Origin of the sequence: Agrobacterium sp. T29 (genome assembly GCF_006970545.1) — a bacterium.
GTDB lineage: Bacteria > Pseudomonadota > Alphaproteobacteria > Rhizobiales > Rhizobiaceae > Agrobacterium > Agrobacterium leguminum.
This window is the reverse complement of the sequence record NZ_CP040641.1, coordinates 1,491,588-1,606,930: the sequence shown is the minus strand read 5'-3', so window position 1 is coordinate 1,606,930 and position 115,343 is coordinate 1,491,588. Positions and strand designations below refer to the sequence as shown.

The window sequence follows — 115,343 nt, the reverse complement described above, 5'->3', positions numbered from 1 at the left end:
CACATCTGGTGCTGACGAGCGGCGCCCGCCAGGCGCTGGCCCTGGCTTTCGATCTCGCCTGCGGCCCGAAGGGCCTGCTCCTGACCGAACGGATCACCTATCCCGGCGCGATCGCACTGGCCCGGCGTAAAGGATACCGGATGCAGGGCGTTGAAATCGATGCCGAAGGCATGGTGCCGGAAGCGCTTGCCGCAGCGCTCGCCGGCACGACGTCGCGTTACGGCACCGCAGTCTATCTGACGCCGACGCTGCATAATCCGACAACCGTCACCATGGGCGCAGCGCGGCGGCAGATCATTGCGGATATTTGCCGCCGGGCGGGCGTATGGATCATCGAGGACGGCGTTTATGCGGCATCGGCCGAGACCTTGCCGCCGCTCGCCTCATTGGCTCCTGAAATCTCGTTTCATGTGAACGGGCTCTCCAAGTCCCTTGGTCCCGGCCTGCAGATCGGCGTGCTTGCATTGCCGGCCGGGCTGCACGACACCGCCGAAGACCTTCTGCAGGACATGCCGATGGCCCCATCCGCACTCTCCTGCGCGGTGGTTGAGGATTGGCTGACCTCCGGCATCATCTCGTCAATCCAGCGGGATCTACGCCACGAGGCCCGACGGCGCTCCAGCCTGGCGGTTTCACTGCTTGGCACGAACCAGCTTGGCTCGCATCTCGATGCATACAACGTCTGGCTGCCGATGGCACGCGACGCCGCCAATCGTTTCGCATTCGCCGCTGCGGCGATGCGTATCAAGTTGACCCCTCCGGAATCCATGCTGGTGAATCCCGACGATCCGGCGAGCGGTATCCGACTCTGTCTCGGCGGCCCGTCATTCGACGATCTCACGGAGGCGCTGACGCTTCTGGCGGGGCTGCTGAAGCGTTGGCCTTGAGGCCATCGGCAAATAAACAACGATACGAAAATTGCATGGAAGCGACCATATATTATGAGTGATTACCCGCTTGTGCCGGACCAGAATGCGTGGACCCCCTGGAGCCCTGCCGAACTGTCCCAGCGACTGGACGGCGTATCGCGGCCATGGTGTGTTGTCGGCGGCTGGGCTCTCGATCTGTGGCACGGGAGCAAGACACGCGAACATGACGATCTCGAATTCACGGTCCTGCGCGAAGATCTGGGTATTTTTCGCCGGAAACTGGGCGACATGGAGTTCTATACCGTCAACGATGGCACTATCGAACCGCTGCCGGCGGACCAGCACCCGGCTCCCGAGATTTTTCAAATATGGTGCTTCGATCGCCCTGCCGGGTGCTGGCGCGCCGATATGATGATCGAGCCGGGGACGAATGACACCTGGGTTTACAAGAGAAATCCGGAAATGACGCGGCCGCGGATCGAAATGGTGTCGCTGACCGCAGACGGCATCCCTTATCTCAATGCCTCCGCCGTGCTTCTGTTCAAGGCAAAGCACAGGCGCCCCAAGGACGAGGACGATTTCGCAAGAGCCCAGCCCAAATTACCCCTTTCGGAACGCCTTTGGCTGCGAGACTGCCTCGACCGCCTGCACCCGGGTCACGACTGGGTGCGGGCGCTGCGCCTCCCGTAAGGCCCACTTGCGGTTAAACCGTTCGCAAAACGCCAGAAACGCCTCATTTTACGACTTTGATCGCCCAATGTTTAGTCAAACATCGCAGGCGCATCTGTTTTATGCAGCAGTACCTATCTAAACGAATAGGTACTGCGCTTTCAAACCAGCCATACTACCCACCCAAAAGAGTGAAGCCCCTATTCGCCTAAGCTCTTTCGTCCGGCGGCAAGCCGATGCACCGTAAGGCATCGGAACAAGCGGCGCAGTCACCGGAAGCTCGGCAAGCGTCGGATACGCAACTTCAGGCCTGGTTTTGCCCGCATATGCAAGTCGTTGCGGTGCTGAAGGAGATATCGAGAATGCGTGACGTCCATGTTCGTGTCGTATCCCCCATCGTAACGCGCGGCTTTCGCAAACTGGCGGATCTCAAGGCGCTGGAATATCCCGGCATCAGCCTTTCCCACGCCGAAATAGCCACCGGGCCGGGCTCGATCGAAAGCGAGTTCGAGGCGGCGATGTCCGTTCCCGGCACCCTGCTTGAAACAGCCCGCGCCGAACGTGAAGGCGTCGATGCCGTCATTATCGATTGCATGGGCGATCCCGGCCTGCGCCCGGCCCGGGAGATTTCCGGCATGGTCGTTCTCGGGCCATGCCAAACCGGCATGCATGTTGCTTCCATGCTGGGACACAAATTCTCCGTCATTACCGTCATGCGCCGCCTGATCCCGTCTTTTGAAAACACCGCCGCCCTTAGTGGCCTTTCCAGCAAGCTGGCCTCGGTGCGCAGTGTCGATATTCCCGTGCTGGATCTCGAGGCGGACCTTGCCGCCACCGCCCGCCGCCTGGTCGAGGAAGGCAGGAAAGCGGTGGAGGAAGACGGCGCGGAAGCCCTGATCTTCGGCTGCACCGGCCTGATGGGATGCGCCGCCGGCCTGCGTGAAGGGCTGCTTGCCGAGGGCATCGACGTTCCCGTCGTCGACCCCATCCCGACAGCCGTTTCCATTGCCGCCGGTCTCGTGCGCGCCGGTCTTTCGCAAAGCAAGATGACCTATCCGGCGCCGCCGGAAAAGGAACTGATCGGTTACGACGCCTTGCACAGGGCCATGCTGCCGCAAGCGGCAGAATGAGGAGATCGGGCAACATGGCGGTATCCGCAATGACGACATCGGACAAACAGGTGAACGGCCTGCCTCTCTCTCAGGCTTCGTCGCTGCGAAGACGCTTCGGCGAGGGGCTTGGCTTCTGGCTGCTTCTGCTGCCGGCCCTGATTTTCTTCATCGCCTTTTTCGTCGTGCCCACCGCTTCGCTTTTTGCCCTTGCCTTCAACAAATCGGTGGCGGGCGTCATAACCCTCTCAAGCGCGATCACTTTCGACAATTTCGTGCGCATCTTCACCCGCGCCATTTATTACGAGGCCATTTTGCGTTCCGTGGGCATTGCCGCCATGGTGGCGCTGGTCTGTCTGGTGCTCGGATATCCGCTTGCCTATGTCATCGCCAAGACGGTCAGCCCCGGCCGCAACACCCTACTGATGATCCTGGTCCTGTCATCGATGCAGCTCGACATGGTCATCCGGCTTTATGGGCTGATGGTGCTTCTGGGCGATAACGGCCTCATCAACAGCACACTCATCCGCATCGGCATCATTTCAGAGCCGTTACCGCTGATGTACAACATCTTCGGTGTCGTGGTCGGGCTGGTGCAGATCACGCTGCCTTTCATGATCCTGTCATTGATCGGCATCATCAAATCCATCCATCCTGCGCTGGAAGAAGCGGCCAGATCGCTTGGCGCTTCCCGTGCGAAGGCCTTCTTCTCCATCGTGCTGCCGCTTTCCATGCCGGGAATTCTGGCGGGCACGCTGCTGGTCTTCGCACTTGCCATTTCATCCTATGTCGTGCCGGCGCTGATGGGCGGCTGGAAGGTCATGGTCATGCCGATCCACATCTACCAGCAGGTGGCGGAAACCGGACGCTGGCAGTTCGGTGCGGCCATCGCCATCGTCCTCTTCGTCACCAGCCTGATGGCGATCGCCGTCTATCACCGCGCTGCCATGCGCACCACGGGAGGGCGCAGCTGATGCGTGAGGAATCATCCATTCCGCTTGTTTTCAGGCTTCTGTCGGTGCTGACGCTGACGGTTTTGCTGGTCCCCGTCATCATCGTCATCCTGTCCGGCCTGAATGCCGGCGACTATCTGACCTTTCCGCCGCAGGGTTTTTCCCTGCGCTGGGTCTATGCCTTCCTGACCTCGCCGACCTTTCTCTCGGCCTATGGCGTTTCCTTCCTCGTCGCCGGCATCTCGACAGCGATTGCGACGGTGCTCGGCACCATGGCGGCGCTTTTCCTGACACGGTCGTCGAGCCGTCTTGTCGCACCGCTGCGCGCCTTCTTCATGATGCCCATCGTCCTGCCGGGGGTGGTGCTGGGCCTTGCGCTCTACGTGTTCTATGTCACCACCGGCATCGGGCTCGCGCGGAGCATGACCGGGCTTATCATCGGCCACGTCATCGTCACCTGCCCCTTTGTCATCGCCACGGTCACCGCCGCCCTCGTCGGCTTCGACCGCAGCCTGGAAGATGCGGCGCGGTCGCTCGGGGCTTCTCCCTTCACCGCCTTTCGGCTCGTGACGCTGAAGATCATTTCACCGGCCATTTCGGCTGGCACCATCTTCGCTTTCATCATTTCCTTTGGCCAGTTCGAGGTGACGCTGTTTCTCTCGACGCCAAACCTGCAGACGCTGCCGATGGCGATGTATGTGGCGCTGCGCTACGCCTTCGAACCCACCGCGGCTGCAGCAGGCATCTTCGCCATCCTTCTCGTCGTCGTCTCGATGGTGGCGACCTCCAGGCTCATCAATCTGAAGCGCATTTTCGGCGGCTAGGGCCCCGCCGGACATTCAATGAAATACCCGTATCCATAGATTCAAAAACAAGGGGAACATGGACATGACAGGAATGACATTCGATCCCGGCCGCCGCAGGCTCCTCAAGATGGGTGCTGCAGCGGCAACCCTGCCGCTCTTCAACATCAACCACGCCTTCTCGCAGGATGTGACCTATGACGGTTCCGTCTTCGATGCCGGCGGGGCGGTGTTGCGGGTAGGCGAATGGGGCGGCCCGTGGGGCGAGCTGGTCAATAAATATCTGCTGACCGACTTCGCGAAAGATTTCAACTGCAAGATCGAATATGATTCCACCTGGCCGTGGTTTCCGAAATTCGTCGCCAACGGGCCGAAGAAACCGCCGCTCGACATCACCAACTGGAACCTGCCGGAAATGTTCAAGACGGCGGCGGCGGGCGATTTCTTCCACACGATCGACGAAATCCTTCCCAATGTGCCAAACGGCAAAAATCTCTGGCCCTTCGCCACCTCGAACGGCGTCGGCGTCACCTGGGCCTTCAACCAATATGTGCATGCCTATCGCACCGACCTCGTCACACCGCCGCCGACCAGCTTCAAGGACATGTGGAAGCCGGAATTCGCCGGCAAGCGCGGCACCTACATCACCTCCAACACCCTGCAGATGGACTTCTTCCTCGTCGCCTGCTCGCTATTCGGCAAGGATCAGTACGATCTCGACGCCGGTTACAAGGCGATGAAGGAATTGATGCCCGCCAAGATTTCGGATTTCACCGGCAACATGCAGACGCTGATGGATCGCGGCGAGGTGGTTATCGCGGTGCAGAGCGACGCCGAACCGATGCAGGCCCGCGACAAGGGCGCGCCTTTCGCCGTGATGTACTGGAAGGAACTTCAGCCGATCCTCACCCAGACCTACACGGTCAGCCGCTATTCCGAGCCGACACAGAAGAAGCTTGCCTATGCGCTTCTCAACCGGGCCCTGGAGCCGTCCTTCATGACCAATATGGGCAAGGAATTCTACCTACGCCCTACCGTCTCCAACGCCGTCCTGCCGGATAATCTCGTCAAAGCCGGTATCGTCAACAGCGCCGACGCCACCAAGGATTTCTGGTTGCCGGACTGGAAGGCCTATCTCGAGAACGAAGACGATATCGTCGAGACCGTGAACGAAATCTTCGCGGGCTGACCCTCGCACCCGCAGAACGTCGTGGCCGGTTCCGCCGGCCACGCCCCAGAGGGAAAGGACAACGGAAGCCGATGTCGGATATTCAACTGAAAAGCCTCGTCAAATCCTATGGCGACAATGTCGCGGTCGCGGGCATCGATCTGCATATAGAACAGGGCGAGTTCTTCTCGCTGCTGGGACCTTCCGGCTGTGGCAAGTCCACGACATTGCGCATGATCGCCGGCTTCATCCGCCCATCATCGGGGCAGATCCTGATCGGATCGGATGATGTCACCCATCTGCCGCCGGAAAAGCGCGACATCGGCATCGTCTTCCAGAACTATGCGATTTTTCCGCATATGAGCGTGGCGGAAAACATCGCCTTCGGCCTGAAGCTGCGAAAGAAATCCAGGGAGGAAATCGACAGCTCCGTCGCCTTCGCGTTACGCCAGGTCGGGCTGATGGGATATGAAAACCGCTATCAGCGCCAGCTTTCCGGTGGCGAGCAGCAGCGTGTGGCCCTTGCCCGCGTGCTGGTTACCGAACCGCGCATCCTGCTTCTCGACGAACCGCTTTCGGCGCTCGACAAATCGCTGCGGGAGGAAATGAAATACTGGATCAAGGATCTGCAAAAGAAGCTCGGCATCACCACCGTTTACGTGACCCACGATCAGGATGAGGCGCTCACCATGTCCGACCGCATCGGCGTGATGCAGAAGGCCAGAGTCGAGCAGGTGGGCACGCCCCAGGAAATCTACGAGAGGCCGAAGACGCTTTTCGTCACCACCTTCATCGGCCAGTCCAATGTCATTGATGCCACGGTGAGAGGCCGCGAAGGCGAAAGGCTCGCGGTCCGCTTCGGCGACAGCACGGCGCTGACCCGGCTTCCATCCGACAATTTTGCCGAAGGCAAGGCCGTCAAGCTGGTGGTCAGGCCGGAAAACATCATCATCGGCGAGGCCGGCACCGGCCTTGCGGCAACCGTCGTTTCGGAAACCTATCAGGGTGCGCTTGTCCGCTACCATCTTTCGGTCGCCGGGCAGGATATCGTCGCCGAACGGCAGAACCAGTCCCATCTCGCCAGGTTGTCGCCCGGACAGGCGATCGGCGTGACATGGGACCCGGAACGATCCGAAGTCTTGGTGGCCTGAGACCCGGCCATCGGAACCAGAAAATCGGGAAAGGATGCAATGTGCGGTGACCAGCCGCGCAGGCGCCCTTCCCTTGTCAATCGACAGGAGAAAGACATGCGTATTGGCATTGATGTGGGTGGCACGAATACCGACGCCGCCCTTATGGATGGGGCAGCGGTCATCGGCGCCTGCAAAAGCCCGACAACCGCCGATGTCGGCTCGGGCATCGTGGCGGTGCTGAACAAGCTTCTGGGCATGACGGGCGTATCCGTCTCGCAAATTCAGGCGGTGATGATCGGCACGACCCATTTCACCAATGCCGTGGTTGAGCGCAAGCGCCTGCTGGAAGTCGCCGCCATCCGCCTCGGCCTGCCGGCCACCAAGGGCCTGCCGCCGCTGACCGACTGGCCGAAGGACTTGGCCGACACGCTTGGCCGACACACCTTCATGCTGCGCGGCGGACATGAATTCGACGGGCGCACCATCGCGCCTCTCGACGAAAAGGGATTGATGGAGGTTGCCGGCACCGTGCGCGAACGCGGCCTGAAGACGGCGGCCATCACCTCGGTTTTTTCGCCGGTCACGCCGGAAATGGAGCTTCGCGCCGCCGAAATACTGCGCGATGCGGTTCCTGACATCGCCATCTCGCTCAGCCACGAAATCGGCAGGGTGGGTTTCCTCGAGCGTGAAAACGCCTCGATCATGAATGCCTCGCTGGCCGAGCTTTCCCGCAAGGTCGTCTCTTCCTTCCGCAGCGCGCTGAAGGAACTCGACATCAAGGCGCCCTTTTTCATCAGCCAGAACGACGGAACATTGATGTCTCCCGACTATGTCGAGCGTTATCCCGTCCTTACCTTCGCCTCCGGCCCCACCAATTCCATGCGCGGCGCTGCCATGCTGGCCGGTGTCAAGGAAGCCATGGTGGTGGATATTGGCGGCACGACATCGGATGTCGGCATGCTCGTGCACGGTTTTCCGAGAGAATCGGCGGTTGCCGTCGATATTGGCGGTGTGCGGACCAATTTCCGTATGCCGGACGTGCTGGCCATCGGACTTGGCGGCGGCTCGCTGGTGCGTGACGAGGGTGCGCGCATCGGCCCCGATTCCGTCGGTTACGAGATCACCAGCAAGGCGCTGGTTTTCGGCGGCGATACCCTGACGACCACGGATATCGTGGTGGCGGCCGGTCTGGAGGATATTGGCGACCGCTCCCGCGTTGCGCATATTCCCGCAAAAACCATCGAAACCGCGCTCGACACCATGCATCGCATGGTCGATGAGGCCGTGGATCGCATGAAGACCAGCGCCGATCCGCTCCCCGTCATTCTGGTGGGCGGCGGCTCCATTCTGGTCTCACGCGATCTGCCTTCGGCATCCAAGGTTCTGAGGCCACAAAACGCCTCCGTCGCCAATGCCATCGGCGCGGCGATCGCACAGGTGGGCGGCGAGGTGGATCGCATCTTCTCGCTGGAAGGCACCTCGCGTGACGCCGTTCTGGCGAGCGCAAAGGCCGAGGCTTCGGAACGGGCGGTAAAGGCGGGGGCGACTGCAGCCTCCGTCAAGATCATGGATATCGAGGAAGTGCCGCTTGCCTATCTGCCCGGCAGCGCCACTCGCATCCGCGTCAAGGCGGTCGGCGACCTAGTGATCGGTTGAGGGCATGGCGATGAAACTCACACGCGAACATCTTGCCGATCTTGCCGTCGGCGCGGCTTTTCTCGGAACCGGCGGCGGCGGCGATCCCTATGTCGGGCGCATGATGGTGCAGCAATGCCTGGACGAAGGCTGCGAGGTCGAGTTGATCGACCCCAGCGAGTTGCCTGATGACAGCCTCGTCATCCCGACAGCCATGATGGGTGCGCCGACCGTGCTGGTGGAGAAAATCCCCTCCGGCGAAGAGGCCATCTTCTCGCTCCGTCGCCTTGAGAAAAGGCTCGGCAAAAAAGCCGGCTACACCATGCCCATCGAGATAGGCGGCATCAATTCCACCATTCCGCTGGTCGTCGGCGCCCGGCTCGGTCTGCCCATCGTCGATGCCGATGGCATGGGGCGCGCCTTTCCGTTTCTGGAAATGGAGACATTCGGCGTTTACGGCATATCCGGCTCCCCCATGGCGGTGAGCAACGAATGGGGCGATTGCGCGCTGATCGAGGCCGTCGATAACAGGCAGATGGAATGGCTCTCCCGTGCCGTCGCCATTCGCATGGGCGGCTGCGCCTATATTGCGGAATATGCAATGAGCGGCGCGGAGGTGAAGCGCACCGCCATTCCCAATACGCTGACACTCGCGATCCATATCGGCAAGGTGTTGCGCAAGGCGCAGGAGGACCACATCAATCCCATCGAGGCGCTTCTCGGTTTCCTGCCGTCCACGCTTTACCGTTACGGCCGCGTCATCTTCAAGGGAAAGATCGTCGATGTGATGCGCGAAACCAAAGCCGGTTTCACCATTGGCCGCGCCCGTATCGAAGCCGTCGCGCCATTCACCTCGCAGATGGAAATCGAAATCCAGAACGAGAACCTGATCGCCAGGCAGGATGGCAGGGTAAGAGCCATCGTGCCGGACCTGATCTCGATCATGAACACGGAAACAGCCGAGCCAATCACCAGCGAAAACCTGCGTTACGGCCAGCGCGTCACCGTGGTCGCCGTCTCCGTGCCCGAGATCATGCGCACCCCGGAAGCGCTGAACGTCTTCGGCCCGGCCTGCTTTGGCCTGAAGGAACCCTTTACCTCCATCGAGGAGATCGACTGACATGGCAATCATCACGGAGCAGGACATAGACGATCTTGCCGTCGGCGCGGCCGTTCTCGGCACCGGCGGCGGCGGCGATCCCTATATCGGCAAACTTCTGGCCAAGGCCGCCATCGAAAAATACGGGCCGGTGGACCTGGTCGCACTCGACGCGGTGCCCGATGGCGCAGCCGTTGTCGCCTGCGGCGCAATGGGAGCGCCCACCATCCTCATCGAAAAAATCCCCTCCGGCGAAGAGGGCGATCTTGCCCTTGAGACCTATGAGGACCACACCGGCATCGATGTCGGCGCCATCATTCCCTTCGAGGCGGGTGGCATCAATTCCATGATACCCATCGTGCTGGCGGCCAAAAAGCGCGTGCCGGTCATCGATGCGGACGGCATGGGCCGCGCCTTCCCGCAGCTTGAGATGGAAACCTTCAACGTCTACGGCGTGCCGGCAAGCCCGGTGGCGGTGGCCGACGAACGCGGCAACCGCGTGCTGATCGAGACCGAAGACGCCGCAAAGGCCGAGTGGCTGGCCCGTGGCGTAACCATCCGCATGGGCGGGCAGGCCTATATCGTCAATTACGGCATGGATGGCGAAACGGCAAAACGTGTTTCGGTGCCCGCCACCATGTCGCTCGCCATCGGCATTGGCCGGACCCTGCGCGAAGCGGCCGCAGGGCATCTCGACCCGGTCAGGGCGCTTGTCGATTTTTTCGCGGGCACGCATTACGGCCATGCCGAAATCATCACCTCCGGCAAGGTCTGCGATGTCGCCCGCAAGGAAGAAAACGGCTGGTCGGTGGGGATTGCCACCATCGAACCCTTCGACGCCTCGAAACCGAAGGTCAAAATCCGCATCCAGAACGAAAATCTCGTGGCCGAGGAGGAAGGTGGCCGCGTGCTGGCGATCGTCCCCGATCTCATCACCGTGCTCGACATAGACACGGCCGAAGCCATCACCACCGAGAGGCTGCGTTATGGACAACGCGTGAACGTGCTTGCCGTGCGTGTGCCGCCCATCATGCGCACGCCGGAAGCGCTGGCCGTCTTCGGTCCCGCCGCCTTCGGCCTGCCGCAAGCCTACCGGCCACTCGGCTCTTGACGAACGCCCGGCATCAGGCGCTGATAATGCCCTGCCCTTTCCGGACATCATTCCGGCTGGGGCCGGTCGTTCAGTGACGAAAGAGGACCGATGCCGAGCCGTGTCTTGCGTGAAAAGCCATTGCATGCCGTAAGAACATTTACCGGCGCCGGGTTGCGCTTCAGCCCGCCGCGCATGCTTTTTTCAGGCATCGAAAGACCCTATCTGCTCTCCAATCTTGCCGCAGGGCTTTCCAGACAGATCGTCGTTCTTCGCGCCCCGCCCGGTTTCGGCAAGACCGCCCTGATGAAAGCGGCCTATGAGCGTCTGGTGGACGGCACCCTCACTTTGCCGGGCATGCGCGATACGGCGGTTTCCCATTGCTCCTGGCTCAACGCGTCGGGCATTGCATCGCCTGAGCGTTTCGTCGGTGAATTGCGTCAATCGCTTGGCCTTGCCGCAATGGCGGACACGCAGGATGCGATGACGGACGCCATGGAAGCGGTGGCGCGGCGTGAGGGTCTGACCATTCTTTTCATCGACAATGTCGACGAAATCGACACCGGCAGCCGATACCGGCTTCTGGAGCAGCTCATTCTTTCCGCGCCCGATGCGCTCCGTATCGCCTGCTCGTCCTGTTCTCCCGCGCAATTGCCGCTTGCCCGGCTGAAGGCACGCGGGGTATTGACGGAGGTGACGGCGCGAGAACTCGAATTCGGGCGATCCGACCTGCGGCGGCTTCTGGCCCGCGGCGCGATGGCGGCGCTCGTCGACCCCCTGATGGAAATCACCCGTGGCTGGCCCGCGCTGGCGCAACTCGCCACCGGTATCGTGACCGGAGGCCCGACGGAAGAAGAGCGGCGCCTGTTGCTCGCGGGGACCCATGCCGATCTGATGGACTACACGCGCGAAACCGTCATCAACCGGCTTTCTCCCGCGCTCCTGTCCACCCTGCGCCGATTGTCGCCTTTCTCGGAATTTCGTCTTGATCTCGCCTCCGACCTCGGTTTGCCCGGCTTGACGGAAGAGGATCTGGCCATGCTGGAGGCCATGCATCCCATTATCGAAAACGGGCAGAATGGCTGGCTCTCCCTGCACCCCGTGCTTCGCACCTGCCTCGAACGGGACACCGCCTTCGTTTCGGAAACGGAAAAGAAGGCGCTGCATCGCCAGGCCGCCCTCTGGTTTGCAACCCGCGCCCACCTGGAACGCGCCGTTTCCCACGCCGCCCAGAGCGGCGATTTCCATATGGCGGAAGAAATCATCGGCAAGGCCGGTGGCGTCGATATTTTCCTGCGGGCCGGGCATCAGGTGCTGGAGCACCTCATCGATAATTTTCCGCCGGAAATCCTGCATGCATCGCCCGGCCTGATGGTCTGTTATGCCGTGGTGCTCTCCAAGCGCGGCAATGCGGCGGCCGGGCGCGAGCGGCTCGATATTCTGAAAGAAAACGGCGAATGGTCCGCTGCCGCACTTGCCGCCGTCGACCGTAGCGTCCTCGACCATATCGACAGCCTGATCGATGTTTATGAAGACCGCCGCATGAGCCCCGCCGAGGCGCAACGGCTGGAACGGGCCGCCGCCGCCCTGCCGCCGCATGCCACGTGGGAACTCGCCTGGCTCTTCAACCACCTCTGCATCATTTACACCCGGACCGGCGAGCTTGAGGAAGCGCGGCGGGCGGCGCTGAAGGCGCTCGGATATTACCGCGAGGAAAAAACGCCCTATGCCCAGGTCTTCATGCTCATCCACCTCGGCCTCGTCAGCGCGCTGACCGGTGAATTTTCCGCCGCCCTACAGTTTTGCCGGGAGGCCGAAGAACTGGTGGAACGGGTGCACTGGACGGACCGGAACCTGCTCGCCATCGTCCGCCTTGCAACAGCCGATGTGCTTTATCAGCAGGGTGAGGTGCTTCATGTCGAGCAGACCCTGACGGAATGCGTGGAGCCGCTGATACGCGGCGAAAGCTGGGTCGACCTTTTCATGCGTCTCTTCTGGCTGCTGGCCCGCAGCCGTCTTCAGGTCAGCGGCTTCGACGCCGCCGCTGCCGCAATCGACAAGGCGGAGGAAGTGGCCGTGGAGCGCAACCTGCCCCGCCTGAAGACCGCGGCTGCGATCATGCGTGTCGATCTGCTTGTCAGGGCCGGCATGATCGAGTCGGCAACGCAGGCGATGGAACGGGTGGAAAGCCTGAAACAGGCGGGCGGTCCCGGCAACTGGACCTGGCGCGAGGCCTATGATTTCGACATCGCCAGCGCCCGGTTCGCGCTTGCGCAGGGGCAGGCGCCGCAGGCATTGCTAAGGCTCGAAGCGCTGATCCTTTCCGCCAAGGCGTCCGGCCGCGCCTATCACCGCATGCTGGCCGAAATCATGGCGGTACAGGCATCGTGGAAAGCAGGCCGACAACAACAGGCCTTCGCCTATCTGCAATCGGCCATCGCCCTTGCCCGCGCTCACGAGGCGACGCAGCTCTTTACCGATGAGGGGCACGATCTTGCCACCACATTGCGCGCCATCGTGCGCCGTTTCGGCCTGAAGGTATTCAGCCCGAACGCGGTGGAATTCATGAGCCGCATCGTCGGGCACGGCCTTGGCCGCCAGCCACGCATGGTGATGCCGATGGGCGGCAATGACGACGGCGCAACACATGCCGCCGGACTGCTGAGCGGGCGGGAAACCACCGTTTTGAAACTTCTCTCCGAAGGCCGCAGCAACAAGGAAATGGCCCGCGATCTCGGCCTTTCGGAAGCGACCGTGAAATTCCACCTGAAGAACATCTACGCGAAGCTTGGCGTCAGCCGGCGCGGCATGGCCGTCTCCGTCAGCAAACACCTCAAGCTGACCGACCGCGAATGACGCCGACATCGATATGCGATGTCGGCCGGCTCACATGAGGTTCGTAGACTGGACTACCCTTGAACCAGGTTGAGGCAAATGACGGTCCTGTCATCGCTGAATTCCGCCGTTGTCGAACCTTTGACGGACGGATACTCACGCAGCTTGTGAAAATCCGCCGCTTCGACACGCGCGAATTCCGCTTCCCAGGCCGCAACATCCGTCCCCGTTGGCAGTGACAAATAGCCGTCGGAGAATATTTCAATGCTCGAGAGCCCGTCTTTGGCGATGCGGACGTCAACCGTCCCTTCCTGCATGACCGTTCCGCCATTCACCGAGGCGTAACCCAGTACATGCCCATGTCGGTTTGCGAATTGCGGCTGGACACGGATTCCGCCCATCAGGAATTCCTCGACCGTTTCAATGTCGTTCTCAAGGCCGCTCATCCCGGCCGCGGCAATAACGACATTTTCCGCATCCCGCGCCGTCATGATACCGTTTGCGACAGCCGAACGCAGGCCTGAGAAGATCGTCGCGCGCGTGCGCGCCTCGGCCGCGTCGCCATCGCCGATGGCGGCGAGAAGCTGTTTGAACACGAATATACGCGCCGAAGTGCTTACCGTATCGATCAGCTTTGTGTGCTGAAACAGACGGGTGCCGTTGATCCTGACACCGGAATCGCCGGCAAGCAGCAGGCGGAAGCTGTCGCCCATATCCGCCACGATCGCCAATGTGGTCGATGGCGGATAGCCGGCATTGATGCGCTGCGCCTCCTTTTTCAGGATATCGCTGATATTTTGAAAAAGCGCGGGCGCGGCGAGCGTTTCCAGCCTGCCGTCAAGGCTCATCTCAGCCACGGCATTGGCGGCGGCAAGGGCCGCGATGCGGCCGGAACTCAGCCCACCGTAACTTGCTCCGGTCGGGTCGGTCGCGCCGTCGAAAACGGCCAGGACCCGTCCGGGAATGAGAAGCGCCACATCGTCCCCCGGCTTTGCGGCGTTCTTGTATTTCGATTGCGAAAAGCTCGCGATATTCATCTTTCTGGTGTCCTTGCAGAGGGAGGCTGGCGGCGACACATGGGTCGCCGCTGCTGCAGTTTTGAATGATATTTGGATGGTTTCAGACGAAAGAGGCTTCCTTGTCTTCCGAAAGCCGGAAGACGACGAAGACGCAAAGTCCGGTGCTGACGAGAAGTAAGGTGGAAAGAGCCGCGGCCGTGCCGAACTCGCCGTCAATCACCTGAATATAGATCAGCACAGGCATCGTAATCGTCCGCGCCGTGTAAAGGATCAGCGTCGAGGACAATTCATTGATGGCGGTGATGAAGCTCATCAAGGAACCGATGATGAGCCCCGGCAACATCAGCGGCACCGTCACCGATATGAACGTCTTTGCCGGCGAAGCGCCGAGATTGACCGCGGCCTCCTCGATGGAAGGCTTGATCTGCCGCAGGATCGAGGTCGTGGAGCGGACGCCGTAAGGCAGGCGGCGGATAAACACCAGCAGGATGATGATGAGTGCCGTGCCGGTAATGTCAAAAGGCGGATAACGGAACGTCGTTACGTAGCCGATCGCCATGACGACGCCGGGTATCAGATAGGGGACCATCAGCAGAAGATCGAGCGAGCCCGATACTGCATTGTCCCGCCTGACCACGATGAAAGAGAGCAGGCCGGAAACGATGGCGATCAACACCACGGCGGCAATCGCAAAGGTGAAGCTGTTGGCAATCGCCTGCGGTGAATCGCGAAGAATGCGGGCATAGCTGTCCAACCCGAAACCGCCTGTGAAGACGGGGCCGTTCGTTGCGAGGAACGATGTGTAGATGACCGTAAGGGACGGCAGCATGGCGACAAAGACGACCAGATAGCAGAAACCGTGCACGATAAACGATTTCAGCGGGCGCATGGAGCGCTTTACCGGCCGGTTGGTCAATGAGCTGGCATAACGGCGCTTGGCGAGAATGTGCCGCTGCAACAGAAGTGCTGCCATGGAAATCGCAATCATCACCATGGAAATCGTGACTGCCATGGTCGGCGTGCCGGCCATTTCGGAGGTGTATTGCGCATAGGCAATGGTCGAGAGCGTCCTGATGCCCTTGCCGAGGATTGCCGGAGTTCCGAAGTCTGCAATGGACAATACGAAGCAGATGATGGCGCCGGTGCTGACTGCAGGAAAGACCAGCGGCAAGGTGATCTTGCGGAAGCGTTGGAACGCCGTGCAGCCGAGGTTTTCCGCCGCATCCTCATAGGATTTGTTGATGGTGTTCAGCGCATTTTCCGTCATCAGGAAGATATAGGGAAAGAACTTCAGGCTGAAGACCATCACGATGCCCGGTATCCCGTAGATGGTCGGCAGTGAAATGCCGGCGAAAGACAGGAGATTGGTGACCGCACCGTTAGCGCCGAACAGCATGATCCAGGCATAGGCGCCGATGAAGGGCGGCGCACACAGAACCAGCACCGCGAAGGTGGCAATGAAGGTGCGGCCCTTGATGCGGTAACGCGAGGTGCAGAAGGCAAGCGGAATACCGAGCAGGCAGGCCCCCAACATGCCGAGCACGCCGATGACAAGGGTGTTCCACAATGCCACGGTATAAAAACGCCGCGTCAGCACCTGAACATAGTTGCCGAAACCGAAATCACCCGTCTTGGCGTCGAAGAAGCTGATGAAGAACACGCTGAAAATCGGCAGGATCAAAAAGATCGCCAATATGACAACGGCAAATGCCGTCACGCTGGTCCAGAAGCCCGGCAGTCTAAGGCGGAAGCCGCCCGTGGTTGCGGTCGCGGTCATATCCGTCATGACAGGCGCTCCCCGGTAACGCCCTCACCGAAGAGCTTGGTATCGCCCGCAGACCAGGAGAAAACCGTTTTCTGGCCGGGCTGAAGGGCGATGATATCGGGCGACGGCTTGGTGATCGCCTCGATTTCCTCTCCCGACGACAGCACCGCGGCAACATTCATCTCGCGGCCGGTGAAGCTGACCTGCCTTATGGTGACAGGCAGTTCGATGCGGCGTTCATCTTCGGTCGCGGGCGAGCCGACGGTAATCGCTTCGGGACGGATGGCGGCAACGACCGTTCGTTGTGGCGCAATGGCGTCGACCTGCGGCAGCCCCACACTGTGCCCGGAAATGGATATCTGCCCACCCGAACGATCCAGCGTCAGGAAGTTGTTTGCCCCGACGAAGGAGGCGACGAAACGGTTGGCGGGGTTGTTATAGACTTCCCAGGGCGCTGCGGCCTGCTGGATGACGCCGCCATACATCACGCAGACCAGATCGGACATGGCAAGCGCCTCCTCCTGATCGTGAGTCACATAAACCGTGGTAATGTTCATGGCCTGCTGGATTTCGCGCAGTTCGCGCCGCAGATCCACGCGCAGTTTCGCATCGAGGTTGGATAGGGGCTCGTCCATCAACAGCACTTTCGGATTGATGACGAGCGCACGCGCCAGGCCGACACGCTGCTGCTGACCGCCGGATAATTCATGCGGCATGCGCTTGGCGTAGGGAGCGAGCTGCACGATGTCGAGAATCTTGCCGACCCGTTCGCGAATCTCGGTGGAAGATGCCTTGCGCTGCTTCAAACCGAAGGCGATGTTGTCGAATACGGAAATATGCGGGAAAACCGCATAATCCTGAAAAACCATGCCGACATCGCGCTTATGCGCAGGCACATGTTCGATCGCCTGTCTTTCGATGCTGATACTGCCGCTATCCTGCTGGTGAAACCCGGCAATCGTGCGCAGGAGGGTCGTCTTGCCGCATCCGCTCGGACCGAGAAGCGTAAAAAACGATCCCGAGGGGATGGAGATATTGATGTCGGAGAGGGCAACGACATCCCGGTAACTCTTCTTGATGCTGGTGATTTCCACGGCGGCCATGTGCTGCTCCATGACAAATCCTGCACGGCCGGTGACCACGCTGGACAAACGAAAAGCGAATTGTGAATGGGATAAAGGGGGACGGCCGCTTCTGCGCCGTCCCCGGCAATTATCTTACTGAACGTCGAGCAATGTCTCGTTCCACTTTTCCATCAGGCGCGCGCGGTTGTCCGCAGCCCATTTGAAATCGTATTTCGCGTCTGGAACATCGGAAAGCGGAACGAGTGCCGGATTGGCGGGGACATCGGTTCGAACCGAGCGACGACCCGCCTTCACCACGATTTCCTGCGCTTCCTTGGAGACGATGAAATCGATGAAGGCCTTGCCATTGCCGGCATTCGGCGCTCCCTTCACGAGCGCCATGCCGTCAGGCGCGATTGCCGTACCCTCTTTCGGATAAACGATTTCGACCGGCGCGCTGCCGAGCTTGTAACGCAGCGCGGCATCTTCAAGCGTAATGCCAACGGCCTGTTCGCCATCGTTGACGAAACGCGGCACCGCGCCTGAAGAGGTGGAAAGAACCGAGTTGCCGAGAATGCCGGTATAAATTTCCCAGCCTTTTTCCTCGCTGTCGAAATCCTGCAATACCGTCGCCATCTGAATATAGGCCGAGCCGGACTGGTCGGCGCGGGCCGACGAAATCAGGCCCTTATATTCCGGCTTTGCGAGATCGGCCCAGGACGTCGGAACGGGAGCGCCTTTCAGGGCCTCCTTATTGACGATAAAGGCCGTAACGACAGCCGTGAAAGGCACCCAGTTCGCGCTCGGTGAGAAGGCAGGGTTGATCGACGCAGCCTCAACCGGCTTGTATGGCTCGAAAAGGTCGGCGGAGAAATCGATGACCGTCCCGTCGACGCTCCAGATCACATCGCCCGCCGCCTTGCCGCTTTCCGCCTTGATGCGGTTCATCAGCTCGCCGGACCCGGCTTTGACAAGCTCGACCTTGGTGCCGGTTTTCTTTTCGAACATGGGCAGCAATTCGTCCATGAGCTGCTGCGGGGCGGCGGAATAGACCACGACGGTACCTTCGGCATGAGCGAAAGCCGCGCTGGCAAGGAAAGTGGCGCCGGCAAAAAGGCGCGCGAAAATAGTGCATGATTTACGCATAAGGGGGCTCCGTTTTTTTGTTCCCTGACAGACCGGCCCTGCGACATGATTTCTTTTTGATTTTGCCTGTCGCCACCCGCTGCCTATTATTTATTTTCTTTACGTAAATTAATTAGTCAAGCCGGAATTTATTTTGAATGAGAAAATAAAATATCCGATTGAAAAAACACAATTTTTTATGATTTTTGCTCCCAGCTTCCCGCTCTCGACGGCAGGTTTTCCCGCGAAACGAGGTGTACAATCGCACGATTTGCGCTAATCATCCGGCGTAACTTCTCGCGGGGAGACTTGTTTGATCGATCTCGGCTACAATGAGCGGCGGCTGCTCGAGATTTTGCGCGGCAAGGGAGGCATGTCGCGTATCGAGCTGGCGCGGGAGATGGATGTTTCCGCACCGACCCTTACCCGCCTGACGGCCAATCTCCTGGAATCCGGCCTCATCGTCGAAGCGGAGGAGGCCCGCAATGACGGCAAACGGGGGAAACCGTCCACCGCCATCGAAATCAACCCGAACGGGCTTTTCACGCTGGGGGTCTACTTCAATCCAGACGATCTGCGTGTCTGCGTGGCCGATCTCAACGGCACGATAAGACAGGAAATCAGATTGGAACTGGAAGGGCACAGTTTCGAGCATATTATGGAGATGGCCGAGGCGGCGGCCCGGCAAGTGCTTGAAAAAGCGAAGATAAGAAAGAAAGATGTGCTGGGCTGCGGCATCAGCTTTCCCGGCCATTTCAAGCGGGATCGCGGCCATGTCTTCCGCATCAAGCAGTTCGAAAGCTGGCGCGACATCGACGTCGACAAGGACTTCCAGCCCTATTTCGATTTCCCGGTCTTTCACGAAAATGACGGCAATACCGTCATTCTTTCCGAGCTCTATTATGGTGCAGGCCGCAATATTCGCAATTTCGCGATGATCTGGCTGACATATGGCATCGGTGGCGCCCTGGTGGTGCAGCGCCATCTCTACCGCGGCACCAATGGCAATGCCGGCGAGTTCGGCGGGCTGTTTCCGAAGTCCCATCCCCGCCCCTCGGGACAGGACCTGTGCGACACTCTGGCTGCTCAAGGCGTCGGCATTCGACGCCTGAAGGACATTGACGAGAGTTATGCCGACCATCCCGCCATGGTGTCGTGGCTGGAGCGGGCAACGGATCAGCTTCGCCTGCTTTCACTGACGGTCGCCCGCACGATGGATCCGGCAGCCATCATTTTCGGTGGATCGCTGCCGGACTGGATTCTCGAACATATCGTGCGGCGTATCGGTTCTCTGGAAATACTCGGCGAGGATTTTTTCGTCGAGCCGCCGGAAATACGCAAATCGATCATGAGCGACTTGCCTCATCTGGGCGCCGCTAGCATACCGATCTACCGCGCCACCACGCCCAGCTATTATTCCGGGCGGGCGCTGAAAGGCTGGGCATGACATGCCATGGCCGGCAGCACCGTTTTCCCCATTTGTCTGCCTGTTGATGACAGGGGAAGCCGCTACCTGGATATGCGCCGCCGGAATTCCTCCGTGCCCTGCATGATCTTGTCCAGAAGAGCCTCTATCGCCCAGAAACGCTCCTGAATATCGAACGTCACCGCACGGCTTTCGATGTCGCTTATGGTGCCGAGGCGCTGGTGATAGAGCTTCGCCAGTTTGGGATAGCCCATGGGCTCCGCCATGGCGGCGAGCGCCAGATAGACCGACAGCTCGTCAGCCAGTTCCGGTTGCCGGCCGGCTTCCGTCAGCAGCCATTTGTAGAGATCGGGATGGAAATTGGTGAAGACCCCGGTGAAACCGCGCGATCCCGCTTTCATGGCGTCGAATGCAATCGCCGCATTGGCGTTGACGATGGCGAGCGGCGTATTCGCGGTGAGCGCTACACGCCGCTTGACCGTTTCAAGATCACAGGAGACATCCTTGAGGATAACGAAGCGACCGCTATTGGCGCAGAAGGAAATTTCGGCATCGGTCATGAGACGGCGATAGGGCGCCGGGCATTCGTAGAGACCAAGCGGCAGGTCGGAAGGCAGACGCTCGAGAAGCCAGCCGAGATCGTCGAGAAACTTCGAACCGCCCTCCTGCCGGGCATCCAGCCGGTTGGTGACAAGCACCATGCCGTCAACACCCGTCTGTGCGATGGCATTGAGCTCTTTCTGCTGATCCTCAAGCGTCTCGTTGATATGGCCCGAGGCAATGACGGGAATACGGCCGGCTGCGGCCTTCTTAACAAAAGCAGCCAGTTCCACGCGCTCCTCAAGGGTGAGGAACATCATCTCAGAAGACTGGCAAACGGCAAACAGCGCGTCCGATCCATTGGCGATGTACCATTCCACGAGATTGGCGACGCCCTCGAAATCTATCTTGCCGCCCCTGAAGGGGGTGATCATCACGGGAATGATGCCTTCGATACGCTTGGTCATTGTTTTCGTCCTGTCAAACATATGTGGTTCCGGCATTCCGATGCGGAAGCCTTGCCGGCGTGGATCAGAGCTGGTTGCGTGGCTGGCGGTTCGCGAGCACATCGATCACCGCCTCGGCGGTAATCCGGCCGATGGACGTGTAGGTTTCGTAGGTTTCCGCTGCCGTATGCGGCGTGGTGACGATCTGCGGCAGGGTAAAGAGCGGATTATCGGGCAAGGCAGGCTCCATCTCATAGACATCGATCGCCGCCGCCTGAAGATGGCCGCTGACGATGGCGTCGTAAAGCGCCTTCTCATCCACAAGGGCGCCACGCGCCGTGTTTATGAAGATCGAGCCGGGCTTCATCCGGGCAAAACGGCCGGCATCCATGAGACGGCGTGTCTCCGGCAGGCTCGGCATCATCATCACGAGAATGTCGGAAGACGAAAGCACCTCATCCATCTCGCACATCCGCACACCAAGCTTCGTTGCGGCAGCCTGGTCGGGAAACTTGTCGTAAGCGATCACCTCCACATCGAAACCGGAGAGCTTGCGCGCGATCTTGCGGGCGATGTTACCGAAACCGAGGAGACCGACGCGGCGGCCGATCAGTTCCTGCCCGACGAAACGGTCCCATGCGCCACCGCGCAAGGCATTGTGCAGATAGGGTATCCGGCGCATTGCCGAAAGGATCAGCCCGAGCGTCAGTTCGGCCACCGCATTGGCATTGCCGCCCGGCGCATTCGTCACCGCGATGCCATGCCGGTGGGCCGCATCGATATCGATATTATCGACACCGACACCAAAACGCGCGATCGCCTTCAGTCGCGGGGCAAGATCAAAAACACGGTCGTTCCAGGTGTCGACACCGGCGATAACGGCATCGACATCGCCAAGTCTTGCCGATAATTCGTCAAATGTCATCGGCCGCCCGAAGCCGTTTTCAACGACGTCGATACCTTCCGCCTCCAGCATCGCCTTGGCGTCCGCGCAATAGCGGGAATAATTCGTTGCCGTTACCAGTACGGTCTTGCTCATTGCAGTGTCTCTCGGAAAATCGGAATTAAATACGTGCACCGGCCTGATCGAACAGAACGCAGCGATCGGGATCGAAACTCACGGTCAGGATTTCGCCCGGCGCAGGCGCCATATCGCCCGGCAGGCGGCAATTCAGCCGGTTGCCGGCAATATCCAGCAAGGCGAGCGTGTCGGCCCCCAATGGTTCGATCAGTTGAACGGGACCGGAAATCGTGGCGGACAACGAAGCCCGATGGGCCGAATCCAGCGAAAGATGTTCTGGCCGCACGCCGAGTTCCGCAGCACCTTCATAATCCCGGCGTTCGACCGAAACGGGGATGCGCGTGCCATCCGGCAGGGTTGCGACCCCCTTCGAAAGCTGCACGGGCAGGAAATTCATGGCCGGCGCCCCGATAAAACCGGCGACGAAGCGGGTTCTCGGGTTGCGGTAAAGCTCCTGCGGCGCACCGATCTGCTGGATGTGACCGTCCTTCAGCACGACGATACGGTCGGCCATGGTCATGGCTTCCACCTGATCGTGGGTGACATAGATCATGGTGCTGCCGAGCCGCTGGTGGAGCTGCTTGATTTCCGCACGCAGATCGACACGCAGCTGGGCGTCGAGATTGGATAGCGGCTCATCGAAGAGAAAAACCTTCGGTCCGCGCACCATGGCGCGCCCCATCGCCACACGCTGGCGCTGGCCACCGGAAAGTTCGCGCGGGCGTCGCTTCAGCAGATGGGTAAGCTGCAGGGTGCGCGACACGTCTTCGACGCGCTGCTTCACCTGCGCCTCCGGCACACCGTTCATCCGCAGGGCAAAGCCGATGTTCTTTTCCACGGTCATATGCGGATAAAGCGCATATTCCTGAAACACCATCGCCACATCCCGCTCCCACGGACGAAGCCTGTTGACGACCGTTCCGTCAATGGAGATCGAACCCTCCTGAAAATTCTCCAGGCCGGCAATCATGCGCAGCAGCGTCGATTTTCCGCAGCCGGAAGGACCGACGAAGACAATGAATTCGCCATCGACAATATCAAAGGAGAGGCCATGGATGACACGGTGCGCGCCGTAAGCCTTGACGACGTTCTGAATGGAAAGAGTGGCCATGGAATTATCCTTTGACTGCCCCTGCGGACAGGCCCGCGACAAGGCGGCGCTGGACGAGCAGGGTAAGAATGAGCGGCGGAAGAGCGATCATGGTTGCGGCGGCCATCAGCGCGCCCCAGTTGGTGACGCCCTCGCCGATGAAATTGAACGACGCGACGATGGCGGTCTTGGTGTCGAAGCCGGAGAGCGCCAGAGCGAACAGGAAATAGTTCCAGGTGAAGATGAAGCAGAGAATGGATGACACCACCACACCAGGCATGACCACCGGAAGAACGATGCGCCAGAGCACCGACAGCGGACGGCAACCGTCCATCTGGGCGGCTTCCACCAGTTCGCGCGGCATGGCGTCGAAATAGGGCAGCATCGTCCACAGGGCGACCGGCATGGCGATGACGGCATGGGTCAGGATCAACACCGTGTATGAACCGACAAGCCCGAGTTCGGAAAAGATGATGAACCAGGGCAGCAGGAACAGCGTGCCCGGCGCCATGCGTGAAAACAGCGCCAGTGTCGCGGGCCATGTGGTGCGGTGCCAGGAGACGGCAAAGGCCGCCGGAAATGCGAGCAGTATGCCGAGCAATGTTGCGCCAGTGGAAACGATGAGCGAATTCAGCGTATTGGACAGAAACTCCGTGCGCTCGAAAAGCTGCCGGTAATTGTCCAGCGTGGGCGTGAAAAAGAGGCTCGGCGGCAGCTTCGTCACCTCGTAACGATCCTTGAAGGACGACAGGATCATCCAGAGGATCGGGGTGATCGCGGCGACGACCAGAATGGCGGTGCTCAGGCCGCCGCGCAGTCTTTCGGCAAGGGAAGGCTGATATGCCTCGTGTTCGTGCATGAAAATTCCTCCTCGATTTACCAGGTGACGGCCTGTCGCAGCCGGGAAAAGGCGACGACGGTGACCATGACGACGGCCGCGAGCGTGATCATGCCGGCCGAGGCGTAGCCGAAACGGGAAAACTCGAAACCCTGCTGGTAGGCATAGATATTGAGCGTGGTCGACGCATTGCCCGGCCCGCCGCGCGTGGTGATGTAGATCACGTCGAAGAAACGCAGCAGATCGACCGACCGCAGGATCGCGGCGGACAGAAGCGTCGGCGCAAGCAACGGCAGGGTGATGTGAACGAGCCTCTTCCAGCCGATCACGCCATCGATCTCCGCCGCCTCGAACACCTTCGTCGGCAGCGACTGAAGGCCGCCCAGAACCAGAAGTCCGATCAGTGGCGACCATTGCCAGGTGTCGACGGCGGCAACCGTCAGAAGGACCCACTTGGGATCGGCGAGCCAGAGGCTTGGGCCAATCCCCACCTGCCCGAGCAGCCAGTTCGCAACGCCGACGGCCGGATCGAGAATGACGATCGCCATCATGCCCACGACCACCGGCGGCATCATGAAGGGCATGACAGCCACCGTGCGAACGAGATTGCGCGCGCTACGCACCCGATTGAGGGTAAAACCAAGCCAGGTGCCGATCACCATCTGCATGGCGAGCGCAAGTCCATAAAGCACCCATGTCAGAATGAAGGCGTTGTGAAATTCCCCGTCGGAAAGCAGCTCGAGATAATTCGCAAGACCGACGAAACGGTCGTCCATGCCGAGCGAGTTTTCGCGCAGCGAAATCCAGATCGCATAAAGAATGGGGAAAACGATCATCAAGCCGACGAATGCCACGGCGGGCGCCATCATCCAGCGAAAGGAAAGAACGGTCTGGCCGGGGCCGGAGATGCGGGAAGGCATCGGAGCGGTCATCACACGGGGATCCCTCATGAAAATGATATTTGTGTCTGCAATTGCTTGCCCCAAGCCGCGCCAGGTCGCACGCCGTGAAACTGACCGGCGGCCTGCGCAACGATTGGGGAGAGCAATATTTCCCGCCGGGGATCCGGCTCCGGACTTTGCAGCACGGAACCGGATTTCCCGGGAGGAATTCCTGAAGCCGGCGAATTATTGCAGGGCGAGCAGGGCCTTGTCCGCCTCGCAGGCGCCATCCTTGATCGTATTGTTGCCGAGCAGGTAATCCTGAACCACCTTGCCGATGATCTCGCGGGTCTGCGGCACCTTGTCGGTCGGCGATGCGTAGTCGCCGGTGCCGGTTTTGCTGATCTGCCTGATGGCGTCGGCCCAGCTCTTGCGGATCGGCAATTCGTCGGTGAATTTTTTCATATCCGCACCGTCAAAGACCGAGCTGCGTGGCGGCGCGACACCGGCCTGAATGAGACGGGCCTCGATCTCCGGCGACGTGGCCCATTGCATGAACAGCCAGGTGGCCTCCTTGCGTTTGGAGAAATTCGACATCGACAGACCCCAACCGAAGGCGACGGGCTTGGAAATGCCGGTTTCCTTGCCGGGCGGCAGCACCTTGATGGCAAGATCTTCAGCGCGGCCGGGGAATTTGGCGATATTGGAGAATTCGTTGGAGGACTCATGCGTCATGGCGACCTTGCCCTGACCGAGAAGCTCGACGACCTGCGGGAAGGAATGGTTGGAAGCACCGACAGCGCCATAGGTTTTCAGAAGATCGCCATACATCTGCAGGCCGGCTATGGTCTTTTCCTGGCACAGGCCCGGCTTGGTCTTGTCCGCGGACTTGAAGTCGCCGCCAAGATTGAAGACGAAAGACGCCATCGGATAGGGTATCGCATTGCGCACGCCGCGCGCCGTCCAGGCGTTGACCGACTTGTCGCATTCCGAAATTGTTTTTGCGGCGGCGGGAATGTCTTCGAGATATTGCGGTTCAGGAACATTGCACTTGGCGAAGATATCCTTGCGCCAGTAGAACAGCGGGCCTTCGACATTGATCGGCACCCCGGTCAGCTTGCCATCAAAAATCTCGTTCTTGCGCAGCCCCTCGCCGAAATCCTCGAAATTGAAATCCGGCGAGGTCAGGCTTGCATCCTTCAGCAATGGGTTGAGATCGGCATACCAGCCAGCCTTGTTGTAGACCGCGCCCTCACGGATTTTCAGCGAAATGAAGGCATCGACATCGGATGACCTGGCCTGCATGAGCGTCGACAGACGCGCGCGGATCGGGTCCTCGTTGAGAATCTCGACGCGGACCTTGATGCCGGTCTTTTCCGTGAATTCACTGGTCATATCCTTGATGGCATTCGGCCAGGGATGGTTCGTGAACAGAACATTTATTGTCTGGCCTTCCTGTGAGCGCCAGTTGAAATCGGCGGCTCCCGCAATCGAACCGGTAAAAACGACACATGATGCAAGGGCTGCCACTTTTGACGCCGCCGCCAGACTGTTTCTGAAAAATTTCATGTCAATCATATCCTCCCAAATCTCGGTTATTTTCCTCAATGACGTATCGCCCCCGGATGAGAATGCGGGCGCATACCTCTCCCTCCCGGTCGGCGCGGATTTGCTGCGCGACCGCATCTCCTCCCTCAAGACAGACGGAAGCTAGCAGGAAAATTTCACTGCCGCAATAGCTAACATGTTACCTTGATTGATAGTGACATTCCACCTGCGGCGCCTTTATGCATTCGCCAGCGGTTTCATTGGACGTCATACTCTGGCGTGGCTGCCCCAAGCATAGGGAAACAGCCCGAAAGGCCCGCCAGAAGGGCGGCTACCGCGCGATCGCACGGTTTTTGGCATTGTGAATATGCTGCTCCATCGCGGCGGCGGCAGCGGCCGGATCGCGTGAGGCAATCGCATCGAGAAGGTTCAGGTGATCGTACATCGTGGGCAGGACGAGCGGAGGATTGAGCTGCGTATGCGCCTGGCGGATCAGCCGGATTTTTATGGCGTTCACACGGTAGATATTGGTGAGGATCGAATTCTGCAGGGAATCGATCATCCCGTGGTGAAATCGGGAATCCAGCTCCTGCGCCCTGTCCACAAGGGCTCTGGAGACGTGATTGGCGTCCGGCTCGGCATTGCAGGCATCGATGATATCCAGATGTTCCTGCCGGATGGCCTCCAGCGTCTCATCGCTAACCAGCCTCGCGAATATCTGGACCGCCTCCTTTTCCAGAAACAGCCTGACCTGAAATGCATCCTGCACCAGATTGAGATCGACCTGGGCAATCTGCATACCACGCTGCGGAACCGTCACCAGCAGCCCTTCGGCCTCAAGGCGCGGGATCAGCTCACGGATCGCCGCAAGCGGCAACTGGGTAAGCTCGACCAATTGCCGCTGCGAAACAAATTGTCCGGGGCGAAGCTGGCGGGAAAGAAGGTGCTCCGTGAAACTGGAATAGGCGCGGTCTCTCTGATTGACGTGCCCCTCCGCATTTCTCAGGCTACGGCCATCCTTTTTCTTTTTCTCTACCAATGAGCGAACCTCCAATGCATGTATCTAACATGTTAGTAAGGTTACCAATGAGATTCAATCACGGTCGAAGATGAAATTCGAAAATAGGCAATTCAAATTCGAGGGGACTGAAATGCCCGCGTGATCCGTCGCAGCACGGCGTTCGCATGATCGCCGGTGACCGCGGAAATCATCACCACGTCCAGTTTTGAAAGCTGTGGGAGCAGGCCTTCCCTCACCTCCCGCAGACCGGCAGGCGCTACACTTCGCGCCAGCAGTGCGACGCCGATCCCGGCTTCGGCAGCCGCTCCCACCGCCGTTGCCCCGGTTCCGACGAACACCTCACGCCAGGCAATGTCTGCCGCCTCCAGCGCCCGAAGGGCCATGGCTCGCAAATTGCAGGGCTCCGGTTGAAGCACCAGCGGCACCGGCAGGTTCGAAGACAGATCGAAATCCGCGCTGCAGTACCATCCGAAACTTTCCTGAAACAGCAACTCGCCATCGCGGCGAATGTCGTCATGCCGCAACACGACGATCGCATCGAGCGCGCCGGCATCGTAGAGTTCAAGCAGGGTCCTGGTGCCGGCCGTGCGCAGATGAAGCGTAACGCTCGTCTCACGCTCGCTGATCACCCGGAGTATCCGAGGCAAATCGGCCCCGATCAAATGATGCGTGAAACCGATCGCGAGACGGGTCGGCTCCTGCCCAAAGACATCGAGCGCACGGCGGCCCGCCGCGACATAAGCCCGCGCGGGCTCCAGAAAACGTTCGCCGGCGGCCGTCAAACGCACGCGGCGCGGCGTCCGTTCGACAAGGCGATGCCCCAGCATGTCCTCAAGCCTGCGCAGGCGCAGCGATATCGCGGCCTGTGACGTGTTCATCACGCCTGCAACCCGTGTGAACGACTGCAATTCGGCAACGAGAAGAAAAGCCTCGACGGCCTCGGGATCCAATGAGCGCATGTTTTGCATAACAAGCTGTTATCGCTGAAATGCGCAAGCCCCCAATTCTATCGGGTCCTCGCGAGCGCTATTGCACGAAAACTCTCGATAGGAGCTTTTCGTGTCTTCACAGATTTCCTCGACCTCGCCCACGCCCGCCGCCGACCGCCGGATTTGGGCAGTCCTTGCCGTCGCCGTCGCAACGCAAACCGCCGGCTCGTTCGTATCGCAGGGGATTTACATCCTCGTGCCCTTCTGGCGGGAAGCATTCGGCATCTCCCTCGCATCCGCATCACTGGCCGTGACGGTCATGAACGGTGTGCAGATCGTGACGATGTTCACGCTCGGCCGCGCCATCGATATTCACGGCGAGCGCCGCATCGTCGGCATTGCCATGCTCGGCATGGCGCTTGCGATGGCCTGCGCGGCGTCATTCGCAAACAGCCTGCCGGCGCTGCTTTTGTGCATCGCGTTTCTGGGCGGCACCTATGCCGCTGTGCAACCGGGCGGCACACGGGCGATCATGCGCTGGTTCCCGCCTGCCAAACGCGGCATAGCGACAGGGTTTCGGCAGGCTGCGGTTCCTTTCGGAACGATGATCGCGGCCGCCCTCCTCCCGTTCATGGCGGTTCGTTACGGATGGCATGCGGCAGCATGGCTCTGCGCCGGTGTTTCCATCATGGGCGCCGCGCTCTTCTGGGGTCTCTATCGCGAGGGAGGCGATGTGACCGCCAAAACCGAGCGCCCGCTTCCCCTGGCAAGACTCGCCCGCGAGGTCGGACAGAATCCGAGCTTCTGGCCCGTATTACGGCTTGGTATCGCCATGTCGGCATTTCAATTCACCCTCACCGCACACGTCATAGGCTTCATGGCGGATGGATTGGGGCTTGGCCTTTTTGCCGCATCGTCCATGTTTGCCGCAACGCAGCTTGCGGGCATTCCTGGCCGGATTTTGCTGCCATGGCTCAGCGACCGCTTCCGGCCCGGCCTTCGCACGCAATCCTTCGGCCTGGTATCCGTCATTGCCGCAGGCGCTGCCGCAATCCTCGCGGCACTGCCCATCGGCGTTCCGACGCCGATTATCCTCGTCGTGCTTGTCGTGCTGGGAATATTCGGGATCGGGTGGTTTCCACTTTATCTTCTGCAGATCGCCGAAAGCGCACCGAAAGGGTCGATAGCGTCTACGATTGCCTTCGCTTCCACGATCTGCCTGGGTGTCATGGCAATCGGCCCCTATATATTCGGCCTTCTGGTCGATCATCTCGGCTACGGAGCAGCATGGTTCGCACTGATCGTGCCGGTGGTCGTAACAGCACTGCCCCTCACAATCTCATCGCCGCGCCTGCCGAAAGCTCAGATCGGCTCTTCATGAAACGGGATAGGCGCGGCGGCAATCGCAGACGTAAAAGTGCCGGTAGCCTTCAGGAAAACCTATGCGGCTGCCGCCTCGGCACCCTGCTCGAAGTCGTGAACGTGAAGAGCGATTTCAAAGCCCCGGCGTTTCAGCCAATGGGCAACGACCCTCGCGCGGGCGCCCAGCAGGTCATCCACCAGAATGACCCGGGCGCCGCGCACGGCAATGGTGCGATAGGCGACACCGAGAAGCTGGCCGCCTTCCGAAGAAATCGAACCTTTAAGGTGGGAGGCCGCGAATTCTTCCGGTGTTCTCACGTCGAGAAAATAGGTCGTTCGCGCCGTGTCCCGCAGCCATGTCTCGGCGGTGGCGCGATCGATGAACTGCAGCCCGTCATCGCGGGAAAATGCCTCCAGACGCGCCTTCGCGATATTTTTCGCGTCGTCGCTGGCGGACGGATATATCTGCGAGCGCCCCGTTTCCAGCTCAAACCCGTCATCGGTCCAGCCGCGCGTGCCATCGTGCAAATAGCTGACATCGTTTTCAACACCGGCATCGATCAAGGTCTGCGCGCCGAGGATCGCGCGGGGAAGGCCCGCGCAGGAGACGACAACCCGTGTTTTGGGTGATGGCACGAGGTCGGAAAACCGCAGCAGAAGCTCGGCTCCGGGTACGCCGATGGCGCCCGGCACATGCGCCTTTTCATATTCCGCTATGGTGCGGGTGTCGATGACGACAACATCTTCGCCGGCTTCCTGCCACGCCTTCAGTTCACGGGCGAAAACCACGGGCGTGTTCTTTTCACCCCGGACCTTCTGAACGAAAGGAACGCCGGGAATATCGAATGTCGGCAGGGCGTCGACGCCGCCGTCGATCCATGCCGGAATTCCTCCGCGCAGAAAATGGATATCGCTCCAGCCTCTGGCGGCCAGCCGTTCCGCCGCCTGCTCTGCGCTTCCCTTGCCATCGTCCACCAGAACGGTCCGCACGACGGGACGCGGAATGAAGCGGTCGATTTCCGCATCCAGCCTTTCGGCCGGAAGGTTGGTCGCAAACAATGGAGAAGCATACCCCACCTCGTCTGCGGGGCGAATGTCGAGAACGGCAAGTTCCCTGCCATCTGTCAGCCACTCGATGAGACGGTCTTTGGTTACGGCATTTACGGACATTGCATATCCTCCTGACAAATTCTGGTTTTTCACATCGGGTTTCAAGCGGTCGGATCGAGCCATAGATCGCCGAAACTCCAGTTCAGCCCCTGCGCGCCGGTGACGTAGTTCCGGACGCGCCTGTGCGCCACGATCTGGCTTCCCGCCGCGACAAGATCGACCGAGGCGACGTCGTCATGGATGAGATGCTGGAACCTGCTCCAGGTCACCCAGCGCTTTTTCGGATCGGGCTCGATGGCCGCCGCCTCCAGAAGCGCATCGGCCTCCGGATTGGCGTAGTTGGCCGCGTTGGAAAAGGGCAGCCCGATCTTGAAATTCCTGCTCCAGTAAGCGCGCTGGATGCCGAGCGACGGATCGAAGGTGTTGGAAAGGGATTCCACCACCAGATCAAAGGCGCGGTCCGTGTAGACCGTCTTCAGATAGGTCGGCAGGTCGTATTTGCGGATTTCGACGGCGATGCCGATCTTTTCAAGCTGGCTGCGAAGGACATCGGCAAAGCCGGGCGTCAGATAGGAATTGTAGGTCAAACGCACCGGAAAACGCTTGCCGTCGTCTTTGCGGGGATATCCCGCCGCATCGAGCAATTTTTCCGCTTCCCGGGGATCATAGGCATGGGCCTTGACGGACGCATCATACCAGTTCGGCAGGGCGGTGCTGACGGGGCTCGGCGATACCTGCGCATAACCGAAGAGCGCCACATTGACGATTTCATCGAGATTGATCGCCTTCGCAATGGCCAGGCGGACGTCTTTCTTGCGGAAGATTTCATTATCGTAATTGAAAAACAGCTGCTGCTGCGGGCCCGCATAAGCATAGGTGTTCGTATCCAGAACGAGATCGGGGTTCTGCTTCAATCGCTCGAGATCCGCCAGCGGCACCGGGTTGTCGCCAATATCCACTTCTCCCGTTTCCAGCGCCACCGCCCGCGCGGCCGGGTCGGTGATGATGCGCAGGATGATGCGATCGAGATAAGGTTTGCCGGCATCCCAATAGTCGGGATTTCGTTCGAAGATCAGATGGCTGCCCGGCGTCCACTCCGTCAGCCTGAAAGGGCCGGTGCCAATCGCGGTCTGCAAAGTCTGGCCATCAGCTGGTTTCAGCTTTTCGAAAATATGCTTGGGCACGATCGGCGATTCCGAACTCGATTGCGCGGCAATCAGAAATGGCGCCGGTTTGGACAGCACGATAATGGCGGTCAGGGGATCCGGCGTCTCCACCGCCTCGACGTTCTGATAGGTGATACGACCGCGCGGATGGGCTTCCTTCAGACGGAAAATCGAAAACGCGACGTCTTCCGAGGTGAAATCCCGACCATCGTGCCATTTCACATTTGGGCGAAGTTTGAACGTGTAACGAAGATGGTCGTCCGAAACGGACCATTCCGTTGCCAGCAGCGGCTGCGGCTTGAGGTCGAAATCGAATGTCAGAAGTCCTTCAACGATCTTCGGGCCGATTGCCTGTCCGGTCCCCGATGAGGTGTTGATGGCGAAAAGCGCGTTGCCGGGATCGACACGATAGAGCAGCTTGAGCGTGCCGCCGGAGACGGGCCGGCCCGCGTCGCCATTCGTCGCGAATAGCGAACCCGGCAGGGCCGTTCCTGCCGTTGCCAGAAGAAGTATCCTGTTGAACTGGCGGCGTCCTATCGTCATGAAAATCCCCGCTTGAAAACGTCGTTTCGATGACGAAAGCATCAGGGCAAATCAGGGTTTCCATAAGAAGAAAATTCTTCTTTGCCGCCAAAGAAAACATTTCTTGCAGAATTCTATTTCAGAACGCATGCAAACACGCGCCAAAATTTGTGCCTAATTATCCATTTTGCCCAAACCCTCGTTGCTTCCCTGCGGCCGATGGCGAATGAGAGGAAATCGCACTGGCGTTTCGTTTTGAATTCCCGTGGAAATGTTGTTTCACTGAAAAATCGAGATTGAGCAGGACATTGCTCGGCAGATGGGTCGGTGAAGCATATCAAATGATACACCTCATAGGCTTTCCAATCCCCGCCATGGGCCCTGCGGTCCATCACCAGCATTACGGAGTTTCTTAGCGATGACCCTGACCAGTCCGATTACCAAACTGGAAATCCCGCAGCAGCGTGTTGAAGCCCGCTATGGAACGCAGGCCGATTTTTCTCCGCCTTTCTGGAATGACACCATTGACGCCTTGCTGAACCACCGCACCGCCCGCGCCTATCTGCCGAAAGCTCTGCCGCAGGGCAGCCTGGAACTTCTGGTCGCTGCCGCACAATCTGCACCCACATCGTCCAATCTTCAGGCGTGGAGCGTGGTGGCGGTTCAGGACAAGGAGCGCAAGGCACGTCTGGCGGGCTTCACGGGCGGCAACGCCCATATAAAGGATGCACCTGTTTTCCTCATCTGGCTTATCGACCTGAAGCGGCTGCGCACGGTCGCTTCAAACCAGGGCAACAAGGGCGAAGGGCTGGATTATCTGGAAAGCTTCCTGATCGGTGCCATCGATGCGGCGCTGGCAGCGCAGAATGCTGTTGCCGCAATAGATTCACTCGGCCTTGGCTCCTGCTATGTGGGCGGTATCCGCAACAGACCGGAAGACGTGTCGCGCGAACTGAACCTTCCCCCCGAGACGGTTGCCGTCTTTGGCCTGACGGTCGGCTATCCCGACCCGGCGGTGAAAACCGATGTCAAACCGCGCCTGTCGCAATCATCCATTCTGTTTCATGAAACCTATTCGGAACCGGCACGCGACGATCTCAATTCTTACGATGAAATCTTGAAGGTGTTTCAGGAAAAACAGGGCCTGCCGCAAAACGGCTGGACGGCGCCCATCGCACAGCGTGTGGAGAACGCCGCCGCGCTGAAGGGCCGCGCGGAACTGAGCCAGACATTGCGTCGCCTCGGTTTCGGCATCAAATAAACTCCGTTGCGGCTGACGGTATTAAACGCAGAGGCGCCTCCGGCTCGGCAATGCGAACCGCCGGCCGGGGCAGCGCAATCTCTCCCGAAATCGCCGATTTCGGGAACTGATTTTCTATAAAATTAGTAGATATAGAATGACCGGTCTTCCTTTATGCCTCTCGAAGGCCTTACGATCCGTTCCAGACTGCTTCTGAACCGCATCCCGCCACCGTCCTCAATCGCCGCCCGCACAGACCGCCGAACCAGTCAATAACCGAAATCCTCCGGAAAATCCGGAGCGTAAAAGACAGGACGAGAAACGACAGATGCCACGTTACGTTATCATTGGCGCCGGCGCGGTGGGCGCGAGCCTTGCAGCGCAGTTCGCACTTTCCGGCATTGATTATGCGCTTTTCGGGCGGGGCGCCCAAATAAGCCATATCAGGCAGCACGGCCTCACCTTCCAGCGCCCGGCGGAGACGCGGCAGATCGATCTGAAGGTTTTCGACCTGACGGATCTTCCGGAATTGACGCCGGACGATATCCTCCTGCTCACGGTGAAAGCTCAGGATGCCGTAAGCGCGCTCGCCTTCTGGTCCTGGCAAAGCGTCTCGAACGCGACGACACCGGCAGCGGCAAATCTGCCTATCGTCACTTTTCAAAACGGACTGGCGACAGAAGCGAATGCCCTGAGAACATTTGCCCGGGTCTATGGTGCAAGCATTCTGACACCGGCGCGGTTCACCGAAACCGGCAAGGTGGTGGTGGGCGGCGAGCCGCAATTGGGCATCGTGACAGTCGGGCGCTTCCCGCTCGGACAGGATGACGTGACCGCGCAGGTCACGGCGGACCTCAACAGGGCAGGATATCTTGCCGAGGCAAGCGACGATATCCGCCGCTGGAAGGCCGCAAAGCTCCTTCACAACGTTCGCAACGTCCTCGAACTTTTCGACGGTCCGGCCGATCTGAACGACAGGATCAGTGCGGCTCTGGTGGATGAGGCCCGCCATGTGCTGGACGCGGCAGGCTACACCCTTGCCTCGCCCTCCGAGCGAACCGTCGACATTTCGAACTGGCGGGTTGCGCCGAACAGCGGAATTCATCCGGGCCAGCAATCGACCTGGCAGAGTTTCAGGCGCGGAGCCTCGAGCGAAGTGGATTTCCTCAACGGCGAAATCGTTCTGCTGGGCCGGATTCACAATGTTCCGACGCCCTATAACGAAGCCGTTCAAACGCTTGCCGGAAAACTGGCGCATCAGGGCGGGTTTTCAAAGCCGCTGCCACTCGATGCGATCACGTCTCTCATCGCCGCCCCGGACCGGACGGCACATGCCAATCCCGCCGCTTCTTCATGACCGGCGGCCTGTAGCAGTGCGATTTATCAAACGACAGTGTGAAACGATAATGCGAGAAGCCATATCAGACCATATCCTCGCCGCCGCTGGCACGCTCTTCTATCGCGAGGGCATCCGGGCTGTCGGCATAGATCGGATCATCGAGGAAGCGAATGTTGCGAAAGCGACGCTCTATCGGCATTTCCCGTCGAAGGATCACCTCGTTGCGGCCTATCTGGAAGCGCGTCATGAGCGCGTGATCCATTCGCTTCAGAAAGTGCTGGATGCGGACATGGCTCCGAAGGAGCAGATCCGGTTGATCTTCGAGCAGCTCCACGAAAAGGCCGACAGCCCGGATTTTCGCGGCTGCGCCTTCGCTCTTGCGGTTGCGGAACATGGCGAATCCGAGCGCGTCGTGGTCGTTGCGCGTGCCCATAAGGCGAAGGTCAGGGACGTGTTTGCCGCTGTTCTGGTAAGAGCCGGCAGCACCGTGGAGATTGCCGCCGCCCATCTTTCGCTTCTCTACGAAGGGGCCTTAGCGACCGTCGCCGTCGGGCGCGACCCCAAAGCAGTGCTGACTGCGCGTGACTGTGCGCTCTCCGTCTTCGACACGGCCGCCTCCACCGATCAACCCAACTGAAAGCAGCAGACAATGACAAAGACGATCGATTATTTTTTCAGCATCGGCTCTCCCTGGGCCTTCATCGGTCTTGAACCGTTTGCTGCGCTGGCGAAAGAACAGGGCGCCACGATCCGCCCCCATGTCATTCCGCTGATCGAGGAAAATGGCGGCATTTATTCGCGAAACCGGCCGGAGGCCAGACGCGCCTACTGGATCAGGGATCTGAAGCGCTGGGCGGCATTGCGCGGAAAAGTGCTGAATTTCGACAATCGCGCCGCGCTCTCGGATCCCGCACCGGCAGGCCTGATGGTGGCCGCGGCCGTCGAAACCGGCGAGGACTGGCTGAAGCTGGCAGTTGCGCTTCAGGAAGCCTTCTGGGTTCGCGGTGAAGACATCGGCAAGGCGGACGTCCGCCGGGCGATTGCGACAGCCGCAGGCTTTGATGCTGCAGCCCTCGATGAGCACGGCCAAAGCGATGCGGTTGCAGCATTGCAAAAGGCCAGCTTCGAAGCGGCGAAGACAGCCGGTGTGTTCGGGGTGCCGACCTATCGCTATCAGGATGAGCTCTACTGGGGGCAGGACAGCCTTCCGTTCCTTGAGCGTCATCTGAGGGGCGCAAAGCTCGCCGCCTGATACCGCCGCCAGACGGCGGAGACAGTACTGGCGATCTGCCGGGCAAAGCGCTTCGCCTTCAATGCAGATTCCCATGGAATTTTCTTATGCCTGACCTCTCACCTCCTCTCATCCAATCGTTGCGGAACCTCCTCGGGGAGCGTCTTTCAACGTCACTGACACTGCGCGAGCAGCATGGGCGCGGCGAAGCGCATCATGCAGCCGCGTTTCCCGATGCGGTCGCTTTCGCCGAAACCACGTCGGAGGTATCCGAGATCGTGCGGCTATGTGCGGCGGAGGGGGTGCCCGTCATCGCTTTCGGCGCCGGCACTTCGCTTGAGGGACATTTGACGGCTGTCAATGGCGGGGTCTCCATCGACCTTTCACGCATGTCGAAGATAGCCCGTATCAGCATTGACGATCTGGATTGCACGGTTGAGGCTGGCGTAACCCGGGAGCAGTTGAACACATATCTGCGCGACATGGGATTGTTCTTTCCCATCGATCCCGGCGCGAACGCCTCGATTGGCGGCATGGCCGCAACCCGCGCTTCGGGCACCAATGCCGTCCGCTACGGAACGATGCGGGAAAACGTGCTCGGGCTGACCGTGGTGCTGCCGACCGGTCAGATTATCAGAACCGGCGGCCGCGCCAGAAAATCTTCCGCCGGATATGACCTGACGCGGCTGTTCGTGGGCTCGGAAGGAACGCTGGGGATCATCACCGAAGTAACGCTGCGTCTCTACGGAATTCCGGAAACCATCTCGGCCGCACTCTGCTCTTTCGAGAGCGTCGAACAGGCGGTGGCGGCTGCCATTCAGGTCGTGCAGCTTGGCATCCCGGTCGCCCGCATTGAGCTTATGGACCGTGGCCTGATCAGGGCCGTCAACACCTATTCCGGGCTGGACCTGAAGATCGAGGATACGTTGGCTTTCGAGTTTCATGGCTCGCCCGCCGGCGTTCAGGAGCAGGTCGACATGGTATCCGCCATCGTGGAGGAACATGGCGGCAAGGATTTCGAGTGGGCCAATGCGCCTGAAGAGCGCAACCGTCTCTGGAAAGCGAGGCATAATGCGTTTTATGCCGTCGTGTCACAGAGGCCAAACGCCAAAGGCTGGTCATCGGATGTCTGTGTTCCGGTCTCGCAGCTCAGCAACTGCATATTGAAGACACGCGAACTTCTAAAGGATTGCAACGTGCCGGCGGCTATCCTCGGCCATGTCGGCGACGGCAATTATCATGTCGTCTTCGCGGTCGACCCCGGCAATGCGGAGGAACTCGGCGAAGTGGCGGCCATCAACAAGAAGATGGTGCGATATGCGCTGTCTGTCGGCGGCACCTCGACCGGAGAACATGGCGTCGGCACCGGGAAGATCGCTTATCTGCGCGAGGAACATGGCGACGCGGTCGATCTGATGGCGCTCATCAAACATGCGGTCGATCCTGCCGGTATCATGAATCCGGGGAAAATCCTGCCGAACTAGAATTGCCACTTTGCAGTCGATGATCGTGAGGCCATGCGATGAATTCCTTCAAAACTCACAGTTCCCACTGGGGGGCATTCTCCGGGCGGCTTGCAAATGGGCGACTGGAGATAGAGCCCCATCCCGGTGACCCGCATCCATCACCGCTGCTGGGCAATCTTCCGGCGATTGCCGACAGCCCCGTTCGTATCAAACGGCCTGCCGTTCGGCGGGGCTGGCTTGAACGCGAGACCGGCCACGCGCAGCGACGCGGCGCTGACGATTTCGTCGAGGTCAGCTGGGCCGAAGCTACGAAGCTGGTCGCGGATGAGCTGAGACGGGTCTATGACCGTCATGGCCCGAGCGCGGTATTCGGCGGCTCTTATGGCTGGTCGAGCGCCGGCCGGTTTCATCACGCACAAAGCCAGATTCACCGCTTCTTGAATGTCCTTGGCGGATATGTCCGGTCCGTCAACACCTATAGTTCCGGCGCAGCCATGGTCATAATCCCCCATGTGCTTGGACCGTATGACAGCTTCGACCGCAAAAGCGTGACCTGGGATGCGATCGAACGCAGCAGCGAGCTGGTGCTTGCCTTCGGTGGAATGGCGATCAAGAATGCCGATGTCCACGGCGGAGGGATCAGCACGCACACCGTTCGGCAGAAACTGGCCGGCGCGAGCGCTCGCGGTGCGCATTTCACATTCGTCAGCCCGTTGGCAGACGATTTTCCCGCTGATGCGGGTGCCGAGTGGCTTCCCATTATTCCCGGTACGGACGTGGCGATGATGCTCGGGCTTGCGCACGTCCTCGTCACCGAAGAGCTGCACGACCGGACGTTTCTGGAGCGTTATACGGTCGGATATGACCGGTTCGAAAACTATCTTCTTGGCAGGGAGGACGGCCAGCACAAAAGCCCGGAATGGGCGGCCGCGATCTGCAACGTCGCCCCGGAGACGATCCGCAAGCTGGCGCGCAGGATGGCCGGTTCGAGAACGCTGATCACGGTCAGCCACTCGCTTCAGCGGGCCGATTATGGCGAACAGCCGGTGTGGATGGGCATTGTCCTTGCCGCCATGCTCGGCCAGATCGGATTGGACGGCAGCGGATTTTCCTATTCCCTCGGCGCGTTGGGTAACATCGGCAAGAACCTGCTCGCCGTTCCTTTGCCAACGCTCCAGCAATTCAAGAACCCCGTGCCGGACTATATTCCCTGTGCACGCATCGCCGATATGCTGCTCAATCCCGGTGCCGAGTTCCATTACAACGGGCACGCGCTTCGCTATCCCGATATCCGGGTTGTCTATTGGGCGGGCGGCAATCCATTTCATCATCATCAGGATATCAACCGGCTGCGGGCCGCTTTCAGGCGTCCCGAAACGATCATCGTCCACGAGTCCGCCTGGACCTCCACCGCGCGACATGCCGACATCGTGCTGCCCGCCACGACCACGCTTGAGCGTGACGACATCGGCGCTGCCGATCGCGATCCCCTGATGATCGCCATGAAGCGGCTGATCGAACCCGTCGGCGAGGCACGCGACGATTATGAGATATTCGCCGGGATTGCGCGGGAACTTGGCAGGTTCGATGCCTTTACCGAAAATCGCAGCAGCGGAGAATGGCTCGCCTTCCTGTACGAAACGACCCGTCAGGCGCTTGCGGCCGGTGGCCACGACGCACCGGACTTTGAGACCTTCTGGAAGCGGGGAGAACTGCTCCTTCCAGTCAAGCCAGACGACGGTGGCCCGGCGCGCGCTTTTCTTCAGGACCCCGGAACGAAGCCGCTGGCGACGCCGTCAGGAAAGATCGAAATCTTTTCAGAGACTGTCGAGGGCTTCGGATATGATGACTGCAAAGGTCATCCGCGCTGGTATCCACCAAGAATGGAGACGCCCGATGACGCCCGCCTCCATCCCTTGCATCTCGTCTGCAATCAGCCGTATCAACGTCTGCACAGCCAGCTGGACTATGGCGATTTCAGCCGTTCGACCAAGATCAGGGATCGGGAACCTGTCCGCATCCATCCGACCGACGCTTCTGCCCGTGGAATATCTGACGGCGACGTCGTCAGGCTTTTTAATGCGCGCGGCAGCTGTCTCGCTGGCGCTGTCGTCAGTGAAGACGTCATGCCGGGCGTGATGCAGCTTGCCACCGGCGCATGGTTCGAGCCACAGGATGCTGCGGTGGACAATTCCATCTGCATCCATGGCAATCCCAATATCCTGACCCGAGACATCGGCACTTCGAAACTGTCGCAGGGTTCGACCGGCCAGATCGCGAAGGTGGAGATTGAGCTTTTCACCGGCGACTTGCCGCCCGTCAGGGTTTTCGAAGCCATGACATTTACGCCGCGTGACAAAGCGTCTTCGTCGCCAGGCCATCATCGATTACCGGAGCGAGACGGCAATTCAAGGGCGTCTGAAACGCCAATCCAAACAGTCGGCAAAATAGCGATAAAATAATTCACTAAATCGATAGAAAAAGAATAACCAGTCTTTCTCCCTCACGCCCGGCTGCTAGTTTATGGGCAAGATAAACACGCAACGAGGGACCGCGTCATGACTGGAATATGTAGAAGCGGGCGCGCTCCTCAGCCAAGCGAACTCGCACGAGCCGCTCGCTAACCCTCGCGACGCCCAAGCCGACCGCCCAATGAATTCAAGCATTCTCCCGCTCGGCTGAAAGGCCGACGCGGCAACGGTTTGACATGCCTGCTGCAAATAACGGCGGCCGCATGTGCGTCCGCAGGAGATGCCGAAATTGCAACGAAAAAACTTTGAATTTTTCAGGATCATATCATGACAAGACGTTCTTTCTCATTCTCCCTGTCGCGTCGCCGGCTGCTTTTCACGGCCTCTCTGGCAGTCTCCGCCTCGCTGTTTTTATCGACAGCGGCACCTCTGAGCGCAGTGGCGGCGGATACGCCGCGCGATGGCGGTGACATCACCTTTCTGATCGATTCACTGGGCGACACCTGGATCCCAAACAACAGCGCCATCTCCAGTTTCCAGGGCCACATCTGGGGGCATGTGACGGATAAGCTGCTTTACGTCGATGCGGAAGGTAAAGTCAGCCCATGGATCGCCGAACGCTGGGAGCAGAACGACACCGCAACGGAATTCACCCTTCACTTGAAGAGCGGGGTGACTTTCTCGGATGGCGAACCCCTTGATGCGAAGGCCGTCGTCGCCAATCTCGACATCTGGTATGCCGGCCGCAAGAGCGAGGGGATCAACCCGATCGGCCTCTTCCCCAAGACCTACGATCACGCCGAAGCGGTCGATGCCACGACGGTCAAGGTATTCTTCAAGAAGCCCACGCTCGGTTTCATTCCAACCCTTGGCTATCACGGCTCCATCCTGATCTCTCCCAAGAGCATCGCGCAGCCTGCCAGCCAGCAGGCCGACCTCAGCAAGACCGCCGGCAGCGGACCTTATGTGGTGGAGTCCTGGAAAGAGGGCGACCATGTCACTCTCGTCAAGCGCAAGGACTATAATTGGGGCCCCGCCGCAGTCGGCCATACCGGACCCGCCTATCTCGATACCATCACCTACAAGCTGGTTTCGGAGCCATCCCTTCGCGTCGCCTCCGTTCAGTCCGGTCAGGCGGACGTCGCCTACAATGCCTCGCCCCAGGAGCTGAAATCGCTCAAGGAAGAAGGCTTCACTGTTGCGACCCCGCGTTATCTCGGCTTCGTCAACGGCTGGGCGGTCAACACCAAGCTTCAACCCTATGATGACGTGAAGGTACGTCAGGCACTGCAGGCAGGCATCAACCGTCAGGAAATCATCGACACCGTCTATACGCAGGACTGGAAGCTTGCGACGTCGTTCATCCAGAGCAACGTCCCCGGCGCTACGGATCACAGCGATCTCCTCGCCTATAACCCGGACAAGGCGGAGAAACTTCTGGACGAAGCCGGATGGGTCAAGGGCGCGGACGGCATTCGGGTGAAAGACGGCAAGCCGCTGGAATTGACGATCCATTCCAATCCTTATCTGGCAACTTCCAAATCCGTCGATGAGCTGATTGCCCAGCAGCTCGGCAGGCTCGGATGGAAGGTCAACATCAGGGCTTATGATGTCGTGACCTACGGCGAGAAGGTCAAATTCGGCGGCGCCGCAGTTCCCGCATATGAAGTCACGCGCAGCTTCATCGACGCCGGCACGGTGGCCAGCATCCTGACCAACGCCAACAATGGCGAGAACTGGTTTGCGCTCGATGAGCGCGATGCGACGCTCAACGATCTGCGCGACAAAATCGCCGGCGCAGGCTCCGTCGAAGACCGAAAGCCGCTTCTGGACAGCCTGCAGAAATACCTGCTGGAACAGGGCTACTTCATACCACGCACGCAAATCGTTCAGCGCATTTACGTGCAATCGCCGAAGCTGAAGGGCGAAGTCTATAACGGTGTCGCTTACGCCAGCTATTACACAGCGTTCATTGCCGAATGACGCCAGCACCCACCAAGTAACGTCAAGGAGGTGACGGCATGAGCAATGCCTACCTAACCTACGCCGGAAAGCGGCTCGGCCAGGCGATCGTCGTCATCCTTCTGGCCTATGTCTTCACCTTCGTGGTCGTCAGCGTCCTGCCCGGCGACCCGATCACCAGCGTTCTGCGTAACCCGCAGAACGGCTTTACGGAACAGGAGATCGGCGAAATCATTGCTGCACAGGGGCTGGACAGGCCGATCATCGTGCAGCTCTGGCACTCCCTGTCGGCATTCCTGACGGGCGACCTCGGCATTTCCATGCGCTCCAATCGACCCGTCGCGACCCTGATTGCCGAGGTGCTGCCATCGACGCTGGTTCTGGCCTCCGCCGGGCTGACGGTCGCCTTGATCCTCGCCTTCGCCGTTGCCTATGGCACGCAGGTCCTACCGAAACGATATGGGCAAGGATTGCTGCGGGCCTTCCCCTCGCTGTTCCTGTCGACACCCAATTTCGTCATCGGCCTGTTTCTGATCCATCTCTTCGGTTTTCAGCTCAGGCTGTTCCGGGTCATCGAGCCCGACAGCTTCTGGGCGACACTGTTTGCGGCGATCACCATCGGCATACCGTTTTCCGCGCAGATCGCGGAAGTCCTGATCGCCAATCTCGATCATGAAGCGGAGCAGGATTACGCGGCGGTTGCCCGCAGCCGCGGCATCGGGCCGAGAAGGCTTTTCACGACACATCTGCTCAAGCCCGCGTCGCTGCCGGTGGTGACCGTTATCGCCCTTACCGTGGGCGAACTTCTGGGCAACTCGCTGATCACGGAAACCGTGTTCGGCCGCACCGGCATCGGCAGTCTCGTACAGCGCTCCGTCAGCACGCAGGATCTGCCCGTCCTGCAGGCCATCGTCTCGCTGGGAGCCGTGGTCTTCGTCGTCGTCAACCTCATCGCCGATCTTCTCTATCCGCTGCTCGATCCGCGGGTGAAAATTATCGTTGGCCGAAAACGTCGCCTGGCAACCGTCGACGACACGCCGCTTGGCCTTGAAACGGGGGCCAAGCCATGAGCCTTATCTCCAGCCCGGTCTCCGGCAGCAATCCGTTCGAGAAGCTGAGAGCTCTCAACATCACTGCAACCGTCGCCCTTTCCCTCCTCGTCATCGCCATCGTCGTCGCCTGGTCGATTGCGCCGCAACTGTTCACCAGCCAGAGCCCGATCAACGGCGTTCCGGCCGACAAGCTTCTTGCGCCAAGTTTTGCGCACTGGTTCGGCACCGATCATCTGGGGCGCGATCTCTATACACGGGTCGTTTATGGCACAGCGTCATCCGTATCGAGCGCCCTGGTCGCTGTCGTCATCGGTGTCTTCATCGGCGGGGTGATCGGTTTGCTCGCCGGATTTTTCGGCGGCTGGGTGGATATCGTCTTTGCGCGTTTTGTCGACGTGCTGCTGTCCATCCCGAAGTTCCTGCTCGCGGTCATCATCGTCACGGCCATCGGCTTCGAAACGATCAATGCTGCGATTGCGACAGGCATATCGGCCATCGCCTTTTTCGCCCGCGTGGCTCGCTCCGAGGTCATCAAGACCCGTCAGGCGACCTTCGTGGAGGCGTCCTTTCTGCTGGGGGGCTCGCGCCGCTACATCGTTTTGAGACACGTCCTTCCAAACGCATCCCGCTCGATGCTGCCGCTTGCCGTGCTGCAATTCGGCGAGTCCATTCTGGTGATCGCCAGCCTCGCCTTCCTCGGCTACGGCGACCCTCCGCCTTCCTACGACTGGGGCCTGCTGATTTCAATCGGCAAGGACTATCTCAAATGGCCCTGGCTCGTATATGCGCCCGCGTTCGTTACGATCGTGACCGTCCTCTCTGTCAACAGGATCAGCCGATGGCTTCGCAAATCGCACTGAAAACAGCGCCAATCCTTTCCGAGTTCGTGGCAGCGTCTCCACAACACGCGACGCCCCTCCTCGCGGTCGAAAATCTTGCCGTTGCCTACGGGCGGCAGGAGGTCGTCCATAATGTCGGTTTCGAAATCGGGCGCGGCGAAAGCCTTGCCCTCATCGGGGAATCCGGTTCTGGAAAATCGACAATCGCAAAAGCCGTGCTGCGGCTTCTTCCCAACGGTGCGAACGCCACGGGTCAGGTCGTTTTCGACAGGCAGAACATTCTGGCATTGCCGGAACGGCGTTTCAGGCCGTTTCGCGGCCGTGAAATCGGCTTCGTGCCGCAGGATCCGGGCAACTCTCTCAATCCCGTGAGAACAATCGGCTCGCAGGCGCTGGAGGCCGCAGCGCTGACGGAAGAGACCAACCCTTCGATCCGCAAGACACTTATTCTCGAAACATTCGCCAAGGTGGGTCTCGACAATCCGCAACGGGTCTACGATTCCTATCCACATCAACTGTCCGGCGGGATGTTGCAGCGCGTGCTGATCGCGCTCGCAATATTGCCGCGCCCTGCACTGCTGGTGGCGGACGAGCCGACCTCGGCACTCGACGTAACGATCCAGAAGCGCATTCTCGATCTTCTCTCCCGCCTGCGGGATGAGCTGAACATCAGCCTGCTTCTGATTACCCACGATCTCGCAATAGCGGCGGAAAGAGCAGACAATCTCGTCGTGCTGCAGAACGGCGTCGTGCAGGAAGCAGGCAGGACGTCGGCCGTTTTTTCCTCCCCCTCCTCACCCTATGCCAAAAAGCTCCATGGCGACGTGCCCGCGCTCAACCCGAAGCGTTATGCCAAATTCCGCGATCCGGGGTTCAGCCTTCTCGAGAGCGACAAATCGCCAAAGATCGCCGTCAGCGGCGTCACCAAGCGCTTCACCGTCGATGGCAAAACCCTGACGGCGGTGGACGATATTTCGTTTACGGTGCCGGCGGGCACAACCCATGCCCTCGTCGGCGAATCCGGCTCCGGCAAGACGACGACGATCCGCCTGCTGCTGGGGCTCGAAGAGCCGGAAAGCGGCACGATCACGGTTGCCGACGAGACCGTCACGAGCAAAAGCCGGGCTTCGCTCCGTTCCGTCTGGCGGCATCTTCAGCTGGTTTACCAGAACCCGTTCACGTCACTCGACCCGACATGGAAGGTGGGGCAGCTTGTGCGTGAACCACTCGACCGATTCGAGATCGGGACGCCGAAAGAGCGCTCCGAGCGGGTACGGGAAGCTCTTGCGAATGTCGGCTTGAGCGAGCACCTCCTGGAGCGCAAACCGTCGGCCCTCTCTGGCGGGCAGCGCCAGCGTGTGGCAATCGCCCGTTCGCTGGTCCTCAAACCGGATGTGATCGTGCTGGACGAACCCACATCCGCTCTCGATGTCAGCGTTCAGGCGGATATCGTCGAGGTTCTGCTGTCGCTGCAGGCCAAGCTCGGCCTGACCTATGTTTTCGTTTCGCATGACCTCGCCCTGGTCCGGCAACTTGCGCACAGCGTTTCGGTGATGCAGCGGGGACGCATCGTCGAGCATGGAGCCGTCACCGAGATTTTCAGCAATCCGAGACACGAATATACAGCGTCGCTGCTGAACTCCATCCCGTCGGGCATTGCCGGCACGGTTCGCGCTCCCGCGGTCCGGCACGCTCTGCGCAAGGAGCAACTCGCATGAATATTGCAGCAGCTTCCCGCGACCTTCCCGGGTTGTTTCGACCGAAACAGCGGCTTGGCTTCAATACGCGGGTGTCGTTCAACGACGATGACGGTCCGGCACAGGGGCTGCGGCAGGGCATAGAATTGTTCAGGCAGGCGGAAAGGCTGGGTTATCAGTCAGGCTGGGCCTATCAGCGTCACTTCGACCATTATCTTTCTTCCCCGTTACCTTTCTTTGCGGCAGTCGGTCAGCATACGCGGCACATCACACTTGGCTCCGCCGTCATCCCGATGCGTTATCAGGACCCGATCCTTTTGGCCGAGGCGGCGGGAACGACCGATCTTTTGATCGACGGCCGGCTTGAGCTCGCCATTTCAACCGGGGCCAACGGCGCCTTCGACGCCGTTTTCGGAACCGTCGACACCGATGCCCGGACAGAGGCAAAGCGGCGCCAGTCGCGTTTCCTCGCCGCCATTGCCGGCGATGTTCTGCACATCGTTACGGAGCGGGACACGGGCGCGCCTGCGGGAGCCGAGTTGCGGGTAACGCCACATAGCCCCACCCTGCGCAGCCGTATCCGCCAAGGCTCCGCCAGCCTCGATTCAGCGATACAGGCTGCCGAACTCGGGATCGGCCTGATTTCAGGAACCGTCCTTCACGATCAGGCCGAAGGCGAGACTTTCGGTCAGTATCAGGCGCGGATCATTGAAGCCTATCGCACCCATTGGCTGCGCATCTGGAAAACGACGCCGCCACCGGTTGCCGTTGCGGCTTCCGTTCTGGTCGGCACCACCCCGGAGCTGCAAGAGAAATACGCGGCCTACGATCTTGAGCGCCGCACGGCGGGAATTGCCGCCTCACGCCCGAAGGGTGCGCTGGCTCCGGCCGGCCAGCCGGTTGGCGCGCTGATTTCTCCGGTCTTTCAGGGTGCACCGGATGCGGTCATAGAGGCGGTGTTGAGCGACCCCGGACTGGCAGCCGCAGATGAACTCGTCCTGTTTCTGCCTCCCGCTTTCGGACTGTCCGAAAACATTAGATTGCTTACCGATCTTGCGACAACGGTCGCCCCCTCTCTTGGGTGGAAACCCGCTTCCGATCACCAAGGGCCGGAACAGGCGGCAATGCCGAGTTCTAGACCGCCAGCATAGTCAGGCAATATTTTCTACATTTTCCATAGAAATAGAAAGACCTGTCTTCCTCATATGCCATGCCGGCTTTAGCTTTTACCCGACACACAGAAACACCAAGGAGCTCCCATGGCTGCGGAATTCATCAGCGTCAGCTTTCCCAACGCGTCCAATGATCTGAACCCCATCCCGGATGCTCCGATCGATCCGCTCTTCCTGGAACGTTATGCGCGTGCGCTCGACGATTACGGGTTCAACTACACGCTCATCCCCTATTCCTCTTCCTCGTTCGATCCCTTCACACTGGGCGCGACGGTGCTTGCGCATACGAAGAACATCAAGATCATCGTCGCGCTCCGGCCCAACACCGTTTATCCGACGGTTGCCGCCAAATCCCTCGCCACACTCGACCAGTTGAGCGGCGGGCGCGTCGTCGTCCACTTCATCGCAGGCGGCAGCGACGAGGAGCAGGCGCGTGAGGGAGATTTCCTCAACAAGGAAGAGCGTTACGAACGTCAGGAAGAATATATCCGCATTCTCCGCCTTGCCTGGAGTTCGACCGAACCCTTCGATTTCGACGGCAAATATTACCAGTTCAAGCAGTTTCGCAGCGCCGTGCGTCCCACCAACGGCCTGATCCCTATTTCGCTCGGCGGTTCGTCGGATGCCGCCTATCGTATCGGCGGCTCGCTGTGCGACATTTTCGGCCTCTGGGGTGAACCGCTGGCTGAAACCAAGCAGCAGATCGACCGTATCTATGCCGAGGCCGCAAAAGCCGGCCGAACCGATCGCCCACGCATCTGGGTTACCTTCCGGCCAATCGTGGCTGAAACGGATGAACTGGCCTGGGATAAGGCGCACAGGGTTCTCGACCGTCTGAACGAGAACCGCCAGAAGGGTCTTTCTCGCGCGCCGGTCAACGCAACACCACCCGCCAATATCGGCTCCCAGCGCCTGCTCGATATCGCCAAACGTGGCGATGTCCATGACCGCGCACTGTGGTATCCGACGGTCACCGCGACCAATGCAAGCGGCGCAACAACCGCTCTGGTCGGATCGCCGCGCACCATCGCCGACTCCATTCTCGACTATATCGATCTCGGCGCCGATCTGATTTCGATCCGTGGATATGACAATTACAATGATGCCGTCGACTACGGACGATACATCCTGCCCCTCGTCCGCGAGGGCATTCGTGAACGCGAAGAGGCAAAGAAGAAGGCAGCCGCCTGATCACGGCGGTCCGGCCACCTCGTCGGACCCATCCACCTCTTCTTCCAGGACGGGGATCATCCACGCCCGCAACGGATGATCCCGCCCGCCGACCTTCAGAAAGCCGTTACCGCATGTCCTACGATCCCACCGCACTTGACGCCGCCGTGCGCGCCGTTTCCGAAGCCGCACCGGATGCGGATCAGACCGGTCAGTTTCCCTGGACCGGTATTCGTGCCGTTCATCAGGCTGGACTTCTCGAGAGCACCGTGGCCACGCGTTACGGCGGCCCGGGAGGAACCTTGAGCACCGCGGCCCATATTCTGGCGGCGTTGGGACGCGGCGATCCCTCTGTGGCGCTCATCAGTGCGATGACGATCTTCACTCATCTGGGACAGGCGGCAAAGGACCATTGGCCCGACGGGCTTTACAGGCACCTTCTTTCCAGGGCCAAACACCAGCCGCTGCTGCTGAACGCCGCCCGTGTGGAGCCCGAACTGGGCTCGCCGGCCCGTGGCGGATTGCCGGCCACGCGTGCGCACCGGACGGCGAATGGCTGGTCGATCACGGGCCGCAAGCGCTTCGTGACGGGCGCGCACGGCCTCACGCACTTCCTCGTCTGGGCGCACACCGACGAGGCTCAGGCTCGCGTCGGCACCTTCGTCGTGCCCAATGGACTGCCCGGCATCAGGATCATAGAGAACTGGAAGAGCCTCGGAATGCGGGCGACCGGTTCGCACGATGTCGAATATACCGAGGTTGAAATCCCGGCAGAAAATGTGCTTGAGCTCGTTGATCCCTCCGTTGCCCAGCAGGATAATCGCGGCCACGCGGCGATGACTCTTGCGCTGACCTCAATCTATCTGGGTGCGGCTGAGGCCGCTCAGGAAGCGTTCATCCGCTTCGCGCATGAACGCGTGCCCGCCAATCTTGGTCATGCCATTGCGCGGACAGAACGTTTCGTTACGCTTTCGGGCGAGATCGACCTTTTGGTCTCCGGCGCCCGGCAGATCATCTTTGGCGCGCTCGCAAACCATATCGGCGATGCCGAACACCTGATAAGGGCCCGGCTTCTCGCCGGCAGGCAAATCCGCGACGCCGTCCAGATAGCCGTTCGCGGCATCGGCAATCCCGGCCTCAACGCCGATCTCGGCCTCGAGCGGCATTTCCGCGATATCCAGTCGGTTCTCGTCCATGCCCCCCAGGAGGACACCTCCGTCGCCATTCTCGGACGCGCCGCCTTTGACCGCTGGAAAACGAGCGGGAATGACCGGTCGGCACCCAACCTGTCGATCCTGAAGACGGCTTGAAACGCAGTGACAAACCGCCTTTCCTTCGGATCACGACGTACAGCATACCGTTGCTTTTAGCCTCCATAGCGAATGGCGGGTTGAGATGCCGTCCGGCAAAGGGTATCAGGTGCCACTCCCAGGCGGAGCTTCCGCAAGCAACAAGGCGCATCCTGACATGATCCCGGACTTCCTCGTCACCCATTCCGGTGGCTTCCATGCCGACGAACTGCTGTCGAGCGTCGTGCTGACCCGGCTTTTCCCGCAGGCACGCCTGATCCGCAGCAGGGCGCCCGAATGGATCGCACCCGGCGCAGACCGCATCGTCTATGACGTCGGCGGTGTTTATGACGCGGCGAAGGGCGCCTTCGATCACCACCAGCGCGGTGCACCGTTGCGGGAAGACGGTCAGCCCTATAGTTCGTTCGGACTGATCTGGAAGCATTTCGGCCGCGATTATCTTGCCGCCTTCGGCGTTCCTGAAGACCATATCGAAACCGTTCATGCCTCTTTCGATGCCAGCTTCGTGCTGCCGGTCGATCTGGTCGACAATGGCGCGCTCAGCCCCTCCACCGCAGGGGCACTCGCCGGGCTGACCCTGCCCGTGTTGCTGGAAACTCTGAAGCCTGTTTTCGACGAGACAGATCCCGAAGCGGACAATCGCAGTTTCCACGCGGCGCTGGCCATCGCCCGCAGCTTCGTGGAGGCAAAGATTGCCAACAGCGCCGCGAAATTGCGGGCTGAAGCGCTCGTGAGCCGGGCTATCGTGGATGCCGGCGACGGACATATTCTGGAACTGCCGATGGGAATGCCGTTTCGGCCCGCCATCAAGAAGGCGGGCGCCGACCATTTGCTCTTCGTCGTTCATCCACGCAACAACGACTGGTGCCTGACGGGCATCCGCCGCGCGGACGAAGGCTTTGAACTGCGGGCGGATCTGCCGGCGGCCTGGGCCGGCCTGACGGACAAAGATCTGGAAGCGGTTTGCGGCGTCGAAGGCGCGAGCTTCTGCCACAACGGCCGATTTGTCGCAGCGGCCAGAACCCGCGAGGCGGCACTCGCCATGGCGGAGCTGGCGGTAAAAGAGGCGACCGCAGCCAAATAGTGACATGGTAGCCGACCATGCAACCACGCATTTGGGCCGGCAGCGGGAAGCGAAATTAAGCCCCGATGCGGGTTTTGATCTCGCCCATACCCAGTTCTCGGTACGTCTGAGGAAATTCGCCGGCGCGCGCCCTTGAGCGTCAGGCCACCGTGGTTATCTTGCCCGAATTATGGCGGTCACACACGTATTGAGGAGTACGCGGCCGCTTTCGGGGAGGATATCATGAAGTTTCTGTTGGCCGTTTCGCGCGCCATCGATGCCGCCAATGCAGCCATTGGCAAAGGCATTTCCTGGCTGCTTCTCGCGGCTATTTTCATCAGCGCCATCAATGCCGTCATGCGCAAGGCGTTTTCGATGAGTTCCAACGCCTGGCTTGAATCGCAGTGGTATTTGTTTTCCGCCGTGTTTCTGATCGCCGCCGCCTACACGCTTCTTAACAACGAGCATGTGAAGGTCGATCTGGTCTACGGAAATCTTCCGCGCAAGGGGCAGCTGTGGGTCGATATTCTCGGGACCATCTTCTTTCTCATGCCCTTCTGCCTCATCACGGTCTATCTCTCCTGGCCGGTGTTTCTGCAGAAGCTCGCTTCCGGTGAGGTTTCAAACAACACGGGCGGCCTCATTCAATGGCCCGTCTGGGCGCTGATACCGATTGGCTTCAGCCTCCTCGCCATTCAGGGCGTTTCGGAACTCATCAAGCGTGTCGCGATCCTGCGCGGCGATATCCCCGATCCCGTTGCAGAGGCTGACGCCGCGGCGGCAATGCTCTGATCGAAGGAAAAAACAATAATGGCATTCATTGCGGAAAATCTCGCGCCCATCATGTTTGCGGCGCTCATCATCGTGCTGTTGCTCGGCTATCCCGTGGCCTTCGCGCTAGCCTTTGTCGGCTTCTTCTTCGGCTTTATCGGAATAGAACTCGGCCTGCTGCCGGCGACCCTGTTCCAGGCCATTCCCGATCGCATATTCGGCCAGATGTCGAACGAAACGCTGCTGGCGATACCGTTCTTCACCTTCATGGGGCTCATTCTTGAAAAGAGCGGCATGGCGGAGGATTTGCTGGACACGATCGGCCAGCTGTTTGGACCGGTCCGCGGCGGCATCGCCTTCGCAGTCATCTTCGTCGGCGCAATTCTGGCCGCCACCACCGGCGTCGTCGCCGCCTCGGTTATCTCGATGGGCCTCATCTCGCTTCCCATCATGTTGCGCTATGGTTATGACCGCAAGGTCGCCGCCGGCACGATCGCGGCGTCCGGCACGCTGGCGCAGATCATCCCGCCCAGCCTCGTGTTGATCGTGCTGGCCGACCAGCTCGGCCGTTCGGTGGGCGACATGTACAAGGGCGCGCTCGTTCCGGGTCTCATGCTCGTGGCGGCCTATACGCTTTATATCATCGTGACCTCGATCATCAGCCCCGCGAAAGTCCCGGCCCTGCCGCTGGAGGCGCGGACCCTGCGCGGCACCAAGCTGCTGCTCAAGGTCATCACCTCGCTGGTGCCGCCGCTCGTCTTGATATTCCTCGTGCTCGGCACGATCTTCCTCGGGATCGCCACCCCCACGGAAGGCGGCGCCATGGGTGCCGTCGGCGCGCTCGCCCTTGCGCTTGCCAACCGCAAGCTCAATTTCGGCCTGATCCAGCAGTCGCTGCACGCCACGGCAAAGCTGTCGTCCTTCGTGCTGCTCATCCTGCTCGGCGCGCGCGTCTTTTCCCTGACCTTCTATGGCGTGAACGGCCACGTCTGGGTCGAGCATCTGATGACATCGATCCCGGGCGGCGAGATCGGCTTCCTGATCGTCGCCAACCTGCTGGTCTTTTTCCTGGCCTTCTTCCTCGATTATTTCGAGCTGGCCTTCATCATCATCCCGCTGCTGGCGCCGGTCGCCGATGCGCTTGGCATCGACCTGATCTGGTTTGGCGTGATGCTGGCGGTCAACATGCAGACGTCGTTCATGCACCCGCCCTTCGGTTTCTCGCTGTTCTTCCTGCGGTCCGTCGCACCGACGCGGGCCTATAAGGACCGGATCACGGGACAGACGATCCAGCCGGTCACCTCGTCCCAGATCTATCTGGGCGCCATTCCCTATCTGTTCATCCAGCTGACCATGGTCGTCATCATCATCGCCTTCCCCGGCATCGTGATGCACTACAAGTCAGGCGCCAAGGTGGCTGATCCTTCGTCCGTCCATATCAACGTTCCCATGCCGAGTGCGGGAACGGACGCCGATCCCTTCGCCAATCCTTTCTCGGCACCCGGCAACAGCGCACCGAGCTTCGGAAAGCCGGCCACCCCATGACAATCGGCGGGGCGCAAAAGCGCCCGTCGCAACAAAAATCGCTGACGTTCAATAGGAGGAGGTAATCTATGAAGGTCAACCCAGGTCGCAGACAACTCTTGTCGGGCGGCGTACTTGCAGGGGCGGCTGCGGCTGCTTCGGCACTTGCGACACCCGCCATAGCCCAGTCTTTGCCAACCGTTCGCTGGCGTCTCACGTCCGGCTTCCCGAACAATCTGGACACGATCTATGGCGGCGCCGTCGTCATGGCCAATGCATTGAAGGCGATTACGGGCGGCAAGTTCGAAATCCAGGTCTTCCAGGCCGGTGAAATCGTTCCCGGCGCCCAGGCCATCGACGCCGTAAAAGCCAATACCGTCGAGATTTCCCATACCTGCGGCTACTATTTCACCGGGAAAGATCCGACATTCGCCATCGGTTCGACCATCCCCTTCGGCCTGAACGCCCGCCAGCAGAACGCATGGCTCTACCATGGCGGCGGCAACGAGGCTTACAACGAATTCCTTTCCGACTACGGCGTCATCGGCATTCCCGGTGGAGCGACGGGCGCCCAGATGGGCGGCTGGTATCGCAAGGAGATCAAGAGCATCGAGGATATCAAGGGCCTCAAGATGCGTATTGCCGGCGTTGCCGGACAGGTGCTCGCCAAGCTTGGCGCGGTGCCGCAGCAGCTTCCGGGCGGCGACATCTATCCGGCGCTGGAGCGAGGCACCATCGATGCCGCGGAATGGGTCGGCCCCTATGACGACGAAAAGCTCGGCTTCTACCAGATCGCGCCTTATTACTATTATCCCGCGTTCTGGGAAGGTGGGCTGACGATCCACTTCTTCGTCAACAAGGACCAATATGCAGCATTGCCTGATGAATATAAGGCAGCGCTCGACACCGCCTGCAAGGCCGCCAACATCAACATGCAGGCGCTGTACGACGTCAAGAACAAGGATGCGATCCGCTCGCTGGTTTCCAAGGGCACGCAGCTTCGACCGCTGCCCCGCGATGTGCTCGACGCCGCCTATAAAGCAACCTTCGAGCTTTATGACGAGTACACGCAGAAGCATCCCGCATGGGCCAAGATCTATCCGGGCTGGAAGAAGTTCCGCGACGAGAGCTTCGAATGGTTCCGCGTTGCCGAATATACCTATGACAGCTACGGCTATGCCATGCAGACGGCCGGCAAATAAGCCGACATAGACTTTACCGAGGCCCCTGGATGGCGACATTCCGGGGCCTCGGGCCTCTAGCGGCTATTCTTTGATGAGCCCGTTATCGATCGCATAGCGGATGAGACCGGCAGTCGTCGCTATATCCAGTTTCCTCTTGATATTCTTGCGATGGGTTTCCATCGTGCGCTCGGCGATGTCGAGGGCCAGGGCAGCGTCGCGATTGCTCTTTCCGCGCGCGATCAGCAGCAGAACCTCCTGCTCGCGTGTCGTCAGCGCCTTCAGCCTGCCGGAAGACCCCTCCATCAGCACATCGCGAACGCCAGAGGAAAAATAGGTGCCGCCGGCAGCCACGGTTTCGATTGCAGCGACTATTTCTTCGGTCGCCACATCCTTCAGAATGTAACCCGCCGCGCCATACATGACCGAGGTCGATATATATTCCCGGCTGTCGTGCATCGACAGCATCAGCACCCGGGCGGAAAGCTGCTTTTCCTTGAACAGCTCCAGGGCATCGATGCCATTGATCTGCGGCATGTTGATATCCATCAACACCACATCGGGCCGCGTGGCGACAGCCGCGTCGATACCGGCCATGGCGGACAACGCGGTTCCAACGACTGCGAGATGCTCGTAAGTCTCGAGGACGGCCCTCAACCCATCCAGAACCAGAGGATGGTTGTCGATCAACAACACACGGATCGGATGAACGGTCACTCGGCGGCCTCCTGCAAGCCGCTATTGCGTTCCTTCATGGCGGTGATGGGCAGCACCGCCCGCAGAACGGTTCCCCTTGCCGAACTTTCGACATCCAGCCTGCCCCCGAAATGCGTCATGCGTTCCTGCATGTTTCTCAAACCGAGCCCCTTGCTTGCTGGCATCCCGTTCTCTGTCCGAACGGCCGGAAAGCCGCGGCCATTGTCGCTGACATCCATCTGGACCCGTTCGTCGCGACTGGAGAACCGGATGGCGACCTGCGTCGCACCGGCATGGCGCTCGATATTGGTCAGCGCCTCCTGTGCGACGCGGTAAAGCGCAACCCGTGCCTCCGGGACAAGCATATGCTTGAAGGCCACGGATTCAAGCGTCGCCGCAATTCCCGTGCGTTCGGAAAAACTCGAGATCAGGGATTCCAGAGCTGCCGTCAGCCCCAGATCGTCGAGGACACGCGGGCGAAGATCGTGGGAGATGCGGCGGACTTCCTTGATCGCTTCGTTCAGCGCAATGGCGCCTTTGCCGATTGCCTCGACAGCGCCGACATTATCCGGCGTGACCTTGCGCCGCGCGAGATCGATCGCAAAACGCACGCCGACGAGATTTTGGGAAATGCCGTCATGCAGCTCCCGGGCAATGCGCAGACGCTCTTCCTCCTGGGTATCGATGATCCTTTGCATCAATTCCTTGAGCCGACCATCCGCCAGCCGCTGCTGGCGCAGATTGAGCAACATGCAGGTGGCAAAGACCAGCAATACGGCGGGAACCGCAAACAGGGCGACGATCAGGAAGTTCCAGGTGATCGAATGCCGCAACTCCTCCTTCGCCGCCGCCGTCGTCGCAAAAACGTCGTCGAGGTAAACGCCGGTACCGATCATCCAGCGCCATTTGTCGAGGCCGGCCGCAAAGGAAAGCTTGTCGGCCATTTTTTTGGTGGAAGGCTTTTCCCACTTGTACTGGACCAGCCCTCCCCCCTTTTTCGCCTCGACGATCAGATCGTAGATCACCCGGTTGCCATCGGGATCGTGGAGATCCAGCCAGTTGTTCCCCGGACGGAAATTCTGTCGCGGATGGACCACGTTCAGCCCGTCATAGTCATAGACAAAGAAATAGCCGTCAGTACCATAGTCAAGGCCGGTCAGGATGCGCTTGACCTCTTCCTTCGCGGCCTCGTCATCAGGCCCCGCCTTGTCATAGACCGAGCGGATCGCCGAAAGGGCAAGATTGGTGAGGTTAAGGAGTTCAGCCTCCTTTGCAGCGAGCATGTTGCGTTCGAACGCATCGATGCTCGTGCGCGCCAGCGTCATGGACTGCCACGTAATCAGCGCTGTGATGACGATAATCGCAAGAACGAGAGGCCCGATGGCCAATGCGAGAATCTGGCTCCTGAGTTTCATGCGCCCCCCGACACATTCATCTTGCACTCTTCACAACACTTAATGCCGCAATTTGGCGACGTTGGAAAGCGAGCAGCGCGACATGGCGGTGAGCGCCCGTCCAGGCTTGTAACCCGACGGGAGCTTTCAATCATTTCTGTGGCGCGTGGGGGTAAGCGGCGTTCCCGTTTTTGTCAGGCCTGATCCAATGCAAGGGTCAGATCGGCGACAAGATCGTCGGGATGTTCGATGCCGATTGACAGCCGGATCGTGGAATCCAGCACACCGATGCGCTGGCGGACATCGGCAGGAACTCCCGAATGCGTCATCGTTGCGGGGTGAGACGCAAGAGACTCCGTGCCGCCGAGGCTTACCGCGAGTTTGAATATGTTGAGTGCATTGAGGAATTTGAAAGATGCGGCCTGCCCGCCGACGATGTCGAAAGAAAAGGTCGATCCCGCGCCGGAGCATTGAGCGGCGAATACCCTGCCAACCGCGGATGCCGGATCGCTGAACGGCAGGTAATGGATTTTCTCGACCTTGGGATGCGCATTCAGGAATTCCGCCACGACCCTGGCGTTGCTGTCGGCCCGCTCCATCCGGATCTGCAGCGTCTCAAGGGAACGTCCGAGCATCCAGCACGAATGCGGATCGAGCTGCGTGCCGATTGCTCCACGCAACGCCTTCACCTGTTTCATGACATCCTTCCGGCCGAGCGCTGCCCCGGCAATGAGGTCGGAATGCCCGCCAACATACTTCGTCAGCGAATAGAGCGAGATGTCCGCACCGTATTCGATGGGCCGCTGGAACACCGGACCGAGAAGCGTATTATCGCAGGCGATGATTGGCCTGTGCCCCTGCCTTTCGCTGATCACATCGGCGACCCGGCTCATCATCGAAATATCGACAATGCTGTTTGTCGGATTGGCGGGGGTCTCGATGAGGATGACGGAGACCCTGCCTTTCGCCATCGCCTCTTCTGCGGCAGCCATCACCGAGGTCTCGCTGACACCATCGGCGAAACCCACCGCCGAGACGCCGAAATTATGGAAGGTCTTGGCCAGCAGCGTCTCCGTGCCGCCATACAGCGGCTGGGAATGCAGCACGGTGTCACCGGGCCGGACAAAGGCGAAAAGCGTCGTCGAAATGGCGGACATGCCCGAGGAGAACAGCGCACAGCTCTCCGTGTGCTCATAAACCGCAAGACGATCCTCGACGATCTCGCTGTTTGGATGGTTGAAGCGCGAATAGACGAGGCCCGCGCCCCTGCCCTCCGGCGGCTCCTTGCGGCCGGAGACGTAGTCGAAGAAGTCGCGCCCGTCTTCCGCCGACTTGAAAACGAAGGTCGATGTCAGGAACACGGGAGGCTTTACGGCGCCCTCCGACAATTCCGGATCATAACCGTAATTGAGCATCTGGGTTTCAGGATGGAGAGCGTGGTTGCCGATATGGGTTTTGGACGGATGCGGCGCGGTCATTTCCGATGATCCCTCAGCTGGCGTTGAACTACCTGCAGGTTACACGCAGTGAAACCAAAATACCTTGCATTCTGAAGCGTCGAGTTGTCTCATGAAGCAATATATTGCGGAGAACGGTCATTTATGTCGCAAAAAATTGCAGACCCGATCGACAGGCGGATACTCAAGGAATTGTCTGCCGATGCGCGGATCACGAATAACGAACTTGCCGAGCGGGTCGGACTGTCCGCATCGGCGTGCCTGCGGCGGCTTCGACGCCTGGAGGAGATAGGCGCCATCAAAGGGTACTCGGCGATCATCAATCCGGCAATCGAGGGATGGACCATGACCGCTCTTGCGTCCGTCCGCCTCAGCCGCCAGCACGATGACGAAATCCGGATGTTCGAGACGGCCGTTCTTGACTGGGACGAGGTTCTCGAATGCCATCTGGTCACGGGTCCGAGGGACTATATGCTCAAGGTCATGTGCGGTGGGCTGGAGGATTACGAGCGTTTCATCAAGGACAAGATTGCAAAGCTGAAATGCGTCGAGACCATCGAGACCAGCTTCGTCATGAACACGATCAAGGCGCGGCGCATCTGAGCGTCGCGGCCACGGCGGCAATCCGCTTTCTCATCCGGCCCGCCGCCCATCGGCGCTAATCGTTCCAGATTGCTTCAAGCCAGATGCTGACGGCGACCGCTCCCGCATCGGGATGTCCTATAGCCCGCTCGCCAAGATAGCTCGCGCGCCCGAGCCGCGGCTTCATCGACGCCGTCGCCTCGGCGCCTGCGATGCCTGCCGTCGAGGCGGATCGCCAGGCCACGTCGGCCGAAGCTCCGGCTGCGAGCTTGTCCCGGAATGTCTCTGCCGCCGGATGAAGCGCATCTATCATCGTACGGTCCCCCGGTTTCGCACCACCGAGTTCCGAGACGGCAAGAACGGCAGCCACGAACGCCTCCGCCATCTGTTGGTCCGTCGGCTTTTCGATCCCGGCAAGATGGCGCGAAGCGCGCATCAGGCCCGTGGCGTAAAAGGGGCCGGAGCTTCCGCCGATTGCCTTCCGCATCGCGTTTGCCATCGCCATCAAGCCACCGGACACATCTGCGAAGCTCTCCCGAGGCAGCGCCAATATTGCTTCGGCACCTCGCACCATGCTTGTCCCAAGGTCACCGTCGCCCTTAACACTGTCCAGCTGCGTCAGTGTGGGCTCCGCGGCGATCAGGGCTCGGGCGATCCGCTCCGCCGCGGAACGCAGTCGTTCACCGGCGGCTGTTATCCTGATTTCCGCAGTCACGCTCTTCTCGACACCTGCCGAAGGCAAGACGCGGTTGCGGTTCACCGCACCGCCGCGCGGCCATGCGCCGGCATCGGTTGGCGCATCGATGAGGTTGAGCATTGCGTCGTCCACATGCATGACCGACAGGGAAAAGCCGGGCATATCGAGGGCGGAGAGGAAGGTACCGGCCCATGCCCGTTCGACCACGACGCCCTTTGCTTCCAGACGCGCGACGGCGGACCGCGCCACGACCGAAAGTTCCATTGGCGGCGTCGATCCCAGTCCGTTGACCAGAAGCGCAACCCGGTCGCCGCTCTTCAGCCTGCCATCGGCTTCAATCGTCTCGAGGACCAGCTTCACAAGCTCGTCCGCCGATGCGATGGACATCCGCCGGACGCCCTGCTCGCCATGGATGCCGAGCCCTACTTCGATTTCAGCGTCGCCAAGGACGAAGCCCGGCCTGCCGACGGCAGGGAGCGTGCAGGACCCCAGCGATATTCCCATGGAGGACAATTTCCCGGCTGCGTCCCGGGCGATGCGAGCCACCTCTTGAAGCGGAAGTCCCTGCTCCGCAGCCGCGCCGGCGAGCTTGTGAACGAGCACTGTGCCTGCAATACCCCGGCGGCGATCGTCGGGAACTGTGTCCTTTAAGGCGACATCATCGGCAACGACCACGATTTCGACCGGAATTCCTTCAGCTCGCGCCAGCTCGGCCGCCAATCCGAAATTCAGCCGGTCGCCCGTGTAGTTCTTGACGATAACCAGAGCGCCGGCGGGTCCGGCCGCAGCCCTGATGCCGGCAAGAACCGCATCGGTGCTTGGCGAGGTGAAGACATCGCCTGCCACCGCAACGGTGAGCATGCCCGCGCCCACATAACCCGCATGCGCTGGTTCATGGCCACTGCCCCCGCCCGACAGGACCGCCACCCTGCGCTTTTCCGGGGCCAGAAGGCCAGACCGGATAACGACATTCTCATCCGCAAGCAGGACCGTCGCGGGGCTGAGGGCCACCACGCCTTCGAGCATATCCCGCACAACGGTGGCTGGATCGTTGATGAGCTTCTTCATGCCTTACTCCTCGATGCAGTTCGTTGGCCGGCGGGGACGCGCACGTGCCCTGCTGACCGTGAACAAGCACGATCTCCCGGCCAATTTCAAGTTCCAGCTATTCGAACTCGCGACATCGATTGAGGGCGTGCGAGGGAAACACAGGTGCATATCCGCCATTGCCTCTCGCGGCGGAGGCGCTATCATGATTGCGCTGTAGGACGGTAAGCTTTGGGAGGAGCGATACGTGAGACGGATGTGGCCAGACGAATTTGCGTTTCTGCTGGACGGTGCAGAAGAGGTTGATCTACATATTCCATCGGCGGCGCATGACGATGGTTCGCCCGGAAAAACAATATCCAGAAAGGCCTTGAAAGCCCGGATCAGCCAGCAGGATTTTGAAAATATCTGGCATCTCGCAGAGGCCCGCTACCGGCTGAACGGCAGGTTCTCTGACAAAGCGATTACGCTGATCGCCAACAACCCCCACTACCAGAAATGGCACCCCTCCGACGGCGGCAGCATCGAAAGCGTCTCCGATAGCGGTCAGAAGTACACGACACGCTATGTGATCGTGCACTTTCTTCTGGACGATGTCAGCGAAGCTGTCGAAGCCTGAAATCAGGAGAGGCGGTTCCTGCCGGTGACAGTACGGAGCGTTTGTGTTGCAACGGAACGAAGAGATTTCGGATAGCTGAAAACAGCGACATTAAGTCGTTGCAAGCCGCCGGCGGATCGGAAACCCTGCATTACCCGCTCCCGTTGTCAGAGTGGCAGGTGCCTCCGCAGAACCCGCGCCAATGATCGCAACGTCGAATTCCATCGCTTCGCGTTCGGACGCAATGCACTGAGTTGTCATTTCGCGCGGTCAGTCCAAAAATACATGCTTGAGAAATCGACGGATGCGGGCGAGCAAACCCTGCGGCATTCCCTCACATTTCCTGTCAGGCAAGTTACGGTTTTGGGACGGCTTCTTCGCTTGATCAACGGCGGGTGCGATTTCATTTCTTCGAATTTGCTCGGCATGATCGATGCTGATCTGAAATGGCATTTTCATTCCGGCAATCCTCCAGGTTGGCGTGATGAAATTACAGCGATTTTTCGAGTTCCGGCAGCGCCTCGAACAGGTCTGCGACGAGGCCGTAGTCTGCCACCTGGAAGATCGGCGCTTCTTCATCCTTGTTGATGGCGACGATGACCTTCGAATCCTTCATGCCGGCCAGATGCTGGATGGCGCCCGAGATGCCGGCGGCGATGTAAAGCTGCGGCGCAACCACCTTGCCGGTCTGACCCACCTGCCAGTCGTTCGGTGCATAACCGGCATCGACAGCCGCACGGCTGGCGCCGACGGCGGCACCGAGCTTGTCGGCGACGGGAAGGATGACTTGCCTGAACTTTTCCGACGAACCGAGCGCGCGGCCACCCGAGATGATGATCTTGGCCGATGTCAGTTCCGGACGGTCGGACGACGCCAGCGCATCGGAGACGAAGCTGGAAAGGCCGGGGTTTGCGGCCGCGCCGATGGTTTCGACCGCTGCCGAACCGCCTTCAGCGGCGGCTGCAAAGGCGGTCGGACGCACGGTGATGACCTTCTTCGCATCGGTCGCCTGCACCGTCTGGATGGCGTTGCCGGCATAGATCGGCCGCTTGAAGGTGTCAGGGCTGACGACCTCGATGATTTCCGAGACCTGCGCCACATCGAGAAGCGCCGCAACGCGCGGCGTCACGTTCTTGGCCGAGGCGGTCGCCGGGGCGATGATGACGTCATAGGAAGGCGCGAGCGAAACGATCAGCGCCGCCAGCGGTTCTGCCAGCGCATTGGCATAGGACGCGTCATCGGCGAGCAGCACCTTGGAAACGCCGGAGAGTTTCGCGGCAGCGTCGGCTGCGCCCTTTGCACCGGAACCGGCGACGAGAACATGGACGTCGCTTCCCGTCCCCTTGGCAATCTGCGTTGCCGCCGTCAGCGTCTTTGCCGTCAGGTCGGAAAGGGTTGCGTTGTCGTGTTCTGCCAGAAGAAGAATGGCCATGAGAATATCTCCCTTTTCCGAAACCTTAGAGGACGCCGTCGGCTTTGAGCTTTTCGACCAGCTCGGCAACCGAGCCGACCTTGATGCCGGCCTTGCGACCCGCCGGCTCTTCGGTCTTCAGCACCTTCAGGCGCGGCGAAACATCGACGCCGAAATCGGCCGGCGCCTTCTTGTCGAGCGGCTTCTTCTTCGCCTTCATGATGTTCGGCAGCGATGCATAACGCGGCTCATTGAGACGAAGATCGGTGGTGACGACGGCGGGAAGCTTCAGCTCAACGGTCTGCAGACCGCCATCGACTTCACGGGTGACTGCGACCTTGCCATCTGCGGGCAAGACCTTGGAGGCGAAGGTGCCCTGGCCCCAGCCGAGAAGGGCGGCCAACATCTGGCCCGTCTGGTTCGAATCGTCATCGATCGCCTGTTTGCCGACGATGACGAGGCCGGGCTGCTCAGCCTCGGCAACGCCCTTCAGAAGCTTGGCGACGGCGAGCGGCTCGACGGTTTCGTCGGTTTCGATCAGGATGGCGCGGTCGGCGCCCATGGCGAGCGCGGTGCGCAGCGTTTCTTCCGCCTTGGCCGGGCCGATGGAGACGACCACAACCTCTTCGGCCTTGCCGGCTTCCTTCAGGCGCAGTGCCTCTTCCACCGAGATTTCGTCGAACGGGTTCATCGACATCTTCACATTCGCAAGCTCGACGCCCGAACCATCCGATTTTACGCGGATCTTAACGTTGTAATCGACGACTCGTTTGACGGGGACAAGGATCTTCATCGGCGGCTTTCCTCAGGCGTGGGTGGGAAAATTTCGGTCGGCATCAACTGAAGCGTGCAGCATGGCAGAGCCTGCTCGCGGAGCCTGCTCAGTGCAGGCCGAGATAGGCCTTGCGGACGTCTTCATTGTCGAGAAGCGCTGCACTTTCTCCAGACAGATGGATCCGTCCGTTGACCATCACATAAGCCCGCTGCGACAGTTTCAGCGCATGATTGGCGTTCTGTTCGACCAGAAAGATGGTTTTGCCCATGCTGGCGATCTCGGACAGAACTTCGAACACGCGCTTGACGACGAGCGGCGCAAGGCCAAGCGAGGGCTCGTCGAACAGGATCAGTTCGGGCCGCGCCATCATGGCGCGCGCAATCGCCAGCATCTGCTGTTCGCCGCCCGACATGGTGCCAGCCATCTGGTTGCGACGCTCCTTCAACCGCGGGAACAGGTCGAACATCGTCGCCCTGTCTTCGTCGAAATGCTCCATCCCGATTGGCGTCGTCCCCATCATCATGTTCTCCTCGACCGACATGTCCTGATAGATCTGCCGGCCTTCCGGCACCAATGCGATGCCGCGTCTGGCGATCCGATGGGTCGACAACCGCGAGATATCCTCTCCGCGATGAAGAATACGGCCGCCAGTTGCCCGCGGCGATCCGAAGATGGTCGACAGAAGCGTCGTCTTGCCGGCCCCATTTGCACCGATCAGGCTGACGATCTCGCCGGAACGGATATGCACATCGACGGATTTCAGGGCCTCGACCGGCCCGTAATGGGTATGCACCCCAACGAATTCGAGAAGCGGGATTTGCTGCATCAGTGGACCTCTTCTTCGCTGACGCCGAGATAGGCGGCAATCACGGCCGGATCATTCGCCACATGGTCAGGCGTGCCGTTGGATATGACTTCGCCGTGGTCGAGCACGACGATATGGTTCGAAATCCGCATCACCAGCCCCATGTCGTGCTCGATGACCAGCACCGTCAGGTCATGGTCGGCCCGCAATATCTGCAGGACCTCGGACAATTCCCTGGTTTCTGCCGGATTGAGGCCGGCAGCCGGCTCGTCGAGGCAGATCAGCTTTGGCGAGGTGCACATGGCACGGGCAATTTCCAGCCGTCGCTGGCGGCCATAGGGCAGTTCACCGGCAAGCCGGTTGGCATCCTCGGCAAGATGCATGCGCTCCAGCCAATAATAGGCGCGGTCGACCGCCTCGCGTTCGGCGCGACGATAGGCAGGTGTCGAAAAGACACCGCTCAGCAGATTGTTGGCGGTCTGCCGGTGCTGAGCCACAAGAAGGTTTTCCACCACCGACATCTCGCGGAACAGTCGGATGTTCTGGAAGGTACGGGCGATGCCGGCACGGGTCGCCAGATGCGAGCCACCGGTAATCGGCCGAGCGATCAGTTCACCGATATCCTGCGCACCGTTCTCGCCATGCAGAAGGATATTGCCTTCGCTCGCACGATAAAAACCGGTGATACAGTTGAACATCGTTGTCTTGCCGGCCCCGTTGGGGCCGATCAACGCGGTGATTGCGCCTTTCTCGACGGAAAAGTTGACGTTGCGGTTGGCGACGATGCCGCCGAAACGCATCGTCACATTGCAAACTTCAAGGAGCGGTGCGGTCATCGGCTTGCCTCCGCATTGGCGCCAAGAACAGGGGACGACGCCCGTTCGGCAGACTTGGAGGGGAAGAAGGCCGGCCGGGTGACACGGACGAGGCCGCGCGGTTTCCAGATCATCATCACCACCATCAGCACGCCAAAAACGAAGACACGGTACTCGGCGAAATCGCGCAGGAGCTCGGGAAGAATGGTCAGGACGAGAGCCGCCAGCACCACTCCGACCGTCGACCCCAGACCGCCGAGCACGACAATGGCGAGGATCAGCGCGGATTCGAAAAAGGTGAAGGATGTCGGGTTCACGAAGCCCTGATGGACGGCGAAGAACACACCCGCGAGGCCGCCGGTCGAAGCGCCCAGCATGAAGGCGGAAAGCTTGATGAAGACGTGATTGACGCCGAGCGAGCGGCAGGCGATCTCGTCTTCGCGCAGGGCTTCCCACATGCGGCCGAGCGGCATGACACGCAAACGCTGCACCGCATAGATCACCGCGCAGACGACGAGGAACAGTACCAGATAGATGAACCAGAACTTGTAGTCGGCATTGTAGGGAATGCCGAACGCCTCGTGGAAGGGGGTTCCACCCTGGCGCGCCGTGCGGGTGAATTCGAGGCCGAACAGGGTCGGTGGCGGCACCGGTGCTCCGTTCGGACCGCCAGTAAAGGCCAGCCAGTTATTGAGCACAAGACGAATGATTTCACCGAAACCAAGCGTGACGATGGCAAGGTAGTCGCCATGCATCTTCAGAACCGGAAAGGCGAGGATCATGCCGCAGAGGCCGGCCAGGAACGGAGCGATAATCAGCGCGCTCCAGAAGCCGAGACCCAGATATTGCGAGCCGAGCGCCAGGAGATAGGCGCCGACCGCATAAAAGGCAACGAAACCGAGATCCAGCAGACCGGCAAGGCCAACGACGATATTGAGGCCGAGACCCAGCAGGCAGTAGATCAGGGCGAGGATGGCAATACCTAAAAAATATTTGTCGGCGACGAAAGGCAATGCGAGACCGGCGAGAAACAGGATCGCAAGGAGCAGAGCAGGCGAACGCTCCTGCCCCGACCGCACCGTCACGCCACCGCCGCTGCGGCTCAGTATCGCCGAGATACGCCGGCCGGCCGGCGTCATTGAGGCGACTGACAGCACGACCCTGCCGATGGTAATGATGGCTGCGATTAGAACCGCGTGAACAAGTTCGTTGCGGAAGGTGAAGCCGTCGAGCACCAGGCCGGAAGTCGGCCCGACCAGCACGAGCGAAACGCAGAAGGTCAGCAGAGCCTCCTTGCCAAGTTTCAGCAGAGGGTTTTCATGCGTGTTCATCATGGCCTCCTCACACCTTCTGGATTTCAGGCCGCCCGAGCAGGCCATAGGGGCGGAAGAAGAGAAGGACGATCAGCAGGCCGAAGGCGAAAACATCCTTATAGTCGGTGCTGACGTAACCGGCGAAAAGCGCTTCGGTCAGCCCAAGGAGAACACCGCCCAGCACCGCGCCGGGGAGCGAACCGATCCCGCCGAGCACGGCGGCGGTAAAGGCCTTGATACCCATCACAAAGCCGATGAAGAAATTGAAGGAGCCATAGTTGAACGTCACCAGCGTGCCCCCGACTGCCGCAGTCGATGCGCCGATGACAAAAACGGTGGAGATGATGCGGTCGGTATCGACGCCAAGCACTGCGGAAATCTGGCGGTTCTGCTGGGTCGCGCGGCACTGCCGTCCGATGCGCGTATGATTGATCACATAGGTCAGGATGCCCATGGCGACCAGCGATGCGACCAGGATGATGGTCTGCATATAGGTAATCTGCGCAAAGTGCTCTTCGCCGCCGAAGCGGAAGGCGCCCTGTATCAGGATCGGAACGCCCTGGTCACGTGCGCCCTGGGCGATCTGAACATAGCTTTGCAGCATCAGCGAAATGCCGATGGCCGAGATCAGCGGCGCAAGTTTGGTCGAACCGCGCAAAGGCCGGTATGCAACGCGCTCGATCGCCCAGCCGTAGACCGCCGTGACGAAACAGGTGATGACGAGAATGGATATCAGCGCGAAGGGCACTGACTGGATGCCGAAAAAGCTGATGACGGCAAGCACGATCGCCGCGACGTAGGCAGAGACCATGTAAACGTCGCCATGGGCAAAGTTGATCATGCGAATGACGCCATAGACCATGGTATAGCCCACGGCGATGAGACCATAGATGGTGCCCAGCGTGATCCCGTTGATCAGCTGCTGCGCCAAGATGTAAAAATCCATGGCGAACCCCTTTTTTGATTGTTTTTGCCTGCGCAGGCGGGGCCGGCTCGGCCATGCCGACCGGCCCCGGTAACAGGATCGTTTAGTTGCGAACCGGAGCGCCCTTGTCGTCGAAAGAGTAGAAGACGAACTTGAAGTCCTTCACGTCGCCCTTGTCGTTCCAGCCGAGATTACCGACCGCGGACTTGACCGTGTTGGCGTGCAGCCATTTCACCTGATCCTCGATCTTGCCATCCTTGGTGCCCTGAATGGCCGCCACGATGGTCTGGGCGCTGGCATAACCGAACAAGGTGTAGTTGTCAGGCGCGATGTTCTGCTTTTTGAGGTCCGCAAGCGCATCCGCGGATGCCGGATCTTCCTTGGGGTCTGCCGCCGACGAATAATAGACACCCTTGAGGTTCTGCGCGCCGCCAGCTGCGGTCACGATTTCGGCCTGGGCAAGCGCGTCACCGCTGACGAAGGCGACGTCCAGCCCCTGTTCGTGAATCTGGCGGATGAGCGGGCCGGCTTCAGGAATGAGGCCGCCAAAATAGACGGCTTTTGCGCCCGAACTCTTGATCTTGGTGACGAGCGCGTTGAAGTCGCGTTCACCGCGCGTCAGCCCTTCATAAAGAACCGGCTCAACCTTGCGATCGGCGAGCGTCTTCTTCAACGCATCCACGAGGCCCTGACCGTAGGTATCCTTGTCGTGGATAAGAGCGATCTTGTCGATTTTCAGCGAGTCGAGGATGAACGAGCCGGCAACCACGGCCTGCTGGTCGTCACGACCGCAGGTACGAAACACCGTTTCGAGGTCGCGGTCGGTGACGATCGGGTTGGTCGAGGACGGGGTAACCATGAGGATACCGGCGTCGTTGTAAATTTCCGACGCGGGAATGGTGCTGGACGAGCAGAAGTGGCCGACGAGCGCCTGCACCTTGTCCTGGTCGACAAAACGATTGGCGACCGCGACAGCCTGCTTGGGCTCGCAGGCGTCATCGCCCTTGACCAGCTCCACCTTCTTCCCATCGATGCCGCCGGCCTCGTTGACGTTTTTGATATAGGCAGAAACACCGGTCCACACCTGCTCACCAAAAGTGGCGTTGGCGCCTGTCATCGGGCCCGCAACGCCGATCTTGATCGTGTCTGCAGCATATGCGCTGGAGACGACAAGAACCGACGCAAAGGCAGCGCCCGCAAGAAGCTTCGAAATAGAATTCATTTTTTAAATCCCTCTGGTTTGGCCCAATGACCGTTAGCTGCCCGGAGAATTGCTCTCTCTTTTTGTTGCGATAGCCATCCCCGGGGCCTGTCGCGACAACCAGGGAAAAGGAGCTTAATCGAGGGCGCGTTTGAGAGGGATTTCTGTCGTTCTCCGTCCATCCGGCCAGAAGAAAGACTGCATTACTTGCGGTCCTGACCAAACCAAGAAACAACAGCGATAGACAAGATTTACTTTCTCTCCCTGCTGTCGCGGCAAGGCGACGAAATCTTGCAGCGCCGCGTCAAGAGAAGCGTCGGCGCATTTGTGCGTTCCGGTTTTCGGAGGGTGGAAAAATCAGTCGAATTCACGTCTGGAGGACCAATCCTCCGCACAAATCCACTCGCAGAACGTCGAGATGATTTTGACCCGCTTGTGGGCTCGCGGCACAACGAGATAGAACCCGGGCACATCTCGTTCCTCCATACCGTCCAGCCGGTCGATCCCCAGGGGAGCGGCCAACCTGCCCGCCTTGATATCGGACAGGGCATCAAGTCTCGACACAAGCCCGACGCCGAGACCCGACACCGTTCCCCGGCGCATGGTGGCAGCATCCTGAAACTCGATTTCGCCGGCGATTTCCGCCGGCTCCAGCCCCAGGTGTCTCAGCACCTTGCCCCACAGGTTTCTGGCCATAACGGGATGTAAAAGCGTGAACGCCGTAAGGTCTTTCGGCTCCCGAATCCGCTCAGCGAGTTCGGGAGCGCAACAAATGATCTTCGGATCACGCACCAGCAGCTGGCAATCATAATCCTTCCAGGCCCCGAAGCCCCACTGGATACAAACGTCCACCTCGTCAGCGGCGAAATCGCGGATGCTGACCATGGTCGTCATGCGAATATCCGCGCCGGGCATCAATTCGCGGAATCGTTCCAGTCTCTCCATGAGATAGCGGGTCGCGAAATAGGGGCTGACATTGATATTGATACGGTTTCGATAAGTGGAATTGGTGACGCGGCGAATGCCTTCGGTGAATTCATCGAAACCCGCCTCGATGAAATGGGACAGCACGATGGCCTGTTCCGTGGGTTCTATCACCCGCGCCTTGCGCTCGAAGAGCGGCACATGAAGAATGTCCTCCAGCAACTTGATCTGCTGGCTCACGGCCTGCGGGGTGACCAGCAATTCATCGGCAGCGCTACGAAAGCTTCCCTGCCGCATGACGGCCCAGAAGGCGCGTAGCGCATTCAAAGGGGGAAGTCGCATATGCTGCCCGGCCAATTTCACCTCCGCTGCCAAACGAGATTTCCAACGCTTATCCGGGCTGTGTGCATCGGATAAGCGCTTTATATTAGATCACCGCCTTTTCAAGGAAAGGTCGATTTTCGACAATGCGTTCGAAGCCGACTTCCGTCAGGTCCAGTGTCCGATATTCGCCATAAACGATCAGTTCGGAAACGCCGCGTCCTGTCGCCGGTCCCTGCTGCAGGCCATGCCCGGAAAATCCGTTGGCGAAGATGAAGTTGCGAACCTGTGGATGACGGCCAACGACCAGATTGTGGTCCAGCGTGTTGAAGTCGTAATGACCGGCCCACTGGTTCACGACCTTGATCGCCTCGAAGGCCGCCGATCGTTCGGCAAGGGCCGGCCAGATGATTTCTTCAAACTCTTCGTAGCGCGGTTCGAAATCGTCCCAGTCCGCTGCCGGGTCTTCAATGGGTGGGCAGCCGGACAGGAAAAAACGACCCTCGGGACGGCAGAAGACACCGCTCGGGTCGATCATAAGCGGCAACCGACCCTGGTTGACTGCAGCAGTGCCTTCCGGCGTGTTCGCGCAATCGAAGACGAAAAGCGTGCGCTTGCGGGGTTCAACCGGAATATGAAGACCGGCCATTCTGGCGGTCAAAGCGGCACGCGGGCCCGATGCGTTGACGATTGTACCAGCCTTGACCACAGCGCCGGATTTCAGCGTTATCTGTGTTACGGTGTCGCCTTCGCGGCCGATCCCAACCACCTCGCCGGTGACATATTCGGCACCCAACGAGCGCGCCTTGTGCTTGAAGCCGTACATCAGGCCGGTATTGTTGAACCAGCCTTCGCCGGACCGGCCGTAGGACGCAAGTTCGATGTCGGCGACATTGAGGTGCGGGAAGGCTTCACCGAGTTCATTCCTGTTCCAGAGAACGACATCGGCGCCACATGCCTTTTGCGCTACGTGATTTTCCCGCAGAATCTCCACCTGCTCCGGCGTACTGGCAAGGAAGAGATAGCCGCCGGAATGGAAGCCGAGATCGGGCTTGTCATCTCCGACCTGCATCATCTCGCCGAAATTGCGGATCACCTCGGAGCCGTACTGACTGATCCTGACGTTGATCGGATTGGAGAACTGCGTGCGGATCGATGACGACGACAGCGATGTCGATGCGGTCAGATAGGTCGGATCCCGCTCCACGACCAGAATGGAGCCTTTGAAGTCCGGATTGGCGGCGAGATAATAGGCTACAGCGGAGCCGATGACCGCTCCACCGACGATTACCACGTCATAGGCGTCTTTCATTTGGAGACCTCATCGTCGGGATGTCCGAGATCGACGAACCAGCCGCCGAGATAACGTGTGGCGGGCGCTTTTGGGTCATTCGGTGCCGTCCGTCCCTCGACATCGGCGCGAAATCGTTCGGAATTATCCTCCGGCTGAAAACCGATGTGGCCGCTCAGGGAATTGTCCACGGGCTTAACCTTATTATCGGAGATGCCGAAGCTGATTGTATGTCCAATGCGCGGAGCCGTCAGGCTGGCTTCGACGAGGCGCACGCAATCACCGAATGAAAGCCACGACCAAAGCATGCGACGGTCCGCAGGCTCCGGGAACGACGAGAATATGCGCAGGCAGGCGGATTCGATGCCGAACTTGTCCCAGTAGAACCGGCTTAGTGCCTCCACGAAACATTTCGATACGCCGTAAAGGCTGTCGGGGCGCACCGGCGCATCGACATCGATATGTGCTTCCAGCTCGTGATAGCCGATGGCGTGAACCGAAGAGGCATAGACGACGCGCTTCACGCCATTCTGCCGGGCGGCTTCGTAGATATTGTAACTGCCCTGAATGTTGGAATCGAGAATGGTCGCCCAGCCCGTCTCAAGCGGCGCGCCGCCAAAATGAACGATGGCGTCGACACCCTCGGCAGCCTTCATCACGGCAGCTACGTCCGAAAGTTCGAATGTCAGCGCTTCCTCGTTGGCGCGGACGTTTTCTACCGCAATGCGATCAGCAAGGCGCAGCGTGTCTGCAAGATGCGCAAGCCCCTTGCGTAACTCGGTGCCGAGCCGTCCGGCCGCACCGGTGATCAGGATGGTCTTGAAGGGTTTTGTCATGGGATCCTTGAGGTCCTGTCTTAGCTTTGCAGTCTGGAAACGGCAGCGGCAATGCGGGCGATGGCATCCTGAAGGATGGCCTCGGATGTCGCGGTGGAAATACGGAAGAAAGGCGACAGGCCGTAGGCCGCACCCGGCACGGCCGCGACATGAGCCTCGCGAAGAAGATAGGTCGCAAAGTCGCTATCATTGGTAATCGTAACGCCTTCCGGCGTCTTCGCACCGATAAGCGCCGCGCAACCGATATAGGCGTAGAACGCGCCTTCCGGCGGATCGAGCGTCAGGCCTTCGATTGCGGAAATTCCGCGCACGACGAGGTCCCGGCGGCGCTCGAACGCCTCACGGAAGCGGCTGACCTCTTCCTGGGGTCCTTCGAGCGCAGCTTGCGCCGCGATCTGCGCCACCGCCGCAACCGATGTGCAGGACTGGCTCTGCACGGTCGACATTGCCTTGATGAGATCCTTCGGACCAGCGGCATAACCGACACGCCAGCCGGTCATCGCATAGGCCTTGGAGACGCCGTTGACGATCAGGCTGCGGTCGAGCAGGTCCGGGCAGGCCTTACCGAAGCTGACGAAACTGCGGCCATCGAAAATGATGTGTTCGTAAATCTCATCGGACAGGACGAGAACTTGCGGATGGCGGGTGAGAACGACGCCGAGCGCCTGAAGCTGTTCCTCGCTGTACACTGCACCGGACGGATTGCCCGGCAGGTTGAGAAACAGCCATTTCGTCTTCGGTGTGACTGCTGCTTCCAGCACTTCGGGCGTCAGGCGAAAACCGTCTTCGGCACCGCAAGCCGGTGTCACCGGCACACCACCCAAAAGCTTCGCCATTTCCGGATAGGAGACGAAATAGGGGGCGGGAAGGATGACCTCGTCGCCCTCGTTGACGGTCGCCATCAGAGCGTTGAAGATGATCTGCTTGGCGCCGTTGGCAACGGCGATCTCGTCGAAGGCAAAATCAAGTCCGTTCTCGCGTTTGAACTTGCCGACGATGGCGCGGCGCAGCTCCGGTGTGCCGGGTGCGGCGGTATAAAGCATCCGGTTTTCGCGGGCCGCCTTGAATGCCGCCTCGGTCACATGCGCCGGGGCGGAAAAATCGGGTTCACCGAGACCAAGATCGATGACATCGACCCCGGTGGCGGCCAGATCCTTGGCTGCCTGCGACACGGCCATGGAGGCCGAAGGTTTTACCGCCGCAAGACGGTCTGCAATCCTCGTCATCATTTCGTCTCCGTCACATAACCCTTGCGGACATCTTCGGCCTTCGCCGCGTCGCTGCGCTTTTCCGGATCGCCAAAACCGCCCCCGCCCGGCAAATGCAGGACCAGCCTGCGTCCAGAGGGCACATGCTGCCATCCCTTCGGCCGCAGCAATGTTCCGTCATCCAGCATGGCCTTGCCGGGCTTTCCCGGTTCGCCGCCATCGCGACCCGCCGCCGGTGTCCCGATGCGGTCGAACATGGCGGAGAAGTCGAACTCATGGCCATCGGCCGGCGCGATCTCGATGATCTGACCGAGACCGCCGCGATATTCGCCATCGCCGGCGGAATCCGGACGCAATTCCTTGCGCCAGACGACAATCGGCCCGGTATGTTCCGTTGCCTCGATCGGCATCGTATGGACACCGGAGGGGAAGGCCGTAGCAGACAGTCCATCAAGGCCCGGCCGCGCGCCCATGCCGCCCGAATTGAACATCAGCACCTCGGCGCGCCGTCCCTGTGCACCGGCAACCGGCCGGGCGGAAATATGGATGTTCCATAGCGCTGCGGCACCTTCGGCGAGGATTTTTCCCGGCAGCGCCTTTGCAAGCGCGCCAAGCACAAGGTCCGGCACCATGTGTCCGATCACGTGACGAACAGAAACCGGAGCCGGGCGCTCGGCGTTGAGAATATTGATCGGAGAGGAAACGTTGAAGACGGCAAGCGAAGCCGCATTGTTGGGAATGTCGGGGGCGACAACGCATTTCAGCGCGTAGCAGGCATAGGCCTTCGTATAGATCAGCGGCACGTTGATACCCCACCGGCTCATCGCGTCCGTGCCGGAAAAATCGACATCGACCGACGTGTTGCTGATCGTTACCTCGGCAGCCAGATTGATCGGCTCGTCGTAACCGTCAGTCAGAAGCTCGTTTTTCCACGCGCCTTTCGGCAGGGCGGCAATCCGCTCCATGATCGCTGTGTGCGTGCGCGAGAGGATGAAAGCGCCAAGCGTCTCGAGATTGGGAAGGCCGATCTCGTCCAGCATTTCGATCAGGCGACGATGGCCGACGTCATTGCAGGCCGCAAGCGAGAAGAAGTCGCCAATGACCTGGTTCGGCTCGCGAACATTGAGGCGCAGTATCTTCAACAGATCCCTGTTCACCTCGCCGCGCTCGGCGAACTTCATGATCGGGATTTGGATGCCTTCCTCATAAACCGATTTGCCATCGGCGCCGAAACCACGACCGCCGACATCGACGACATGCGCCGTGCAGGCGAAGAAGCCGATCAGCTCCTCTCCCTTGAAGGAAGGGGAAACCATGGTGATGTCGTGAAGATGGCCGGTGCCCTTCCAGGGATCGTTGGTGACGTAGGTGTCACCCGGATACATCTCGTCGCGCGGAATTTCCGCGATGAAATGCAGCACAGCCTCAGCCATCGTGTTGACATGGCCCGGTGTGCCGGTCACGGCCTGCGCCAGCATTTCACCCTTCGCGTTGTAGACACCGGCGGAAAGGTCGCCTGCCTCGCGCACCGAGGTCGAAAAAGCGGTGCGCAGCAGCGTCATCGCCTGTTCTTCGACGACGGAGATCAGCCGGTTCCACATCACCTGCATGCGGATTTCGTCAAGCTGGCTCATGGATTACAGTTCCTTTCGGATCAGAAGGATGGTGCCGTCGCTCTGGACGATGGCGTCAAACGGCGAGGTGACGATGGTCGAGGTTTCACGCTCGACGATAACCGCAGGACCGGTAACACGCTCGCCGACCTTGATCGTCGAGCGTTCCACGATGGCCGTTTTAAGGGGTGCTCCCGCAGCTGGATCGAACACATCGCGCGTGACGGGGGTGTCAATCGAGCTACCGGCGGAGATCAGCGCATGGCGCTCACCACCGGGGCGCACATCCTGCGCCTTGACGGAGAATGTGACGAATTCGATTTCAGGCCCCTCCACTGCCCGGCCGAAGAACTGGGCATAGCGCGCCCTGAAATTCTCCTCGATCATGGCGCTGTCGGAAGCCTGGAAATGACGATCCGGCAGGCTGACCGGAATTTCCCAACCCTGGCCACGATAGCGCATGAACGCCACCACCTCACGGCTGATCTTGCCAGCCGTGCCGGCGCGCACGAAACCCTCGGCGGTCTCCTTGAGGTCGTCCAGCAGCGTGTTGAGCCGGACGGTATCGAAAGCCGACAGGCCCATGATCTGCGAGCCGACCGCCTCATAACCGAAGGGAGCCTTCAGGAAGCCGATCGCCGACCCGACACCGGCGCCCTGCGGGATGAGGCAGCGGTCGACGCCGAGCTTTTCGCAGAGCCGCGCGGCGTGCAGGGGTGCGGCACCGCCAAAGGCGATCATGGTGTTTTCCGAGATGTTCTTGCCGTTTTCGACCGCATGGACGCGGGCGGCATTGGCCATATTCTCATCCACCACCTCAACGATACCGAAAGCAGCCGAAAGCGGATCGAGCCTGAGCTTGTCGCCGACGTCGCGGGCTATCGCGGCGGACGCCTTCACGGTTGACAGCTTGATCTTGCCGCCGGCGAAATTGTCGGGATCAAGCTTGCCGAGAACGAGGTCGGCATCCGTGATCGCCGGCCGCTCGCCCCCGCGCTGGTAACAGGCGGGACCGGGCTCGGACGCAGCCGATTCAGGCCCCGCCTGAATGCGTCCCATGGCATCGACCCAGGCGATAGAGCCGCCGCCAGCGCCAATCTCAATCATTTCAATGACCGGGATGGAGATCGGCATGCCTGATCCCTTGCAGAATCGGTAGGTGCGCGCGACCTCAAACGTCCGGGCGGTCTGCGGCTGGAAATCCTCGATGAGGCAGATCTTTGCCGTCGTCCCACCCATGTCGTAGGAGACCACCCGCTGAAGATCGAAGCGGCGCGCCACATCCGCTGCGAAAATCGCACCGCCGGCCGGGCCGGATTCGACCAGGCGCACGGGAAACTCGGCCGCCGTCTCTACCGAGACAAGGCCGCCGCCGGAATGGATCATGAAGACCGGGCAGGAGGCGCCCATTTCCTTAAGGCGGACCTGGAGACGATTGAGATAGTCGGCCATTTGCGGGCGCACATAGGCGTTTGCACAAACAGTATTGAACCGTTCGAACTCACGCATCTGCGGCGAAACCTCGCTGGAGATCGAGATCGGCAGAGCGAGCGTTCGGGCGAGAATTTCGCGGGCGCGGCGTTCATGGTCCGGGTTCATGTAGGAATGAATGAAGCCGATGGCGACGGCGCCGAAATCTTCCGCGGCGATCCGTCTGGCGATTTCCTCCAGCGCCTGCTCGTCCAGCGGCTGAAGTTCCGTACCCTGCGCCGAGATGCGGCCCTTGATCGGGAACCGGTCTTCCCGTGGAATGAGCGGTTTGGGCAGAACGAGATCGAGATCATATTGCTCGAAGCGGTTCTCCGTACGCATCTCGATCACGTCGCGAAAACCCTCGGTCGTCACCAGTGCTGTGCGCGCGCCACGACGCTCGATCAACGCGTTAGTGGCAAGCGTTGTGCCGTGAATGATCAGTTCGATCTGCGAAATGGCGATACCGGCATCGCGGATGACGATGTCGATACCGTCCAGAATGGCCTGTTCGGGCGCTGCATAATTGGTCAGAACCTTGGTCGAATACAGCGTTCCACGCACGTCGAGGGCGATATCGGTGAACGTACCGCCGATATCTGCGCCGAGGCGGATGTCGTTTCCGATGGTCATGCGTTTTCCTTCTTGGCAAGCGCGGCCTGGCGCATTTCGGAAAGGGTCTGTCTCGGTGTCAAAGCTTCCGGCGAGATATCGAGATCGAGAAGCGCACCGGTTCTGGAGGAAAGCGCACGCTCGAAAGCCTCTGCGAAGTCAGCCGTCTCCGTCACCCGCTCGGCATGGAAACCATATGCTTTGGCAAGAGCGACAAAATCCGGATTGATCATTTCTGTTCCCGAGACGCGGGCCGGATAGTGGCGCTCCTGATGGGCGCGGATCGTGCCGTATATGCCGTTGTTCAGCAGAAGGATGATCGGCTGTGCTCCGTGTTGCAGGGCCGTTGCGAGCTCCTGGCAGTTCATCTGGAAATCACCGTCACCGGCAAAGCAGACGACTGTGCGCTCCGGGAAGGCAACCTTGGCGGCAATGGCCGCCGGTACGCCATAGCCCATCGCACCGGATTGGGGGGCGAGAAGCCGAGCCCTCGGGCCGAACCTGAAGAACTTGTTCGGCCAGACGGTGAAGTTGCCCGCGCCATTCGTCAGGATGACGTCTTTCGGCAATATCTCGTTGAGATAAGCGGTGACTTTGCCCATATCGACCGGCGACGGCAAATCCTTGAGGTTAAACCCTGCCTCGTAAGCAGCGCGGCCCTTCTTTCGCCACTCGGCCCATGGTCCCTTGACCGGTTCGAGTGCGGAGAGCGCTTCGGCAAAGGCATTCGGGCCGGCATGGATACCGAGTTCAGGCTGGTAGATCTTGCCGATCTCCAGATCGGAACCGTGCACGTGGATGATGCGCTGACGCGGCTGCGGGACGTCGAACAGCGTATAACCATCGGTGGAGTTTTCACCGAAGCGGTTATTGATCGCGAGGATCACATCCGCATCGCGCAGCAGTTCCTTCACCGACGCAACCATACCCACTCCGGCTTCGCCGCAGAAAGTGATGGAAGCGTTGTCATACTGGTCCTGATAGCGAAACACAGAAACGACCGGGATATCGGATGCTTCTGCAAACGCCTGAAGGCGCTTGGCCGAACCTTCCTTCCAGTTACAGCCACCATAAAGAATGACGGGACGCCTGGCCTGCGACAGCAGCGTCGCAAGGCGTTGCATGGCAAATTCCGAAGGCGCGGCCTCGATGATTTCGGCCGGGCCGGAAAGCGGCGCCTTTTCCGTCATTGACGTCAGCATGTCTTCCGGCAGGGCGATGACAACCGGGCCGGGACGGCCGGTAACCGCCATCGTCCAGGCGCGGGCGACGATTTCGGGAATGCGCTCGACCTGATCGATCTCGACGGCCCATTTCGCCACCGTTCCAAACGCGGCCTTGTAGTCCACTTCCTGAAAGGCTTCCCTGCCCTTCATGTCGGTGCCGACCTGGCCGACGAACAGGATCATCGGCGAGGAATCCTGCATGGCGGTATGAACGCCGATCGAGGCATTGGTGGCTCCAGGGCCACGGGTGACGAAGCAGATACCGGGCTGACCGGTGAGCTTGCCATAGGCGGCAGCCATGAAGGACGCGCCCCCTTCATTGCGACATACGACATAGTCGAGCCTGCCGACCGTATCATGCAGTGCGTCCAGCACGGCAAGATAACTTTCTCCCGGCACTCCGAAGCCTTTGCGCACACCGAGCGCCAACAGGCATTCGACCAAAAGCTGCCCACCATTACGTAACATTGCGCGTTCCCTGATGATTATGAGCGTCGGCTTTGTAGCGTAAAGGCGCCAGACCGACGGTTTCCAGATGTTCGAGAATAGAGGCGACCAGCGAATGAAATGGAGGTTTTTCGCAAATGATCGACTGGGCAGTAATGCCGACGTCGGCCAGTTCGCCTTGAAGCGCGTCCACAAATGCATCATTCGCGCCGGCTACGCTTCGCTCCAGGATCGACGGGCTTTCGCCGGGGTGAGGTGAAACCACAAACAGAGCGCCCAGCCCCTGCTCCTTCATGGCCGGCAGAACCAACCGCGTCAGGTGAAACATTGCCGAGAGGTTCACTTCGAGAGCCATGTCTATGTCGGCTTCCTGAAGCTTCTCAAACGCCTTTTCGGTGGGCCACCGCAATGCGGCGTGCACGACGATATCCGGTTTCATACCCTCGACGATCACCCGCACCGCTTCACGATCGGTCAGATCGATCGCCATGGGAAGCACGCCGAAATCGCTGCGAAGCTCTTCCAGAACCAGCCTGTCGCGCCCAAGGGCGCAAGTTTCATAGCCGGCACAGGCAAGTGCCGCCGCCACCGCACGGCCCGCCCCCCTTGTTGCTCCTGTTACAAGTGCCCTCGACATCGATCACCCTCATATTTGCAAAGATGATGACCACATCGCCGCACCGGCGAAATCAAGAAAATGAAAAACTTCGACAAGTAATGCTTGTTGCTGCGAGCAGCCCTACTCCTGAAACTTGACCATCGTACCGCCGCCGGTCGCCTGGTCTGTCGGGAAAACCTCGATGCGTGCGACATCGACAAATACCGGAAGCTCGATCGCGTTGACGATGATCGACGAAACATGCTCCGGCTGAATAGGACGATAGCCGTCATAAAGCAGCGTGCGGGCAGAGTTTCCTGCCATTGCCGTCCGATAGAGGTCCGTTTGGACCCGTCCCGGCACCACTTCGGTTACCCTGACAGACGTCCCCAGAAGATCGCATCGCAGGTTGTCGCAGAAGAGGCTGAGACCCGCCTTCGATGGGCCGTAGGCGCCCATGTTCGGATATGGCGCCTGACCACCGCTTGAACCGATGTAAACCAGATGACCGCGCTTGCGTTCAACCATGCCCGGCAGGAGCGCCCGTGTGAGATGCATCGGCGCCTTGAGATTAACATCGATCATCGCGTCGATCTCGGCGGGATCGATCTCGTGGAACATCGCACGGGTGGAGAGGATGCCCGCATTGTTGACAAGAACGTCGATCTCTACGCCCTTGACGGCATCTGCGATCCTTTCCGTCTCCCGCACATCCGCCTGAACCGCGATGACACCTTTCTCAGAGGAAAGTTCATCGAGTTGTTCCCGGTTACGGCCGATTGCATAGACCGTCAGGCCGCGCCGGGCGAGTTCAAGCACTGTGGCCTTGCCGATGCCGCTGGTCGACCCAGTGACGACGGCGTTGCGATAGACGTCAAACATAGATGTAGCCCCCGCTGATGACGACGTTCTCGCCAGTCGCGTAGGTATTGCGGCTTGACGCCATCATGACGATCCATTCGGCCATTTCGACAGGCTCGGCGGCGCGACCCAACGCACTCGCTTTCGCAAGCTCGGGAAGAAAGCCGAGTTCCTTGGCACGATCCGTGGCAAAACCCGCAGGTGCAACGGAATTGACGAGAATCTGATCTTTTGCGACTTCCGCGGCGAAGGATTTGGTGAGGCTGACGACTGCCGCTTTTGTTGCTGCATAGTGAGCGTTTTGAGGGTGCGCTTTAAAAGCATCGACAGACGTCACGTTGACAATACGGCCGGTCACTTCCGGCGCATTGACATGCTGGCGCATATGAAGAATGGCCGCCACCATCATATGATACGTGCCCTTGACGTTGATGGCGTTTTCCAGATCCCATTCCTCGTCGGTGATTTCAAGGATCGGTTTGCGTGGATAGATCGCCGCGCTGTTGATCAGGCAATGCACCCTGCCCAGCCTCTCCGCAATCTCGTTGAAGCCCCGGTGAGCGGTCTCGGATCTGGCGATATCAGCAACCGACGTTGCGACTTCCACACCGAGGGCCCGCAAAGTCTCCGCCGAAGACGCGAGCAATTCCGCATTTCTATCGATGAGGCCAATCCTGGCAACGCCGTGAGATGCCATGAGCTTTGCCGTCGTCAGGCCGAGACCCGAAGCTCCGCCAACGATGACTGCTGTTTGATCTTTCACGTTCCACCTCTCTATTTCAGTTGCGCCACCTTATTTGTATGTTATCACTTATATGCCAAGTTAACCCAACCTCAAGTAAATTTTTCTGCGAAAACCCATGATCCCAAGGCTGCAGACGAGTGACGCCCCTCGTGCCGATACCGCCGGTTTTTTTGAACGTCTCGTAGAGGCGGGGTTTTCCGGCGACGCCGATGCCGGTGCTGCAACGCGCACCGTTTTTTCGACGGACAATTCCATCTACCAGATGGAACCGTCCGCCGTGGTGTTTCCCAAGGATGTCGAGGACATAAAAATCCTCATGCGCGTCCTTTCCGAAACGCGCTTCGAAACAATGCAGGTCGTCGCGCGCGGAGGCGGCACGGGAACGAATGGCCAGTCTCTGACAACCGGGCTCGTCGTTGACTGTTCGCGGCACATGAACAGGATACTCGAAATCGATCCGGCGCGCAGGATCGCCCGCGTGGAGGCCGGCGTCGTCAAGGACCAGCTCAATGTCGCGCTCAGGGAACACGGCCTTTTCTTCGCTCCGGAACTGTCCACGTCCAATCGCGCGACAATCGGCGGCATGGTATCGACCGATGCGTGCGGTCAGGGTTCATGCCTCTACGGAAAAACGAGCAATCATGTCCTCGGGCTCAGAGTGATCCTGAGTGACGCAACCGACTGGTGGTCCCACCCGCTCGACGACGCTTCGCTCGCCGAAGTCATGGCCCGCACGGATCGCATTGGCCAAATCCACCGTACAATCGACCGCATCGCGCGGGATGACGGCGCCAGGATCGCAGAGGTTTTTCCCCGGCTCAACCGGTACATGACGGGATACGACCTGGCGCATATCCGTCGCGACGATGGACGCTTCGATCTCAATGCTATCCTTTGCGGATCCGAGGGCACGCTGGCCGTCATCGCCGAGATCGAACTCAACCTGCTGCCAATTCCAGAGCATTCGGCGCTCGTGAATATTCGTTACGCCGATTTCAACGCCGCCCTGGAAGACGCCCGGCGCCTCACCGAGCTTAACGTGGCCTCTGTCGAGACCATAGACGAAAAGGTGCTGGGCTTGGCGAAAGGCGACATTGTCTGGAGCGGCATTGCCAGATTTTTCCCCGATGATGGAGAGCATTCAACAAACGGCATCAATATCGTTGAGGTGCTGGCCGACAATCCCGCGGAGTTGCGCCTGAAAGTCGAGGCCGTGACGTCTGCATTGCAGGGTGAGGCCGAAATTCGCAGCAAGGGCCACACCATCGCTTCGGCTGCTGCCGATATCGAGTCGATCTGGAACATGCGCAAGCGGGCCGTTGGCCTTCTGGGCAATGTGGATGGACCCGTTCGTCCCGTTGCGTTCGTCGAAGACACAGCGGTTCCTCCAGCCAACCTCGCCGCCTACATCAGAGAGTTTCGTGCGCTGCTCGATGGAGCCGGCCTTTCCTACGGCATGTTCGGCCACGTCGACGCCGGGGTCCTTCACGTTCGGCCAGCCCTTGACCTGACGCGCAAAGACCATGTGCCGCTTATTCGCGAGATTACCGACGCCGTCGTTGCCCTCACACGCAAGCATGGCGGAGTTCTTTGGGGCGAACACGGAAAGGGCGTCAGATCCGAATATGTTCCCGAGTTCTTCGGTGACCTTTACCCGCGTCTACAGGAAATCAAACGGGCGTTCGATCCGGCCAACCGCCTCAACCCCGGCAAGATTGCAACGCCTGACAATGAACCGCTTATGAAGATCGACGACGTGCCCCTGCGGGGCTCCGTTGACAGGGAGATTGGCAATAGCATCCGCGCCGCCTTCGACAATGCCGCATACTGCAATGGAAACGGGGCCTGTTTCGATTTCGATGCGACGAGCCCGATGTGTCCGTCCTACAAAGCGACCCGGAACCGTATCTACTCGCCGAAGGGCCGCGCCGCATTGATGCGTGAATGGCTGCGGCTTCTCGCCGAACGGGGCGTCGACCCGAGGAGGGAAGCTGAAAGACTGGGCAAATCAGGAAAGGCGTTGGGATTTGTCAGGCGCACGTTCAACACGCTCAATCCGGCCAATCGTTCCGACTTCTCGCATGAAGTGCGGGAAGCCATGGATACCTGTCTTGCCTGCAAGGCATGCGCGGGCCAGTGCCCGGTAAAGGTCAGCGTGCCTGCTTTCCGCTCGAAGTTTCTGAACCTTTATTACGGCCGGTACCTGCGGCCTTTGAAGGATCCGCTGGTCGCCAGCATCGAGAGCACCCTGCCGCTCATGGCCAGGTTTGGCTCGCTTTATAATCTGCTGGTTTGCAGTTCACCCGGCCGGGCCGTGATGAGGCTGGCAGGTCTCACAGCGCTTCCCGGCCTGGCGTCCTCGCCGCTCCCGCGACTGGCAGCGCGTATGGGAGTCGAAATCGCAAGGCCGGACAGGATCGAGTCGTTGCCTCCGGATCAACGAGAACGCGTCGTCATTTTCGTGCCTGACGCCTTCACAGCCCATTTTGATCCGTCCGTGGGCGTTGCCGCGATAGAGGTTGCGCGATTGCTCGACTTGATCCCATTCATCACACCGCCCCTGACGAACGGCAAGGCACTGCATGTCCACGGTTACCTCGACCGCTTCAGAAAGGCCGCTTTGAAAACCTCGGGCGAACTTCAACGGCTTGCGGCAACCGGCGTTCCATTGGTTGGTCTCGATCCGTCCATGACGCTCGCTTTCCGCAGCGAATACAGGGAGCTGAACGGTGTGAACACGTCAACGCATGTGCTCCTTCCACAGGAATGGTTGGCGGATGTCAGCAAGCTGAAGGATATGGCGGGAGTGACCCGGAGTGGCCGGCAATTCAGACTGTTGCCGCACTGCACGGAGCGCACCAATGCGCCCTCCTCGTCGATGCAGTGGAAAACGATTTTCAACGCCTTCGGCATGGATCTGCAAATCGCAAACACAGGCTGCTGCGGGATGGCGGGAACCTTCGGACATGAAGTGCGCAACCGCGACATATCCGAAAAACTATATGGGATGAGCTGGTCTGCCGAAGTCGCGCGCTCCGAGGATATGGTTACGATGGCAACGGGCTATTCGTGCCGCTCTCAGGTGAAGGAAGTCGATCGGAGGCGGCTCCCGCATCCCCTGGAGACGCTGTCGGATGCCTTAAAAACGATGCGTCGCAAAGTGGAATGATATGTGATATGTGTTAAATTTAACCGATAGGTGAGCAGGGGCATTCATTGTCGATCATTACGCAGCGCGGCAATCTGGCGGAAATCGTTGTTGCAAAGCTCAACGAGCGCATCGACTCAGGCCTTTATTCCGCAGGAGAAAAGATACCATCCAGCGCCCAGCTTTGCGAGGAGTTCGGCGTATCGCGCACGGTCATTCGCGAAGCGCTTATGTCACTCAAAGTTTCCGGCAGGGTCATAGCACGCCAGGGCGCAGGCGTGTTTGTCACAGACAAAGACGCAAAGACACTGAATTTTGAGATCAGCCGAATAGAAGACATTCGTTCAGCAATGCAGATTCTCGAATTGCGGCTTGGCGTCGAAATGCAGGCGGCAGCTCTCGCTGCAACGCGCCGAACTCCGGAGGCGCTGGCAGAGATCGCACGGGCCTACGATCACCTCGAAGCGCTTGAAACTGAAAACACTGAAATCGAGGCTCGCGCCGATTTCGAATTCCACCTTGCGATTGCGCGGGCCACACGCAATCCGCACTTTCCAAGCTTTCTGGAAGCGGTGATGGAGAATATCAACTTCGAACTGGTGTTCAAACATCGCCAGTCATCGCGCGCCTACCAGACCTATCTCAAAAAAATCAACAAAGAGCACGCGTCCATATTGTCCGCCATCACTCAGGGCGACGCCAAAGGCGCCAAGAATGCAATCGCAGCCCATCTTGAGGAAAGCCTCAATCGATATCGTGCATTGCTGGACGAGCCGGCAAGCAGCGAAGCTGCGGAGTAATGGGGCGAGGCGTGTTTCTGGATAGCCAAACCAAAGAGGACTGGGTCAAAGAACGACTCGGCCAACTCGAGGCCGCGAAGCTCTTGCCCGGCTCGAGAGACTGACGGAAAACTTACTGGCCAAAAGTATCGAAGGCGAAGAGCATCCCTAGAAACGGCAGCAAATCTTTTGTGCGACGCAGCCCCGCGAGCCGTTGAGGGCCGAGTTCATTGCAGGGAGATCGAACGCTCGCCGGATAGATACAGCGTCATACAAAGTTTGAGTTGACCCTCCTGGACGGTGAGGCGACACTTGAAAGCCGAAACAGGGGGGGAAACGATGGACAAGCCACAACGATGGCGCCATATGGCAAGCGCGCCGAAAAACGGAGATCGGATTCTCATCACGATACGGTCGTCCGAACAAGGGCCGTCCCAGGTAGACCTTGCGTATTGGTCGAAGGGCGACCAGTACGGTTCAGAAGGCTGGCGTGCCTCGGACTCTTCGCCGGGGCGGATCATTGAATACGCAGAGCCGGAGTTGAAGTGCTGGATGCCCATGCCCTCAGCCAATATCGACGGCCTTACGATGCCCGCTCCCTGGGAAGGCGAGGACGCCCGGGAGCTTGATGGGTCTGGGATCTGAGGTTTCCTCTGACAGGTCCTCGGCCACGGACATCCATGGCATCAGAACGAAAGCATTGCTTCCCGCCATACGTGCCGAATAATGTCGGCCTGCCTTCCGCGAAGCGTATCGTCGCCATAGACGGTCTTGAGGATATGCAAGGGATCAACGGTCACGGCGGTTTTTATCTGAAGTGGAATGATTGTGCATCATCACGGTTTTGGGATCGATGGCAATGCCGAAGATGGAGTTGGCCACAGCAGTAGCTAGGGTCATTGATGTTGCGAGCAACAACATCGAATGCAAAAAAGGGCTCCGCGTTGTTTCGGAGCCCTTTGATGGTTTTTATATTTGGTTGCGGGGCCCTGAGTCCACGGAGACTTGTAATTTTCAGACGGATAGGATGCCGCTAAAATGACTTCTATTTTGCGCGAATAACAAGGGCGGTTGGCCTCTATTCCTGCTGTCGAACTCGTTTCGATGCGATACCTATCCATTCATAAAGGATGCCCTGGTCCAGTTTCGAAAAGCGCGCTCGATGTTTTAACCACTCCAGCGAGTCACCAGGATTACAACGGGCATAGTCCTCCCGAATAAGTGCCTCACAATCTTCGCGAAGCCCTAGGTCAGACGGTTCGATCTGGAGCATCAGGCCGTTCGCCGACAGATGCAGCCCCGGTTGCTCGGTCCCGCTCATCGCCGACCTCCGACTTCGTCGATATGAAGCAGGAGATCTGCCGGATCGTCATAGACACGTATTGCACCCGCGTCTCTCAGCTCTTCCTTGCCATAGCCGCCGCTTAGCAGGCCGACCCCGAGCGCCCGCGCACGAACCGCTGCAAGCATGTCCCAGATGCTATCGCCTACAACCACCGCTTTACCGATATCGACGCCATGCGCGTCTGCTGCGGCAAGGAATAAATCGGGATCGGGCTTGGCATACTTGACCATATCCCGAGTGATGACGGGAAACGACGACGTGTCCACTCCAAGCGCAGCAATGTTTACTGATGCCGTCTCCATCCGGCCACTGGTCGCAATTGCAAATGGAATTCCGGCGTCAGCCAGCCAGCGCAAAAGTTCGCTGGCGCCTGGAAGGGGATGAATTTTGGAGCCCAACCGGCGATATGCCTCCGTATGGCGATGTCTCAGTCGCTCGTTTAGCGCGTCCGTAATCTCAATTCCGGTCTCACGAAGCAACTGATTGGTGAACAGTCCTCCGCTCATTCCGATCTTTCGATGAATCCGCCAGACGGAAAGATCGATCCCCTCCTCATCGAGAGCCTCCTTCCAGGCGAGAACGTGCTGATAGACGCTGTCGACCAACGTGCCATCCAAGTCAAAAAGAAAAGCATGATCTATCCGCATCGTAGTTCTCCCTACAGGTTTTCGCGCCGTTAGGCAGCAAATTGTATGAAGCAATGCCTATGCCAATGTTCCGGGTCCGAAAAATCAGCTAGTTATCAATCTAGCCATGACGGCAACGGACAAAGTGTCCAAAATTTCGTGGCAAAATGTCCTGCCGGACCGTCCCCCGATTTTGACGAAATATTTGATTTTACTGTTTTATTGTGCTGAGCTTCATTCATGAAGTCGTCGTTCTATATACTCCATACTTAAAATCGAGCGCCTCGATGCGATTGAAGCGGGGATTGAATGAAGCTCAGCTATGAACTGCTGCTTGCCAGTGCCGAATGGATCGTGCGCCTGGGCGCGCTTATTGTTATCCCGCAACGGCGCTCCCCCTCCTCTGCCCGGGCATGGCTGCTTCTGATTTTCTTTCTGCCGATCCCAGGGCTCATTCTGTTTCTGGCAATCGGAAACGACCGCTTCCCGAAATGGAGACGGGCACGGTTTCAGTCCCTGCGACCATTCTTCGAGGCGACGGCAGATAGCTTGAAGCCCTTTCAGGCATTTCTTGACGCAAGGCAGCCTGTTGCTGAACTCGCAACCGCTCTTGGGCGATTTCCCGCCACAGATGGAAACAGGATTGAGTTGATCGACGACTATGACGGCGTGATCGACAGGCTTGTTGAAGATATCGATGCATCGACGTCAACGGTGCATCTACTGGTCTATATCTTTGCCGATGACGTCGTTGGCCAGAAAATTGCCGACGCGCTTGGTCGCGCGAGGGCACGTGGGGTCGATGTAAAGGTTATGTTCGATCCGGTCGGATCGCACCATTGGCGACGCGGCACGCTGCGGATGCTTCATGCACAAGGCGTTTCGGTGCGTGAGGCCCTTCCGTTGCACTTCATCAGGTTCCGTTCTCGTGGCGACATGCGCAATCATCGCAAGCTATTCGTCATCGATGGTCAAATCGGTTATGCGGGTTCACAGAATCTGGTTGCGAAAGATTTCCGCAAAGGGATTACCAATCATGAGTTGGTCGTACGGGTGCAGGGGCCGGTTGTCGCGGTGATGGATGCGGTTGTCAAAGGCGACTGGAGCATTGAGACAGGAGAGCCTGCAACAGCCGGGAGCGTTCGCCCCCAACAAGCCGGGTCTGCGCAGGCGCAACTCCTGCTGAGTGGAGAGGATTATCGGCTGGAGGGCTTTGAATCCCTGCTGGTCTGGCAAATCCATCAGGCGCGCGAGCGCATCGTTCTGGTGACACCGTACTTCATTCCGGATGAGGATATCCTTGGCGCCTTGCGGACAGCCGTCGTCCGTGGCGTGCCTGTCGACATTGTCCTATCGAAGGTGATCGATCAGCGTTTAGTCAGGCTATCACAGTGCTCTTACTATGAGGATCTGCTGGGTGCCGGCGTGAAGATCCATCTTTATCGCGACTATTTATTGCACGCGAAGAACGTCGGTATCGACGACAATCTTGCAATCGTGGGATCGAGCAATGTCGATCTGCGCTCATTCCAGTTGAACGAAGAAGTCAGTCTGTTGCTATACGACGCCGATTCAATCCAGCGTGTCGACGCGATCCAGCGGAAGTATATGGAAAGCGCAGATACTCTCGATCTCGACACATGGAGAAAACGGCCACGATTGCGCAAAGTTGGCGAAAATGCAGCCCGGATGGTCAACTCGCTTTTTTAGTAACGGCCTGCGCCACCGGCCCTTACCAAGACACGGTGTGCGGCCCCGCTGCGCAGGCTGAAACTTTGTAATGCGAGCCAACTATCGATCCTGATCACGCGCCTCGGCTATGGTCTTGTCGATCAGGCCTTCATGGTGTCGAATGAAGTCGTCGCGGGTCATCCCGGAAGCCTTCCAGGCTTCCTGAAGGTTGGAATCCCTGTCTAGCCATTGATTGCGGACCTGATGATCAAGTTTATGACGCCGGGCGTCCTGTGATCCATGTGATGCTCTGTCATGATCCTTGGACATTCTTTAGTCCTCCAAATTCGTTGAACGATTTTACCCACCGCTTCCGCGATGCCGTGTTCTGTCGAGAATCGCGGCTCGGTTGTGAAAACCGGTGATCGATCCCAAAGAAATAAGTCCTGACTTCCGGATCGCTCACCGGCCTGCCGATAGACGCCAACCGCCTGATATGGAATTGACACGCGGCCGGGCTTCTCGTAGACAGGTCAGGGTGCGTTAATCCCAGTTGGCCTCCTTCGCCCACTTGTCGACCTCTTTTCGAACCTCCTCCTTGTCGAGCCCGTAGAGATCCTGGAGCTTGCCTTCCAACCGCTCACGGTCACCATCGATGATATCGATGTCATTGTCGGTAAGCTTGCCCCAGGTTGCCTTGATTGCACCTTTTGCAGCCTTCCAATTTCCCTCAATACGATCCCAATTCATTTTCGACTCCTTGAGTTTCGCTTCGGTATCAAAGCCTCCGATACGGTCGATCCAAAGATCAAAAGCTTTGTAGCGACACGGAAGCAACCGACGTGCCATTTCGGAAAATCTCATGAAATCAGATCGTTAATTCCATGTTCCGTTCGATGAAGGACAAATTATCGAAGTCAGCGCGGCCAAGTTGTCCTAATGACCCGTTGAGAGGTTGAATGCCGTGAACTTGAGATAGCCGAAAGTCGCTCGTCACAGAAACAGCCGTGCATCATCCCTGTTGTATTTAGGTGCGTCCGAAAGGGTTGGACAAAAAGTCCGAGCCACACGGCATCATTGCAAATTTTCAGGCTATCTTATTGATTTCAATATTTTTATTTTACTGGTATGTTTTTTGCTTCGTTGTCTCAGTGAAGAATTGAGCGGGCTGCAGAAGGCGATTGCGCAGAAAGCGCTCGCCCACATTCTGTCGAGTCACCAGGAGAAGGCAGGGATCAAAATGAGCGAAACTCTTACTCTCGATGACCATCAGGCAATTCGTGAATGGGCCGCCGCCCGAGCGGGTAACCCGGCCTTCATTTCAACGTCAGACGATAGCGCTCCTGTTCTGCGGATCGTATTCGAACCGGAGTATTTTGCCGATGTCGAACGTCCCCTGGATGCCGGAGGCCTGGAAGTTGTTGAATGGGACGACTGGTTCCGTGTCTTCGACGAGGAGAAGCTCGTCATGCTGGTCTCAAAGGAGCGCCCGGGGAAACTGGACAATTACCATCAGATTCTCAAGGCCTGATCTTTATTAGTTAAGCGCATGTCAGACCTTGTACCACCACACGCCAGCAAGCGCAGAATGGAATCGATGATCGATCCTTTCGGGCGCACGATCACCTATCTCAGGGTATCAGTTACGAATCGCTGTGACTTTCGCTGCACGTATTGCATGGCGGAGCATATGACTTTCCTCCCCAAGAAGGACCTCTTGACGCTGGAGGAACTGGAGCGCCTATGTTCCGCTTTCGTAGACAAGGGGGTGCGCAAACTTCGACTGACGGGCGGAGAACCTCTGGTACGGAAGAACATCATGCAACTGATCCAGCGACTATCGCGCCACCTGCAGTCTGGTGCGCTGGATGAATTGACACTGACAACCAACGGTTCGCAACTCGCGCGCTTTGCAGATGAGCTTGCCGATTGTGGCATCCGGCGGATCAATGTATCGCTCGACACCCTCAACCCGGAAAAGTTTCGGGCAATTACCCGTTGGGGCGAGCTCGCCCGAGTTCTCGAGGGACTTGATGCCGCAAGGCGGGCGGGTATCCGCGTCAAAATCAATACAGTTGCGTTGAAAGACTTCAACGAGGCGGAAATTCCCGATCTGGTCCGCTGGGCGCATGGTCAGGGCATGGATCTCACCCTCATCGAGACCATGCCGCTAGGGGAAATCGAATTCGACCGTACCGATCAATATCTGTCGCTCTCGCAGGTGCGTGAAGACCTGTCGTCAAGGTTCACACTGACAGACGCGTCGTATCGAACGGGAGGTCCAGCTCGCTATGTGGCTGTCGCCGAAACCGGAGGAAGGCTTGGTTTCATTACACCAATGAGCCACAATTTCTGTGAAAGCTGTAACCGCGTCCGCCTGACCTGCACAGGCATGCTTTATATGTGCCTTGGGCAGAACGATGAGGCAGATTTGCGAAAGGCACTGCGCCAAAGCAATGGCGAACTGGATCTGGGCCGGGCCATCGACGAGGCGATTGCGCGTAAACCCAAAGGACACGATTTCATCATCGATCGCGACCACAATCGCCCCGCTTTAGCGCGCCATATGAGCCTTACAGGTGGTTGAAAATTCCCTCACGCTTCGCCTAGCGTAGTTGGCGTAATACGACGGAGCCGAACAGACGTCGCATCGTGACGGCAATCACCAGTGCCAGAACCGCAAGCAGGAGCTGGCCAGCTGTGACGCCGGCGACATCATAACGCCAGATCTGAATTGCGGTTTCGAGATATGGAACCAGCACGTCACGCATGTCGATTTCACGGCCTATAACGTGAAGGAGTGATCATTCTTATGGAAACGTCGATCATGAAGGCTTTATCCAACCAGCCAGTATCGGATGGCGACCGTCACCAGGCCGAGCGCCGCAACGCTCACGGCCCAGATCAAAAACATCCATCCAAGGCGTTTCCAGATCGATGAGATTTCAGCTTGCATCAGTGATAACCATGCACGCCAGCCTTGCCGCGGAAAACCCAATAGGCCCAGGCGGTGTAGATCAGGATTATCGGAATGATGATCATGGCTCCGACAAGCATGAACCATTGGCTCTCAGGTGGCGCCGCCGCCTCCCAGATGGTGACCGATCGCGGCACGATATAAGGATAGATGCTGATCCCAAGGCCGGCCGCGCCGAGCAGGAACAGGGCGAGCGCCATGACGAAAGGCACCCGCTCCATTCCGCGTGCCAGGCTCCAGAAAAAAACGGCAGCCGAAATGATCACCAGCAGCGGCACCTGTGCCGTGACGAGCACGCCCGGGAATGCAAACCAGCGCCGCCAATAATCGTAAGTCAGAAAGGGCGTGGCAACGCTCACCGCGGCAAGAGCGGCAAGTGTTGCGATAGCAAGCCAGAACGCCAATCGACGCGCATGATGCAGGCTTGTGTTTTCCGTCTTCCAGACCAGCCACGATGCTCCCAGCAGAGCATATCCTATCACCAAGGCAATACCGGTGAGAAGGCTGAAGGGACTGAGCCAATCGAGCCAGCCTCCTGCATAGGCATGGTTCTCGACGTGAATACCCTGCAGGATGGCACCCAGCATGATACCCTGCGACAGGGCAGCGACCAGCGAGCCAAGGGAAAAGGCCGCATCCCAGAACGCCCGGTGACGCGGGTGACGCCAACGGAATTCGAATGCCACTCCCCGAAACACCAATCCGAGAAGCATTGCGATGATCAATGGATAGGTCGCCGGAAGGATAATTGCGTATGCAAGTGGAAAGGCTGCAAACAATGCGCCACCGCCGAGCACGAGCCACGTCTCGTTGCCATCCCAAACGGGTGCAATCGAATTCATGGCCTGATCGCGCTCATCGCCGACGCCGAACGAGGGAAACAAAATGCCGATCCCAAGGTCGAAACCGTCCATCACCACATAGGCGAAGACCGCGAAGCCGATGATCACGGCCCAGACAATGGTGAGATCCAGAGATGCAATCATGTTCAGTCCTCCAGAGGAAGCGATGCACCCAGGCCTGGAGCGGGCGTCAGACCGGCGGCGCGTTGTGGCACATTGGCCGGCTCGCTTTCGTGTGGCTCCGGCGGTTTAGCCATAAGCCTGAGCAGATAAAATATGCCGGATCCAAATGCGAAAAAGTACACGATCACAAAAGCCAGAAGCGAGACCGCGATGGCCGGGGCTGCAAGCGGTGAATGCGATTCCGCCGTCCGCAGCAATCCATAGACGGTGAAAGGCTGACGCCCCACTTCAGTCGTGATCCATCCCGCAATAACCGCGACAAATCCCGCAGGGCCCATGCACACGGTAGCCCGATGCAACCACACCCACTCGTAGAGCTTTCGCCTGTAGCGGGCGAGCAGGCTCCACAAACCGATGCCGAGCATCGCAAAGCCGAGTGCGACCATGATCCGGAACGACCAGAAGATGATCGGCGCGGGCGGCCACTGGTCCCGAGGAAAATCTTTCAACCCCTGCATCGGCGCAAAGGGATCATGTTTGAGGATCAGCGATCCGAGATGCGGTATGGCGACCTCGTATCGTACCCTTGCCTCTTCATTGCTCGGCAGACCGAAGAGGATCAGCGGCGCGCCCTCGGCATGTGCCTCATAATGCCCTTCCATGGCGAGGACCTTGGCAGGCTGGTGCTCCAACGTATTGAGCCCGTGAGCGTCACCGGCAAAGATCTGGATCGGCGTAACGATCGCCGCCATCCACATCGCCATTGAGAACATCTTCCGCGCTCCGAGATTGGAACGGTCCTTGAGCAGATGCCATGCTCCGACACCACCAACAACAAATGCCGTTGTCAGATAAGCTGCGAGGACGGTGTGAACGAGGCGGTAGGGGAAACTCGGATTGAAGATGATCGCCATCCACGAACCACCCGGCACGAATTGCCCATCGGCATTGATCGCAAATCCGGTCGGCGTATGCATCCAACTGTTAACCGAGAGAATCCAGGTCGCCGAAATGAGCGTTCCAAGCGCCACCATGCAGGTGGCGAAAAAATGCAACCCTTTCCCGACCTTGCTGATGCCGAACAGCATCACCCCAAGAAATCCGGCTTCGAGGAAGAAGGCGGTAAGCACCTCATAGGCCATCAGCGGGCCGATGACAGGCCCTGCCTTGTGAGAGAACACCGACCAGTTGGTGCCGAACTGGTAGGACATGACGACGCCCGAAACGACACCCATGCCGAACACGACGGCGAAGATTTTCAGCCAGTAGCGATACAGATTGGCATAGACACCGTCGCCCGTCCGCAACCACAATGCCTCGAGCACCATCAGAAAGCTGGCCAGACCGATCGAAAAGGCGGGAAAGATGAAATGAAATGAAACGGTGAAAGCGAACTGTGCTCTCGCCAGAATTACCGGATCCAGGTTCTCAAGCACCGTTCCGTCTCCTTTGCTGAGATCGGTTGAACTGACCTAATCTGATGTCTGCGATGTTGCTCTATGCCGCCAGAACCCTGACAGGAATCGATTTTGCCGCCGGCGTGCCGCTGATCTTGTCGTAATATTCGAGCGGAAGAAGCGGGTTCAGTTCGGGATAATATCCGGCAACCGAACCGCGCGGCATTGGATAGTCAAGGACCGTCAGCCCGTCGACCCGACGCTGTAAACCATCATCCGTGATCGTTTCGATGGAGATGCGCGCGCCGGCTTCCAACTTGCGTTCCTTGCGGTCGTCCTCATTCATGAAGAGCACCATGCGGTCATTGTAAACGCCGCGGTAGCGGTCGTTGTAGCTGTAGATCGTCGTGTTGAACTGATCGTGCGAGCGCACCGTAGCAAGCCTCAGCATCGCAGGATCGGCGACAGGCGCATTGACCTCAAGGCCGGGCAATAACAGGAAGTTCGCCTTGCCATTCGGCGTCAGCCAAACAAGTCGCCTTGGCGCAACATCGAGATGAAAACCCTTGGGATTTTTGATGCGCTCCGAAAAATCGGAGTAGAGTTCTGGATAGACGGCTGCGATCTTGTCACGGATCAGGTTATAGTCGTGGATATAGGTCTCCCAAGGCACCTTACTATCGGGAAGCGTCGCCATCGCCATGCGACAGACGATTTCCACTTCCGGCTTCAGATGCTCGCTAGCTGGCCTTAGTACGCCACGTGAGGCGCTCACGTTCGACATGGAGTCCTCGATGGTTACGAACTGCTCGCCGGCCGACGTGTGTATCCATTCCGATCTGGCAACCACGGGGAGGATTAGCGCATCCTTGCCATGCACGAGGTGGCCACGGTTGAGCTTGGTGGTAATGCCGACAGTGAGTGCAAGCTTGCTCATTGCCGCATAGGATCGCTCCGTGTCCGGGATCGCACGAACGAAGTTACCGCCCATGCCGATAAAGACTTTGGCGGTGCCGTTCTCCATCGCCTCGACAGATTCGACCGCATGATGCCCGTGCTCGCGGGGTGGCTCGAACCCGAACACATCCCGGACCTTATCGAGATAGCGCTGTGTTGGCTTTTCATCGATCCCCACCGTACGGTCGCCCTGAACGTTGGAGTGTCCTCTTATCGGCGAGATGCCTGCTCCAGGCTTGCCATAGTTTCCCTTCAGTAAAAGCAGGTTTGAGACCTGCTGCACCAGGCGTGACCCATCCTGATGTTGAGTGATACCCATGCCGTAGCAGATCATCGTCGCGTTCGAGCGAATGTAGATCTCGGCACAGCGGCGGATCTGGTCCTCCTCCAGGCCCGACGCCTTCACGAGTTCGGGCCAATCATGGGTCATGACCTCATCGCGAATATCATCGAGACCAACAGTATGTTTCGCAATGAAATCATGGTCGAGGATCGTTTCCCCCTTCGCCTCGCGCTCGAACATCACCCGCATGATGCCTTTCAGGAAGGCGAGATCACCGCCGATCTTCATATGGACGAATTCGCTGGCGATCGGCGTGGAGCCGAATGTCGCCATCTGGATCATGTCCTGGGGTTCAGTGAAGCGTATAAGCGCGCGTTCAGGCATGGGATTGACGGCCACGATCGGAACGCCGCGTTTGCGGGCTTCAACCAGGTTCGTCATCATCCGCGGTGAATTCGTGCCGGTGTTCTGCCCAATCACGAAGATCGCCTCGGCATGCTCGAAGTCTTCGAGGACCACCGTCCCTTTCCCGACACCGATTGCAGGCGGCAGACCGCGGCTCGTCGGTTCATGGCACATGTTGGAACAGTCCGGGAAATTGTTGGTGCCGAATTCCCGGATAAAGATGGCGTAGAGGAAGGCCGCCTCGTTCGGCGTCCGGCCAGACGTGTAGAATTCCGCCTGATGGGGGCTTTCCAACGCCCTCAAATGTTTGCCGATCAGCGCAAAGGCGCTGTCCCAGTCGCAGGGCACGTATTTGTCCGTGGCGGCATCGTAACGCATCGGCTCGGTCAAACGCCCCTGCATCTCCAGCCAATAGTCGGACTGCTCCATGAGTTCGGAGACGGTGTGCTTGGCGAAGAATTCCCGCGTGACCCTGAATTTGGTTGCTTCATGCGCCAGCGCCTTTGCGCCGTTTTCGCAAAATTCGAGCGTCTTCTTGCAGTCAGCGTCCGGGAACGCACAGCTTGGACACTTGAAGCCACCAGGCTGGTTCATCGCCAGCAACGCTCGCGACCCCTTCGTCACGACACTTTGCTCCAGCAGGACCTTGGCGGTTGCAGCAGCAGCGCCCCATCCTCCGGCCGGATGATTGTATGTTTTGTATTCCGCTCTTTTGTCAGCCATGGCCCACACTCCACAAGTGCTATTCCCACGACAGTAAAGCACGTTATGTCATTGTTTTCCATGGACAATATGTCCATCAGAGGCGGACAGTCTGTCCGTTCCCCACATCGCAAACCCTGCTAACTCATTGACAATCATCAATATCCGAAGTGGTACGGCACTTGCAGAGGAGTTCTGGGTCATGTGGGTGACACGCAGTCATGTCCGACAGCCCACCTGTTTCGCGTGGATTTCATTCCGTGCCGAGCGTTGTTCCAGATTGAAGTTTGCTAGGACAAAACATGATCGTCCGTGAAACACCGAACCTGTTGCGTCTCTTCCTCGAGATTCGAGGATCGGTCATACGGCGGATTTATCCGCGTGTGCTCATCGTGATGTTCATGTCAGCCGTCGTGGTCTGGGCTCACACCCATCACCCCAATCTTATTCCGCTGGTGGATGGCGCGCCCTTTTATCTGATCGGCCTCACCCTCTCCATCTTTCTCGGGTTTCGCAACAATGCCTGTTATGACCGCTGGTGGGAGGGACGAAAGCTATGGGGTCACCTTTTCGCCTATAGTCGCGACCTCGCGCGTCAGACCAAATTGCTGCTGCAATACGGCGATCAGGCTGCCAAGGAACGTGACCGTCTGATCAGGTTGAATATCGTTCTGGTCGAGGATCTGGTACGCCACCTTCGCTATGGCGACAGGCTGGGAGAAAACGTCGAGACTCTGCTGTCCAGGGACGAACGTCTGACGCTTCTCAAATCCTTCAACGCACCCAACTATGTCATTCAACTGATGGGGGACTGTCTTGCCGGCATGTCGGCAAAGGGTTACATCACCGATATCGAGTTCGGCATTCTTGACCGCACAATTTGTCAAATGAACGAGGTGATCGCTGGCTGCGAACGCCTGAGGAATACCCCTGTACCTTATGGCTACACGCTTCTGCTTCACAGGACCGCTTATCTTTTCTGTTTTCTCCTGCCGTTCGGACTAGCCAACATGCTCGGCCCTATCACACCGTTTGCCGCAGGCGTCATCGCCTACACGTTTTTCGGCCTCGATGCGCTCGGTGACGAGTTGGAGATGCCCTTTGGGACGAGGCCCAACGCGCTGCCGATCGCGGCAATATCCAAATCGATCGAGATCACGTTACGCGAAGCCCTCGGAGAGGAAAATCTCCCGGAGATGCCGGTACCCGTAAAATCGATCCTTCTTTGAAGGTTTTCAGGATAGCGGACCGCGGAAGTGCGATGCGACTACGCACTCCGAGATCACGACGGGTGAAAAATCGCTCTGAGCTGCGGCGGAACACGACGTGACGTATCAACCAGGAATGACGCATTTCTCTCTTTACTAGGTGATCTGCGTTCAGAGGTTCCACCTCCCTATCCGGCCAGCCCTTTAAACGAGGCTCTCAGACTCGTCACGATCATTTCCACGGCGATAGCCGCAAGGATCATGCCCATCAATCTCTTGGTCACCGCAGAAACGCTGGCCGAAAGATAATGGCCGATAAAGGGGGCACTCCAGAGCGCAACCGCAAGAACGGCGATCATCGCGAATAGTCCGACACCCAGCCCGATTTGCGTGTCTTGAAGACTTGCCGCATGGCCGAACACAATCAGCGTCGATATCGTACCCGGGCCGACCAGCAGAGGAATGGTCAACGGGTAGACTGCAACGCTGTCACCGGCGATTTTTGATGTCTCGCCTGCATCAGGCTGATGCTGGGCGCTTGACGACCCATGCAGCATGGCAAGAGCGATCAGCAGGACAATCAGTCCACCGGCCAGGCGGAAATCATCAATCGTCAAGCCAAAGATCGTCAAGATGGCTTGCCCTGCAAAGACAGAGACAAGCGAAGCCACAACGACGCCCAGAATTGCGACCGAAGCGATCCGCCGCCTTTCGGCGTCGGATCGTCCTTCGGTAAGGGACAGAAAGATAGGAATGTTTGCAATCGGATTCATGATCGCGAACAATGCGGCGAATACCTTGATTGCGAACTGTATTTCAGGATGCATATGATGACCTTTGCGCATTACCGTTGGGAGATTACCTGAACAGGGACGCGGTGCTCAGCAAGGTATTTCACACTCCCCAAAGGATCGGAATGCCGACTGCGCACCATGCCAGTGCGACCTTGAGTTCGAGGCCCCCGAAAAACAGATACCCCACCCACCCTCTATGGCTTCAGCAACACCTTGCCGGTTTTGCCTGGTGTCAGGGAGGTTGTGACCGCGTCTGCAATCTGATCCAGAGAGAACACGCCCTCGACCGGCAATTTCAGTTTGCCGGCTGCAACGAGTTGCAACAGCTCACCGATTAGTCGAGATTTATCTTTCGGCGACATGCTGGCACTGACTTTAGCGCCCCAGAAGCCTTTGACGACCGCCTGTTTGAAGATCAGGTCGCCGGACGATATCTGCATCGGTTCGCCCGTGGCCGAGCCGAAAGAAACCAGCAACCCATCTTCACCAAGCAGCGATAAAAGCTTGCCGCTTATCTCTCCACCAATCGAGTCCACGGCAGCGTTGAACGGCACGCCACCGGTGATTGCCCGGGCACGCTCTTCCCAGTCGTCGTGTTCGGTTGATACGACGTTGGAAATACCAAGTTCGTTGAGTTGTTCTATGGCGTCGTCGCGACGCACCAGATTGACCACTTCGATATCGCGCGTTGCGGCCAGCATTGCCACTGTCTTGCCAACCGCACCGTTGGCGGCGTTCTGGATTATCCGGTCGCCTCCCTTCACATTCAGAAACTCAAGCAGAGCAATGGCGCTGAACGGCATAGCGATCAGTTGCGCCGCGGCGACGTCGGGGATCGCGTCAGGCACGGGGATGACTGCTTTTGCCGACGCAAGAAAATACTGCGCCCATGTGCCATGGACCGATGCAACAGCGACACGTTCACCAATCGACACACCATGGACGTCTTCACCTAGAGCGTCGACTATGCCGACAGCTTCCGATCCCCCGATGGCAGGCAGGGTCGGCTTGTAGCCATAACTGCCGCGAACCGTCCAGAGGTCGTGATTGTGAATTGGCGAGAGGATCGTTCTGAGACGGACCTGACCGAGACCGGGTTGAGGAATCGGACTATCCGTCAATGCCAGGACCTTGGCCGGATCACCAAATGTCGAATGACTCACGCTACGCATTCCGGGCGATCCAGTCATCAAATGCCTCCATGAAGGTTGTCAGAAACTTTCGAGTGTCATCATTGACGAGATTTCCCTGATCATCGAGAAGGGAAGTCACGTTACTGAGGTAAACCTCGGGATGAGACAGTGTGGGAACCCCAAGACCCGCAAGGATCTGACGTAGATGATGGCTGGCTCCGAAGCCACCGATCGCGCCGGGAGAAATGCTGATGATAGCAGCGGGCTTGCCAAGCCACACACTCTGCCCCCGGGGTCTCGATCCTACATCGAGTGCATTCTTGAGAAGCGCAGGCACCGAGCGATTATGCTCAGGAGTAACGAACAGGACGGCGTCAAAACTCTTCATCCTGTCACGAAATATGGCCCAGGGAATTGGCGTCTTGCCATCGTCGTCAAGGTCCTGATTATAAATCGGCAAATCCCCGAGACCGACAACTTCGAACTCAAGTCCTATGGGTGCGAGGGTGAGCGCCGCGTTTGCAATTTTCCGACTGAGCGACGCTCTTCGTTCGCTTCCGACAAGAACTGCGACCGTTTTAGCCTCCTGGAGACTCATGAATTTTTCCCTTCCAGTTGCTTGTCTCGCAAAATACCTACCGTGGGCGGCACTATTTGAACTCGCGCGCGCTGCTCATCCACATTGGTCATGAGGCGCGAACTTCGTTGTCCGGTGAGATAAATCCAGAGCCAGCTCATCGCGACAGCGAGTCGGTTTCGAAGCCCGATCAGAAAATAGATGTGTGCAATCCCCCATAGCCACCAGGCCACGTACCCCTTGAGCTTCACGCGCCCGAAATCGACGATCGCGGCACGCTTTCCGATGGTCGCCAGACTGCCGGCATCCTTGTAGGCAAAGAGGTCATCTGATTGTTGGCCGCGAATTCGTGCGCGGATAATCGTCGCAACATAGCTTCCTTCCTGCTTTGCTGCCGGCGCAACTCCTGGCACCGGTCGACCGTTCGTTTCCACATAGGCCGTGTCACCGATCACGAATATGTTCTCATCGCCTGGGACCGTCAGATCGCGTTTCACAAGTACCCGACCAGCACGATCGACCGGGGCTTTGAGCCATTCCCCGGCCGGAGACGCCGCAACGCCTGCAGCCCACAGGATTGTTTGCGCAGGCAGCAGTTCGCCGCCGATCTCGACACCTCGCTCGTCACATCTGGACACCGGCTGCCCGAGCAGGACTTCCACGCCGAGGCGGTTCAGGGCGCGCAGCGCATACTCCGACAGGGTTTTCATGAAACCCGGGAGTATCCGGGGGCCGGCCTCGATGAGCACCACCTTTGCCGTGCGTGTATCGAAATTTCGAAAATCCAGGCGCAGCGTGTCATGCGCCAGTTCTGCGATCGTTCCGGCCAATTCTACGCCTGTCGGCCCACCTCCGATGACGACGAATGTCAGGAGCTTTTGGCGCAGCGCCTCGTCGCTTGTCCATTCGGCCTCCTCGAAGGCAGCCAGAATCCGGCGGCGTATAGTGGTCGCATCATCGAGCGTCTTTAAAGCCGGCGCATGTGGCTCCCATTCGTCATGGCCGAAATAGGAATGGCGGGCGCCGGTGGCCAGTACCAGGTAGTCGAACGGAAGCGGTTCTTCATCCTCGACCAGTACCTGGCGCTTTTCGAGGTCGACGCCGACAACGTTTCCGAGAAGCGTCGTGACGTTTTTAAACCGGCTGAGCAGCGAGCGAATAGGCCAGGCGATCTCGGAGGGGGCAACGGAGGCTGCAGCGGCCTGATAGAGCAACGGCTGGAACAGGTGGTAGTTGCGCCGGTCGATCACGGTGATGCGGACCGCCGTATCCGCGAGATTGCGGGCTGTTTCCAGCCCGCCAAAACCGGCACCGACGATGACGACATGAGACAAGCCACGGTCCATGATCATACCCGCCTTTCCCGCTTAGATCAGGGAGCTTTGTCTACTGAGCCTTCAGGAGACAGCAAGGCGATTGCCGCTTCTGCGGTCAGCATGCGGAACGTGAAGCTTTCCTGGAAGTAAAGTTCCACTGTGGTTGCCGTATGGCTGAGATAGCCAATGGAGATGTCCTGGCCGAGATCAAACTCGAAATCGCCGCCTCGTGTCGTCAAGACATAGCCGCCCTTGATCGCTGGTGCCCAGATGATCCCGCCATCGACCACCTTCTCGATATGGTGAAACACCGGATAGCCTTCATCGCTGCCACCACTCGCGGCGGTATATGTCTCCTCACCCAACACCAGAGCATAGGGTCCCTGAACGCCGGCGAGACGCAACTGGCTGACGGCCTTGGCCACGACGTCAGGATAGTTCTTGAGGCTTGGTGGAAGGGGCAGCGCCTGATTACTGCTGCCATCGCGGATCCCCTGAATGCCAGCAGCGGCAAAACCTTCGAACACGGCCCGGTCTTCGCTGAACGCCAGCGTGCGGGCAGCGTCTTTAACTGGTGACCAGTCGGAATCTTCCGATCCCCGTTCGACGTCATCAATCGCGGATCGTGCAAGCTCGAACGGAACGCGGAGCTCGACAACCGGTTTGACCTCTCGCAGCGAAGCTTGAACGCCCTCGCCTGGACTTTCCAGCTTTTTGAGATGACCTGTGCCAGCGGCAGCGAATTCGGCTCCCTTCGGCCCATCGACATCCACCACGCGGCGTGCTGTCAGGTGACGCTTCAGTGTCCTCTTCGCCTCTTCCTCGATTTGCTCCCAGGCTTTTTCTGAAATCGGGGCGAGTTCTCTGTGAAGGTTGTTCATGGTCAAACCTCATTTTTTTTCAAGGAACCGATCCCGAGGGAACCGTTCGTGGCCATTTTGTCGGGAGCAGCGTTTTCGTCGTCCAACGGATTTTCTGCAGGAGGTCCATCGACTGGTGCGGGGATGGGATCCGGCTCGACACTCTCGAGAAAAGTCGCCGACGGAACGAAGAAAAGGCTGCCGGTGATCGCCCGGCTGACGTCGAGCAGTCGGTCATAGTTGCCCGGCGGACGGCCGACGAACATGTTGACCAGCATCTGCTCCATGCGCCCCGGCGACTTGGCATAGCCGATGAAATAGGTACCGAACTCGCCCTTGCCGACATCGCCGAACGGCATGTTGTCACGGACGATATCGAGTTCTTCGCCGTTTTCGACGATTGTCGTCAGTGCATTATGGGCAAAGCTCGGCTTGACGCTGTCATCGAGCTCAACATTGGTGAGCTTCTTGCGGCCGACAATGCCCTCCTGTACCTCGACGGGTATCGCATTCCATTTTTTCAAGTCGTGCAGATATTTCTGGACGATCACATAGCTACCGCCTGCAAAAGCCGCATCCTCGTCCCCGATGATCGTGACATCGATGGCGGCCTGGTCGACCGGGTTCTCTGTCCCGTCGACGAAACCGATCAGATCGCGATCATCGAAATAGTTAAACCCCTGAACCTGGTCTGCGGTCGCGACGGCGTCACCGAGCCGCGACATGATCTCCATTGCCAACTCGAAACAGAGATCTATGCGGGCGGCGCGAATATGAAAGAGGAGGTCTCCTGGCGTCGAAACCGCGTGATGCACCCCGCGGATTTCCTTGAAGGGATGCAGGTCCTTTGGCCTCGGTCCGCCAAACAGACGGTCCCAGGCATCCGATCCAAAGCCCATGACGCAGGACAATCCCCCGTCCAGAGCGCGAAAGCCAACTGCGCGAAGCAACCCGCCGAGATCACCACAGAGCGAGCGGACAGCCATTTCGCTTTCCCGACCGGGACTGATGGTGAGGACGAGAAAAATCGCAGCGCGTGTGAGCCGCGCCACAACAGGCTGTGCTAGAGGTTTCTGTTCAGGCGATGCCATGTCCAATCGTAAATCCTTTTAAATCATCGACCCGCCAGGATCAGGTCAGTTGGTAGGAGCGTGCGCCTGTTCCGGCGAGGCCGCCGGCTTCGACGATCAGATAGTCCTCACGGATAGGTTTTTTCTCGAAATAGTCCTGCAATATTTCAAGCGTTCCGGCCGCGTAACGTGCCTGGGCCGAGAGTGAAGTGCCTGCGATATGCGGTGTCATCCCGTTGTAGAACATGGATCTCCACGGATGATCGGGCGGTGCGGGCTGTGGATACCAGACGTCGCCCGCATAACCCGCGATATGACCCGCCTCCACTGCGCGAACGATTGCGTCCCTGTCTACGAGCTTCGCACGCGCGGTATTAATGATGTAGACGCCGCGTTTCATCTCAGCCAGCATCGCTTCATCGATGAGGTGCTCGGTGGAGGGGTAGAGCGGGACCTGCAGGTTGACGATGTCGACACTTTGCACGAGCGATTTGACATCAGGATGAAACGTCAGGTTCAACTCGGCCTCGATCTCCGTCGAAAGACGGTGTCTTTGCGTATAGTGGAGGCGCATATCGAAGGGCTTAAGTCTGCGAAGCACCGCAAGTCCGATACGACCCGCGCCGATCGTACCAAAGTCCATGCCTTCGACATCGTAGCTACGCGATACACAATCGGCGATGTTCCACCCACCGTCGACTGAAATCGCATGCGAGGGCAGATAATTGCGTACCAATGCCAGCACCGTCATGACCACATGCTCTGCGACGCTGATGCAGTTTGAACCGGTGACTTCGGCGACTGTTATACCGGCTTCGGACGCAGCCTTCAGATCGATATGGTCGGAACCGATGCCGGCAGTAATGGCAAGTTTCAGCTTTGACGCTTTCGCAATTCGCTCACGGGTGAGATAAGCTGGCCAGAACGGCTGGGAAATAACGATATCGGCCTTCGGAAGCATTCTTTCGAATTCTGATTCCGGTCCGTCCTTGTCAGACGTGACGATGAGCTGATGGCCAAGCCCCTCGAGATAGTTGCGGAGCCCAAGCTCTCCTGAGACCGACCCCAACAGTTCACCAGGCGTGAAGCCAAGCGGGCCGGTCGGGGCCGGCATGGATCGGTCCGTCGGATAACTCGTCAATAGCGGCAGGCCCGTTCGCGCGTATTCCGGTGGGTATCCCGTTACCGGGTCAGGATAAAGCACACAGAGAACAGTCGCCATCTCGTTGTCGCCTTTCATGAGTTCCAAACCAGTTCTTAGTCGGAAGCGGGCTGTGGGGCATGATTTCCCATACGCCGAAGATCAAGCAAACATCATGCCATGACAAATACTCTTTAATCACAACGGCCTATAGGAATTCCGACCATGCCGCCGGGACATCTGTTCATGGCTGTTGGACACTATGTCCATGAATTTTATCAAGCCTCAGACGACATCATCCCAGAGCTTTCGTTCGGCAAGGCATCACGATGATTGCGAGGCCAACGCCCGTGTCGCCGAGCGCCGGGATCAACGATGTTTCAAATGCGGCGCGACTGAAGCAGTCCGGTGCTCCATCCCTCACTCGTCATCGTCATCGATGATCCTGACGCTCTTGCCATTGAAGGTGAGCCCGTCCTTTCCGACCGAGACTTTTACCGTCGAGTCGTCATGGACCTCTCCCCCCAAGAGCAGTTCGGCCAGAGGATCCTGTACGTAGCGTTGAATGGCCCGTTTCAGCGGACGAGCTCCGAAGGCCGGGTCCCAGCCCTTTTCTGCGAGCCAGTTCTGCGCTTTTGTATCAAGTGAGAGGCTGATTTTCCGGTCGCTGAGAAGTCTCTTGAGGCGAGCGAACTGGATCTCGACTATCCGGCCCATCTCGTTCTTCTGGAGGCGGTGAAACAGAATGATCGCATCGATGCGGTTGAGGAATTCCGGTCGGAAGTGGACGCGAACCATCGCCATGACCTCTTCGCGCACCACACTGGTCTTCTCGCCCTCCGGCTGGTTGACCAGGTATTCGGCGCCGATATTCGAGGTCATGATGATCAGCGTATTGCGGAAGTCCACGGTCCGGCCCTGACCGTCAGTGAGACGCCCGTCGTCGAGCACCTGAAGTAGCACGTTAAAAACATCCGGATGTGCCTTTTCGATCTCGTCGAACAGAACGACCTGATAGGGGCGCCTGCGCACAGCTTCGGTCAGTGCGCCACCCTCGTCATAACCCACATAGCCAGGAGGAGCCCCGATCAGCCGCGAGACCGAATGTTTCTCCATGAATTCGGACATATCGATGCGAACCATGGCGGTCTCGTCGTCGAATAGAAACTCGGCAAGTGCCTTGGCAAGCTCTGTCTTGCCGACGCCCGTCGGACCGAGGAACATGAAGGAACCGATCGGCCGGTTGGGGTCCTGAAGGCCCGCCCGGGCGCGGCGTACGGCAGTGGATACCGCGCGCACGGCCTGAGCCTGGCCGATGACGCGCTCCCCGAGCTTGTCTTCCATATGGAGCAGCTTGTCCTTTTCACCCTCGAGCATCTTGGTGACGGGCACGCCAGTCCATCGGGAGACAACCTGGGCAATGTTATCGGCAGTCACTGTCTCGCTGATCGAGGACGTTTCGGTTGCCTCGATGGCAGCGAGCTTCTTCTCCAGCTCAGGAATGGTGCTGTAGGAAAGCTCGCCTGCGCGCTGGAACTCACCCTTGCGCTGCGCATTCGCAAGATCAGTTCGATACTGCTCCAACTCGCTCTTTATTTTTTGAGCGTCCGACAGCTTGCTCTTCTCGGCCTGCCAGGTCGAGGTCATGTCGGCCGATCTTTTTTCCAGCTCGGCCAGTTCCTTCTCGAGCGCCTGGAGACGGGCCTTCGACCCCTTGTCGCTCTCCTTCTTCAACGCCTCCTGCTCGATCTTCAGTCGAATGACGTCACGGTCGATGGAATCCAGTTCTTCCGGCTTGGAATCGACCTGCATCTTCAGCCGGGCTGCGGCTTCGTCGATCAGGTCGATCGCCTTGTCGGGAAGGAAGCGGTCCGTGATGTACCGATTGGACAAGGTGGCCGCAGCCACCAGCGCCGCGTCCGAAATCCTGACCCCGTGGTGAAGCTCGTATTTTTCTTTGAGGCCGCGCAGGATCGAGATTGTATCCTCGACACTGGGTTCCGGTACGAAGACCGGCTGAAAGCGGCGGGCCAGCGCCGGGTCTTTTTCAACATGCTTGCGATATTCGTCGAGCGTGGTGGCACCGACGCAATGCAATTCGCCGCGGGCCAGCGCCGGTTTCAGCAGGTTGGAGGCATCCATGGCGCCATCGGTCTTGCCGGCGCCGATCAGCGTATGCATTTCGTCGATGAACAGGATGATGCCGCCTTCTGCGGAGGTAACCTCCTGCAGAACGGCTTTCAACCGCTCCTCGAATTCACCTCTGTACTTCGCTCCGGCGATCAGAGCGCCGAGATCGAGCGCCAGCAGTCTCTTGTTATGCAGGCTTTCCGGCACGTCGCCGTTGATAATCCGAAGCGCCAGCCCCTCAACGATCGCAGTCTTGCCGACGCCGGGTTCGCCTATAAGGACGGGATTGTTCTTGGTCCGGCGCGAGAGCACCTGAACCGTTCGACGGATCTCCTCATCACGGCCAATGACTGGGTCAAGTTTTCCGTCCCGCGCTGCCTTTGTCAGATCGCGGGCGTATTTTTTCAAAGCGTCATAAGCGTTTTCGGCCGAGGCATTATCCGCAGTCCGCCCCTTGCGAAGCGCGCTGATCGCCGCCGTGATCGCCTGAAGGTTCACACCAGTATCGGAAAGAACCTTCCCCGCATCACTGCCACGGTCCTCGACCAATGCCTGGAACAGGCGTTCCACCGTCACGAAGCTGTCGCCGGCCTTTTCCGCGATCTTTTCCGCAGCGTCGAATATACGGGCAAGTTCGGACGCCATATAGACCTGCCCAGCACCCGAACCGGAGACCTTCGGCAATTTCTCAAGAGCGCCCTCGGTCGCGGCATGAACGGTCCGCGCGTTGCCGCCCGAACGGTCGATCAGGCCTGCGACAAGTCCCTCATTGTCGTCCAGCAACACCTTCAGAAGGTGCAGGCTGTTGAATTGTGGATTTCCGTCCCGCATGGCAAGCGATTGGGCCGACTGGATAAAGCCCTTCGCGCGGTCCGTGAATTTTTCGATATTCATGGTCTATCACCCCTTACAACGGCGATTTCAATGATCGGAACAGGTGACGTCAGGTTGCGGCTGGCGTATCGGTGTGAGCCGAACCTGCCAGAACCGGGGATGCTGCCAACGCGTCGCGCAGCGCCTGTTCTTTCGAGTGATTTAGTGATGTTCTAAGGACCGTCCCGCCGGTTCCCTTGAGCTCATCGAGAACCTTGTCTGCGGTCATCTTGCGGATCAGTAGAAACAGTGCGGCGTTTTCAGGCTTCAGACTGGTCGCAAGTTCCTTCATGAAACCATCATTGATGCCGTAGTCGCTCAATGCGCCGCTCAGAGCGCCGGAGGCCGCACCGATGGAAGCTCCCAGTAGAGGCATCAGGAAAATCGATCCGATCAGCAATCCCCAGAAGCCTCCGGACACGGCCGAGATCGCTGTCGTATTCATCAGTTGTACGAGCTTGACCCTACCATTACCCTGCTTGACCGCGATCACCGCGTCGGAAAGCTCGATCAGGTACTCCTTCTGAAGGTTCAGAAGTTTCTCCCGTATAGCTTCCGCCTTGTCTTCGGTCGGGTAAACAATCACGATCAGATCGGACATAAACGCGCTCCTTCGATGGAAAATACTCCGGGTTCGGAGAACGCTGTGCAACCTCTGTGCCAAACGAAATAAATTATCAAAATCAATATATTGCGCGAGGCACTCGACGAAGTTTCGGACAATATGTCGGTACAGGGAAGACAAATAGTCCTGTCGGTTAAGCCGATTTAGCCCGTCGGCTGCCCGTACAGGATCTCAAGGGCCGCAATCGCGGTCAGGATATATCCGCCATTGGTGTCGATGTCCTCATCGGTGGAGAGATCGAACTTTTTCCAAGTGCCGTCGAGATAACCTGCCTGCCGTTCCGCGATGACCTTGTTAGCGGTCTGTTTTATCGCATCGAATTGCGTCAGGTCGAAATTGAGACCTCGATTGTCGAGAAACAAACCATGCTGATGCAGAAAATCCGCCATCGGCATGGAGGTTCCTGTCAGATAGAAGAGCAGATCATTGGCATTCAGGGGCTGATCCCGTGACCGCGGAACCAGGCCCGATTCTTCAAGATTTTGTATAGCGGCTTGCATGTCTTTAGAAAGCTGCTCGATCGTTACTGCGGTCATATAGCTATCTCCTGAGGCCGGTCGTGCAACGTTATTGAGGAGTAAGACGGCACTGCGGTCGGAGCGGGGTCCAGCATCCCGCACGCGCCAATATGCGGCGTTCGTTCGCTAGCATATCCCGAGAAGGCCACCTTCAAATCGCTGGTCAGGTTTGATATCGAGAAATTCCGTTCCGGTGGCTACGCCAAACTCATTGGGTTCGGTCGCCAGCCGGATATTGAAAACCGATGAGTTATTCGCGCGAGCAAGTATTGCATTCCAACCGCCATTTGCGATGCACTCATCGTAGTTCGTGTCGCAAGTCTTGCCGGTCACTGGGATCTTGAACCATTTGCCGTAGACGTCTCTATTTTCCGCGACTGACGCATATACATATTTGATATCGGTGATGTTTACGATGCCTAGGGTCCAGATGTTCGCCGGATCGTGGACATTCCCCAAGGCATTGAAGGAAGGATCAATATTATTCTCATGAATTTCGAAATCGGAATAAGCATCCTTGGTTTGTAGCCGTTGCAGGTTCATCGCTATCTCCTCGTCCATCTGGTCGCTCATTCGGGCCGTTTGTATTTTTGCAGAGCCCTTCGATTGTCGGGTCGATCGCCTCCCGGCCGGAACACCGCGCGGCGCGATATTCGCCGGTATTGATGTTCCGCATCGCTCGCACTTCTGTTGACAGCCTTAGCGAGTGCACGCCTACCCCTGCTTTTCGACAGTACGCTTGGCTTTGTTCGAAGTGCGCCGGTCTACGATGAAATCTCCGAAGCAATGATCATGCCAATTAGAATATAAAATAATATCAATGTGTTGACTTTAACTTCAACGCCACCAAGTCAACTTGTCCGCGTTTGATTGGACAAGTTGTCGAGCGCGACCGAAAACCGATCCCGATCGCTTAGCTGCAATTCAAACTCTTGAGTTCAATATGTTGACGTCGTCGTCACAACGACACGCTGGGGCTGGTGCCCGATAATGTCCGGAAAGGATCTGTCATAACGGATAGAGCTTCCGAATAAATGGAAGAACTGGCCCAGCCGATGTGCCGGTGCCTGCAAGGTCCAGTCGCCGGCGTGGAGAGTATCTTGGCTTCCGAAATCAGACCCGGCTGGAAGATGCTGGTGCGCCAGCCAGCATAGGGCGCATAAAGACGGAATGCTCAAACTGCTTTCCTGTATTAAGCGTAGCCAGCGGATATGGTCCTCACCCAAAAGGTTCCCAGCAAGATGACAATCTGTCCGAAGGGTGTTCGCCAATTTGTCGCGACTCCCGATGAACAACGATGCAACTACCTGATATTTAATACGAACATACTTGGCATGCGTATTGCTTCCCCTTTTTCGATCACAGTGAGATGCGTTGATGTTGGCGCGGGCTTCCATTGTGATGGGTCGTTCCAGATTTGTCCCCGCACCGGTGACCTGACCGTCGTCGCTGCCGCCTTTCTTCAGTCGACAGGAGATTTCGATGGCATTTTCCCTTCCAGACCTGCCCTACCCCCATGATGCCCTGGCGCCGCACATGTCTAGGGAGACACTCGAATATCATCATGACAAACATCACGCCGCCTATGTGAATGCGCTTAATTCACTGATCAAAGGGACGGAGTGGGAGGGTCTCGGCCTCGAAGAGGTGGTGACCGGATCGTTCGGCAAGAACGTGCCTCTTTTCAACAATGCCAGTCAGGACCTCAACCACACCTATTTCTGGAAGTGGATGACACCAAAGGGCGGCGGGCCGGTTCCGGGGCGGCTGGAGAAGCAGATTATAAGTGATTTCGGCTCGGTCGAGAAATTGACGGCAGACTTTGTGGCGGCGGGCGTCGGCCAGTTTGGATCCGGCTGGTGCTGGCTTGCCGTTGAAAACGGGAAGCTCGCCGTTACCAAAACGCCGAATGGTGAGAGCCCACTCGTGCATGGTGCTGTGCCGATCCTCGGCTGCGATGTCTGGGAGCACTCCTATTACATCGATTACCGCAATCGTCGGCCTGATTACCTGAAGGCCTTCCTGGAGCACCTCGTGAACTGGGAATATGTCGACGATCTATTCGATAAGGCAACGTGACGAATACCGATGCCGGTCTGGCATAAATGAATGGCCTGGAAACGGTCTTCGGCTTTCTGTGGCGGCGCACGGCATCTGGTGGAATTGTCCTGAATTTGATCCGGCATACCGGAGATTCAGAGGGACGCTGAAGCATCTAACCTGTTTATAGCAAAGGAGAACTGAAATGAGCGACAAGATCAAGGAAGGCATGGAAGTCATCGGCGCCGACGGCGTGCATGTCGGCACAGTCGACCGGGTGGAAGGCAACCGTATCAAGCTGAGCAAGAGCGACAGTTTTGGACATCACAAGGGACATCATCACTATATCGAGCTCGGGTTCGTGGCCGGCGTCGAGGGTGACAAAATTCGTCTTTCCGCGAATGCAGACATCGCCGTGACCCTGGAAGAAGAGCCCTCTGGCCGGCCGGTCCCACTATGAGCAACCGGCGTGGTGAAGCTTGATGTATGATGCAGGTCTTCTCATTGCTCGGTTGTTTCTGGGCGTTCCTTTCATCGTGTGGGGCGTACTGAAGCTCCGCGGCGATGAAGCCAAACTGGTGCCAGGACTCCGGGCGCTGAGATTGCCCGACCCGTCGTTTTTCGCCTATTTGATTGGAGTGTGTGAACTTGTCGGCGGCGTTGCCGTCGTCATGGGCTATCCGGTGCATACTGCCGGCGTGCTGTTGGGTCTATGGTGCCTCGCGACGGGCTATGACGCACACAGGGGAAACATGACCGAGCTTTTGAAGAACGTGACCATGGCAGGAGGATTTTTTGCCCTGGCCGCAACTGGTCCGGGCGGGTTTTCCGTTTTTGGCGGCGCTCCCACGGGCTTGTTCGCCTATCTGCCTTAGGCCGCAGCGAAAGCGTTCGGACAGGCGAAAACGAAGAATGCGACTGACACCAATGGCGTGTTTACCGGCCCGCTCGGGTCGGTAAACATGGAACTCACGGGGCCAGAAGCAACATCTGACTGCAAGGCGTTGCAAAGGCGGAGAACGGGACAAGCACCATGACAACGACCAAAATTTTAGTCGTCCGTCACGCAGAGAAACCGGATGGCCACGGGACAGGCGGCGTCGACCCGAGCGGGCAGCCGGACGCAAAATCATTGACGCCCCGCGGCTGGCAACGCGCCGGTGCCCTGGTTCAGCTCTTCGCGCCAGACAGTGGCCACCCGCGCGCACCGCTGATGCGACCGGACCACCTGTTTGCCGCCCGTGCCGGTCATGAAGAAGACGAACACAGCAAACGGCCATATCAGACGATCGAGCCTCTAGCAGCCTATATCAAGGCTGCCGGAGGTATCGACAACTCCTTTCGCAAAGACGAGCTCGACAAACTTGTCAATGCGGTCATCTCTTGCGATGGCACTGTGCTGATTGCATGGGAACACAAAAACATCCCGCCAATGGCGCGGATCCTGGTTCCTCCAAGTGAGCAGGTTCCCGACTGGCCGGATGACCGTTACGATATGATCTGGGTCTTCGACCGAGTGGGTGATGTCTGGCATCTCACCCAGGTTCCCCAACGTCTTCTTGCTGGAGACATCGAGACGGTATTCGCCTGAGTAGGTGCGAATAGCGTCTTTCCGGTCATCACAGATCTAACCCACATCTGCACAGTGATCGTCGGCCGGATTCTGACCGTCATATGGCTTCAGGGAGCCAGACCGTAAACGTTGTCCCCTGGCCTGGCGCCGTTCGCACCGATATCGTACCGCCCTGCCTCGTCACCAGCATCTGGCAGATTGAAAGACCAAGGCCAGTACCCTCGCGGCGTTTTGTCGTGAAGAAGGCATCGAATATTTTCTTCGCCACCTCAGGCTCAATGCCACTTCCGGTATCAGAGACCTTAATTTCGACGCCCGCCGTTGCTTCGATTTCGGAATCGAGCGTCTCAATATGTAATTCGCCTCCTCGTGGCATGGCGTGGATCGCGTTGACAATCAGATTAATCAGTACCTGCTGCAATTCTGTACGGCGCATCGCGATAAGCCTTGATGCGCGGTCGTCACGTTCAACCATGATCGTGGTTTTCTTCAGGAGATGATGAACAAGCGGCAGGGTGTCATTGACAACATCAGAAGGCAGATAGCGTTCAAGGACACCGGCATATTCCTGCGGCTTCGAAAACCTGAGCAGATTGGTGACCATCTCGCTGATACGCATAAGTTGCTGGTCTATCAGCTTGAACTCGTCTCTGGCTTTATCGGCATCGGATCCAATCATGCCTTGGATGACTTCGAGGTTGCCCTGTATCACGGCTATGGGATTGTTGATCTCATGGGCGACGCCAGCCGTAATCTCACCGATCGCCGCGAGCTTTTCTGACATAATCAACTGCTTGGTCGTCGTCTCAAGCTGTTCATTCGCCGTTTGCAATTCTCTGGCGCGCTCCTCGACACGCTGATTAAGCTCAGTATTCCATAACCTCAGCTCTGCATCCCGCTCCTGAACCTGGTCGAGCAGATGGTCCAGTTCCGACGCAACCTGGCCAATTTCGTCGGTCATTTCAGGGAGCCCCGCTCGTGCCGAGAGATCCCCCGTCTCTACCCGACCGATCGTCCGGGTCATCCTTTCAAGGGGCCGGAAGATATTATTTGCCCAAACAAGGAAAAGGGGCACTGTGGCTGCAACTGAAATCGCAAAGGCAATCACGATTGCCATCACGGCCTCGCGCTTGGCATCCGTAAAGGGCTTTTGAAGGAAACCGACATAGAGCATGCCGACGCGGCGGTTGTTGGTGTCCAGCAATGGCTGATAGGCCGAAATGTACCAGTCATTGACGACGAAAGCCTGCTCCTTCCATGTATGCCCGTATTTGAGGACCGCTTCCCCCACATCTTTCGATACACGCGTGCCTATCGCGCGCCGCCCGTCGAATAGATCCACATTGGTAGCAATCCTGACGTCGGACAGAAACACTGTCGCGGTTCCACGGCTTTCGGATGGCAGGCTGGCTTCGACGTAGATCAGTCGGTTAATGGCATCGATAAATGAGGTGTTGTTGTTCAGTAGCACCCCGCCAACCAATGCTCCGCGCTCGCCGCTTCCACGGGTTGCCATCGTAGCGGCGTGGAGAACGAGACCACGGGTCTCTTCCTGCCCGCTGGGCATCGCGTCCGAGCTTGAGGACATGAGAGCGATCCGAGCCCGCTCGGCAATGTCCGGTGCAAGCGCGGAAAGCTCTGTCTGGTCGAACACGTCGAAACCGGCAGAGCGTTTGCCATCGAGTGCTGCCTTAACAACAGGCCAGTCCCAACGGGGTGAAACAGTCGCAAGCGGCCGACTGCTTGCAAGAACATTGCCCGAGCTGTCGATTAGATAAAGAAAATCCAGGCCGCGATCACCGGCGACTTCCTTCAGGAAGAGATTGAGGTCTGCATTCGACGTGGAGCCACTCGCCGTAAGATCGCGAAACCGAGCAGACTGACTGACGGCGGAAAGTCTTTCCTCCGTCGCAGCCAGCATCCTGTCCACGTAAAAATGGGCGATGGTCAGGTCGTCGTTGACTTTCGAAATCGCGAGTGCGTCAAACCGCTCATTCCAACGATAAATCGCGATCCCCAGTAGAATGGGCAGGATAACGAGCATCGGTACGAGCGCGATGGCCAGAAGTCGATAGCGGACCGACGCCTTTTTCTTCGGGATGTTGTGTTGAACCTCATCCATTCCAGCTTACACATTTCCGGTCGATCGTCTTGCGGGAAATCCCGAGCCGTCGAGCAGCCTCCTCACGGTCGCCGCCCACCTCACGCAGCACGGAAAGAATGTGACGTTTTTCGATTTCCGCCAGGCTCAGCCCTCCCGCATCTTCATGTGTCAGGGGAGATCTTTCGGCCTCATCGGGAAAAGCCCCCAGGATCACGGCCCTTTCGATGAAGTTTCTAAGCTCTCGTATGTTGCCTGGCCAGTCATATCGCAGGAGATAGGAACGGATGCGGTCATCGATCTCGACCGCCGGCATGCCAACTTGCTGGACCGCCTCGCGCATGAACAGCGCGGCCAGTTCCAGGACGTCGTTACCGCGGTCCTTGAGCGGCGGCAACTGGATCTGAACGACGTTGATACGGAAATAGAGGTCAGCGCGAAACGCACCTTCTGCAACGCGCTTCTCCAGGTCGGCATTGGTTGCAAAGATGAATCTGGCATCGAAGGGAATTTCTCTCTCGGAACCGACGGGCCTTACGCGCCGATCCTCGAGCACGCGCAACAGCTTGCTTTGCAACTGATAGGGCAGATCGGCGATCTCGTCGAGAAAGACGGTGCCACCCTGGGCATGTAGAAACAATCCCTCGCGGGTTCTGTTAGCTCCCGTGAAGGCACCCTTCAAATGGCCGAACAGCTCGCTCTCGATCATATCGGCCGGGATAGCGCCGCAGTTGATCGGCACGAACAGCTTGTCGGCCCGCCCGGAAAGTGAATGCAGCGAGCGGGCCGCGACCTCCTTGCCGGTCCCTGATGGTCCCGTCAGCAGCACCGATGTCGAGATCGGGGCAACGCGGGAAATCATCGAGCGCACCTTTTCGGTTGCAGGAGACTTTCCGACGAAATTGTTGCGAAGATAGACCTGGTGGGCAGGAAAATTCAGTTGATGCCGCAGCACGTCGTTTTCGCGCTGTAGCCGGCTGCGGTCCAGACAGCGCGCAATCGAGTTCAACAACTGGTTCGATCGGAAAGGTTTCAGAACGAAATCAACAACACCGACACGGACGGCACTTATCGCGGTGTCCAGATCCGCATACGCGGTCATGAGGATCACATCGGCAAAGAAGCCGGTTGCTCGCTGCTCCGCCAACCAGTCGAGACCATTTTTATCGGGCATGATATTGTCGAGGATAACGACATCAAAATGCGTCGCATCGATCTTGCGGGATGCTTCGGCCGTATTTTCCGCCTCCTCGATCAGTTTGCAGCGAGGACCAAGGGTCTTCAGCAGGAAGTTCCTCATGCCCGGCTCGTCATCGACGACCAGGATCGAAGCCTGCGCAAGCCACGGCCCAAACTCGGGATCTTTCATACGTTCCGATGTATCGTTGAGCTCAGATTCCGGCATTCCCACCCCTTAAAGACACTTGTATCGAACATCTCGGCAATGCCGGACTTTTTTAAAGCTTTCTTTCCCTAAGAGGGGCGCTGGCCGTCTTCAGCATCCTTTTTTTTCAAATGCGATTGCAGGTGTTCGAAAGCGCGGCGCATACCGTGTAACTGATCGAGCAGGTGCAGAATAACATCAACACCTGCGTCATTCGCCCCCACATTTTCTGTAAGGTCGCGGATGAGATGGACCCGCGCGATATCCGCATCCGAAAAGCCCGGTCCCGAGGACGTTTGTTCCGGCTTGACCCATTCCTGCTCGATCCAGAATTCCAGCGTCTGCCCCTGCACACCCGAGCGAATAAGGAACTCCTTCTTCGTGATAATCATGACTTGTCCTCGCGTGGGTTGAAGTCTTTTCCAGCGCTCCAGTTCGACACAAAAGTCTCGAGCTCCGGGTCTACGTGCCTGGGCAGGATAATCCTGAGCCTGACGAACTCGTCCCCCTGCCCGCCCCCTCGCCTCGGTGCACCTTTGCCGCGCAGGCGCAGCGTCGTACCCGTGTTCGAACCTTTCGGTATTGACATCGACACGTCGCCGGTCGGTGTCGGCACCCGGATCTTGCCGCCAAGAACGGCTTCTGTAAGAGAAATCGGCAAATCGATGGAAATGTCGTCGCCATCACGCTGGAACCGAGGATCCGCCAGAACCTCTATCTGGATGAGGGCATCGCCGGGACCGCCTTTGCCTGCCCCCGGCGCTCCCTTGCCCTTGAGGCGAAGGGTCTTGCCGTCGACAAGGCCGGCCGGAATGGTGACGTCCAATGTGCCGCCGCCCGGTAGTGTCAAGCGCTTGCTGGCACCGATAATCGATTCAACGAAGGAGATCGCCAGAGTATAGTGCAGATCCTCGCCTCGCCGGTTGGCACGGCTGCGCTGTCCGCGTCTGAGCAATTCGGCGAAGGCGTCGTCGTTATCCATGAAGTCGGCAAAACCAGACGTATCCATATAGGGATGACCGCCATCCGAATGGGCGTAGTTCCGGTAATATGAATGTTGCGGGCGCTCTGCTCCACTCTCGTCGATCTCCCCGGCATCAAAGCGTTTCCGCTTTTCTGCATCGCTGAGCAGGTCGTACGCTCCCGCAACCTC

103 protein-coding genes (2 of these 103 cut by a window edge) are annotated in these 115,343 nt (G+C 58.8%); 43 read left to right on the top strand and 60 right to left on the bottom strand.

All coding sequences use genetic code 11. The annotated features are described in order from the left end of the window. The 11 genes from FGF54_RS22445 to FGF54_RS22395 form a co-directional block, all read left to right on the top strand. Nucleotides 1-887: the 3' portion of a PLP-dependent aminotransferase family protein gene (locus tag FGF54_RS22445; RefSeq protein WP_142781189.1), read on the top strand. The gene continues 460 nt to the left of window position 1, outside the view; only the last 887 of its 1,347 coding nucleotides appear in the window; the start codon falls outside the window, past its left edge; the stop codon is at nt 885-887. Nucleotides 888-941: 54 nt separating this feature from the next. Then, nucleotides 942-1,559: a nucleotidyltransferase domain-containing protein gene (locus FGF54_RS22440; protein ID WP_142781188.1), complete on the top strand. Its 618-nt coding sequence runs from the start codon at nt 942-944 to the stop codon at nt 1,557-1,559. 341 nt (nt 1,560-1,900) lie between these two features. Next, nucleotides 1,901-2,668, top strand: a complete 768-nt coding sequence (locus FGF54_RS22435; RefSeq protein ID WP_142781187.1) for an aspartate/glutamate racemase family protein — start codon at nt 1,901-1,903, stop codon at nt 2,666-2,668. Nucleotides 2,669-2,682: 14 nt separating this feature from the next. Further along, the gene (locus FGF54_RS22430; protein ID WP_035225553.1) at nt 2,683-3,621 is read left to right on the top strand and encodes an ABC transporter permease; all 939 of its coding nucleotides are present in this window, start codon (nt 2,683-2,685) and stop codon (nt 3,619-3,621) included. Continuing rightward, nucleotides 3,621-4,424 carry an ABC transporter permease gene (locus tag FGF54_RS22425; RefSeq protein ID WP_142781186.1) on the top strand — a complete coding sequence of 268 codons (804 nt, stop codon included), beginning with the start codon at nt 3,621-3,623 and terminating at the stop codon, nt 4,422-4,424. The genes FGF54_RS22430 and FGF54_RS22425 overlap by 1 nt, the downstream gene beginning before the upstream one ends. A 64-nt stretch (nt 4,425-4,488) precedes the next feature. Then, entirely contained in the window at nt 4,489-5,592 is a 1,104-nt protein-coding gene (locus FGF54_RS22420) for an ABC transporter substrate-binding protein (RefSeq protein WP_246667020.1), read from the top strand. Nucleotides 5,593-5,663: 71 nt separating this feature from the next. Continuing rightward, on the top strand, nt 5,664-6,722 hold the full coding sequence (locus tag FGF54_RS22415; RefSeq protein WP_142781184.1) for an ABC transporter ATP-binding protein: 1,059 nt from the start codon (nt 5,664-5,666) through the stop codon (nt 6,720-6,722). 96 nt (nt 6,723-6,818) lie between these two features. Beyond that, complete coding sequence (locus tag FGF54_RS22410; RefSeq protein WP_142781183.1) at nt 6,819-8,360, top strand: hydantoinase/oxoprolinase N-terminal domain-containing protein; 1,542 nt, start codon at nt 6,819-6,821, stop codon at nt 8,358-8,360. A 10-nt stretch (nt 8,361-8,370) separates the two neighbouring features. Beyond that, complete coding sequence (locus tag FGF54_RS22405) at nt 8,371-9,459, top strand: DUF917 domain-containing protein (RefSeq protein ID WP_080840191.1); 1,089 nt, start codon at nt 8,371-8,373, stop codon at nt 9,457-9,459. A 1-nt stretch (nt 9,460) separates the two neighbouring features. After that, nucleotides 9,461-10,549 carry a DUF917 domain-containing protein gene (locus FGF54_RS22400; RefSeq protein ID WP_142781182.1) on the top strand — a complete coding sequence of 363 codons (1,089 nt, stop codon included), beginning with the start codon at nt 9,461-9,463 and terminating at the stop codon, nt 10,547-10,549. Between the two features lie 90 nt (nt 10,550-10,639). Then, complete coding sequence (locus tag FGF54_RS22395) at nt 10,640-13,384, top strand: LuxR C-terminal-related transcriptional regulator (protein ID WP_246667019.1); 2,745 nt, start codon at nt 10,640-10,642, stop codon at nt 13,382-13,384. A gap of 53 nt (nt 13,385-13,437) precedes the next feature. On the opposite strand, the gene FGF54_RS22390 is transcribed toward FGF54_RS22395, so the two are convergent. From FGF54_RS22390 to FGF54_RS22375, 4 genes are all read right to left on the bottom strand, one after another. After that, on the bottom strand, nt 13,438-14,400 hold the full coding sequence (locus FGF54_RS22390; protein WP_142781181.1) for a hypothetical protein: 963 nt from the start codon (nt 14,398-14,400) through the stop codon (nt 13,438-13,440). An 82-nt stretch (nt 14,401-14,482) separates the two neighbouring features. Further along, nucleotides 14,483-16,168, bottom strand: coding sequence for an iron ABC transporter permease (locus FGF54_RS22385; protein ID WP_142781180.1), 1,686 nt, complete (start codon nt 16,166-16,168; stop codon nt 14,483-14,485). Then, entirely contained in the window at nt 16,165-17,262 is a 1,098-nt protein-coding gene (locus FGF54_RS22380; RefSeq protein WP_246667018.1) for an ABC transporter ATP-binding protein, read from the bottom strand. The genes FGF54_RS22385 and FGF54_RS22380 overlap by 4 nt, the downstream gene beginning before the upstream one ends. Nucleotides 17,263-17,364: 102 nt before the next feature. Next, complete coding sequence (locus tag FGF54_RS22375; RefSeq protein ID WP_003521817.1) at nt 17,365-18,357, bottom strand: ABC transporter substrate-binding protein; 993 nt, start codon at nt 18,355-18,357, stop codon at nt 17,365-17,367. Between the two features lie 292 nt (nt 18,358-18,649). On the opposite strand from FGF54_RS22375, the gene FGF54_RS22370 reads away from it, so the two are divergent. Further along, nucleotides 18,650-19,783, top strand: a complete 1,134-nt coding sequence (locus FGF54_RS22370; protein ID WP_142781179.1) for an ROK family transcriptional regulator — start codon at nt 18,650-18,652, stop codon at nt 19,781-19,783. A 62-nt stretch (nt 19,784-19,845) separates the two neighbouring features. On the opposite strand, the gene FGF54_RS22365 is transcribed toward FGF54_RS22370, so the two are convergent. The 8 genes from FGF54_RS22365 to FGF54_RS22330 form a co-directional block, all read right to left on the bottom strand. Next, the gene (locus FGF54_RS22365; protein WP_142781178.1) at nt 19,846-20,769 is read right to left on the bottom strand and encodes a dihydrodipicolinate synthase family protein; all 924 of its coding nucleotides are present in this window, start codon (nt 20,767-20,769) and stop codon (nt 19,846-19,848) included. 64 nt (nt 20,770-20,833) lie between these two features. Continuing rightward, nucleotides 20,834-21,787 (bottom strand): phosphoglycerate dehydrogenase, encoded by a 954-nt coding sequence (locus FGF54_RS22360; protein WP_142781177.1) that lies wholly within the window; start codon nt 21,785-21,787, stop codon nt 20,834-20,836. A 25-nt stretch (nt 21,788-21,812) separates the two neighbouring features. Continuing rightward, complete coding sequence (locus tag FGF54_RS22355; RefSeq protein ID WP_142781176.1) at nt 21,813-22,880, bottom strand: ABC transporter ATP-binding protein; 1,068 nt, start codon at nt 22,878-22,880, stop codon at nt 21,813-21,815. A gap of 4 nt (nt 22,881-22,884) precedes the next feature. Next, the gene (locus FGF54_RS22350) at nt 22,885-23,718 is read right to left on the bottom strand and encodes a carbohydrate ABC transporter permease (RefSeq protein ID WP_142781175.1); all 834 of its coding nucleotides are present in this window, start codon (nt 23,716-23,718) and stop codon (nt 22,885-22,887) included. A gap of 17 nt (nt 23,719-23,735) precedes the next feature. Further along, complete coding sequence (locus tag FGF54_RS22345; RefSeq protein WP_142781174.1) at nt 23,736-24,629, bottom strand: carbohydrate ABC transporter permease; 894 nt, start codon at nt 24,627-24,629, stop codon at nt 23,736-23,738. A gap of 195 nt (nt 24,630-24,824) precedes the next feature. Continuing rightward, complete coding sequence (locus FGF54_RS22340; RefSeq protein ID WP_246667017.1) at nt 24,825-26,147, bottom strand: ABC transporter substrate-binding protein; 1,323 nt, start codon at nt 26,145-26,147, stop codon at nt 24,825-24,827. Between the two features lie 310 nt (nt 26,148-26,457). Next, on the bottom strand, nt 26,458-27,165 hold the full coding sequence (locus tag FGF54_RS22335; RefSeq protein ID WP_020812378.1) for a GntR family transcriptional regulator: 708 nt from the start codon (nt 27,163-27,165) through the stop codon (nt 26,458-26,460). 92 nt (nt 27,166-27,257) lie between these two features. After that, nucleotides 27,258-28,115 carry a LysR family transcriptional regulator gene (locus FGF54_RS22330; RefSeq protein WP_142781172.1) on the bottom strand — a complete coding sequence of 286 codons (858 nt, stop codon included), beginning with the start codon at nt 28,113-28,115 and terminating at the stop codon, nt 27,258-27,260. Nucleotides 28,116-28,206: 91 nt separating this feature from the next. On the opposite strand from FGF54_RS22330, the gene FGF54_RS22325 reads away from it, so the two are divergent. Further along, on the top strand, nt 28,207-29,457 hold the full coding sequence (locus FGF54_RS22325; protein ID WP_142781171.1) for an MFS transporter: 1,251 nt from the start codon (nt 28,207-28,209) through the stop codon (nt 29,455-29,457). Between the two features lie 59 nt (nt 29,458-29,516). Here the strand turns inward: FGF54_RS22325 and FGF54_RS22320 are convergent, their stop codons facing one another. Together FGF54_RS22320 and FGF54_RS22315 are read right to left on the bottom strand one after the other, a co-directional pair. Then, the gene (locus FGF54_RS22320; protein WP_142781170.1) at nt 29,517-30,608 is read right to left on the bottom strand and encodes a rhodanese-like domain-containing protein; all 1,092 of its coding nucleotides are present in this window, start codon (nt 30,606-30,608) and stop codon (nt 29,517-29,519) included. A 41-nt stretch (nt 30,609-30,649) separates the two neighbouring features. Continuing rightward, on the bottom strand, nt 30,650-32,257 hold the full coding sequence (locus tag FGF54_RS22315) for an ABC transporter substrate-binding protein (protein WP_142781169.1): 1,608 nt from the start codon (nt 32,255-32,257) through the stop codon (nt 30,650-30,652). A gap of 397 nt (nt 32,258-32,654) precedes the next feature. On the opposite strand from FGF54_RS22315, the gene FGF54_RS22310 reads away from it, so the two are divergent. From FGF54_RS22310 to FGF54_RS22225, 17 genes are all read left to right on the top strand, one after another. Then, complete coding sequence (locus FGF54_RS22310; RefSeq protein ID WP_142781168.1) at nt 32,655-33,497, top strand: NADPH-dependent oxidoreductase; 843 nt, start codon at nt 32,655-32,657, stop codon at nt 33,495-33,497. A gap of 307 nt (nt 33,498-33,804) precedes the next feature. Then, complete coding sequence (locus FGF54_RS22305) at nt 33,805-34,833, top strand: ketopantoate reductase family protein (protein ID WP_142781167.1); 1,029 nt, start codon at nt 33,805-33,807, stop codon at nt 34,831-34,833. Nucleotides 34,834-34,882: 49 nt separating this feature from the next. Further along, a complete protein-coding gene (locus tag FGF54_RS22300) occupies nt 34,883-35,452 on the top strand; it encodes a TetR/AcrR family transcriptional regulator (protein ID WP_142781166.1) in 570 nt (189 codons plus the stop codon). Nucleotides 35,453-35,464: 12 nt separating this feature from the next. Further along, nucleotides 35,465-36,067 (top strand): 2-hydroxychromene-2-carboxylate isomerase, encoded by a 603-nt coding sequence (locus FGF54_RS22295; RefSeq protein ID WP_142781165.1) that lies wholly within the window; start codon nt 35,465-35,467, stop codon nt 36,065-36,067. Nucleotides 36,068-36,153: 86 nt separating this feature from the next. Then, the gene (locus FGF54_RS22290; RefSeq protein ID WP_142781164.1) at nt 36,154-37,530 is read left to right on the top strand and encodes an FAD-binding oxidoreductase; all 1,377 of its coding nucleotides are present in this window, start codon (nt 36,154-36,156) and stop codon (nt 37,528-37,530) included. Nucleotides 37,531-37,568: 38 nt separating this feature from the next. Further along, nucleotides 37,569-39,974 (top strand): molybdopterin guanine dinucleotide-containing S/N-oxide reductase, encoded by a 2,406-nt coding sequence (locus tag FGF54_RS22285; protein ID WP_142781163.1) that lies wholly within the window; start codon nt 37,569-37,571, stop codon nt 39,972-39,974. 336 nt (nt 39,975-40,310) lie between these two features. Then, complete coding sequence (locus FGF54_RS22275; protein ID WP_142781162.1) at nt 40,311-41,966, top strand: ABC transporter substrate-binding protein; 1,656 nt, start codon at nt 40,311-40,313, stop codon at nt 41,964-41,966. A gap of 38 nt (nt 41,967-42,004) precedes the next feature. Next, nucleotides 42,005-43,015: an ABC transporter permease gene (locus tag FGF54_RS22270; RefSeq protein ID WP_142781161.1), complete on the top strand. Its 1,011-nt coding sequence runs from the start codon at nt 42,005-42,007 to the stop codon at nt 43,013-43,015. After that, nucleotides 43,012-43,857 carry an ABC transporter permease gene (locus FGF54_RS22265; protein WP_142781160.1) on the top strand — a complete coding sequence of 282 codons (846 nt, stop codon included), beginning with the start codon at nt 43,012-43,014 and terminating at the stop codon, nt 43,855-43,857. Before FGF54_RS22270 ends, FGF54_RS22265 begins: the two co-directional genes overlap by 4 nt. Next, nucleotides 43,836-45,554 carry an ABC transporter ATP-binding protein gene (locus tag FGF54_RS22260; protein ID WP_142781159.1) on the top strand — a complete coding sequence of 573 codons (1,719 nt, stop codon included), beginning with the start codon at nt 43,836-43,838 and terminating at the stop codon, nt 45,552-45,554. The genes FGF54_RS22265 and FGF54_RS22260 overlap by 22 nt, the downstream gene beginning before the upstream one ends. Next, on the top strand, nt 45,551-46,684 hold the full coding sequence (locus FGF54_RS22255) for an LLM class flavin-dependent oxidoreductase (RefSeq protein WP_142781158.1): 1,134 nt from the start codon (nt 45,551-45,553) through the stop codon (nt 46,682-46,684). Before FGF54_RS22260 ends, FGF54_RS22255 begins: the two co-directional genes overlap by 4 nt. 108 nt (nt 46,685-46,792) lie before the next feature. Further along, nucleotides 46,793-47,896: an LLM class flavin-dependent oxidoreductase gene (locus tag FGF54_RS22250; RefSeq protein WP_142781157.1), complete on the top strand. Its 1,104-nt coding sequence runs from the start codon at nt 46,793-46,795 to the stop codon at nt 47,894-47,896. A gap of 113 nt (nt 47,897-48,009) precedes the next feature. After that, complete coding sequence (locus FGF54_RS22245; RefSeq protein ID WP_142781156.1) at nt 48,010-49,185, top strand: acyl-CoA dehydrogenase family protein; 1,176 nt, start codon at nt 48,010-48,012, stop codon at nt 49,183-49,185. A 157-nt stretch (nt 49,186-49,342) separates the two neighbouring features. Next, entirely contained in the window at nt 49,343-50,269 is a 927-nt protein-coding gene (locus FGF54_RS22240) for an MYG1 family protein (protein ID WP_142781155.1), read from the top strand. Between the two features lie 222 nt (nt 50,270-50,491). Further along, nucleotides 50,492-51,040 carry a TRAP transporter small permease subunit gene (locus FGF54_RS22235; RefSeq protein WP_059761233.1) on the top strand — a complete coding sequence of 183 codons (549 nt, stop codon included), beginning with the start codon at nt 50,492-50,494 and terminating at the stop codon, nt 51,038-51,040. A 15-nt stretch (nt 51,041-51,055) separates the two neighbouring features. Then, nucleotides 51,056-52,564, top strand: a complete 1,509-nt coding sequence (locus FGF54_RS22230; protein ID WP_162936123.1) for a TRAP transporter large permease subunit — start codon at nt 51,056-51,058, stop codon at nt 52,562-52,564. Nucleotides 52,565-52,632: 68 nt separating this feature from the next. After that, nucleotides 52,633-53,745 carry a TRAP transporter substrate-binding protein gene (locus FGF54_RS22225; protein WP_020809088.1) on the top strand — a complete coding sequence of 371 codons (1,113 nt, stop codon included), beginning with the start codon at nt 52,633-52,635 and terminating at the stop codon, nt 53,743-53,745. Nucleotides 53,746-53,808: 63 nt separating this feature from the next. On the opposite strand, the gene FGF54_RS22220 is transcribed toward FGF54_RS22225, so the two are convergent. The 3 genes from FGF54_RS22220 to FGF54_RS22210 form a co-directional block, all read right to left on the bottom strand. Continuing rightward, on the bottom strand, nt 53,809-54,441 hold the full coding sequence (locus FGF54_RS22220; RefSeq protein ID WP_046802201.1) for a response regulator transcription factor: 633 nt from the start codon (nt 54,439-54,441) through the stop codon (nt 53,809-53,811). Further along, nucleotides 54,438-55,835 (bottom strand): cache domain-containing protein, encoded by a 1,398-nt coding sequence (locus FGF54_RS22215; RefSeq protein WP_142781154.1) that lies wholly within the window; start codon nt 55,833-55,835, stop codon nt 54,438-54,440. Before FGF54_RS22215 ends, FGF54_RS22220 begins: the two co-directional genes overlap by 4 nt. 173 nt (nt 55,836-56,008) lie before the next feature. Continuing rightward, nucleotides 56,009-57,292 carry a cystathionine gamma-synthase family protein gene (locus FGF54_RS22210; protein ID WP_142781153.1) on the bottom strand — a complete coding sequence of 428 codons (1,284 nt, stop codon included), beginning with the start codon at nt 57,290-57,292 and terminating at the stop codon, nt 56,009-56,011. A gap of 123 nt (nt 57,293-57,415) precedes the next feature. Between FGF54_RS22210 and FGF54_RS22205 the strand changes: the two genes are divergently transcribed. Beyond that, nucleotides 57,416-57,874 (top strand): Lrp/AsnC family transcriptional regulator, encoded by a 459-nt coding sequence (locus tag FGF54_RS22205; protein ID WP_142781152.1) that lies wholly within the window; start codon nt 57,416-57,418, stop codon nt 57,872-57,874. A gap of 55 nt (nt 57,875-57,929) precedes the next feature. Here FGF54_RS22205 and FGF54_RS22200 read toward each other — a convergent pair whose 3' ends face one another. Then, nucleotides 57,930-59,618, bottom strand: coding sequence for a dihydroxyacetone kinase family protein (locus tag FGF54_RS22200; RefSeq protein WP_142781151.1), 1,689 nt, complete (start codon nt 59,616-59,618; stop codon nt 57,930-57,932). A gap of 235 nt (nt 59,619-59,853) precedes the next feature. Here FGF54_RS22200 and FGF54_RS22195 point away from each other — a divergent pair, with 235 nt between their 5' ends. Continuing rightward, a complete protein-coding gene (locus FGF54_RS22195; protein ID WP_020809082.1) occupies nt 59,854-60,216 on the top strand; it encodes a hypothetical protein in 363 nt (120 codons plus the stop codon). A gap of 249 nt (nt 60,217-60,465) precedes the next feature. Here FGF54_RS22195 and FGF54_RS22190 read toward each other — a convergent pair whose 3' ends face one another. From FGF54_RS22190 to FGF54_RS22105, 18 genes are all read right to left on the bottom strand, one after another. Beyond that, the gene (locus FGF54_RS22190) at nt 60,466-60,654 is read right to left on the bottom strand and encodes a hypothetical protein (protein WP_020809081.1); all 189 of its coding nucleotides are present in this window, start codon (nt 60,652-60,654) and stop codon (nt 60,466-60,468) included. A 31-nt stretch (nt 60,655-60,685) separates the two neighbouring features. Next, nucleotides 60,686-61,627 (bottom strand): electron transfer flavoprotein subunit alpha/FixB family protein, encoded by a 942-nt coding sequence (locus FGF54_RS22185; RefSeq protein WP_142781150.1) that lies wholly within the window; start codon nt 61,625-61,627, stop codon nt 60,686-60,688. Between the two features lie 25 nt (nt 61,628-61,652). Then, on the bottom strand, nt 61,653-62,399 hold the full coding sequence (locus tag FGF54_RS22180; RefSeq protein WP_142781149.1) for an electron transfer flavoprotein subunit beta/FixA family protein: 747 nt from the start codon (nt 62,397-62,399) through the stop codon (nt 61,653-61,655). A gap of 88 nt (nt 62,400-62,487) precedes the next feature. Further along, entirely contained in the window at nt 62,488-63,207 is a 720-nt protein-coding gene (locus FGF54_RS22175) for an ABC transporter ATP-binding protein (protein ID WP_059757511.1), read from the bottom strand. Continuing rightward, nucleotides 63,207-64,022 (bottom strand): ABC transporter ATP-binding protein, encoded by an 816-nt coding sequence (locus FGF54_RS22170; protein ID WP_059757514.1) that lies wholly within the window; start codon nt 64,020-64,022, stop codon nt 63,207-63,209. The genes FGF54_RS22175 and FGF54_RS22170 overlap by 1 nt, the downstream gene beginning before the upstream one ends. Further along, a complete protein-coding gene (gene livM, locus FGF54_RS22165) occupies nt 64,019-65,335 on the bottom strand; it encodes a high-affinity branched-chain amino acid ABC transporter permease LivM (RefSeq protein WP_142781148.1) in 1,317 nt (438 codons plus the stop codon). Before livM ends, FGF54_RS22170 begins: the two co-directional genes overlap by 4 nt. 7 nt (nt 65,336-65,342) lie before the next feature. After that, nucleotides 65,343-66,260: a branched-chain amino acid ABC transporter permease gene (locus FGF54_RS22160; RefSeq protein WP_020812704.1), complete on the bottom strand. Its 918-nt coding sequence runs from the start codon at nt 66,258-66,260 to the stop codon at nt 65,343-65,345. An 82-nt stretch (nt 66,261-66,342) separates the two neighbouring features. Further along, the gene (locus FGF54_RS22155; protein WP_142781147.1) at nt 66,343-67,461 is read right to left on the bottom strand and encodes an ABC transporter substrate-binding protein; all 1,119 of its coding nucleotides are present in this window, start codon (nt 67,459-67,461) and stop codon (nt 66,343-66,345) included. A gap of 336 nt (nt 67,462-67,797) precedes the next feature. Beyond that, nucleotides 67,798-68,739, bottom strand: coding sequence for a LysR substrate-binding domain-containing protein (locus FGF54_RS22150; RefSeq protein WP_020812706.1), 942 nt, complete (start codon nt 68,737-68,739; stop codon nt 67,798-67,800). A 52-nt stretch (nt 68,740-68,791) separates the two neighbouring features. Further along, nucleotides 68,792-69,997: an FAD-binding oxidoreductase gene (locus tag FGF54_RS22145; protein WP_142781146.1), complete on the bottom strand. Its 1,206-nt coding sequence runs from the start codon at nt 69,995-69,997 to the stop codon at nt 68,792-68,794. Next, a complete protein-coding gene (locus FGF54_RS22140) occupies nt 69,994-70,812 on the bottom strand; it encodes an NAD(P)-dependent oxidoreductase (protein WP_142781145.1) in 819 nt (272 codons plus the stop codon). Before FGF54_RS22140 ends, FGF54_RS22145 begins: the two co-directional genes overlap by 4 nt. Before the next feature lie 20 nt (nt 70,813-70,832). Beyond that, the gene (locus tag FGF54_RS22135; RefSeq protein ID WP_142781618.1) at nt 70,833-72,038 is read right to left on the bottom strand and encodes a pyridoxal phosphate-dependent aminotransferase; all 1,206 of its coding nucleotides are present in this window, start codon (nt 72,036-72,038) and stop codon (nt 70,833-70,835) included. Beyond that, entirely contained in the window at nt 72,038-73,654 is a 1,617-nt protein-coding gene (locus tag FGF54_RS22130; protein ID WP_020812710.1) for a hydantoinase B/oxoprolinase family protein, read from the bottom strand. The genes FGF54_RS22135 and FGF54_RS22130 overlap by 1 nt, the downstream gene beginning before the upstream one ends. Nucleotides 73,655-73,657: 3 nt before the next feature. Continuing rightward, nucleotides 73,658-75,736, bottom strand: coding sequence for a hydantoinase/oxoprolinase family protein (locus FGF54_RS22125; RefSeq protein WP_142781144.1), 2,079 nt, complete (start codon nt 75,734-75,736; stop codon nt 73,658-73,660). Next, complete coding sequence (locus FGF54_RS22120) at nt 75,733-77,409, bottom strand: thiamine pyrophosphate-binding protein (RefSeq protein WP_142781143.1); 1,677 nt, start codon at nt 77,407-77,409, stop codon at nt 75,733-75,735. Before FGF54_RS22120 ends, FGF54_RS22125 begins: the two co-directional genes overlap by 4 nt. Next, nucleotides 77,399-78,025 carry an SDR family oxidoreductase gene (locus tag FGF54_RS22115; RefSeq protein ID WP_142781142.1) on the bottom strand — a complete coding sequence of 209 codons (627 nt, stop codon included), beginning with the start codon at nt 78,023-78,025 and terminating at the stop codon, nt 77,399-77,401. Before FGF54_RS22115 ends, FGF54_RS22120 begins: the two co-directional genes overlap by 11 nt. A gap of 102 nt (nt 78,026-78,127) precedes the next feature. Continuing rightward, nucleotides 78,128-78,868, bottom strand: a complete 741-nt coding sequence (locus FGF54_RS22110; protein ID WP_142781141.1) for an SDR family oxidoreductase — start codon at nt 78,866-78,868, stop codon at nt 78,128-78,130. Further along, a complete protein-coding gene (locus FGF54_RS22105) occupies nt 78,861-79,610 on the bottom strand; it encodes an SDR family NAD(P)-dependent oxidoreductase (RefSeq protein WP_059757544.1) in 750 nt (249 codons plus the stop codon). The genes FGF54_RS22110 and FGF54_RS22105 overlap by 8 nt, the downstream gene beginning before the upstream one ends. Before the next feature lie 97 nt (nt 79,611-79,707). On the opposite strand from FGF54_RS22105, the gene FGF54_RS22100 reads away from it, so the two are divergent. The 3 genes from FGF54_RS22100 to FGF54_RS22090 all read left to right on the top strand — a co-directional run bounded on the left by FGF54_RS22100 (nt 79,708) and on the right by FGF54_RS22090 (nt 84,164). After that, the gene (locus FGF54_RS22100; protein WP_142781140.1) at nt 79,708-82,761 is read left to right on the top strand and encodes an FAD-binding and (Fe-S)-binding domain-containing protein; all 3,054 of its coding nucleotides are present in this window, start codon (nt 79,708-79,710) and stop codon (nt 82,759-82,761) included. Between the two features lie 47 nt (nt 82,762-82,808). Beyond that, the gene (locus FGF54_RS22095) at nt 82,809-83,540 is read left to right on the top strand and encodes a FadR/GntR family transcriptional regulator (RefSeq protein WP_142781139.1); all 732 of its coding nucleotides are present in this window, start codon (nt 82,809-82,811) and stop codon (nt 83,538-83,540) included. Between the two features lie 318 nt (nt 83,541-83,858). Beyond that, entirely contained in the window at nt 83,859-84,164 is a 306-nt protein-coding gene (locus FGF54_RS22090) for a hypothetical protein (RefSeq protein WP_080853777.1), read from the top strand. Between the two features lie 433 nt (nt 84,165-84,597). Here the strand turns inward: FGF54_RS22090 and FGF54_RS22085 are convergent, their stop codons facing one another. Together FGF54_RS22085 and FGF54_RS22080 are read right to left on the bottom strand one after the other, a co-directional pair. Next, complete coding sequence (locus tag FGF54_RS22085) at nt 84,598-84,840, bottom strand: hypothetical protein (RefSeq protein ID WP_246667016.1); 243 nt, start codon at nt 84,838-84,840, stop codon at nt 84,598-84,600. Further along, nucleotides 84,837-85,511, bottom strand: a complete 675-nt coding sequence (locus tag FGF54_RS22080; protein WP_142781138.1) for an HAD family phosphatase — start codon at nt 85,509-85,511, stop codon at nt 84,837-84,839. Before FGF54_RS22080 ends, FGF54_RS22085 begins: the two co-directional genes overlap by 4 nt. 288 nt (nt 85,512-85,799) lie before the next feature. Here FGF54_RS22080 and cls point away from each other — a divergent pair, with 288 nt between their 5' ends. Next, nucleotides 85,800-87,200, top strand: a complete 1,401-nt coding sequence (gene cls / locus FGF54_RS22075; RefSeq protein ID WP_142781137.1) for a cardiolipin synthase — start codon at nt 85,800-85,802, stop codon at nt 87,198-87,200. A gap of 81 nt (nt 87,201-87,281) precedes the next feature. Here the strand turns inward: cls and FGF54_RS22070 are convergent, their stop codons facing one another. Continuing rightward, a complete protein-coding gene (locus tag FGF54_RS22070; protein WP_142781136.1) occupies nt 87,282-87,491 on the bottom strand; it encodes a hypothetical protein in 210 nt (69 codons plus the stop codon). Nucleotides 87,492-87,704: 213 nt separating this feature from the next. Continuing rightward, complete coding sequence (locus FGF54_RS22065; protein WP_142781616.1) at nt 87,705-87,911, bottom strand: CsbD family protein; 207 nt, start codon at nt 87,909-87,911, stop codon at nt 87,705-87,707. A gap of 409 nt (nt 87,912-88,320) precedes the next feature. Between FGF54_RS22065 and FGF54_RS22060 the strand changes: the two genes are divergently transcribed. Then, nucleotides 88,321-88,692 (top strand): hypothetical protein, encoded by a 372-nt coding sequence (locus tag FGF54_RS22060; RefSeq protein ID WP_246667015.1) that lies wholly within the window; start codon nt 88,321-88,323, stop codon nt 88,690-88,692. A gap of 66 nt (nt 88,693-88,758) precedes the next feature. Continuing rightward, complete coding sequence (gene moaA, locus FGF54_RS22055; RefSeq protein ID WP_246667033.1) at nt 88,759-89,748, top strand: GTP 3',8-cyclase MoaA; 990 nt, start codon at nt 88,759-88,761, stop codon at nt 89,746-89,748. 19 nt (nt 89,749-89,767) lie between these two features. On the opposite strand, the gene FGF54_RS27370 is transcribed toward moaA, so the two are convergent. From FGF54_RS27370 to FGF54_RS22035, 5 genes are all read right to left on the bottom strand, one after another. Further along, nucleotides 89,768-89,932: a hypothetical protein gene (locus FGF54_RS27370; protein WP_168208213.1), complete on the bottom strand. Its 165-nt coding sequence runs from the start codon at nt 89,930-89,932 to the stop codon at nt 89,768-89,770. Nucleotides 89,933-89,997: 65 nt separating this feature from the next. Then, on the bottom strand, nt 89,998-90,117 hold the full coding sequence (locus tag FGF54_RS22050) for a DUF2474 family protein (protein ID WP_142781134.1): 120 nt from the start codon (nt 90,115-90,117) through the stop codon (nt 89,998-90,000). Beyond that, entirely contained in the window at nt 90,117-91,124 is a 1,008-nt protein-coding gene (cydB, locus tag FGF54_RS22045) for a cytochrome d ubiquinol oxidase subunit II (protein WP_059757566.1), read from the bottom strand. The genes FGF54_RS22050 and cydB overlap by 1 nt, the downstream gene beginning before the upstream one ends. Before the next feature lie 2 nt (nt 91,125-91,126). Continuing rightward, nucleotides 91,127-92,539: a cytochrome ubiquinol oxidase subunit I gene (locus FGF54_RS22040; protein ID WP_059757568.1), complete on the bottom strand. Its 1,413-nt coding sequence runs from the start codon at nt 92,537-92,539 to the stop codon at nt 91,127-91,129. A gap of 61 nt (nt 92,540-92,600) precedes the next feature. Next, nucleotides 92,601-94,868, bottom strand: a complete 2,268-nt coding sequence (locus tag FGF54_RS22035; protein ID WP_059757571.1) for an FdhF/YdeP family oxidoreductase — start codon at nt 94,866-94,868, stop codon at nt 92,601-92,603. A gap of 281 nt (nt 94,869-95,149) precedes the next feature. Here FGF54_RS22035 and FGF54_RS22030 point away from each other — a divergent pair, with 281 nt between their 5' ends. Beyond that, nucleotides 95,150-96,076 carry a bestrophin family protein gene (locus FGF54_RS22030; protein WP_142781133.1) on the top strand — a complete coding sequence of 309 codons (927 nt, stop codon included), beginning with the start codon at nt 95,150-95,152 and terminating at the stop codon, nt 96,074-96,076. Nucleotides 96,077-96,243: 167 nt separating this feature from the next. Here the strand turns inward: FGF54_RS22030 and FGF54_RS22025 are convergent, their stop codons facing one another. The 11 genes from FGF54_RS22025 to FGF54_RS21975 all read right to left on the bottom strand — a co-directional run bounded on the left by FGF54_RS22025 (nt 96,244) and on the right by FGF54_RS21975 (nt 107,665). Further along, a complete protein-coding gene (locus FGF54_RS22025) occupies nt 96,244-96,900 on the bottom strand; it encodes a MarC family protein (RefSeq protein ID WP_246667014.1) in 657 nt (218 codons plus the stop codon). A 143-nt stretch (nt 96,901-97,043) separates the two neighbouring features. Beyond that, nucleotides 97,044-98,039 (bottom strand): zinc-binding dehydrogenase, encoded by a 996-nt coding sequence (locus tag FGF54_RS22020; RefSeq protein WP_338081643.1) that lies wholly within the window; start codon nt 98,037-98,039, stop codon nt 97,044-97,046. Next, nucleotides 98,014-98,580, bottom strand: coding sequence for an NADPH-dependent FMN reductase (locus tag FGF54_RS22015; protein ID WP_142781132.1), 567 nt, complete (start codon nt 98,578-98,580; stop codon nt 98,014-98,016). The genes FGF54_RS22020 and FGF54_RS22015 overlap by 26 nt, the downstream gene beginning before the upstream one ends. Next, the gene (locus FGF54_RS22010) at nt 98,577-99,905 is read right to left on the bottom strand and encodes an NAD(P)/FAD-dependent oxidoreductase (protein ID WP_142781613.1); all 1,329 of its coding nucleotides are present in this window, start codon (nt 99,903-99,905) and stop codon (nt 98,577-98,579) included. The genes FGF54_RS22015 and FGF54_RS22010 overlap by 4 nt, the downstream gene beginning before the upstream one ends. Nucleotides 99,906-99,931: 26 nt before the next feature. Further along, nucleotides 99,932-100,756, bottom strand: coding sequence for a family 1 encapsulin nanocompartment shell protein (locus FGF54_RS22005; RefSeq protein WP_142781131.1), 825 nt, complete (start codon nt 100,754-100,756; stop codon nt 99,932-99,934). A gap of 2 nt (nt 100,757-100,758) precedes the next feature. Beyond that, entirely contained in the window at nt 100,759-101,826 is a 1,068-nt protein-coding gene (locus FGF54_RS22000) for a Dyp-type peroxidase (protein ID WP_142781612.1), read from the bottom strand. A gap of 40 nt (nt 101,827-101,866) precedes the next feature. After that, nucleotides 101,867-103,027: an NAD-dependent formate dehydrogenase gene (locus tag FGF54_RS21995; RefSeq protein ID WP_142781611.1), complete on the bottom strand. Its 1,161-nt coding sequence runs from the start codon at nt 103,025-103,027 to the stop codon at nt 101,867-101,869. A gap of 339 nt (nt 103,028-103,366) precedes the next feature. After that, entirely contained in the window at nt 103,367-105,970 is a 2,604-nt protein-coding gene (gene clpB / locus FGF54_RS21990; protein WP_142781130.1) for an ATP-dependent chaperone ClpB, read from the bottom strand. 49 nt (nt 105,971-106,019) lie between these two features. Next, complete coding sequence (locus FGF54_RS21985; protein WP_142781129.1) at nt 106,020-106,550, bottom strand: DUF1269 domain-containing protein; 531 nt, start codon at nt 106,548-106,550, stop codon at nt 106,020-106,022. Between the two features lie 167 nt (nt 106,551-106,717). Further along, complete coding sequence (locus FGF54_RS21980; protein WP_142781128.1) at nt 106,718-107,110, bottom strand: hypothetical protein; 393 nt, start codon at nt 107,108-107,110, stop codon at nt 106,718-106,720. Between the two features lie 108 nt (nt 107,111-107,218). After that, nucleotides 107,219-107,665 carry a hypothetical protein gene (locus FGF54_RS21975; RefSeq protein ID WP_142781127.1) on the bottom strand — a complete coding sequence of 149 codons (447 nt, stop codon included), beginning with the start codon at nt 107,663-107,665 and terminating at the stop codon, nt 107,219-107,221. A 909-nt stretch (nt 107,666-108,574) separates the two neighbouring features. Here FGF54_RS21975 and FGF54_RS21970 point away from each other — a divergent pair. The 4 genes from FGF54_RS21970 (at nt 108,575) to FGF54_RS21955 (ending at nt 110,723) form a co-directional block, all read left to right on the top strand. Then, nucleotides 108,575-109,171 carry a superoxide dismutase gene (locus tag FGF54_RS21970; protein ID WP_142781126.1) on the top strand — a complete coding sequence of 199 codons (597 nt, stop codon included), beginning with the start codon at nt 108,575-108,577 and terminating at the stop codon, nt 109,169-109,171. A gap of 166 nt (nt 109,172-109,337) precedes the next feature. Next, nucleotides 109,338-109,592: a DUF2171 domain-containing protein gene (locus FGF54_RS21965; RefSeq protein WP_142781125.1), complete on the top strand. Its 255-nt coding sequence runs from the start codon at nt 109,338-109,340 to the stop codon at nt 109,590-109,592. A gap of 22 nt (nt 109,593-109,614) precedes the next feature. Further along, nucleotides 109,615-110,007 carry a DoxX family protein gene (locus FGF54_RS21960; protein ID WP_142781124.1) on the top strand — a complete coding sequence of 131 codons (393 nt, stop codon included), beginning with the start codon at nt 109,615-109,617 and terminating at the stop codon, nt 110,005-110,007. 158 nt (nt 110,008-110,165) lie between these two features. Further along, nucleotides 110,166-110,723, top strand: a complete 558-nt coding sequence (locus FGF54_RS21955) for a histidine phosphatase family protein (RefSeq protein WP_142781123.1) — start codon at nt 110,166-110,168, stop codon at nt 110,721-110,723. A gap of 79 nt (nt 110,724-110,802) precedes the next feature. On the opposite strand, the gene FGF54_RS21950 is transcribed toward FGF54_RS21955, so the two are convergent. The 4 genes from FGF54_RS21950 to FGF54_RS21935 form a co-directional block, all read right to left on the bottom strand. Then, nucleotides 110,803-112,827 (bottom strand): HAMP domain-containing sensor histidine kinase, encoded by a 2,025-nt coding sequence (locus tag FGF54_RS21950; RefSeq protein WP_142781122.1) that lies wholly within the window; start codon nt 112,825-112,827, stop codon nt 110,803-110,805. Further along, on the bottom strand, nt 112,820-114,211 hold the full coding sequence (locus FGF54_RS21945; protein ID WP_142781121.1) for a sigma-54 dependent transcriptional regulator: 1,392 nt from the start codon (nt 114,209-114,211) through the stop codon (nt 112,820-112,822). The genes FGF54_RS21950 and FGF54_RS21945 overlap by 8 nt, the downstream gene beginning before the upstream one ends. A 68-nt stretch (nt 114,212-114,279) precedes the next feature. Then, a complete protein-coding gene (locus FGF54_RS21940; RefSeq protein WP_206696229.1) occupies nt 114,280-114,582 on the bottom strand; it encodes a chaperone modulator CbpM in 303 nt (100 codons plus the stop codon). Beyond that, a protein-coding gene (locus FGF54_RS21935; RefSeq protein ID WP_142781120.1) for a DnaJ C-terminal domain-containing protein crosses the window boundary here: on the bottom strand, nt 114,579-115,343 show its 3' portion. It continues 138 nt past the right edge of the window; only the last 765 of its 903 coding nucleotides appear in the window; the start codon falls outside the window, past its right edge; the stop codon is at nt 114,579-114,581. Before FGF54_RS21935 ends, FGF54_RS21940 begins: the two co-directional genes overlap by 4 nt.

Coding starts and splice junctions, on each gene's coding strand:
- FGF54_RS22440 (WP_142781188.1), top strand. CDS start 942: ATGAGTGATTACCCGCTTGTGCCGGACCAGAATGCGTGGACCCCCTGG.
- FGF54_RS22435 (WP_142781187.1), top strand. CDS start 1,901: ATGCGTGACGTCCATGTTCGTGTCGTATCCCCCATCGTAACGCGCGGC.
- FGF54_RS22430 (WP_035225553.1), top strand. CDS start 2,683: ATGGCGGTATCCGCAATGACGACATCGGACAAACAGGTGAACGGCCTG.
- FGF54_RS22425 (WP_142781186.1), top strand. CDS start 3,621: ATGCGTGAGGAATCATCCATTCCGCTTGTTTTCAGGCTTCTGTCGGTG.
- FGF54_RS22420 (WP_246667020.1), top strand. CDS start 4,489: ATGACAGGAATGACATTCGATCCCGGCCGCCGCAGGCTCCTCAAGATG.
- FGF54_RS22415 (WP_142781184.1), top strand. CDS start 5,664: ATGTCGGATATTCAACTGAAAAGCCTCGTCAAATCCTATGGCGACAAT.
- FGF54_RS22410 (WP_142781183.1), top strand. CDS start 6,819: ATGCGTATTGGCATTGATGTGGGTGGCACGAATACCGACGCCGCCCTT.
- FGF54_RS22405 (WP_080840191.1), top strand. CDS start 8,371: ATGAAACTCACACGCGAACATCTTGCCGATCTTGCCGTCGGCGCGGCT.
- FGF54_RS22400 (WP_142781182.1), top strand. CDS start 9,461: ATGGCAATCATCACGGAGCAGGACATAGACGATCTTGCCGTCGGCGCG.
- FGF54_RS22395 (WP_246667019.1), top strand. CDS start 10,640: ATGCCGAGCCGTGTCTTGCGTGAAAAGCCATTGCATGCCGTAAGAACA.
- FGF54_RS22390 (WP_142781181.1), bottom strand. CDS start 14,400: ATGAATATCGCGAGCTTTTCGCAATCGAAATACAAGAACGCCGCAAAG.
- FGF54_RS22385 (WP_142781180.1), bottom strand. CDS start 16,168: ATGACGGATATGACCGCGACCGCAACCACGGGCGGCTTCCGCCTTAGA.
- FGF54_RS22380 (WP_246667018.1), bottom strand. CDS start 17,262: ATGGAGCAGCACATGGCCGCCGTGGAAATCACCAGCATCAAGAAGAGT.
- FGF54_RS22375 (WP_003521817.1), bottom strand. CDS start 18,357: ATGCGTAAATCATGCACTATTTTCGCGCGCCTTTTTGCCGGCGCCACT.
- FGF54_RS22365 (WP_142781178.1), bottom strand. CDS start 20,769: ATGACCAAGCGTATCGAAGGCATCATTCCCGTGATGATCACCCCCTTC.
- FGF54_RS22360 (WP_142781177.1), bottom strand. CDS start 21,787: ATGAGCAAGACCGTACTGGTAACGGCAACGAATTATTCCCGCTATTGC.
- FGF54_RS22355 (WP_142781176.1), bottom strand. CDS start 22,880: ATGGCCACTCTTTCCATTCAGAACGTCGTCAAGGCTTACGGCGCGCAC.
- FGF54_RS22350 (WP_142781175.1), bottom strand. CDS start 23,718: ATGCACGAACACGAGGCATATCAGCCTTCCCTTGCCGAAAGACTGCGC.
- FGF54_RS22345 (WP_142781174.1), bottom strand. CDS start 24,629: ATGACCGCTCCGATGCCTTCCCGCATCTCCGGCCCCGGCCAGACCGTT.
- FGF54_RS22340 (WP_246667017.1), bottom strand. CDS start 26,147: ATGAAATTTTTCAGAAACAGTCTGGCGGCGGCGTCAAAAGTGGCAGCC.
- FGF54_RS22330 (WP_142781172.1), bottom strand. CDS start 28,115: ATGCAAAACATGCGCTCATTGGATCCCGAGGCCGTCGAGGCTTTTCTT.
- FGF54_RS22320 (WP_142781170.1), bottom strand. CDS start 30,608: ATGTCCGTAAATGCCGTAACCAAAGACCGTCTCATCGAGTGGCTGACA.
- FGF54_RS22315 (WP_142781169.1), bottom strand. CDS start 32,257: ATGACGATAGGACGCCGCCAGTTCAACAGGATACTTCTTCTGGCAACG.
- FGF54_RS22310 (WP_142781168.1), top strand. CDS start 32,655: ATGACCCTGACCAGTCCGATTACCAAACTGGAAATCCCGCAGCAGCGT.
- FGF54_RS22305 (WP_142781167.1), top strand. CDS start 33,805: ATGCCACGTTACGTTATCATTGGCGCCGGCGCGGTGGGCGCGAGCCTT.
- FGF54_RS22300 (WP_142781166.1), top strand. CDS start 34,883: ATGCGAGAAGCCATATCAGACCATATCCTCGCCGCCGCTGGCACGCTC.
- FGF54_RS22295 (WP_142781165.1), top strand. CDS start 35,465: ATGACAAAGACGATCGATTATTTTTTCAGCATCGGCTCTCCCTGGGCC.
- FGF54_RS22290 (WP_142781164.1), top strand. CDS start 36,154: ATGCCTGACCTCTCACCTCCTCTCATCCAATCGTTGCGGAACCTCCTC.
- FGF54_RS22285 (WP_142781163.1), top strand. CDS start 37,569: ATGAATTCCTTCAAAACTCACAGTTCCCACTGGGGGGCATTCTCCGGG.
- FGF54_RS22275 (WP_142781162.1), top strand. CDS start 40,311: ATGACAAGACGTTCTTTCTCATTCTCCCTGTCGCGTCGCCGGCTGCTT.
- FGF54_RS22270 (WP_142781161.1), top strand. CDS start 42,005: ATGAGCAATGCCTACCTAACCTACGCCGGAAAGCGGCTCGGCCAGGCG.
- FGF54_RS22265 (WP_142781160.1), top strand. CDS start 43,012: ATGAGCCTTATCTCCAGCCCGGTCTCCGGCAGCAATCCGTTCGAGAAG.
- FGF54_RS22260 (WP_142781159.1), top strand. CDS start 43,836: ATGGCTTCGCAAATCGCACTGAAAACAGCGCCAATCCTTTCCGAGTTC.
- FGF54_RS22255 (WP_142781158.1), top strand. CDS start 45,551: ATGAATATTGCAGCAGCTTCCCGCGACCTTCCCGGGTTGTTTCGACCG.
- FGF54_RS22250 (WP_142781157.1), top strand. CDS start 46,793: ATGGCTGCGGAATTCATCAGCGTCAGCTTTCCCAACGCGTCCAATGAT.
- FGF54_RS22245 (WP_142781156.1), top strand. CDS start 48,010: ATGTCCTACGATCCCACCGCACTTGACGCCGCCGTGCGCGCCGTTTCC.
- FGF54_RS22240 (WP_142781155.1), top strand. CDS start 49,343: ATGATCCCGGACTTCCTCGTCACCCATTCCGGTGGCTTCCATGCCGAC.
- FGF54_RS22235 (WP_059761233.1), top strand. CDS start 50,492: ATGAAGTTTCTGTTGGCCGTTTCGCGCGCCATCGATGCCGCCAATGCA.
- FGF54_RS22225 (WP_020809088.1), top strand. CDS start 52,633: ATGAAGGTCAACCCAGGTCGCAGACAACTCTTGTCGGGCGGCGTACTT.
- FGF54_RS22215 (WP_142781154.1), bottom strand. CDS start 55,835: ATGAAACTCAGGAGCCAGATTCTCGCATTGGCCATCGGGCCTCTCGTT.
- FGF54_RS22210 (WP_142781153.1), bottom strand. CDS start 57,292: ATGACCGCGCCGCATCCGTCCAAAACCCATATCGGCAACCACGCTCTC.
- FGF54_RS22205 (WP_142781152.1), top strand. CDS start 57,416: ATGTCGCAAAAAATTGCAGACCCGATCGACAGGCGGATACTCAAGGAA.
- FGF54_RS22200 (WP_142781151.1), bottom strand. CDS start 59,618: ATGAAGAAGCTCATCAACGATCCAGCCACCGTTGTGCGGGATATGCTC.
- FGF54_RS22195 (WP_020809082.1), top strand. CDS start 59,854: ATGTGGCCAGACGAATTTGCGTTTCTGCTGGACGGTGCAGAAGAGGTT.
- FGF54_RS22190 (WP_020809081.1), bottom strand. CDS start 60,654: ATGAAAATGCCATTTCAGATCAGCATCGATCATGCCGAGCAAATTCGA.
- FGF54_RS22185 (WP_142781150.1), bottom strand. CDS start 61,627: ATGGCCATTCTTCTTCTGGCAGAACACGACAACGCAACCCTTTCCGAC.
- FGF54_RS22180 (WP_142781149.1), bottom strand. CDS start 62,399: ATGAAGATCCTTGTCCCCGTCAAACGAGTCGTCGATTACAACGTTAAG.
- FGF54_RS22175 (WP_059757511.1), bottom strand. CDS start 63,207: ATGCAGCAAATCCCGCTTCTCGAATTCGTTGGGGTGCATACCCATTAC.
- FGF54_RS22170 (WP_059757514.1), bottom strand. CDS start 64,022: ATGACCGCACCGCTCCTTGAAGTTTGCAATGTGACGATGCGTTTCGGC.
- livM (WP_142781148.1), bottom strand. CDS start 65,335: ATGATGAACACGCATGAAAACCCTCTGCTGAAACTTGGCAAGGAGGCT.
- FGF54_RS22160 (WP_020812704.1), bottom strand. CDS start 66,260: ATGGATTTTTACATCTTGGCGCAGCAGCTGATCAACGGGATCACGCTG.
- FGF54_RS22155 (WP_142781147.1), bottom strand. CDS start 67,461: ATGAATTCTATTTCGAAGCTTCTTGCGGGCGCTGCCTTTGCGTCGGTT.
- FGF54_RS22145 (WP_142781146.1), bottom strand. CDS start 69,997: ATGAAAGACGCCTATGACGTGGTAATCGTCGGTGGAGCGGTCATCGGC.
- FGF54_RS22140 (WP_142781145.1), bottom strand. CDS start 70,812: ATGACAAAACCCTTCAAGACCATCCTGATCACCGGTGCGGCCGGACGG.
- FGF54_RS22135 (WP_142781618.1), bottom strand. CDS start 72,038: ATGACGAGGATTGCAGACCGTCTTGCGGCGGTAAAACCTTCGGCCTCC.
- FGF54_RS22130 (WP_020812710.1), bottom strand. CDS start 73,654: ATGAGCCAGCTTGACGAAATCCGCATGCAGGTGATGTGGAACCGGCTG.
- FGF54_RS22125 (WP_142781144.1), bottom strand. CDS start 75,736: ATGACCATCGGAAACGACATCCGCCTCGGCGCAGATATCGGCGGTACG.
- FGF54_RS22120 (WP_142781143.1), bottom strand. CDS start 77,409: ATGTTACGTAATGGTGGGCAGCTTTTGGTCGAATGCCTGTTGGCGCTC.
- FGF54_RS22115 (WP_142781142.1), bottom strand. CDS start 78,025: ATGTCGAGGGCACTTGTAACAGGAGCAACAAGGGGGGCGGGCCGTGCG.
- FGF54_RS22110 (WP_142781141.1), bottom strand. CDS start 78,868: ATGTTTGACGTCTATCGCAACGCCGTCGTCACTGGGTCGACCAGCGGC.
- FGF54_RS22100 (WP_142781140.1), top strand. CDS start 79,708: ATGATCCCAAGGCTGCAGACGAGTGACGCCCCTCGTGCCGATACCGCC.
- FGF54_RS22090 (WP_080853777.1), top strand. CDS start 83,859: ATGGACAAGCCACAACGATGGCGCCATATGGCAAGCGCGCCGAAAAAC.
- FGF54_RS22085 (WP_246667016.1), bottom strand. CDS start 84,840: ATGAGCGGGACCGAGCAACCGGGGCTGCATCTGTCGGCGAACGGCCTG.
- FGF54_RS22080 (WP_142781138.1), bottom strand. CDS start 85,511: ATGCGGATAGATCATGCTTTTCTTTTTGACTTGGATGGCACGTTGGTC.
- cls (WP_142781137.1), top strand. CDS start 85,800: ATGAAGCTCAGCTATGAACTGCTGCTTGCCAGTGCCGAATGGATCGTG.
- FGF54_RS22070 (WP_142781136.1), bottom strand. CDS start 87,491: ATGTCCAAGGATCATGACAGAGCATCACATGGATCACAGGACGCCCGG.
- FGF54_RS22065 (WP_142781616.1), bottom strand. CDS start 87,911: ATGAATTGGGATCGTATTGAGGGAAATTGGAAGGCTGCAAAAGGTGCA.
- moaA (WP_246667033.1), top strand. CDS start 88,759: ATGATCGATCCTTTCGGGCGCACGATCACCTATCTCAGGGTATCAGTT.
- FGF54_RS27370 (WP_168208213.1), bottom strand. CDS start 89,932: ATGCGTGACGTGCTGGTTCCATATCTCGAAACCGCAATTCAGATCTGG.
- FGF54_RS22050 (WP_142781134.1), bottom strand. CDS start 90,117: ATGCAAGCTGAAATCTCATCGATCTGGAAACGCCTTGGATGGATGTTT.
- cydB (WP_059757566.1), bottom strand. CDS start 91,124: ATGATTGCATCTCTGGATCTCACCATTGTCTGGGCCGTGATCATCGGC.
- FGF54_RS22035 (WP_059757571.1), bottom strand. CDS start 94,868: ATGGCTGACAAAAGAGCGGAATACAAAACATACAATCATCCGGCCGGA.
- FGF54_RS22030 (WP_142781133.1), top strand. CDS start 95,150: ATGATCGTCCGTGAAACACCGAACCTGTTGCGTCTCTTCCTCGAGATT.
- FGF54_RS22025 (WP_246667014.1), bottom strand. CDS start 96,900: ATGCGCAAAGGTCATCATATGCATCCTGAAATACAGTTCGCAATCAAG.
- FGF54_RS22020 (WP_338081643.1), bottom strand. CDS start 98,039: ATGACTGGATCGCCCGGAATGCGTAGCGTGAGTCATTCGACATTTGGT.
- FGF54_RS22015 (WP_142781132.1), bottom strand. CDS start 98,580: ATGAGTCTCCAGGAGGCTAAAACGGTCGCAGTTCTTGTCGGAAGCGAA.
- FGF54_RS22010 (WP_142781613.1), bottom strand. CDS start 99,905: ATGGACCGTGGCTTGTCTCATGTCGTCATCGTCGGTGCCGGTTTTGGC.
- FGF54_RS22005 (WP_142781131.1), bottom strand. CDS start 100,756: ATGAACAACCTTCACAGAGAACTCGCCCCGATTTCAGAAAAAGCCTGG.
- FGF54_RS22000 (WP_142781612.1), bottom strand. CDS start 101,826: ATGGCATCGCCTGAACAGAAACCTCTAGCACAGCCTGTTGTGGCGCGG.
- FGF54_RS21995 (WP_142781611.1), bottom strand. CDS start 103,027: ATGGCGACTGTTCTCTGTGTGCTTTATCCTGACCCGGTAACGGGATAC.
- clpB (WP_142781130.1), bottom strand. CDS start 105,970: ATGAATATCGAAAAATTCACGGACCGCGCGAAGGGCTTTATCCAGTCG.
- FGF54_RS21985 (WP_142781129.1), bottom strand. CDS start 106,550: ATGTCCGATCTGATCGTGATTGTTTACCCGACCGAAGACAAGGCGGAA.
- FGF54_RS21980 (WP_142781128.1), bottom strand. CDS start 107,110: ATGACCGCAGTAACGATCGAGCAGCTTTCTAAAGACATGCAAGCCGCT.
- FGF54_RS21975 (WP_142781127.1), bottom strand. CDS start 107,665: ATGAGCGACCAGATGGACGAGGAGATAGCGATGAACCTGCAACGGCTA.
- FGF54_RS21970 (WP_142781126.1), top strand. CDS start 108,575: ATGGCATTTTCCCTTCCAGACCTGCCCTACCCCCATGATGCCCTGGCG.
- FGF54_RS21965 (WP_142781125.1), top strand. CDS start 109,338: ATGAGCGACAAGATCAAGGAAGGCATGGAAGTCATCGGCGCCGACGGC.
- FGF54_RS21960 (WP_142781124.1), top strand. CDS start 109,615: ATGTATGATGCAGGTCTTCTCATTGCTCGGTTGTTTCTGGGCGTTCCT.
- FGF54_RS21955 (WP_142781123.1), top strand. CDS start 110,166: ATGACAACGACCAAAATTTTAGTCGTCCGTCACGCAGAGAAACCGGAT.
- FGF54_RS21950 (WP_142781122.1), bottom strand. CDS start 112,827: ATGGATGAGGTTCAACACAACATCCCGAAGAAAAAGGCGTCGGTCCGC.
- FGF54_RS21945 (WP_142781121.1), bottom strand. CDS start 114,211: ATGCCGGAATCTGAGCTCAACGATACATCGGAACGTATGAAAGATCCC.
- FGF54_RS21940 (WP_206696229.1), bottom strand. CDS start 114,582: ATGATTATCACGAAGAAGGAGTTCCTTATTCGCTCGGGTGTGCAGGGG.